Origin of the sequence: Kitasatospora sp. GAS1066B, assembly GCF_041262605.1 — a bacterium.
GTDB lineage: Bacteria > Actinomycetota > Actinomycetes > Streptomycetales > Streptomycetaceae > Kitasatospora.
In genome coordinates this window covers 109746-222775 of sequence record NZ_JBGCCO010000012.1, presented here as the reverse complement: position 1 = coordinate 222775, position 113030 = coordinate 109746, and the positions used below count along the sequence as shown (strand labels likewise).

Here is a 113030-nt window from a genome sequence, read left to right as displayed (position 1 = left end):
CAGGACATCGCCTTCGCTGTCGACCAGCTGGTGGAGATCGCGATTCGCGCCCTGTCCACTGCGGTCAACGACACCTTCACCGCCCTGACCTGCATCGACTGGCTGGGCGAGGGACTGTGCCGGATCGCCGCCGGCTGGCAACCCAACCCCGTGCACCGCGACTCCGACGGCCGCATCCGGGTGATCGCCGTCCCCGTCAGCTACGACCGGCTGGTGCAGCGCGCTTTCGAGAAGATCCGTCAGGCGGCCCACGGCATGCCCGCCGTGCTGATCCGCCAGCTCGACGCGCTCACCGAGATCATGGTGGAGGCCGGCAGCGAGGAGCAGTGCAAGGTGCTGCTGGACCAGGCCGACATGATCGACCGGCTCGCCGCCGAGACGGTCCCCGAGCCGGCCGACCGCGAGGACGTGCACCGCCGCTACCTGGCAGTGCTCGAGGCGCACGCGAACCGGCCCGGTCCGGCGGTGTGAGGAGCCGGCCGACGGTGCCCGGCCCGGGTTCGGTCGAGCGCCCGCACCGGCCTGTCATACGAGTGCCGATGCCTCGCCAGGTGTTCGGCGTCGTCGGACGCGTCGTCGCTCAGCCAGTTCGGGATCCGTTTCGAGGTGTGACCCAGCTAACATATGACACGACACATATGTCGCGTAATATGTTCTCCATGAACACTGTGAACGCTGCGAATACCGCAGAGAAGAACCCGACCCTCGTCTTCATCCCCTGCCTCTCCGGCGCCCCGTGGAGTGTCGAACAGCTCGCCCCCTACGGCGAGGCACCCAAGCGCACGCTGCGCCTGCCCGAAGGCATCAATGACATCGAGCGCTACGCCGACCACGTCGAAAACGCGATCGCGGATCTCGACGACTACGTGCTGGTCGGCGACTCGTTCGGCGCGAACATCGCGCTCGCCCTCGCCACCCGCCGCCCGCAGGGCCTGCGCGCCCTGGTCCTGTCCGGCGGATTCGCGGCCAACCCGATCGACTCGAAGCCGTTGAAGGCGCTGGCGCAGGTGATGGGCAAGGCGCCCGGCCCGCTCTACCGGCAGTTGACGCTGCGAGCCCACGCCCACCGCCTCGCCTCCCCGTTCGACGGCGAGGGCCAGGTGCCCTGGAGCGAGGCGCGCAGCCGCGAACTGTTCCTCGCCAGCACCCCGGCTGCCTCCTACGGTGCGCGCGTGTCAGCGATCTTCACAGCTGACTACGTTGACGTGCTCGGCCAGGTCCAGGTCCCGACCCTGGTCCTGACCCCCTCGCACGACGTGCTGATCGGCGAGAACGCCTCCAAGATCATGCTCGCGGGCATCCCCGATGCCCGCGAGGTCGTGCTGCCGCGCACCGGGCACATGTTCCGCTTCTCCCACCCGGCCACCTACGCCGCCGCGGTCAAGAACTTCATCGCCGCCCTGCCGACCACCCGACAGGGCGCCGATGCGTAAGGCCGAACACCTGCGGTTCGCGATCCTGGCAGCCCAACGCGAAGGCAACCGGCTGCTGACCCAGGCCCTCAAACCCCTCGGCATCACCCCGTCGCAGGCCGAGGTGCTGCGCCTGCTCCAGCAGCACGGCACCTTGAGCCTCAACGGGCTCGGACAGCTCCTGGTGTGCGAGAGCGGCACCAACCCCAGCCGGCTGGTCGAACGCGCCGTCGCGGCCGGGCTGGTCGAGCGCCGCACCGACGCCGAAGACCGCCGCTACCTCCAACTCAGCCTCACCCCTGAGGGTGAACGCCTGGCCACCGCGGTCGCCGGGATCGAAGAGGCCATCTACACCTCGATCGACACCGCCTCCGAGGGCCTGGAGACCGACGCGCTGCTCGACTTCCTTCACAAGCTCATCGACACCCTGCCCGCGGGCGAGGCCCTCAACAAACGCCTCAGCCTCGACTAGGGCCTGTACGGCGGATCTTTCCGGGCCCGCGACGCCGGGCATCCCGGCTGGACGCACGCCCGAATCGCCCAAGTACGTCCAGTACGAGGACGACTCGGGCGCACGCCCAGCCGGGCGCCCAACGCCGCGGGCTCATCCGAAAAGATCCGCCGTACAGGCCCTAGGGAGCATCTGTCGTCCAGTCAGGAGGGCGCGCACCGGCGGAACGTTCCAGGTGGGAAACCGGAGGCTGAATTCGGAGGATCATCGTCCGAATACACTGCTCGCCATGCCCTGGATCGACGCCCTCCGCGACACCGCGCGCACCGGGCTGCACTTGGACCGGACCCTGACCAACCCCAAGCGGGCAGCGCGCGGCGCACTCGCGGTGGCGCTGGTGCTCTTCCCGACCCTCGCGCTGGGCGGACCACGGCTGGCCACCTCGGCCGCGATGGGCGCGTTCATCGCCGGCACCGCCACCTTCCAGCGCAGCTTCCGGCCGCGCCCCTCGCTCGCCGTGGCGGCCGGGATCGGCCTGGGCATCAGCACCTTCACCGGCTACCTGTCCGTCTCGGTGCCCGGACTCTTCCCGGTGGTGCTGGCCGCCTGGGCGCTGCTCGCGGGCCTCGCCTGGTCGGTCGGACCCACCGGTGGCGTGGTCGCGGCCACCACGGTCTCGGTGATGCTGGTGGTGGTCCAACTGCCGGTCAGCGTGCCGACCGCGCTCGGCCACGCGCTGCTCTGCGCGCTCGGCGGCGTGGTGCAGGCGGCGGTGATCACGCTCTGGCCGATCGACAGTTGGCGGGCCCAGCGCGACGCGCTCGCCGACGCGTACCGCTCGCTGGCCGACTACGCGCGCCAGTTGCGCGAGGACCCGACCACCCCCGTCGACCCGGCGGCGCTGATCACCGCCCGCAGCGCCTCCGAGCTGACCCCGTGGCAGGACCGCCACCGCCCGCCCGAGTTGCGCGGCCTGCGGGGCCTGGCCGAGTCGATGCGTCCGGCGCTGACCGCGCTCGCCGACCCGCGCGGCGGGGCCCCGGAGAGCGGCGCCGAACGCGCCCGGGTCTGCGAGCTGCTGGCCGCCGCGGCCGAGACGCTCGACGCGCTCGCCCTGGCGATCCGCACCGGCGAACCGCTCGACCTGCCGCGAGCCGCGACGGCGCTGGTCTCGCAGCAGCATGGCGTCCCGCCGCTCCCGGGCCCCGCGCGGGCCGCCGCGCGGCAAGTGGCCGCGCTGCTCGGCCGGGCCGTCGACACCCTCGACCACGGCGCCCACGACGGCCACGACACCGTCGCCGCCCCGACATCCGTCGCCGGCGGCGCGCTGCTGCGCCCCTCCCTGTTCGGCATGGTGCCGCTGGTGCTGCGCGCCGTCCGACGCCAGCTCGACCCCGGATCGCCGGTGCTGCGGCACGCGGTGCGGCTGGCGACGGTGGTCACGGTGGCCCACCTGGTCGCCGAACTGGCCGGCCTGCACCGCGCCTACTGGGCGCCGCTGACCGCCGCGATGGTGATCCGCCCCGACTTCGGCCAGACCTTCAGCCGCGGCGTCGCCCGGCTGGCGGGAACCGCGGTCGGCGTCGCGGTCAGCACGGTCCTCGTCGAACTGCTGCACCCGGGCCCCTGGTGGTCGGCCGCCCTCGCGGTGCTCTGCATCGGCGGCGCCTACCTGACCAACCGGACCGGCTACGCGCTGATGACCGCCTGCGTCTCCGCCTACGTGGTGCTGCTGCTCGGCCTGCAGGGCGGCCGACCGCTCACCATCGCCGGCGAGCGGATCGGCCTCACCCTGCTCGGTGGCGCGGTCGCCCTGCTGATCTTCGCGTTCTTCCCCAGCTGGGCCTCGGCCCGGCTCGCCGACCGCCTCGCCGACTGGATCACCGCCAGCGGGCGCTACTGCGCCACCGTGCTGACCGTCTTCGGCGACCCGCCCGCGCACTCGCGTCAGGAGGTCCGCGCCGCCCTGCTGGACGCCCGTGCCGCCCGGGCCGAACTCGTCCAGGCCGTCGAGCGCGCCGAGGCCGAACCCGTCCGGGACGTGCTCTGCCACGCGCTGCCCGCCAACCAACTGGAGAAGGCCCGCGCGGCGGTCGGCCTGGTCGCCCGCACCGGCCTGCTGCTGGAGGCCCACCTACCGGCGCCGGACGCCCGCCCTGTCCCCGGCGCCGAGCGGTTCGCCGCGGCCCTGGTGGACGCCACGGCGGTGGCCGCCACCGCCGTGGCGGCCGGGCACCCGGTGGACTTCAGCCGGCTGCGGGAGGCGCAGCGGGCCTGGGAAGAGGAACTGCGCGCGGCGGCCACGCCCGACACCGGGGCCCCGGACCACCTCGACCACCACGACCGGCTTGACCTGCTGTGCGCCGCTTCCCGGCTGCTCGCCCAGGCGGTCGGCGACCTGGAACGCGCGATGCACCGGGGCAAGACGGCTCCGCGTCCGAGGGCTGCGGCCGCGACGGGAGCCTTGGAGCCCGCTCGCGCCGGTGCGGCAGGCGGCGAGGCACCGAGCGGCGGCGAGTCCCGCACCCATCCTGGCTAGCGGCAATGCCCCGGCTCCCGGCGCGCCGCGACGCCCCGGCGACCGGTGACTGCGCAGGATGGCGACCGTAGCCGGAACGAGGGGGGCTGAGAGGAGCGCCCCGTCCGATGAGCTGGTGCGATGTGCCGACCCCTGCCGCCCGCTGCTCCGGCGCCGCCGCGTGACGGGCCGGTGCGGGATTCCCGGGCTGGGGGCCGCGCTCTGTCACGGTCCGTGGCTGGCCGGGGCCACCGCGCTGGCGGTGACGCCAGGCGCGCTGTGGGCGCTGGCGCTGCTGCTGGAGCGACGGCGACCGCGGCCGAAGGAAGAGTTCCTGGCGATCACCCTGGGCGACCCGCTGCTCGCCGTCGCCGTGGGGCTCGGGGCCGGCCGGCTGCACGGCGCGCCGCCGACCGGGCCGGCCGCGGCGCCGTATGCGGCCGTCTTCGCGGCCGGCTGCCTCGGCTACGGGCTGTTGCAGTGGCGGGCGGAGCTGCGCAGCGGGTTCTTCACGCGCGAGCAGGCGCTCGCCCCGACCAAGATCTGGCACCAGCTGGTGGTCTACCCGGCGCTCGGCGGCTGGCTCTGGACCGGGGTGCTCGGCGCGCTGACCACTCCGGCCCGCGGGCCCGCCGACCATGCCGTCGACGCCCTGATGGTGCTCTGCGTGCTCAGCTGGGCGGCCAGCAACTGCTACGACCGCCGCCGCCCCAAGCTCGGCCACCCGCCGTACGACTGGCGGCGGCTGCGCCCGCACCGCCGCCCTTGGCCGACCGCCTCCACCACGCTGCGCGCCTACCAGCAGCAGTCGAATGGCCGTACCGCCGTCAAGGTGTCGTGAAGGAAGGCGGGTTACGCGTAGCCCGCGCGTCAAGAGGGGGTGCGGCGACCGTCTGTCCGGGCTCCACTTGAGGCGGGCCAAGATCTCCGCTGGGCCCGTGCCGCGCGTGGAAGGAAGCGTCCGCATGCTCAAAACCCAGGTCGCCACCAGCCGGTCCGCCACCGCCTCGCCCACGGTCACGTCCACCGCCTCGCCCGCCGGCACCGTCACGGCCACCCGCGTGGCGCAGCCGTCGCCCGAGCCGCAGTCGCAGCCGCTCGGCAGCCCCTGGCCCGCCTCCGCCCGCCCGGGCCCCGGCGGCGAGGTGCTGGTGGGCGGTGTCGGTCTGGACGAGGCCGCCGACCGCTTCGGCACCCCGCTCTACGTCCTCGACGAGGGCGAGGTCCGGGCGCGTGCCCGGGCCTACCGCGAGGCCCTGCCGCACGCCGAAGTCCTGTACGCGGCAAAGGCGTTCCTGTGCAGCGCGATGGCCGACTGGGTGGCCGAGGAGGGCCTGGGCCTGGACGTCTGCTCGGCGGGCGAGTTGCGGCTGGCCACCGCCGCCGGCTTTCCGCCCCAGCGGATCCTGCTGCACGGCAACGCCAAGACCCCCGAGGAACTGCGGCTGGCCCGACGGCTGCGGGTGGGGCGGATCGTGATCGACGGCCTGGCCGAGATCCCCCGGCTGGCCGCGCTGGCGATCGCCGACATTCCGCAGCGGGTGCTGATCCGGGTGGTGCCCGGGGTCGCCGCCGGGCACCACAGCTCGGTGCGCACCGGGATCGACGGGCAGAAGTTCGGCTTCCGGATCGCCGGCGGCGACGCGGCCGAGGCGATCAGCCGCACCCTCGGCCAGGGCAGCCTCCAACTGGCCGGGCTGCACTGCCACTTGGGATCACAGATCACCGAGATCGAGCCCTATCTGGCGGCGCTGGACCGGCTGGTGGAGCTGCTGGCCGAGGTCCGCGACCGGCATGGCATCGAACTGCCCGAACTCGACCTCGGCGGTGGCCACGGCGTCCGCTACCTGCCGCAGGACCGCGAGTTGGACCCGGCCGAGTTCGCCGCCGCGGTGAGCGAGCGCCTCGCCACCCGGTGCGTCGAGCACGGTCTGGCCGTGCCGCGACTGCTGATCGAGCCGGGCCGGGCGATCGCCGCCCCGGCCGGGGTGGCGCTCTACCGGGTGCTGTCGGTCAAGCACACCGCCGACGGTCGCACCTTCGCCGCCGTCGACGGGGGCATGAGCGACAACCCGCGTCCGGCGCTCTACGGGTCGGCGTACGACGTTCGGCTGGTCGGCCGGTCCTCGGACGCGCCGCCCGCCGTGGTCGACGTGGTCGGCCGCCACTGCGAGGCGGGCGACGTCCTGGTCCGCGACGCGCGGCTCCCGGCCGACCTGCACCCCGGCGATCTGCTGGCCGTCCCCGCCGCCGGTGCCTACCAGCTCTCCATGGCCTCCGGCTACAACATGGTCGGCCGCCCCGCCGTCGTCGCCGTCCGCGACGGCCTCGCCCGCCTGCTGATCCGCCGGGAGACGGTCGAGGACTTCCGCGCACGGGAGGTGGGTCGCTGACCGAGGCCGTCCGCTTCGGCCGCCGGCGCACGAGGCCGCTGAGGTTCTCGTGCCGTCACAGCGACGGCAGCTCCTCTCGTGCCGTCACCGCGACGGCAGCTCCTCGACCAGTCGCAACTGCGCCGGCTGCTCCTGGTGTTGGTGGAGCCGCTCGCCCTCGATGTCCAGGTCCGGCAGCAGGCGGGCCAACCAGCGGGGCAGCCACCAGGCGGCGTGCTTGGTGAGCGCGAGGACCGCGGGGACGAAGGTCATCCGGATCACGAACGCGTCCAGCAGCACACCGACCGCCAGGGCGAAGGCGATCTGCTTGAGGATCTGGCTCTCGGTGCCGAGGAAGGCGGCGAACACCGCGATCATGATCAATGCCGCCGAGGTGACCACCCGGGCGCTGTGCCGGCCGCCGCTGTGCACGGCGTCGAGCGGCCGGCGGGTGCGGACGTAGGCCTCGCGCTTGCGGGAGACCAGGAAGACCTCGTAGTCCATGGCGAGTCCGAAGAGCACGGCCAGCAGGATGATCGGCAGGAAGCTGCTCACCGGCCCGGCCCGGTCGACGCCGATCAGGTGCGCCAGGTGGCCGTTCTGGAAAACGCTCACCACGGTTCCCAGGGTCGCGGCGACGGACAGCAGGAAGCCGACCGCGGCCTTGAGCGGGACCACGAGCGAGCGGAAGACCAGCAGCAGCAGGAGCAGCGACAGGCCCACCACGACGGCGGCGAACGGGATCATCGCGCTGTTGAGTTTCGCCGACACGTCGATCCCCACCGCCGTGCTGCCGGTGACGCCGATGGTCGCTCCGGTCTGCTGCCGCAGCGCGTCCGCGTCCCCGCGGATAGCGCTCACCAGCGTCCTGGTCGTCTGGTCGCTGGGCGCGCCGGCGGGGATCACCTGGATCAGCGTGGTGTGGGTCGACGGGTTGGCCACCGGGTGGCTGACGGCCGTGACGTCGGGCAGCGCGCGGATGGTGGCCGCGATCCGGTCGGCCGCCGCGGTCGGGTCGGCGCTCTGCGCGGTGTCGGCCAGGACCAGCAGCGGGCCGTTGAAGCCGGGGCCGAACTCCTTGCTGACCTGGTCGTAGGCGACCCGCTGCGAGGTGGCGGCCGGCGCGGTGCTGTTGTCCGGCAGGGCCAGGCGCATGCTGTGCGCGGGCCAGGCGAGCGCGCCGACGGCGACCAGCACCGCGAGCACGGTGAGCAGCGGGCGGCGGGTGACCAGCCGGAACCAGCGCTCCCCGGCGTTCGCGGCGGTGCTCTTGGCGGCGGCGTCGCCGGCACCCCCCACCGCCAACTCGCGTCGCAGCGCCCGGGAGCCGGGCTTGGGCCGCAGCCGCGCGCCGGCGAAGCCGAGCAGCGCGGGCAGCAGCGTGGTCGCGACGAGCACCGCGATCAGTACGGCGCCGGCGGCGCTCAGGCCCATCACGGTCAGGAACGGGATCCCGACCACGGACAGCCCCGCCATCGCGATCACCACCGTCAGCCCGGCGAACACCACGGCGCTGCCGGCCGTGCCGACCGCGAGCGCGGCCGACTCCTCGGGTTCCAACCCCTGGGCGAGCCCGGCCCGGTGGCGGCTGACGATGAAGAGCGCGTAGTCGATGCCGACCGCCAGGCCGATCATCAGGGCCAGGCTCTGCGCGGTCGACGAGATCGCCGTCACCCCGGTGAGCGAGAGCACCCCGGCGATCGCGGCGACCACCCCGGCGATCGCGCTGAGCAGCGGCAGGCCGGCCGCCAGCAGCGAGCCGAAGGTCAGCGCCAGGATGACGACCGCGACGCCGACTCCGATCACGTCCTCGGCACCGGGCTTCGAGGCGCCGGCGCCGAACGCGGCGCCGCCGACCTGCACGTCCATCCCGGGCAGTTGCTGCCCGCCGACGCTGACGGCCGTCTTCAGCGCGTCCAACGAGCCGGGCTGGAGCGCGCTCTGCACCACCTCGTACTGCACCTGCGCGATGGCGGTGCTGCCGTCGGCCGACACGGTCTGTGCGGTGACCGGGTCGATCACCTTGGCCACCTGCGGCGCGGACTTGGCCTGGGCCAGCGCGGCACGGATCGCGGCCAGGTCGCCGGGGTCGGTCACCTTCTGTCCGGCGGGGGCGGTGAAGACGACCTGGGCGCTGGTGCCGGAGGAGGAGGGGAAGTCGGTCTTCATCCGGTCCAGCGCCACCTGCGATTCCGAGCCCGGTATCGAGAAGGTGTCATCCAGCTTGCCGGGGCCGCCGAACGCGACCATGCAGCCGACGACCGCGGCGATGACCGCGAGCCAGAGCGCCAGGACGCGCCGTCGGTGCCGGAAGGCGAAGCGCCCCAGGCGGTGGAGAAGGGTGGGCATGACGGACTCCGAGTCTGACGATCCTGCGCGGGAAAACTGGCAGTTCTGCCACGTTAGCAAATATGGCAGAACTGCCAAATTTCCCGGAGTGGGCTCAGGCGGGCCGGGCGGGTGTTCGGGAGCGCGGCGCCGAGCTGAGATGATCCAGGGGTGAACGACGCAGGACCGGGACGCCGGGAAGAGAACAAGCGGCGCACTCACCACGCCCTGGTGCGGGAGGCGACCCGCCTCTTCCGCGAGCAGGGCTACGAGGCGACCACGGTGCGGGACATCGCCCGGGCGGCGGGGGTGGGGGAGCGCACCTTCTTCCGTTACTTCCCGTCGAAGGAGAGCCTGATCCTGCAGCAGGTCCGGGACCTCATCCCGAAGCTGGTGGCGGAGATCCGGATCCGCCCGGCGGCCGAGCCGCCGCTGGCGGCGCTGCGCGAGGCGATCCTGGAGCTGGCCCGGCGCTACGACGCCCTCCCGGCGATCCTGCTCGTCGGACCCTACCCGCTGACCGCCGACCCGACCAGTCGCGGGGACAGGTTGCTGCTGCTCGATCTGGAGGAGGCGATCTCCGCCGCCTTCCTGGATCGGCTGGCCCTGGCGCAGTCCGACCCGGACACCGGGGCGGTGCTGCGCGCCGCCGTGCTGGCGCGCGCGGGGGTGGGCGTGCTGCGCGTCGTGCGGCTCACCTACCACGAGATGTCGGACGCGCAGCGCGAGGGCCTCAACCTCGCCGACCTGCTCCACCGGGCCTTCGCCGCGCTGGCGCCGGACGTGCGTTAGGGCTCAGGGGCTCAGGGGCTCAGGGGCTCAGGACCTCAGGGCCGCGGGGTCTCAGGGTCGCGGCGCCGTGAGCGCCGTCAACAGCGGTGCCAGGAAGCGGCGTTCGAGCTGCCCGGGCGGCAACTGGTCGGGCTCGACGTAGCTCTGGGCCAGGCCGCCCTCGCGGATCGCGATCAGCAGGCGGGCGAGTTCGTCGGCGTCCACGGTGAGCGTGCGGCCGGCGCGGGCGAGGTGGTCGGTCAGGCCGCGGGCGAGTTCCGCACGCAGGCGGGCGTCGTGCTGGGCGAGGACCCGGGCGGCCTGGCGGTCGCGGATCGCGTGCAGGGTGAACTCGGTGGTGACGAGGTACCAGTCGCGTTCGGCCGGCTCGATGTCGGAGAGCAGGTCCACCAGGCCCTGCAGCGTGAGGTGCTCGGCGTCGATCGAGTCCACCAGGGTGGCGATCCGGGCGATGACCCGCTCGCTGTGCGCGTCGAAGAGCGCGAGGAAGAGCTCCTCCTTGCTGCTGAAGTTCGAGTAGAAGGCGCCGCGGGTGTAGCCGGCGCGCTCGCAGATCTGCTCGATCGAGGTCGCGTGGAAACCGCTTTCCGCGAAGGTCGCGAGCGCCGCGTCCAGCAGCGCCGCGCGGGTGAGGGGGCGGCGCTTGGTCACACCCTTGGGCATCGGGCACTCTCCCTGGATCGGCCGCTGCGGCGAGATCGGATGCATTGGCGTATCGGATACACGAGTGTATCTTCTGGCTGTCCGCACTGTCGCCGACGTCCTGGAGCCCGCTGTGCGCAACTCCGTCAGCAGCACCGTCAGCAGCACCGACAACAACACCCTCACCGCCTCGCCGGCTGCTCCGCTGCCCGCCGCGCTGGCCGGCGTGGTCGGTCCGGTCCCGGCGGGCGTCACCCTGCCGATGCCGCCCAGCTTCGAGACGGTCGAGGCCGAGCGCCAGTACCGCAAGGAGCAACTGGCGGCCGGGTTCCGGCTGTTCGGGCGTTTCGGGTTCTCCGAGGGGGTGGCGGGCCACATCACCGTGCGCGACCCGGAGAACCCGCAGTGGTTCTGGGTGAACCCGTTCGGGATGAGCTTCAACCAGATCAAGGCCTCCGATCTGATCCTGGTCGACCACGAGGGCACGCTGCTGCACGGCAACCGGCCGGTGAACCGGGCGGCCTTCGTGATCCACTCCCAGGTGCACGCCGCCCGCCCGGACGCGATCGCCGCCGCGCACTCGCACTCGCTCTACGGGAAGGCGTTCTCCAGCCTCGGCGTCCGGCTGGACCCGATCACCCAGGATGCCTGCGCCTTCTTCGAGGACCACGGCCTCTACAGCGACTACCGCGGCGTGGTCAACGAGACCGAGGAGGGGCGCCGGATAGCGGCGGCGCTCGGCGACTTCAAGGCGGTGATCCTGCAGAACCACGGCCTGCTGACGGTCGGTCACTCGGTGGCCGAGGCGGTCTGGTGGTTCATCACCATGGAGCGCTCCTGCCAGGCGCAGCTGCTGGCGATGGCCGCCGGCACCCCCAAGCTGATCGACCGGGAGACCGCGCTGATCACCCGGGGACAGCTCGGCTCGCACCTGGCCGGGTGGTTCCAGGCCCGCCCGCTGTGGGACCAGATCACGGCCTCGGACCCCGACCTCTTCGACTGAGGAGCACCTGTGCCCACCGACCCCGCCGCCCCTGCCGACTCCACCGCCCCGCCGCCGCGGATCGCCGTACTCGGCGCCGGTAGCATCGGCTGCCACCTGGGCGGCCGGCTCGCCGCCGTTCCCGGGGTCGCCGAGGTCACCCTGATCGGCCGCCCGAGCGCGATGGCGGCCATCGAGCGCGACGGGCTGACGCTGACCGGGCCGGGCCCCGACGCCGCCCGGCCCGCGATCCGCACCCTGCGGCCGGCCACCGACGCGAGCGCGGCGGCCGGTGCCGACTACGTCCTGGTGACCGTCAAATCCGCCGACACCGCCGGTGCCGCCCGCGAGCTCGCAGCGCACCTCGCCCCGCACACCGTGGTGATCAGCTTCCAGAACGGGCTGCACAACCCCGAACTGCTCAGCGCCGAACTCCCCGATCACTCGGTGCTGGCCGGCATGGTCCCCTACAACGTGGTGCGCACCGGCAGCGCCGCCTTCCACCAGGGCACCGCAGGCCAGTTGATGCTCGCGGACACCCCGCACAGCGCCGCCTTCGCGGCGGCGGCCCGCTTCGCCGGACTCCCGCTGGCGCTGCGTCAGGACATGCCCGCCGTCCAGGCGGCCAAGCTGCTGATGAACCTGAACAACGCCGTGAACGCGCTTTCCGGCCTGCCGCTGCGCGAGCAGTTGGGCCAGCGCGCCTACCGGGCCTGCCTGGCGCGCTGCCAGCGGGAAGCGCTTACCGCCTTCCGGGCCGAGGGCATCACCCCCGCCCGCCTCGGGCCGGTTCCCCCCACCTGGACACCCCGGGTACTCCGGCTGCCCGACACGCTCTTCCAGCGGCTGGCCGGCGCTACCCTGCGGATCGACGCCCAGGCCCGCTCCTCGATGTGGGAGGACCTCCAACGGGGCCGCCCCACCGAAGTCGACACGCTGCAGGGCGAGATCACCGCCCTCGCCACCCGCCACGGGCTCACCGCTCCCGCCAACGCCCGCCTGATCGCCCTGGTCCACGAGGCCGAGGCAGCCGGGGCCGGCGCCGCGAAGGCATGGGGCGGCCCGGAGTTGCTCGCCCAACTGGACTGACCACGCCGGACCCGGGCGTCGCGCAGACAGGCGAGCCTACGACGGACAAGCTCCGCAGACAGCACTGAACCCCCGCGCGGCCCGTAGCGCTGCACAGGGGGTTCCGGTGCGGGAGCCGTCAGACAGTGCCGAAGTCGCCGTCCTTGACCCCTGTCACGAACGCGGCGAACGCGCCAGGAGGGAAGACCAGGGAGCCGCCCTCGGGGTCCTTGGAGTCCCGGACGGGGATCACGCCAGGAATATTGGGGGCTACCTCAATGCAGTTTCCGCCGTTGCTGCTGTAGCTGGACTTGAACCATGCGGGGTCGATCACTGGAGTTCCTTTCGTACCTGCTGGATCACGGCCACTGACGCAGTCTGCGACAGCGCTTCAGCCTGTAGCTGATGGTAGGCCGTCAGCACCGGCACCACGGCGTCACTCCCTCGCTCAAGATGACCCTGTAGGGCGGACTCCGCGTAGGCCACCAGCGATCGGTCAGGCAGGGTGAGGATGTTCACCGGCAGATCGAATGAGCGGCGTTCTTCTATGTCGTACGGGGCCACCTGGAGGACCGTATGCGGCAGTTCGGCGAAGGCGATCAGCTGATCCAGCTGGGCAGCCATCACCGCCGGGCCGCCGACCGGCCGTCGGATGCAGCTTTCATCCAGCACCGCGTGAATCAGCGGGGCCGGGTGCCGCACAAGGCGCGCCTGTCGCTCCGCAATGAACGTCAGACGTTCGTCGGCCTGTTCCTGGGTGATGTTGCCCCGGCGAACAGCTCCCATGGTCACTGCCGCCGCGTACTCCGGCGTCTGCAACAGCCCGGGGACGATGCCGAGTTCGAAGAGCCGAATCTCCACCGCCCGCGCCTCGTGGGCCACGTAGTCCGGGAAGCCTTCGAGGAGCGAGGTTCTTCTGATGTCCCGGAACATGTCCAGAAACAAGGTCCCCGTACCGAACACAACGTCAGCTCTCCGGGCCAAACGAAGTGTTGGGGGCTTCCGCCCGGTTTCTACGGCTGACACATGCGTCCCCGAGTACTCCAGCCGTTCACCCAGCTCGTCCTGCGTCCAGCCGTTCTCCTCGCGTGAGGTGCGCAGTTGCGCGCCGAAGGCCGCGCGCGGGGATGAGTGGGGATCCAACTCCAGACGGTTCAAGATCCAGTCTTCCTTCCGATCTGACACGTTGAAGACGTTCTGAGCGTAGAGGACAGTGAGTCGTCCTGGTAGTGGATTCACTACGGAGAGGAGTCGTTTGATGTCTACGAACAGAGAGCCCTCACGGCCCTTGTACGTACCCCGCAAAGGTGAGCTGGTCCGGGACGAGCAGCACCAGTGCGACGGGGTGTTCATGGGGCGCAACGGCCAGAATCTCGTCAGCCTTCGACCGGAAGCCGGCGGCATCGAGTGGGACACGCCCGCGAGTGCCATCCAACCCCTGCCGGGTGAACCGAAGTTGATCCCGGTCATCCGAGCCGGCACACCTCGGGATGCCACTCAGGTGCGACTGCCGGGCGAGCGCGCCTGATGAGCACCAGCCCCGAGCCTGCCGAGTTGGTTGCCCTGCCGCCGCGCCACATGTGGCGATTCGGGTGGTGCGTCTGCTGCGACCGGCAGACCTGGGTCGCCCCTGGTCCCCACATTTCCCTTGGTAACGCCCAGTTGGTCATATTGCCGTACTGCCAAGAGGGCTACGAGCGAGCATCGCGCTACGTCCACCGTGTGAGGATGCGCGCGACACCGCACCCCGATCAGGGGGCCACGTGAACCCCCGCTCGCCTGCCCCACGAACGTCGGAGCAGCCCTTCGACCGTCTCGAAGCGCTGGCCGAGCTGCGGCGCCTCGGAGAGACTCTCGATGGTCAGGCCAAGTCGGGGGTGCCCGAGGCGGAGCTGGATTCGACGCTCCGATTGATGCGTGGTGTGCACTCGCGCATCACCGACGAGTTGGCGAGGGGGTTTGCAACTCGGTCCTAGCCCGCGGCGAGCAGCCGGCGGGCCAGGGTGCGCAGTTCATCGTCCGGGTGGCTGTCTCCGGAGTGCGGCGAATCGGTGAGCAGGCGGCGCGGGGAGGAGGCGAAGGTCTCCAGGGTGGGGCGGAGTTCGTCGGGGAGGCGGCCGATCGTGGCGAGCGTGTCCAGGGCCTTCAGGCCGACCCGGGTCGGGCCGACCAGTTCGGTGAGGATCGGGAGGGCGCGGTCGGGCGAGCCGGTGATCCACAGGTGGGCCTCGGCGGCGGACATCCGGATCCACTCGTACTCGGCGGTCAGGAACGGTTCGACCAGCGGGAGCAGCGGGGCGGCGGCGCTGCCCAGCGGCTCCAGGCGGGACATGAACCAGTGCACCTCGCCCTGGCCCGTGAGCAGTTGCTCGAAGGTGCCGACGGCCAGGTCGGCGTCGCCGGTCACGCGGTAGTGGGCCACGGCCGCCGCGGACCGCAGCGAGGTGTCGGAGCTCCCGGCGGCCTCCCGCAGCAACTCGACGACCTCCGCCGTGGCCGGCCCGTTCGCGCCGAGCTGTTCGGCGGCGACGATGGCGGCGCGCCGGGTGCGCAGGCAGTCGACGAGTTCGGGCTGCGCCTGCCGGGCGGCGGCACCGAGCGGTGCCAGCGCCAGCACCAGGGCGATCCCCTCGTTGCCGGCGGCGCCGGCGGCGAGCTGACGCCGGATCACGGGTGTCAACTGCTCGGCCGCCGTCGGGAAGTGGCGCGCCGCAGCCGCGAGCAGCCGCGCGCTGGGCCGCCGCACCACCAGCTCCACGGCCCGCGGGTCGCGGGAGCGCACCAGGGCGTGCAGGGCCCGCTCCGCGACCTCCTGGTCCGCACTGGTCGCGTACCCGTGCAGCACGTCCCGCAGGTCGGCGCTCGGCTCGGGCACCAGCTCGACCCAGTGGCCGACCGCGAGCAGCGGACCGGTCAGCGCATCGGCGTCCGGCTGCTGGGGCAGGGCGGTCAGCAGCAGGTCCAGCACCTGCGGTTCCCGGTCCCGCCAGGTATCGGCGATCTGCCGGGCCAGCCAGGAGCCGCGCGCGTCGAGGTCGCCCGCCGCGATCCAGCCGGCGGCCACGGCCAGGCCCGCGTCGGGGTCCTCGCTGAGCAGCTGGGCCAGCCGCTCCTCCTGGGTGCTGTCGCCCCACGGGAGCGCATCGGCCCTCGGCGCGGGTACGGCGCCGTCGGCGGCGAGGACGGCGACCAGCACGGCCGGGTACGGCGGCTCGCAGCGTTCGGCCGTGAGCAGGGCCGCCGCCAGCCGGATCTCGGGCAGCGGGCCGTCCAACCCGGCGACCTCGCGCCCGAACCGGCCCAACGCCACCATCGCGTCGGCCCGCACCGCCGGCACGGGGTCGCCGTCGTACAGCCCCGCGACGCGCGCCTCGGCCTCCTCCCGCGGCCCGGCCGGCAGCACCTCGGCCAGGGCCGCCGCCACCCGCAGGGCCGCCCGGCGCACGGTGCCGTCGGCGTCCGTCAGGCAGGGCAGCAGGTCCGGCAGCACCCGGCCCAGCTCGGCGCAGACCGCGGCGACGGAACTCCCCGCCCAGTGCGGCGAGTCGACGTCCTCGGGTTCGTGGGCGGCGAGCGTGGCGAGCAGCATCAGCAGCTCGGCGCGCCTGCCCGGGACGTGCACGGCGGCGTGCGCGAGGAACGGCACGGCGGGAGCGGAGGCCTGGTACACCGTGCCCTGGTGGTGGATGTTGCCGTACAGCTCGTAGATCGCCTCCTCGACCTCCTCCTGGTCCTCCTCGTACAGCGCCCTGATCAGCACGGGCACGTCCTCGGCGGAACCGTAGGCATGGGTCAGGTCGTGCCACTGGACGCGGTCCAGCTCGGCCGGAGATCTCATCGGTCGGGCGCTCCTCAGCTGATCAGGTGGTCCGACCCTATCGACCTCCGCCGACACCCCGTCAGCAGGCGTCGGCGTTCTTCTGGTGGCCCGCCGTAGTCGATGGCGGCAGGGACGCCGGATTGCCCTGGACCAGGCAGTCCACTTCAAGGGCACGGCGCGTTCGACCGCTCGGGGCCCTGGAAAATCAGGGCGGATGAGCGCGGGAGCGCCGGTGCCGATTGTTCGGCCGGCGCTCCCGCGGTACCCGGTCGTTCTGCTGGGATGAGCTGAACTGGCATGCCCAGCAGAACTACTGATGCTGCGTCAGCCGAATGCGGCGATCGTCGGCACGAACTTGGCCACGTCCACCGTGCCCCAGCCGGTCGCCATGTCGTAGCCCGGGGTGACGGGCCAGCCGGGGACGTTGTTGTAGGTGTTGGAGCCGCCGACGACGTCGTTGATCCCGGTCCACTTGGCGCCGGCCTGCTGCGCCGCACCCAGCGCGTAGAGGCCGTAGTTCAGGTTCCCGAGGCGGTGCCCGGCGACCTGGTCGGCCAGTGCCACCACGCCGGAGAAGACCGGGCTGGCCACGCTGGTGCCGCCCCACAGCTCCCAGCCGTCGTCCTGCGGCCCGAAGCTGTTGTAGGTCCAGACGCCGGTGTTCGGGTCGCCGACCATGCTGATGTCCGGCACGCCACGGGAGTTGCCCACGGTGCTCTGCACGCCGAGCTGGAACAGCGGGCGGCTGAAGACCTTGGACTTGCCGCCCCCGGAGGCGCCGCCGCCGGTCGACGGGTCGTCCCAGACGGAGTCCGGGCTCAGCCGGTTGCCGTTGTCGTCCAGCTTCACCGTGGTGCCGCCGACGCCGGTCACCAGCGGGTCGGAGGGCGGCCAGGAGGTCACCGGGTACGGGTAGAGGGTGCTGCCGTCCGACTCGGCGTCGGTGACGCCGTTGTCGCCCGAGGAGGCGAGCACGGTGACGCCGTGCGCGGCCGCGTCCTTGTAGGCGTAGCGCAGGTTGAGCAGGCTGGAGTAGTCGCCCTGGTCGAAGCCCGGGAAGGTGTTCTCGGTGGCGCCGAAGCTCTGCGTGATGACGTCACCGACGCCCTGCTTGATCAGCGAGTCCTCGGCGGCCATCATCTCGGGGAACCCGGTGGTCCCCTCCTGCTCCGAGACGCCGGTCTCGACCAGCACGATCTTCGCGCCGGGGGCCATGGCGTGCGCCATGTCGACGTCGATCGTGGTCTCCTCGGCCCAGCCGGTCATGTCCGAGTTGCCCGGGTCGAAGGGCGGCACGGTGCCCCACTTCACGACCTGGACGTTGGTGCTGGGGATGCCGTACTGGGCGCTGTAGACGTCCAGGTCGTGCTGGATGGTCGGCGATCCGAAGGAGTCGACGATCACGATGGTGCGGCCGGCCCCGTTGATCCCCCGGTCGAGGAGCGGGTGCTCGTCGTAGCCCTGCTCGAGCTGGGTGGCTCCGTAGCAGGAGGCCTGGAACTGGGCCTGGCACTGGCTGGGCGTGAGGGGAGTGGGGAACTGGCCGGACACCATCCGATGTCCGATCGCGGCCGGTATCGGCGCCGGTGCGGCCGATGCGCTCAGTGCGGCGGTGGCCGGCACGGCGCCGGTGAGGGCGGTCGTGGCGAACATGGCGAGGGTGCCGACAGCCGCTGCGGTGGCACGGCTGAGGGTGGTACGTCGCATGGGTGTCCCTGAGGGGTGGTAGGTCCCGTCGACGACGGCGTGGGCGACATCGCACTCCTGTCCGGGTGGGTCTGTCCGCAGCTTGTGTGATCCATGGGGAAGTCTTTGACATGTCTGTACCTGCGTCAGCTCCGTCAGGCCTACGGGTACGGGTGAGCAGGTCGTTGCCGAGCTGGGGATTTCCGAGCTGGGGCCTGCCGAGCTGGGGTCTGCCGGCACTCTCGCGAGGCTGCTGCCCGTCGATGGCAGATCGTGGCCGGTTGATAACTCCCAGTGGCTGAAAGCTGATCCACTTCGCCGAGAGAGGGTCCAGCGGTCAAGAATTGGTAATGATTATCACCTCATAGGCGCCTGGCCTGGATGTGAAAACCATTTCTAACTAGGCTCTACCGTGTCCAGTACAACCGGATCCCGCAGCTCGGGACCCGAAGGCCCCCGGGAGAGTCCGTCCATGCCCCACGCCAGGTCCGGCGTCGGTCCCCGTCGCATCACCGCCGCTGCCCTCGGTGTCGTCGCTGTCGCCGTACTCGCCGGCACCAGCGCGTGCTCGACGGCCCCGAAGACCAGCACCTCGGCGGGCGAGGGTTCGAAGACGATCCAGGTGGTGGCCGCGGAGAACTTCTGGGGCAGCATCGCCACCCAGCTCGGCGGCAGCCACGTCAAGGTGCAGAGCATCATCACCAACCCGAACACCGACCCGCACTCCTACGAGCCCACCACGGGCGACGGCCGGGCGGTGGCGTCGGCGGACTACGTGATCACCAACGGCATCGGCTACGACGCCTGGTCGGACAAGCTGCTCGCCGCCAACCCGTCCTCCGGCCGCACCGCCCTCAAGGTCGGCGACCTGCTGGGCAAGAAGGCGGGCGACAACCCGCACCAGTGGTACTCGGCGGACAGCGTCCACCAGGTGATCGACCGGATCACCGCCGACTACAAGAAGATCGACCCGGCCGACGCGGCCTACTTCGACGCCCAGAAGCAGACCTTCCTGACCCAGACGCTCGCCCCGTACGACCAGCTGGAAAACGCTGTCAAGGCGACGTACGCGGGCACCCCGATCGGCGCCTCGGAGTCCATCGTGACGCCGCTGGCCGAGTCGCTCGGCCTGAAGCTGATCACCCCCGAGAGCTTCCTGGACGCGATGAGCGAGGGCAACGACCCGACCGCCGCCGACAAGGCGACCATCGACAAGCAGATCTCCGGCAAGCAGATCAAGATCTACGTCTTCAACACCCAGAACTCCGACCCCGACGTGATGGCCCAGGTGAACGCGGCCAAGGCGCAGGGCATCCCGGTCGCCCAGGTCACCGAGACCCTGGCGCCCGCCGGAACCGCTTTCCAGGACTGGCAGGTACAGGAACTGCAAGGCATCGAGGACGCGTTGAAGCAGGCGGTCGGCAAATGAGCATCCAGCACGACGAGATGGCCACCCAGGAGACGAGCAAGCGCGCGAGCGGCGGGCGGGTGCCCGCTCAGCAGCAGCGGTCGGCGGTGGCCGCCGAGCCCGTCCTGTCGCTGCGCGGCGCGGCCGTCCGGGTCGGCGGGCGGACCCTCTGGTCGGGGGTCGATCTGACCGTCGGCGCAGGGGAGTTCACCGCTGTCCTGGGCCCCAACGGGGTCGGCAAGTCCACCCTGGTGAAGGTGCTGCTCGGGGTGCTGCCGCCCGCCGCCGGCGAGGTGACGGTGCTCGGCGGCGCGCCAGGTGCGCACAGCGCGGGCGTCGGCTACCTGCCGCAGCGCCGCAACTTCGATGCCAGCGTGCGGATCCGCGGGATCGACGTGGTGCGCCTGGGCCTGGACGGGGACAAGTGGGGGATCCCGATTCCGGGCCTGGGCCGCGCCGAACGCCGTGCGGCGCGTGAACGCGTCGCCGAGGTCATCGAGTTGGTGGGTGCCTCCGAGTACGCGCACCGGCCGATCGGGCAGTGTTCCGGCGGTGAGCAGCAGCGGCTGCTGATCGCCCAGGCGCTGGTCCGCCGTCCGTCCGTGCTGCTGCTCGACGAGCCGTTGGACAGCCTGGACCTGCCCAACCAGAGCGCGATCGCGGCGCTGCTCGGCCGGATCTGCCACCAGGAGGGGGTGTCGGTGGTGATGGTCGCGCACGACGTGAACCCGATCCTGCACCACCTCGACCGGGTGGTCTACCTCGCCGAGGGCGGCGCGATGGCCGGCACGCCGACCGAGGTGATCACCTCCGAGACGCTGACCCGCCTCTACCGCACGCCGGTCGAGGTGCTGCGCACCAGCGACGGCCGCCTGGTGGTGGTCGGCCAGCCGGAAGCCCCGGCCCGGCACGTCGACCGGCACGCGGCCACCGTCGCCGCGAGCGCTGGCGGCGTCACCGCTGGTGCCGCAGCCGGAGGTGATGATCGTGCAGCTGGCTGACGTGGCGTCACCAGTGTTCTCCTGGAACCTGGTTGCCGATTTCCAGGACATGTGGTCCTACGCCTTCATGGTGAACGCTTTCCGAGCCGGCCTGGTCGTCTCGGTGGTCTGCGCGGTGGTGGGCTGGTTCATGGTGCTGCGCCGCCAGACCTTTGCCGGGCACACCCTGTCGGTGGCCGCCTTCCCGGGCGCCTCGCTGGCGGTCCTGGCGGGCTTCAGTACCTCGCTCGGCTACTTCGGCTTCTGCATCGCGGCGGCCCTGGTGATCGCGGCGCTCGGCCGCAAGGGCCAGGGGAGCGGCGCGGAGGAGTCCGCGGTCACCGGGACCGTCCAAGCCTTCGCGCTGGCCTGCGGGTTCCTCTTCATCAGCCTCTACAAGGGCCTGCTGGAAGGGCCGACCGCGCTGCTCTTCGGCAGCTTCCTGGGCATCACCACCAGCCAGGTGACGGTGCTGGCGGTGGTCGGCGCCGTGGTGCTGGCCGTGCTCGCCGTGATCGGCCGACCGCTGCTCTTCGCCTCGGTCGACCCGCAGGTGGCGGCCGGGCGCGGTGTGCCGGTGCGGCTGCTCGGCACCCTCTTCCTGGTGCTGCTGGGCGCGGCGACCGCCGAGGCCAGCCAGATCACCGGCACCCTGCTGGTCTTCGCGCTGATGGTGATCCCGGCGGCCACCGCCGGACAGTTGACCGCCCGGCCCGGGCTGAGCCTGCTGCTCTCGGTGCTGCTCGGCCTCGGCGTCTGCTGGGCGGGCCTGATCGCCGCGTACTACCAGCCCTACCCGCTGGGCTTCTTCGTGACCACCTTCGCCTTCGCCGGCTACGTGCTGGCGCTGCTGCTGCGGCTGGGCCGCGAAGCCTGGGGCCGCGCCCACGAGGGCGGCCAGGGGCGCGGCCATGGAGGCCATGGCGGCCATGGTCACGGCCCGGCGGCGCTCGGCGCAGGGGGTGCGGCATGACCTCGGTGCTCTCCCAGGCGTTCTTCCAGCACGCGCTGCTGGCCGGCACGTTCATCGCGCTGGCCTGCGGCCTGGTCGGCTACTTCCTGGTGCTGCGGGCCCAGTTGTTCACCGGTGACGCGCTCAGCCACGTCGCGTTCACCGGCGCGATGGCGGCCCTGGCCGGCGGCTACGACCTGCGCCTGGGCCTGTTCGCCGCGACCATCGGCGTCGGCCTGCTGCTCGGCGGCCTCGGCCGGCGTGGCCGGCCCGACGACGTGGTGATCGGCAACGTCTTCGCCTGGATCCTCGGGCTCGGCGCGTTCTTCCTGACCGTCTACACCACCTCGCGCAGCGGCTCGGGCAACGGCGGCGCGGGCACCAGCGTGCTCTTCGGCTCGATCTTCGGGCTGAGCAGCTCGCAGACCACGCTGGCCGTCGTCATCGCGGGCGCGATCTGCCTGCTCACCCTGCTGATCGGCCGGCCGCTGCTCTTCGCCACGGTGGACGAGGCGGTCGCGGCGGCGCGCGGAGTGCCGGTGCGCCTGCTCGGCTTCGGCTTCCTGGTGCTGGTCGGCGCCTGCGCGGCGGAGGCGACCCAGGCGGTCGGCTCGCTGCTGCTGCTCGGCCTGCTGGCGGCCCCCGCAGGCGCGGCGATCCGGCTGACGGACCGTCCGTTCCACGCGCTGGCGCTCTCCGCCGGCCTCGCGGTCGGCGAGATGTGGGGCGGCCTGCTGCTCAGTGCCGAGCTGCCGAAGCTGCCGCCGAGCTTCACGATCATGGCCACGGCGAGCGCGGTGTACGCGGCGACGTTCCTGGTCAAGCCCGGGCGGGGGCGGCGTCCGGCCACGCGGCGGGTGGGCGCGGCGGCCTGACGCGCGCGGTAGCTGGGAACGGAGGGCGGCGTGCTGGTGGCCGCCCTCCGTCGCTGTCTGCGGCAGGTGTCCTGCGGCCCGGCGCGGCGGGCCACCGCGTCCGATCGGGGGACGAAGTGTCAAGGTGACGTCAAGGACGGGGCCGCGCGCGTAATCCGCGCGTCAAGGCCGGGTGCGATGCGGAGGTGACGGGGCTCCACTGGAGCTGCGCCCGGGATCACCCAGGATCCCGGGGCGAACGGCCCCGGAAGGAAGCGAACCCATGACTGCAACGCAGGCCCCCAGCTCCGTCCCGCTACCGGTCGAGCCCTCCGAGCTGCCGCTGCCCCGCTCGATGGCGGACGCGGTGCTGCGCGGGCTGCTGTCGGGGACGGCCTTCGCCGTGGACCGGACGCCGGCGGCGAGCGCGACGGGCGAGCCGAGCCGGCCGAGCGGGCGGTACGGGCTGAGCGGGTCGAGCGGGTCGAGCGAGCTGAGCGAGTCGGGTGAGCCGGCTGAGGCCGAGCCGCTCGCCCGGGTGGCGGACCGGGAGCGCACGGCCCCCGCGCACTGCCGCTTCGGGATGCAGTACCTCGACTGAGCAGTGCATCACCTTCGGAGGAACGCCGTGACCACCGCACACCGCCTGCCCGCGTCGCCCGCGCTGCCCGTACCGTCCACGCCGTTCGTGTCGTCCGGCCGGCCTGAGCCGTCCGGTGCTCCCGAGGACCTCGCCGTCCGCCACGTCCCGGTCCGTATCGTCGGTGGCACCCAGCTGCTGCGGCTCTTCCGGCAGCGCGACGGCAGCCGGTGCGCCGTCGCCTTCAGCTCCCTCGCGGCCCTGCGCGCCCTGCTGGGCCCCGAGCAGGCGTCGGCCGAGCTGACCGAGCCGGCGCTGCGCGAGCTGACCGAGCCGCTGGGCGTGTACGACCTCGTCCTGGACCCCAGGCTGGTCGCCCCGCCCGCCCCGCCCGCCCCGCCGGCGCCGTCCGTCCCGTTCGTCCGGCCGAGCGGTCATCGAGCGGCCTGAGGTCGGATCAGCCCTCGCCCGCACCGAAGCGCGCCCGGAAGGCCGCTCGGGTCGCCGACTCCGGCGAGAGGAAGGGCCCGCCGACCGGCTCCCGCAGGGCGCCGTCCGGGTCGTAGGAGACGTGCCCGTCCGGGCCGCCGCCAGCGACTCCCCGATCACCACCGGCGGGCCGTCGGCGGTGAGGTAGCGGCCTCGCGCGGCGATCTCCTCGTTCTCGCAAGCCACCGCCTGCAGTTGACTCTTCATGAGGTCGAATCCTGGCGCGATTTATCATCATATTGACGCATATGGTTGGGAAAGTCTGAGACTTGACTCTCAGATATTCTGAGAGCAAGCTCTCAGACCATGGACCCCAGCAATCACTACGGTGATCTAGAGATCACCGATCCGCAGGCGATGCGGGCGCTGGCGCATCCCGTGCGGCTCGCCATCCTCGAACGCCTGCAGCGGCACGGCCCCGCTACCGCGACCCAACTCTCGCCCGACGTCGGGGCCACCCCGTCCGTGACCAGCTGGCACCTACGTCATCTGGCCGGCTTCGGACTGGTCCGGGACGCCGAGCCGGGCCCGGACCGCAGGCAGCGGCGCTGGGAGGCGGTGGCGAGTGGTTTCCGCTACGGACCGGTGCCCGGCGACGAGGGCGGGACGGCGGCGGCGCGGCTGCTCGCCCAGCACATGTTCCTGCGGTACGCCGACCTGCCGCAGCGCTGGATCACCGAGGTCGAGCCCGAGTTGGCGCCCGAGTGGCGCGAACTCGGCGGCCTGTCCAACACCCGGGTGATGCTCTCCATCGAGGAACTCGCTGCGGTCGAGGACGCGATCGAGCGGGTGCTGGCGCCGTACGTGACCCGGGACCCGGCCGAGCGGCCCGCTGACGCGCGCGGGGTGCGGTTGATGCGGTACGTCCTGCCGGAAGGCGCCGATGAGCAGAACGGGAGCCGCACCTCATGACCGACGCCGATACCGACGCCGGTGCGGGCGCCCTGGCCTCCGCCGCTCAGGTTGTACCCGCGTCACTCTGGCGCGACCGGCGGTTCTTACGCTTCTGGACCGGCCAGTCTGTCTCCCAATTCGGCGACCGAATATCGGAGTTGGCGCTGCCACTGATCGCCGTCACTGCCCTGCACGCCTCCGCCGCCCAGGTGTCGCTGCTGACCGCGCTGATCTGGGTCCCGAACCTGTTGGCGATCCTCTTCGGTGCCTGGGTCGACCACCAGCGTCGCAAGCGTCGCCTGATGGTCATCGCCGACCTGGTCCGAGCCGGCACGCTGGCCACACTCCCGATCGCCTACTGGTGCGGCTCAGTGACGATCAGTCAGCTCTTCCTGGTCGCCGTGGTGACCGGTACGGCGGCGGTGCTGTTCAACAGCGCCTACTCGCCCTTCTTCGCGCACCTGATACCCAGGTCCTCCTATCTGGAGGCCAACAGCAAGCTCAGCACCAGCCGTTCAGCCTCCTATGTCGCGGGTCCGGCGATCGGCGGCACTCTGGTCCAGGCGCTGACCGCTCCCGTCGCCGTGCTGGTCGACGCGGTCTCCTTCCTGGCCTCGGCGCTGCTGGTCGGTCGCATCCCGCTCGACGAACCACAGCTCCCGGCGGCGCAGGCAGGCGAGTTGTCGATGCTCGCCCGCGCCCGGCAGGGACTGGCCTTCGTGGTGCGGCACCCGGTGCTGCGGGCCAGCCTGGGCTGCTGCACCACCGTCAACTTCTTCACCTTCGTGGCCAACGCGCTGATCGTGCTGTTCGCCAGCCGCAGCCTTGGCCTGTCCGCCGGCGGCATCGGCCTGGCCTTCGGTGTCGGCGCGACCGGCAGCCTGCTCGGTGCGGTGCTCGCCCCGCGGGTCGCCCGCCGGCTGGGCATCGGGCGCACGGTCGCGATAGGCGCTGTGCTCTTCCCAGCCCCGCTGGCCATCATGGCGACGGCCGCCGGTCCGCTCTGGGCCCGGGCCGGCGCGCTCGCCGCCACCGAGTTCCTCAGCGGCCTCGGGGTGATGCTCTTCGACGTCAACCTCAACTCGCTACAGGCCAGCGTGATCCCGGACGGCATGCGAAGCCGGGTCTCGGGCGCCTTCAGCACCGTCAACTACGGTGTCCGCCCGCTCGGCGCCCTGGCCGGAGGCCTGCTCGGCACGGTGATCGGGCTGCGCGAGACGCTGCTGCTGGCGGCGGTCGGCGGCTCGCTCTCGCTGCTCTGGCTGCTCGCGTCACCGATTCCGCGGATCCGGTCGCTGGAGTCCGCCGCTGCGACGGACGCCGCCGGCGGCCAAGTCGCCGTCTAGGGCCTCTCTTACGGATCTTGTGCGTCCAGGCGGGATGCCCGGCGTCGCGCGCCCGGCAAGATCGGTAAGCGAGGCCCTAGCCCGTTCCCGCTCGGCTCGTTTCTCGCCTGGCCGGGATCACCCCGGGTGGGCCGCCGATGAGTGAGGCGGACTTCTGATGCTTCGGCCTTTTCGCAGCCGACATCCTCGGCGTGAAGCCGGGATCGTGGTTACGTTGACGGGAGCTGCTGTCAACCCGTCAGAGGTGGGCGATGAAACCGAGGGTCCTGGTCAACGAGGTGAAGGGTGAGGGACCGCCGGTCGTCCTGGTGCCTGGCGGTCTCACCGGGTGGGTGTCGTGGACGCCGCTCGCGGATGCCCTGTCGACGGGGCGGAGGGTCGTCAGGGTGCAGCCGATCCACAACGAGCTCGGCTCGGCCGGCGAGCGCGGGGAGGCCGGGTACACCGCGGCGATCGAGCGGGAATCGCTGCTCATGACTGTGGACGCCCTTGGGGTCGAGACGGCCGACTTCACGGGGTGGTCCGGCGGCGGACGAGCCCTCATCGAGTTCGCCTTGGCCCATCCGGAGCGGGTGAGGACGCTGACGCTCGTGGAGCCTGCGGCGTACTGGATCCTCGACGGTCTCGGCGAGTGCGACCCCGAGGTCGCCCGATTGAACCAGTTCCTGCATGCGCTGGCCGGGCAGGACGTGAGCGAGGATGACCTGGCCGAGTTCCTCGAACTCGCCGGACTCGCGCCGTCGAAGGACCAGGCCCGTGAGCACCCTGCCTGGCCGCGCTGGGTCCCGCACCGGATGGCCCTGTCCTGGAGCTCGGAGCAGGCCGACCGGCCCGACCGCGACGTCGCCGAACTTGCCGACATCCGGTGCCCTGTCCTCCTGGTCCACGGCTCCGCGACCGCCGACTGGCTCAAGCGAGTTGTCGCCGTCCTCGACGAACGGCTGCCCGATACCCGGGTTCTCGAACTGCCCGGCGACCACGCCTGCCACCTCGAGAACCCGGACGCATTCCTCGTCGCGTTGGAGCGACACCTGGCTCGGTGAGCCGAGGTAGAACGCCGCACTGCGGCCGGTGCTGCCCACCGGGCCGCGTGCTCCTGGACGAACCGGGTGAAGGTGCGGGGCGGACGGCCCGTCAGATTGAGCACCGCAGTGCTGTCCTCGTCCTCCCGGCCGGCCCGGACGGCGGCGTCGGCGGGGGCGAGGATCGCGGCGAACTCTGCGGGTATGCGGGAGCCGGTCCACCCAGAAGTCAAAGAAACCCTTGACATCTCCATATCCCAAAGTAGTCTTTGGGATATGCGAATCAGCGACCCCACGGCGATCCGGGCCTTGGCCCACCCGCTCCGCCTCGACCTGATGGAGCTGCTGGCCGCGACCGGGCCGGCGACGGCGGCGCAGTGCGGACGTGTCCTCGGTGTGCCGCAGGCGAACTGCTCGTTCCATCTCCGTCAGCTCGCCAAGTACGGCTACGTGGAGGACGCCGGTCCGGGACGCGACCGTCGCGAGCGGCAGTGGCGGGTGGCCGAGTCGCAGCCGACCGTGCGGATCGCCTCAGGCGGTGACGCGGTCGTCACGCGGCAGCTCGAACGGCTGGTGGTGGAACGGGAGATGCAGGCGATCCTCGACCACCTGGCTCACAAGGACCGCCCCGCACAAGGCGATCAGCCCCCACAGGGCGATGAGCACGGCACCCCGAAGGCAGCCATCACCGCCGCGATCGCCGTGCTGTCCGCCGACGAGGCCGCAGAGCTCCAAGAGCAGTGGCTGGCGCTGCTCCAGCCCTACCTCGCCAGGAGCGCGGCGGCCGGCCGGCAGCTCCGACCCGGACGGCAGCGCGTCCGGTACTTCATGGCGGCGACGCCGCTACCAGACTTCGAAGCGGGGGAGAACGAGAATGACTCCGATGACTGACAGCCTGATCGACTTCGTGAGCGCGGCGCCCACCGCCGGCTCGCTGGAGGTCAGTTGGATCCACGGTGTGCCCGGCAAGCGCTCGGACGGCGAGCCGAAGATCCAGGTGCACCACTACGACGAGCACACCGTCATCCTGCGCCAGAGCAAGTCGGTCAACTACGAGGCGCCGTTCATCTTCCTGCTCTTCGGCAATGACCGGGCCCTGCTGCTGGACACCGGCGCGACGGCCGACCCCGACCACTTCCCCTTGCGCACGACGGTCGACCGGCTGATCGGCGAGTGGCTCGACCAGCACCCTGGCGAGCAGGGCGAACGTCGCGCGCGGTACGAGCTGGTGATCGCGCACACGCACGGGCACGGCGACCACGTGGCCGCGGACGCCCAGTTCGCCGACCGTCCCGCGACCACTGTGGTCGCGCGGGATGCCGACGCCGTCCGTTCCTTCTTCGGGTTGGGCGCTGGATTCGGGTCCGGCTCGGTCTCCGGCTCCGGCGGCTCCCAGCCCCTCGAAAACGTCACCTTCGACCTCGGCGGCCGAGTCCTGGAGGTCCTCGCCTCTCCGGGGCACCACCAAGCGGCGATCACCGTCTACGACCCGTGGACCGGGATCCTGCTCACCGGTGACACCGTGCTGCCGGGCCGCCTCTACGTGGCCGACTCCGCCGCGTTCCTGGCGACCATGGAGCGGCTGGTCGACTTCGCTGGCACCCGACCGATCACCCATGTGTTGGGCTGCCACGTCGAGATGACCACCCGCCCGGGCGTCGACTACCCGATCGGCGCCGCGTACCAGCCCGATGAGCGGGCACTCCAGATGAGCGTGGCGCAGCTGGTGGCGATCCGCGACGCGGCCGTCGCCGTCGCCGGTCGGCGGGGTGTGCACCGCTTCGACGACTTCCTGATCTACAACGAGCCGCGCAAGGTCGACATGGTCAAGCTGATCGCCCGTGGTCTGACGCACAAGCTGGTGACCCGACTCAAGACGGCGTAGCGAGAAGTCGCGGCCCCGCCGTCAGTCCTGCTGCGGCACCTGCGGCACCCGCCGGACGTGCGGGATGTGTGGCAGCTGCGGCATCGGGTCCAGCAGGGCGGCCACGTCGGGGTCGAGCAGCTGGTAGCGGACCACCCGGCCGTCCTTCGCCGCCGTCACGGTGCCCGAGGCGCGCAGCAGGCGCAGCGTCTGGGAGACGGCGGTCTCGCTGATGCCGGTGGCGAGGGCGAGGTCCGTGACGGCGATCGGGCCGGCGCGGTGGATGGCCAGCAGCAGGGCCAGGCGGCTCGGTTCGGCGAGCAGCGAGAAGCGGGCGGCCCAGGCGCGGACGCTCTCCGGGGCGCCGATGCCGGCGATGGCGTCGCAGACGGTGTGCTCGTCGATCGCGCGCCGGTGTGCGCGGTCCTCCGGTACCAGGTGCATGGGAGTCATCTTCGCCACCGTGCGCCGGTGATGTCCACCACAGCTGAACACCTGCGGAAGTATGCAGGCTTGTGGCCGAGCGGGCCGGGCCCTAGGTTGTTCACCGCCGTGGTGTTCGGGAAGACCGGTGCACTGTGCCTTGTCACAGGAGTCCGGAGCGGCCCTCGCCACTGTTATCGGGAAGTTCTCGCACCACTCTCGCCCGCGACGGCGGGAGGTCACTGGATGCCTTGGCGTCTGGGAAGGCCGGGTGCGGGGACGTTCGACTCTCCGCGCCCTTCGGGAGGTCGGTACCCCAAAGCCAGGAGACCGGCCACGGCACCGCACGACGAACTGTCCACGAGGTGCTGGAGAGGCTGCCCTGAGATGACCATGCCCGAAACCGCTTCCGCGAGCGCGTCCGCCCTGTCCGCGGGCGCCGCAACCCCCTCCCTCAGCTGGCAGAGACGGGACTGGATCCGTACCGGCGGCCTGCTGGCGGTGATCCTGGCCATGCACGTGGTCGCCTTCTTCGTCCTGATCACGATGGTCGCCCCGCACCGCTACACCGTCGGCAACCAGGTCTTCGGTCTGGGCCTGGGCGTCACCGCCTACACCTTGGGCATGCGCCACGCCTTCGACGCCGACCACATAGCGGCGATCGACAACACCACGCGCAAGTTGATGGCCGACGGCAAGCGGCCGATCTCGGTCGGCTTCTGGTTCGCGCTCGGCCACTCCACCATCGTGGTGGTGCTGGCGGGCCTGGTCGCGGCCGGTGCCCAGGTGGTCGGCACCCTGACCGACGACAACTCGGGTGCCCACAAGATGCTCGGCCTGGTCTCCACCAGCGTCTCGGGCGGGTTCCTCTACCTGATCGCGGCGCTCAACCTGGTCTCGCTGGCCGGGATCCACCGGGTGTTCAAGGCGATGCGGGCGGGCCAGTTCGACGAGCACGAGCTGGAGAAGCACCTGGACAACCGCGGCTTCATGAACCGCATCCTGGGCCGGCTGACCAAGTCGATCACCCGCCCCGGCCAGATGTACCCGATCGGGCTGCTGTTCGGCATCGGGTTCGACACCGCGACCGAGGTCACGCTGATGGTGATGGCCGGCTCCGGCGCCGCCGCCGGCCTGCCCTGGTACGCGATCCTCTGCCTGCCGTTGCTCTTCGCCTCCGGCATGAGCCTGTTCGACACCCTCGACGGCACCTTCATGAACTTCGCCTACCACTGGGCGTTCTCCAACCCGACCCGCAAGGTCTACTACAACCTCACCATCACGGGGCTGTCGATCGCCGTCGCCTTCCTGATCGGCACCATCGAGCTGGTCGGCGTGCTGCACGACCAACTCGGCCTGACCGACCCGGTCACCGGCTGGGTCTCCGGCGTCGACCTGAACAACGTCGGCTTCGTCATCGTCGGACTCTTCGTGGTGGTCTGGGCCGGCGCGCTGACGTACTGGCGGCTGGCGAAGGTCGAGCAGCGCTGGCCGGGTGCCGAACGGAGCTGAACCGGCAGTAGCTGGACCGACTCTGACGACCCGTCAGGTGCGAGGGTGGCACGGCGCGCGGCGGGTCTGTCAGTCCGGGATCGGGAGCCGCAGGCGCAGGCGGCAGATGACCGCGTCGGTGTGCTGGCGGATCGCGCGGTCGAGGAGGACGCCGCGCTGGTTCTGCAGCAGCCGCTGCCAGGGGTGCGGCAGGTGCAGCTCGGGGATCAGCACCACCAGCCGATCGTGCTCGTCGGCCGCCGCCAGCTCGCGCAGGTGGTCCACGATCGGCCGGGCCAACGAGCGCGAGCGGCTGGCCAGCACGGTCAGTGGCACCCGCGGGTGCCACTGGTTCCAGGCCTCCAGGAGCTGCTCCGCGCTCGGCCCGTCCTCGTCCTCGGGGTGCACCACGGTCACCGCGCGCACCTCGTCGCCCAGCGACAGCGCGATGCCGAGCGCCTCCTGGGTCAGCCGGTTGACCGCGCCGACCGGCACGATCACCAGCGAGCGCAGCTGCTGCGGCGGTTCGGGCACCTCACCGACGTGCAGGGCCAGGCCGATCCGCGCGTAGCTGCGGTGGATCGACTCGAAGAGCGTGACCAGCACGGCCACCGCCAGGAAGACCAGCCAGCCGCCCTTGTCGAACTTGGCGATCAGCTCGATCACGGTCGCCGCCGCCGTGAGCACCGCGCCGATCCCGTTGAGCAGTGCCCGGCCGTGCCAGCCGGGACCGCGCTCCAGGCGCCAGTGCCGCACCATGCCGATCTGGGAGATGGTGAAGCCGATGAAGACGCCGATCGCGAAGACCGGGACCAGCGCCTGGGTGTTGCCCTGTGCGCCGATCAGCAGCACCAGCGCCGCGCCCGCCAGCACCAGCACCCCGTGCCGGTAGACCTGCCGGTCGGCGCGCAGTGCGAAGACGTGCGGCACGTGGTGGTCGCGGGCCAGCAGCGAGGTGAGCACCGGCATCCCGCCGAACGAGGTGTTCGCCGCCAGGGCCAGCAGGGCGGTGGTGCTGAACTGGACGACGTAGAAAGCCACGTTGTGGCCGAGCGCGGCTTCGGTGAGCTGGGCGAGCAAGGTCTTGGTGGGGTTCGGCGCGACCTGGAAGTGACGGATCAGCAGCGAGAGGCCGATCAGCATGCTGCCGAGCAGCCCGCCGAGTGCGATCTCGGTGCGCTGCGCGCGCTGCACCCGGGGCTTGCGGAAGGTCGGCACGGCGTTGGCGATCGCCTCCACCCCGGTCAGCGCCGCGCAGCCGGAGGCGAAGGCCTTGAGCAGCAGCAGGACGCCGACGCTCTCGGTGGCCGCCGCCGCGTGGGTGGGCTCGGTCACCGGGTTGGTACGCAGCAGGCCGACCAGGATCACCGTGAAGATCGCCACCACGAAGACCACCGTCGGCAGGATCAGGATCTTGGCCGACTCGGCGACGCCGTACAGGTTGACCGCGGTGATCACGGCGAGCACCACCACGCAGAGCACCACCCGGTCGGCGTAGAGGGAGGGGAACGCGGACGTCAGCGCGGCCACGCCGGCCGAGACCGAGACCGCGACGTTCAGTACGTAGTCGATGATCAGCGAGGCGGCGGCGACCAGGCTGACCCGCCGGCCCAGGTGTGCCTTGGCCACCGCGTAGGCGCCGCCGCCGTTCGGGAAGGCGGCGATCACCTGGCGGTAGGAGAAGGTCAGCGCGGCCAGCAGCACGACGATCGCCAGGGTCACCGGCAGGGTGTAGTTCAGCCCCTGGCTGCCGGCCACGGCCAGCACGAGCACGATCGCCTCGGGCCCGTACGCGACGGAGGCCAGCGCGTCGAGGGAGAGCGCGGCCAGGCCCTGCGGAACCGTCAGCCGATCGCGTTCGCTGCTCGCCTCGGGCATCTCCACCACCTCGTGTCGTCACTGCGTCCAGGGTGACGCTAGTGGCGGGGTGCTGAGCGAGGCCGATCTGACGCGCGGTCAGTGGGCCGGTCGGGGGCTCGCGTGACGGTGCGCCCGCCGATCGGCACTCACGGCCGTGCTCAGTACCACTGCGCTCGGCGCCTCGGCTCGCAGCACGCCGGCGATCAGCACCCCTGGATCTGCCTCGCGGAGACCCTGGCACTGAGCCGTCCGCCACCCGATGATGGGGGAATGACCACTCATCAGGTTCCCTCGGCGGCCTCGACGCTGCCGTCAGCGGTGGACGAGCGGGCCCTGCTCGCGCTCGCCGCCGGCCACCACACCCGCACCATCCGGCCGTTCGCCACTCGGGAGGCCGGCGGCCACCTGCTGAAGGTGTACGCGATCGAGGCACCGGGGCGCGCCCTGACCGAGCTCGACCTGGCGCCGTTGGTGGACCTCGCCGCCGGGCACCTGGCGGGCGGCGCGGCCCGGGGCTCGCTGGGGCTCGCCGTGCTGATCGCGCACGCGGGCGCGGACGGCGACTACATCCTGGTGCACAGCTGGATCGAGGGGCACATGTCCGATCTGGCGATCTTCATCGGTCCGGCCGGGAAGCCCGAGCAACTCCGGCCCGGGCGAGCTGGGTTGGCGCCGTGCGTCTGGGAGGCCGCGGTACTGGCGCACGAGCGGGAGGCGTTCGTCCGGCAGGTGCTGGACGGCACCGGGACAGCGGCGGAGCGGCTGACGGTGTGGGGTGCGGACCTGCTGGCGGGGGAGTCGCGCTGACTTCCGCTCGCCGGCGCTGACTTGCGTCCCCGTGGCGCCGACAGCACGCCCGCGATGCCGACTTGCGACCGCGCGGCGGCGGTGGACGGGTGCCGCGTCGGTCGCCTAGCGTTCGATCATGACAGAGCGACGTGCGATCCTCAGCGGTTCCACCTTCGAGGAGCAGATCGGCTATGCCCGGGCCGTCGTCGACGGCGACTGGGTGCATGTGTCGGGTACCACCGGCTTCGACTACACGACGATGACCATCTCGGACGACGTGGTGGAGCAGGCCGAGCAGTGCCTGCGCAACATCGGGGCCGCACTGGAGGAGGCCGGCTGCGGCTTCGCCGATGTGGTGCGGGTGCGCTACCTGCTGCCTGAGCGCGCGGACTTCGAGCCGTGCTGGCCGGTGCTGCGGCGCTGCTTCGGCGAGGTCAGGCCGGCCGCGACGATGCTGGTGTGCGGCCTCGCGGATGTCCGGATGAAGATCGAGATCGAGGTCTACGCCCGCCGGGCGACGGCGTAGCCGCCCGGGCCGGCCGCAGCCCCACCCCTGGCGGACTGCGGCCCCCCTCGGGGGCAGCACCTTGGACGAGGTCAGCCCACCCAGTTCTGGCGGCGCCCCTTGACAGCATCTCGTAAGGAAGCTTTCCTAACTATCGCCCAACTCCGCCCCCCACGAAGGAGTTCCGCGTGCGAACCCACTGGAAGACCCCGGTCGCCTCCGTGCTGACGGGATGCCTGATCGGGCTCTCGCTCACCGCGCTGGCCGCGGCGCCCGCCCAGGCCGCCGCCACCCCCACCCACCCGTTCCCGACTCACGTGACCTACCAGGTCGGCGTCCTGCCCTCGGCTTCCCAGGCCGCCCGCGACGCCGCCGTGGAGAAGCAGTACAGCGCGTGGAAGTCCACCTACCTGGTGCACGGTTGCGCGAGCAACGAGTACTACGTGTCCACCAAGGGCGACGGCGACGCGACCAACAACGGCCCGGTCTCCGAAGGACAGGGCTACGGCATGAACATCGTGCCGCTGATGGCCGGTTACGACGCCGGCGCGCAGGCCGAGTTCAACGGCCTGTGGCAGCTGGTCAAGGACCACGAGGACCAGTACGGCCTGATGCAGTGGCAGTTGGACGGCAAGACCTGCAAGTACTACAGCAGTGGTACCCCGGACGCGGCCACCGACGGCGACCTGGACATCGGCTACGGCCTGATCCTGGCCGACCAGCAGTGGGGCGGCTACACCGCTGACGCCAAGGCCTGGCTGGCCTCCTTCTACGCCCATGACGTGGCCCCCGACGGACACCTGAAGTGCGAGGACGACGGTCCGAACACCGACACCCGCCCCTCCGACCAGATGCTCGACCACCTGCGGGCGTTCGCGGCCTACGACACCTCGCACGACTGGAACAAGGTGATCCAGCGCACCGAGGCGCTGGACCGCGCTTTCACCGCCGCCTACTCCTCCAGCGCGGGCCTGCTCTCCGACTTCGTGGTCAACGCCGACACCAGCAGCCCGAAGCCGGCGCCGGCCAACTACCAGGAGAACCAGCCGGACAACATCGTCGGCTACAACTCGATCCGGGTGCCCTGGCACATGGGCACCGACGCGCTGCTCAACGGGAGCTCGACGGCAGCGGCGGAGTACGCGCTCGCCACCAAGGAGAGCGCTTGCCTGAAGGGCGAGTCGGGTGGCAACCCGCAGAACGTCTACCCGCACACGAACCTGAACTGCACCCCGTACAGCACCTCCGACCAGGCGGAGGAGGCGGGGGACGCGGTCGGTCCGGCGGCGATGGCCTCGGGTGACCAGGCGTGGACCGACACGATCTGGAACTACCTGTCGACCAATCCGTTCGGCGACGGCTACTACGGCGAGACGATCAAGACGCTGGTGGACATCGTGATGGCGGGCGACTACTGGAGCCCGGCGAGCGGCGGCACCTCGGCCAACGACTTCTCGCTCTCGGCCTCCCCGGCCACCGGCTCGGTGGCGGCGGGCTCGGGCGCGAGCGTGACCGTCGGTACGGCGGTCACCTCCGGCAGCGCGCAGTCGGTGGCGCTGACCGCCTCGGGCCTGCCGGCCGGCGCGAGCGCCTCGTTCAGCCCGGTCTCGGTGACCGCGGGTTCGTCCGCCACCCTGAGCCTCGCCACCAGCACCACGACTCCATCCGGTCGTTACCCCATCACCATCACCGGAACGGCCGCCTCCGGCACGCACACCGCGACCTACACCCTCACCGTGACCGGGTCGAGCGGTGGCGGCTGCACCGCGGCGCAGCTGCTGGGCAACCCGGGCTTCGAGAACGGCACCAACGGCGCACCCTGGACCCAGAGTTCCACGCTCGGCTCGGCGCCGATCAACAACGACACCGCCGACGAGCCCACCCACTCGGGCAGTTGGGACGCCTGGCTGAACGGTGACGGCAAGGCCGACACCGACACCGTCGCGCAGACCGTCACCATCCCGGCCGGCTGCACCGCGACCCTCTCCTACTGGCTGCACATCGACACCACCGAGAGCACCAGCAGCGCCAAGCCTGACACCCTCAACGTCCAACTGCTGAACAGTGGCGGCACGGTGCTCAGCACGGTGGCGAGCTACTCCAACCTGAACAAGAACAGCGGCTACAGCCAGCACACCGCGGACGTGTCCGCCTACGCAGGCCAGAGCGTCACGCTCAAGTTCACCGGCACCGAGACCGACGCCAACGGCGGCACCACCAGCTTCGTCATCGACGACACCGCCCTCAACGTCGGCTGAGTCGCCGGACCTGGCTGCTGGACCAGCCCACCTGGTCAAGCTACCGGTGCAGCCTGGAAGTTCGCTGAACCCTGCTGGCCGCCAGATGAATATCTGCCCCCGAATCCGCCATATTCCACCCCACTACCCCCTCACTCACTCCATGCTGTGCTGGCTGGCCGTCAGGTCGGCGCAAACCCGTACCGACATGGGGTGGGAAGACCGTGTTCAAACGAGGGGCTAAGTGGTTCGCCGCGGGGGTGGCAGCGGTAACGCTGCTGGCGACCGCACAGGCGGGGGTGTCGGCCGCAGCGGCGACACCCCCGCAACTGGATCTGAAGGTCCTGCTGATCGGCGGTGGGGCGGGCGACCCCACCACCGTCGCCTGGCAGAACGCGCTGAGCACCGAGGGCGTCCCGTACACCGTGGTGACCGCCACCGGCTCGATCGGCAGCGAGACGGTGTCGCTGCCCGCGCTCTCCAGCGGAACGCACGCCTACTACAACGGCGTTGTGGTGGCGGATTCGCCGACCTTCTTCGCCGCCGGCCAGCTCAGCGGCCTGGACAGCTACGAGTCGAGCTTCGGCGTGCGCCAGCTCGACGGCTACATGTACCCGTCGCCCTCGCTGGGCCTGACCGCCGCGAGCTCCGGCGCGGTGACCGGGACCGCGCAGCTGACCACCGCCGCGCTGGCCCAACTGCCCGAGCTGAAGGGCCCGGTGCCGTTCGAGAGCGGCTCCTACGGCTACCCGGCCACGCCCGTCGTCGGCGCCCCGGTCACCCCGTGGCTGCAGAACTCCGCGGGCCAGACGCTGGCCGCCGTCTACCAGCACCCGAGCACCGACCCGCAGGCCGGCGTCTCGGAGCTGTCGCTCACCTTCGACTACAACTCGACCATGCTGCCCTGGCTGCTGCTGTCGCCCGGGCTGATCAACTGGGTCACCCAGAACACCCATCTCGGCCTGTACCGGAACTACTTCGGCCAGGACGTCGACGACCTCTTCATCGCGGACAACGAGTGGAGCCGGCAGTACCAGTGCACGCCGGGCGCCACCAACCCGAACGACGTGCTCTGCCCGGCCGGCATCGGCGGCAACGCGGCCGCCGGCCCGCCGGACGAGCAGATGAGCGCCGCCGACGTGGACTACGTCGCCAACTGGGAGAAGCAGACCGGCATCAAGCTGGAGCTGGCCTTCAACGCGATCGGCGCCTGCACCGCGCCGAGCACCACCACTACGTCCAGCGCCAACTGCTCCGGCAGCACCACGGTGAACGGCCAGACCTTCACCGACCCGGGCCAGACGGTGGACAGCGGCTACCCGAACGACTCCGGCTTCGTCAACGAACTGCTCAAGCAGCAGGCCTCGTTCGACTGGATCACGCACACCTGGTCGCACATGTACCTGGGGTGCACGGTCGCCGCCCCGCTGCCGACCAACGCGCCTACCGCGGGCGCCGGCGGCTCGCTGGCCGCCGGCGGCTACAGCTACGAGGTCACCGCCGCCACCGCCTACGGCGAGTCGGAGCCCTCGACCCCGGCGCAGGTCACCGTGGCCGCGAACGGTTCGGTCTCGCTGAGCTGGCCGGACGCCGCCAACGGTGACGGTCCCTCGCTCGCCAAGTTGGAGTCGGAGTACTCCGGCGGCACCGGCTTCTGGGGCTACGACGTCTACCGCGCCCCGGCCGGCTCCACCAGCTTCGGCCTGGTCGGCCAGGTGAAGGAGGACCCGACCGGCGCGACCACCGGGTACTCCTTCACCGACACCGGCGCCACCTCCTCGGGCGGCGGCCCGGGCAGCACTGCCAGCTACCCGACCGCGACCGACCCCGGCATCGGCTGCGCCTCGCGCGCGGGCTGGCTGCCGGCCACCAGCGCCAACCCGGACTCCAGCATCGAGCAGGAGATCGGTCTGGACGACGCGTTCGCCGTCAACAACGGCCTGACCAACTACACCACCAGCAGCCTGGTCACCGGTGAGCACTCCGGCCTGGAGAACCCCAACATGCCGCAGGCGATGGCGGACCTGGGGATCAAGGTCTTCGGCACCGACGCCTCGCGCCAGCCGCAGAGCTACACCATCGCGGGCAACTCGGCCGGCGGCGTGAGCAACACCGCCGTCTCCGCGCCGCGTTACCCGAGCAACATCTACTACAACACGGGCAACTGGCCCGACGAGCTGAGCGAGTACAACACCTTCTACGTGGGCAGCAACTCCTCGATGGGTGACCCGCTGTACCCGAACGAGACCGGCAAGTGCGTCGACACCCCGTCGACCACCTGCACCAGCACCCCGGCCACCGAGGCCACCGTGCTCGCCAACGAGTCGCGGATCATGCTCGGCCACGTGCTGGCCGACGACCCGCGGATGAACTACGCGCACCAGACCAACCTGATCGGTCCGGCCACCCAGACGGTCAACGGCGTGACCTCCGACTACGGTTACACGTTGCTCACCCTGATCAACAACATGCTGTCGCAGTACAACAGTTGGTACACCGCGCCGCTGACCCAGACGAACGACGCGCAGACCGCGCAGACCCTCGGCCAGTCGGCGGCCTGGGCCTCGGCCGAGCAGGCCGGCACGGTCACCGCCTCGGTGCAGAACGGCGCCGTGGTGATCACCAACTCCGGTGGCGGCTCGGTCGACGTGCCGGTCACCGTCCCGGCCGGCACCACGGTCAACGGCGCGGCCTTCGGCGCGTCCTACGGCGGCACGCTCTCCGCGTGGACCCCGGTCGGCGCGGGCTCGTCCAGCACCCTGATCATCAACGTCGCGCCGCTGATCACCAGTTCGGCCACCGCCGCGGCCGGCGTCGGCACCGCCTTCAGCGTCACCGTGACCAGCACCGGCTCCCCGCTGCCCGCGCTCAAGGAGAGCGGCAACCTGCCCGGCGGTGTGACCTTCACTGACAACGGCGACGGCACCGCCACCCTGGCGGGCACCCCGGCAGCCGGTAGCGGCGGCAGCTACCCGCTCACCATCACCGCGAGCAACGCCGCCGGCTCGGTCGTCCAGAACCTGACCCTGGGCGTCGCCCAGGCGCCCGCCGTGACCAGCGCCACCACGGCGGCCTTCACCACCGGCACCGCGGGCACCTTCGCGGTGACCACCAGCGGCTACCCGGCCCCCGCGCTCTCCGAGAGCGGGACCCTGCCGAGCGGCCTGACCTTCAAGGACAACGGCGACGGCACCGGCAGCCTGGCCGGCACCGCCGCTTCGGGCACCGGCGGCGGCTACCCGGTGACCATCACGGCGACCAGCAGCGCGGGCACCGCCACCGCCCAGGTGACCGTCACGGTCACCCAGTCCACCGGCCCGGCGGTGACCAGCGCGAGCACGGCCACGCTGACCACGGGCAGCGCGGGCAGCTTCGCGGTGACCGCCACCGGAGTCCCGGCCCCGAAGCTGACCGCGACCGGCACGCTGCCCGCGGGCGTGACCTTCAAGGACAGCGGCAACGGCTCGGCGACGCTGGCGGGCACCCCGGCCGCCGGCAGCGGCGGGGTCTACCCGCTGACGGTCACGGCCGCCAACGCGGCCGGCACGGCCACCCAGGCGCTCGCCGTCACGGTGAACCAGCCGCCGGCGATCACCAGCAAGCCCTCGGCAACCGCTTTCCTGCTGATCCCGTTCAACTACACGATCACCACCACCGGCTTCCCGGCCGCGGTGCTGAGCTTGAGCGGCACGCTGCCGGGCGGGATCACCTTCACCCCGGGCAGTAACGGCACCGCCACCCTCTCCGGCACCGAGCTGGCGCTGGGCAGCTTCCACCTGACCATCACGGCCAGGAGCGCGGCGGGCACGGTGACCCAGCCGTTCACCCTCAATGCCACCCTCTGACGCGCCGACCTTCTGATCTGCTGACCCGCTGATGGCCGCTCCGGACCCACCGGTCCGGGGCGGCCGTCATGGTCAAGTGCGACCGGTTCTCCTCCGGCGGTTCGCCCCGGGGTTGGTATCGGCTAGGGTCGGTCACGGGATATCTTGATATCAAGACGTTGTAGCCGTGAAGCGGAGCACCGATGACTGACTCGACCATCATCTATACGCACACTGACGAGGCCCCGGCCCTGGCGACGTATTCGTTCCTGCCGGTGGTCCAGGCGTACGCCTCGACGGCGGGCGTCAAGGTGGAGACTCGCGACATCTCTCTGGCCGGGCGCATCATCGCCAGCTTCCCGGAGCGTCTCCAGGAGGGCCAGCGGATCCACGACGCCCTCCACGAGCTCGGTGAGCTGGCCAAGACGCCCGAGGCCAACATCATCAAGCTGCCGAACATCTCGGCCTCGATCCCGCAGCTCAAGGCCGCGATCGCCGAGCTGCAGGCCCAGGGCTACGCGCTGCCGGACTACCCGGACGACCCGAAGACGGACGAGGACCGCGAGGTCCGCGTCCGCTACGACAAGGTCAAGGGCAGCGCCGTCAACCCGGTCCTGCGCGAGGGCAACTCCGACCGCCGGGCGCCCGCCTCGGTCAAGAAGTACGCCAAGAAGCACCCGCACCGGATGGGCGCCTGGAGCTCGGACTCCAAGACCAACGTCGCCACCATGGGCGTCAGCGACTTCCGCCACTCCGAGAAGTCCGCGGTGATCGGCGAGGCCGGCTCGCTGCGGATCGAGCTGCTGGCCGCCGACGGCAGCACCGCCGTGCTGCGCGAGTCGGTGCCGGTGCTCGCGGGCGAGGTCGTCGACGCCTCGGTGATGCACGTCGCCGCGCTGCGCACCTTCCTCACCGCCCAGATCGCCCGGGCCAAGGCCGAGGGCGTGCTCTTCTCGGTGCACCTGAAGGCCACCATGATGAAGGTCTCCGACCCGATCATCTTCGGCCACGTGGTGCGCGCCTTCTTCCCGAAGACCTTCGAGCAGTTCGGCGCCGACCTCGCCGCCGCCGGCCTGACCCCGAACGACGGCCTGGGCGCGATCCTGGCGGGCCTGTCCGCGCTGCCGAACGGCGAGCAGATCAAGGCCTCCTTCGACGCCGAGCTGGCCGAGGGCCCGGCGCTGGCGATGGTCGACTCCGACCGCGGCATCACCAACCTGCACGTGCCCAGCGACGTCATCGTCGACGCCTCGATGCCGGCCATGATCCGCACCTCCGGCCACATGTGGGGCCCGGACGGCAAGGAGGCCGACACCCTGGCCGTGCTGCCGGACAGCAGCTACGCGGGCGTCTACCAGGTCGTCATCGACAACTGCCGCGAGCACGGCGCCTTCGACCCGGCCACTATGGGCTCGGTGCCGAACGTCGGCCTGATGGCGCAGGCGGCCGAGGAGTACGGCAGCCACGACAAGACCTTCGAGATCCCGGCCGACGGCACCGTCCGCCTGGTCGACGCGGCCGGCAACGTGGTCATCGAGCAGCCGGTCGGCGCCGGCGACGTGTTCCGCGCCTGCCAGACCAAGGACGTGCCGATCCGCGACTGGGTCAAGCTGGCCGTCAACCGCGCCCGCGCCACCGGCAGCCCGGCCGTCTTCTGGCTGGACGAGGACCGCGCGCACGACGCCAACCTGATCGCCAAGGTCAAGGAGTACCTGCCCGAGCACGACACCGAGGGTCTGCAGATCGAGATCCTCTCGCCGGAGCAGGCGACCGCCTTCTCGCTGGAGCGCATCCGCCGTGGCGAGGACACCATCTCGGTCACCGGCAACGTGCTGCGCGACTACCTGACCGACCTGTTCCCGATCCTGGAGCTGGGCACCAGCGCCAAGATGCTCTCGGTCGTCCCGCTGATCAACGGCGGTGGCCTCTTCGAGACGGGCGCCGGCGGCTCCGCCCCCAAGCACGTCCAGCAGCTGCTCAAGGAGAACTACCTGCGCTGGGACAGCCTGGGCGAGTTCTTCGCGCTGGCGGCCAGCTTCGAGCACCTGGCGCAGACCACCGGCAACGCCCGCGCCCAGGTGCTGGCCGACACCCTGGACCGCGCCACCGGCACCTTCCTGGAGGAGGACAAGTCGCCGAGCCGCCGCCTGGGCGGTATCGACAACCGCGGCAGCCACTTCTACCTGGCCACGTACTGGGCCCAGGAGCTGGCCAAGCAGACCGCGGACGCCGAACTGGCCGAGGCCTTCGGCCCGCTGGCCAAGACGCTGACCGAGCAGGAGCAGGCGATCGTCGCCGAGCTGATCGCCGTCCAGGGTCAGCCGGTCGAGATCGGCGGCTACTACCAGCCGGACGCCGCCAAGGCCGAGGCCGTGATGCGTCCGTCGGCGATCCTCAACGAGGCGCTGGCCACGCTGGGCTGACGTAGCGTCAACTGTCATCTGACGAAGGTCCCCCCGGATGCCGCACCGGCATCCGGGGGGACCTTTCGCGTCACGGGGCGGCTCCAGTCGGGCGCGAGGACGGTGCGGCAGGATCGGCACCGAGCTCGCCGGGGTACCCCCGTCCCGCAGCGAGCAGCCTCGCCGCCGGCTCCGCAAGGCCCGGCGCGAGGCCGGAGAGCCGCCGGCCTGCCGGCTTCCGGTCGGCGGCTCTCCGGCTGCCCGTCTGCGTGCGCGGGCCGGCTTCTGACGGGCGCCCGTTGCGCCCACCGGGTGAGATCCGCCGCCGAGTGGGCGGAATTTGCGAGGCCCGGCCCGCCATACCGCTGGCTGATGCGAGTGACTGGCGACGGGGTCGTGACGGGCGTGGCAGGCTGGGCGGCAGCGGCAGTCCGATCTGCCCGAAATGCGCCTTCGATCGAGGAGCCCGTCATGACGCTGAGCATTCGCAACCAGTTCCCCGGCACCGTCACCGCGATCACCAACGGCGCGGTCATGGCCACGGTACGAGCACGCCTGACGGGTGGCCAGGAGATCACCGCCGCGATCACCCTCGACGCGGTCAAGGAACTCGGCCTCGCCGAGGGCTCGTCGGTCAACGCGCTCGCCAAGTCCACCGAGATCGCGATCGCCACCGCCCCGGTCACCGGTGTGAGCATCCGCAACCAACTCCCGGGCACCGTCGTGGAGGTGGCCACCGGTGGGGCGATGGCCACCGTCAAGGTCGCCATCGAAGGCGGCGAGCTGACCGCCGCCATCACCAAGGACGCCGTGGAGGACCTCGGCCTGGCGGCCGGCACCCGTGTGGTCGCCCTGATCAAGTCCACCGAGATCGCGCTCTCCGCCGCCTGAGCCAGCGCTGCCCAACACGCCCGTGGGGTTAGGGCCTCTCTTGCGGATCTTGCCGGGCGCCCCAGGAGTCATTGCGCGCACCGTGCCCGCTCCCTGATCATTGGTCAGCAGGAATCCCAACCCCACGGCGCAGTGTGAGAGGGCAGACCGGATGGACCACCACGAGCTTCAGAAGCGGTTCGAGACGCTGACCACCGCCCACCTGGCCGACGCCTGCGTCCGCGCCCAGGTCCCGGTGCGCTGCGCACCCGCGCCGCTGCAGGCCGTGCTGCCCGGTGTCCGGGTGGCCGGGCGGGTGCGTCCGGCCCGGCATGTCGGCAGCGTCGACATCTTCCTGGAGGCCTTCGAGACCGCCGAGCCCGGCGACGTCCTGGTGGTGGACAACGGCGGGCGGACGGACGAGGCCTGCGCCGGCGACCTGGTGGTGCTCGAGGCGAGCACCGCCGGGCTCGCGGGCGTGGTGATCTGGGGGCTGCACCGCGACACCGCCGACGTCCGCGCCATCGGGCTGCCGGTCTTCAGCCAGGGCTCGCTCCCCACCGGGCCGCAGCGGCTGGACGCCCGGCCCGCCGACGCGCTGGCGGCCGCCACGGTGGGGGAGTGGACGGTGACCAGCGCGGACCTGGTCTTCGGCGACGACGACGGCGTGCTCTTCGCGCCCGCCGCCCGCGCCGAGGAACTCCTCACCCTCGCCGAGCAGATCCGCGACACCGAGCGGGGTCAGGCGGAGCGGATCCGCTCGGGTGACACGCTGCGGGCCCAGGTCCGCTTCGACGCCTACCTCGCCGCGCGCCGGACCAACCCCGAGCTGACCTTCCGCGAGCACCTGCGCGCGGTTCGTGGGGCGATCGAGGAGTAAGGCGGGGAGTGAGCGAGGAGTGAGCGTCAGCCGACCTCGCCCGGGAGCCGCACCAGCGCGTCCCGGGTGAGGTCGGCCGGCGTCGGGTAGCCGTCCACCGCCATGATCAGGTCGGCCTCGGCGAGCAGCGAGCGCAGCACGTGCTCGACCCCGGCCGCGCCGCCGAGCGCCAGCCCGTAGGTGTAGGGGCGCCCGACCCCGACCGCCGTGGCGCCCAGGGCCAGCGCCTTGACCAGGTCCGCGCCGCTGCGCACGCCCGAGTCGAAGAGCACCGGCAGCCCGTCGGCCGCCGCCACCACGCCGGGCAGCGCGGCCAGCGCCGGCAGCCCGCCGTTGGCCTGGCGGCCGCCGTGGTTGGAGCAGTAGATCCCGTCCACCCCCGCGTCCCTGGCCCGTCGCACGTCCTCGGGGTGGCAGATTCCCTTGAGGATCAGCGGCAGCGTGGTGAGCGAGCGCAGCCAGGGCAGGTCGGCCCAGGTCAGCGGGGCGGCGAAGACGCTCACCCACTCCAGCACGGCGGCCTGCATGTCCTCCTGCGGCGGCTTGGCCAGTCGGGCCCGGAAGACCGGGTCCGAGGTGTAGTTGGCCAGGCAGTTGCCGCGCAGCTGCGGGAAGTTGCCGGTGGCCAGGTCGCCGGGGCGCCAGCCGAGCACCCAGGTGTCCAGGGTGACCACGATGCCCTTGAACCCGGCCGCCTCCGCCCGGGCCACCAGACTCGCCGCCAGCTCACGGTCCTTGGGCGGATAGAGCTGGAAGAAGCCCGGTGTGTCGCCGAGTTCACCCGCGACCTGTTCCAGCGGATCGACGGTCAACGTGGAGGCCACCATGGGCACCCCGGTACGGGCGGCGGCCCGTGCGGTGGCGAGGTCGCCGTGCCCGTCCTGGGCGCAGAGGCCGAGTACGCCGACCGGGGCGAGGAAGAGCGGCGAGGGCAGGGTGAGCCCGAACAGCTCCACCGACAGGTCGCGTTCGGCGGCCCCGACCAGCATCCGGGGGATCAGCCCCCACTGCTCGAAGGCGCGGACGTTGGCCCGCTGGGTGAACTCGTCGCCCGCGCCGCCCGCGACGTACGACCAGAGCGAGGGCGACAGGGTGGCCTTCGCCCTCCGCTCCAACTCGGCGAAGGCCATCGGCAGTTCGGGGAGCACGCCGGACAGTGCGTTGAACTGGATCTCGTACTGGTAGTCACCGAACTGCGCAGCCATCGGATCGCCTCTCCTCTGCACTCTGGACCTACCGCCCGCTGGTCCGCACCTGGACGGTGTCGCCTCAACGCACCGCTACGAGGCACCCTACGGCGCGAGCACCGCCAGCGCACCGGGCAGCACCCGGATCCGGGCGGGCAGTTGCGCGATCTCGTCGCCGTCCGCGCAGACCGGGATCGGCCGGTCGGCGTCCACCGTGACCTCCTGCGCGGTCTGCACGCTGACCTCGGGTCGGCGTAGGTGAGTGCCGCGCTTGGCCTCGCGCATGAAGGCGATCACCTTCGAGCGCGGCCCGTCGCCGACCACCATCACGTCGAGCAGCCCGTCGTCCAGCACGGCCGTCGGCACGATCCGCAGACCATGCCCGTACGCACCGGAGTTGGCCACCACCACGGTGTGCCCGCGCACCTCGCGCCGCGCACCGTCGACGGTCAGCGTGTAGCCGGCCGCCCGCCAGCTGAGGATCGCCCGCAGCGGGGCCAGCCGGTAGAGCAGCAGGGCGGGCAGGCCGCGTCCGGCGTTGATGATCCGGGTGGCGAGCGCGTCGATCCCGATGTACACGTTGCCCGGTGCGATCACCCCGTTGACCTCCAGCACGTCGATCGTGCGGCGCTGTCCGGCCAGCAACAGCCGGGCCACCGCCGCCGGTTCGCCGGCCCCGGGCAGCTTGAGGGTACGGGCCAGGTCGTTGCCGCGCCCGGCCGGCACGATGGCCATCGTGCCGCCGCCGCGCACGGTGCCGTCGGCCACGTCGCGCACCATGCCGTCGCCGCCGACCGCGACCACCACCTCGCCGCGTTCGGCGGCCGCTCGGGCGGCGGCGATGGCGTGTTCGCGGTCCCGGCTCGGCTCCGTGCGCACGATGGCGCCGGCCGCGCGCAGCAGCGCGGCGATCGGCTCCCAGCGGGCGAGGGCGTGGCCGCCGCCCGAGATCGGGTTGACGATCGCGGTGAACGTGTCACCGGCCATCTCAGTGCTCGCTCTCGGTACCCGGGACGCCCGCTGCCGCCGCATCCGGAGTCGGGATCAGCACACCCGGGTTGAGGATCCCGGCCGGGTCCAGCACCCGCTTGACCGCCTGCAGTGAGGCCACCGCCAGCGGGCCCACCTCGCGGGCGTAGACGTCCCGGTGGTCGGTGCCCACGCCGTGGTGGTGGGTGATCGCCGCACCGGCCGCCCGGATCGCCTCGTTGGCAGCCGACTTGGCGGCGTGCCACTGGTCGATCGGGTCCTCGGTCTGGGCACAGGCGACGGTGAAGTAGAGCGAGGCGCCGGTCTCGTAGACGTGCGAGATGTGGCAGAGCACCAGTGGCGTGCCGCCCTGCGCGGTCAGCGCGCTGGTCAGCGCCTCGGTGACGGCCGCGCGCAGCGGGTGCAGGTTCGACCAGAAGGTCACCGTCTCCAGGGTCTCGATCAGCACCCCGGCGTCCAGCAGCGGATCGCGCAAGTACGGTGCGCGGTAGCGGCCGTGGCGCCAGGACTCGCCCGGCTCGGTGCCCAGCGGCTGCCCGCCGGCCGCGATCAGCAGCTCGCTCGCGCCGGCCCGGCGGGCGGCCACCTCGGCCGCGCTGCCCTCGTAGCCGGTGACGGCCAGGCAACCGCCCGGGCCGCCGCCGAACATCGCGGCCGGGTCGGCCAGGTTGATCGAGGTCTCCATCTCGTCGGAGAGCCGCAGCACGGTGGGCAGCGGGCCGTCCTGGACCAGCCGGCGCAGCGCGTCCGCGCCCGCCTCGAAGGAGTCGAACTTCCAGGCCTCGTAGACCCGTTCGGCCGGCAGCGGGCGCACCCGGACGGTCACCGAGGTGATCACGCCCAGGGTGCCCTCCGAGCCGAGCACCAGCTGGCGCAGGTCGGGGCCGGCCGCCGACTTCGGGGCGCTGCCCAGCTCCATCGTGCCGCGCGGGGTGGCCAGCACCAGGCCGACCACCATCTCGTCGAACCGTCCGTAGCCGGCCGAGGACTGGCCGGCCGAGCGCGCCGCGGCGTAGCCGCCGATGCTCGCGCCCTCGTACGACTGCGGGAAGTGACCCAGCGTCAGGCCGTGCTCCCGCAGCTGCCGTTCGGCCTCCGGACCGCGCAGGCCGGCCTGCAGCGTGGCGGTGCGGGAGACCTCGTCGATCGCCAGCACGGCGTTCAGCCGCTTGAGGTCGAGCGCGAGCAGGCCGGCGAACCCGGCCCGCTGCGGCGCCAGTCCGCCGACCACCGAGGTGCCGCCGGAGTAGGGGACGACGGCCAGGCGCAGCCGCTCGCACAGCTCCAGCAGGGCCACCACCTCCTGGTGCGTGCCGGGGAAGGCGACGGCGTCCGGCGCGTCCGTGACATCGCCCGCGCGCAGCCGCAGCAGGTCGGGGGTGGACCAGCCGCGGGTGTGGCCGATCCGGACGGCGGCGGCGGTGCTGAGCTGCTCCGCGCCGACCACGGCGGCCAGCTCGGTAAGCGCCTTCTCGTCCAGCGCGGTGTCGGGCAGCACGAGCGTGTCGAGGTCGACCGGCGGCTGCGCGGGCGTGCGGACCCCGAAGGCGGCCAGCGTCTCGTGCGCGGCGGCCGGGAGTTCGGTGCGGCGGGCGGGGTCGCCCCAGCGGTAGGGGTGGAAGTCCGCGACGGGCAGGTCTGACTCGGTCATCGAGGTCCTCAGGGTGGAGGGGAAGGCGCTGATACACTTGTACATGTGGTGTCGCAGCGAATCAACACGTCGGGATCCGGAACCCCGTCCGAAGCCCCCTCCGGAACTCCGCCCGAAGCCCGGCCCGAGTCTCCCGCCGACTCCCGCCCCGGGCCGAAGGCCGCCAATGCCATCCCCGAGGAGCGGATCCTCGACGCGGCCTACCAGCTGCTGCTCACCATCGGCATGCAGCGGATCACCATGGCCGACATCGCCCGCCAGGCCGGCGTCTCCCGCGCCACCCTCTACCGCCGCTGGGGCGGGGTGCGCGAGGTGCTCGGCGCGTTGACCACCCGGGTCTGGACGGAGCTGGCGGAAAGCGCTTTCGAAAGCGCTTTCCCGCTCGGCGGGGCGACCCACGGCCGGGCCCACGTGGTGGACGGCACGGTGCGCCTGGTCGGCGCCATCCGGGTGCACCCGCTGCTGCGCAAGATCATCGAGCTCGACCCGGACTTCCTCACCCCTTACCTGCTCAAGCGGCGCGGCACCAACACCAACCACCAGCTCGCGATGCTCGAAGCCGGCCTGCGCGCCGGCCTCGCCGACGGCTCGATCCGGACCGGCGACCCCGCGCTGCTGGCCCGCGCGGTGCTGCTCACCGCGTGGTCCTTCACTCTCACCGGGCCCGTCTTCGTGGACGCACCCGACGGGGCGGGGGACGAGGTCGACCGGCTCGACGGCGAGCTGCGCCTGCTGCTCGACCGATACCTCTCGCCAACTCCCGTCACCGAAGGCGGTTCTGACGCATGACCAGGACAATCGGCACCGGCTCCTCGCTGAACGCCGCTCGCCGCACCCGCGACCTGGCCGACCTGGCCTCGCCGCCGGCCGGCGCCCGCGCCATCGACGTCCTGGTGATCGGCGGTGGCGTCACCGGCGCCGGCATCGCGCTCGACGCGGCCGCCCGCGGCCTGTCCGTCGTCCTCGCCGAGAAGCACGACCTCGGCTTCGGCACCAGTCGCTGGAGCTCCAAGCTGGTCCACGGCGGCCTGCGCTACCTCGCCTCCGGCAGCGTCGGCATCGCCCGGGAGAGCGCTGTCGAGCGCGGCATCCTGCTCGACCGCACCGCCCCCCACCTGGTGCACGCGCTGCCGCAGATCGTCCCGCTGCTGCCCGGCACCGGCTTCGCGGACGCCGCGCTGGTCCGGGCCGGCTTCCTGGCCGGGGACCTGCTGCGCCGCACCGCCGGCACCTCCTCGACCACCCTGCCCCGCTCCCGCCGCCTCGCCCCCGCCGAGGTGCTGCGCTACGCCCCCACCGTGCGAACCGCCGGGCTGCGCGGCGGCCTGGTCTTCTGGGACGGCCAACTGGTCGACGACGCACGCCTGGTGGTCGCCCTGGCGCGCACCGCGGCGGCCCACGGCGCACGGATCCTGACCCGCTGCGCGGTCAGCGCGGCGCACGGCACCGGGGCCCGGCTGACCGACGAACTGACCGGCGACTCCTTCGAGTTGACGGCCAGCACGGTGATCAACGCGGCCGGCGTCTGGGCCGGCGAGCTGGCCCCCGGCATCACCCTGCGGCCCAGCCGCGGCACCCACCTGGTGCTGCCGCAGTCCGCCTTCACCGGCCCGACCGGCGCCCTGAACGCCGGGCTCACCGTGCCGGTGCCGGGCGAGACCAACCGCTTCGTCTTCGCGCTGCCCGCCCCCGACGGCCGGGTCTACGTCGGCCTCACCGACGAGGACGCGCCCGGCCCGATCCCCGACGTGCCGCAGCCGGCCGAGTCCGAGATCGATTTCCTGCTGCAGACCATCAGTTCCGCACTGCGCACCCCGCTCACCCGCGCCGATCTGCTCGGCACCTTCGCAGGCCTGCGCCCGCTGCTGGACGACGGCACCGGGCGCACCGCCGACGTCTCCCGCAAGCACGCCGTGCTGACCAGCCCCGAGGGCCTGGTGACCATCGTCGGTGGCAAGCTCACCACCTACCGCCAGATGGCCGAGGACGCCCTGGACGCCGCCCTCGCCCACGCCCGGCTGACCGCCCGCCCCTGCCGAACCCGCGCCCTCCCCCTGGTCGGTGCGGCCCCGCGCCCCCAACTCGACCGCGTCGACGCCCCCCTGCGCCTGGTCCGTCGCTACGGCACCGAAGCCCCCGCCGTCCTCGCCCAGGCCGACGGCGACCCCGCCCTCCTCACCCCGATCGCCCCCGGCACCGACACCACCATGGCCGAACTCCTCTTCGCCACCCGCCACGAGGGCGCCCTGGACACCGCCGACCTGCTCGACCGCCGCACCCGCATCGGCCTCGCCCCGGCCCACCGCACCGCCGCCCGACCGGCCGCGGAACGGGCGCTGGCCGGCTGAACGGCGGCCCGGCGGGTCGCACCCACCGCACCGCCGCTTGACGGGTGATCGTCTACGAGGACGCTGTCCTGGTGATCTGACGCTCCGTCACCAGGTGCTCTTCTACCCGGGCGGCGACGCGCGTACGCAGCGTGCTGGACACCGCCACCCACCGTCATCCACGGACGGCTGTGAGCAGCCGAGCAGGCCGACTGATCGCGCACCGCGAGCACCGCCGAGGCGGACAGCGCCTCGCGGACGGCGACAGCCCGGCAGGGAGCGTCCCGATCGGCCGGGGGATGGTCAGCCGCCAGGGGGGCCGAAGAGCTGCTCCAGGGCGCGCCGGTCGCGCTTGGTGGGGCGGCCGGCGCCGCGCTCACGCAGGGCCACGGGGGCGGGGCCCAGGGAGGTGGGGCGGGGCGGGCTGTTGTCGACGAAACAGTCGACGGCGACCGAGGCGCCGACGCGCTTGCTGATCACGCGGGCGACGACGACCACCCGGGTCCAGTCGTCCTGGCGCACCCGGACCTCGTCGCCGATCTTGACGGGGTGGGCGGGCTTGACGCGTTCGCCGTTCACCCGGACATGTCCGGCGCGGCAGGCGGTGGCGGCGAGGGAGCGGGTCTTGGCCAGTCGCACCGACCAGATCCAGCTGTCCACCCGTGCGGTGGCTTCGTCTACGGCCATACCCCGACTCTAACCCGCCTCGCCGGCCGCACCGGGAGGGGACCTGGTGTCCAGTCGACGCCCCCGAATCCGCGCGGCAGCCTGCGAGGAGGCTGCCGCGCGGCCGCGGTGGCGGCGATCCGACGTGCCGTCAGAGTAATGACGGCACGTCGGATCAGCGGCCGGTCAGCCGTTGGAGGTGTTGGGGTAGCGGCAGGCGGCGCGTTCGGCGATGCCGCGATCGGCGGGGCTCAGCTGGGCGGGAGCGGGCAGCGCGGTGGAGAGGGAGAGCAGTTGGGCGTCGGCCACCGTGGTCGGCCGGCCACCGCCGAGGCAGGCGACGGACACCACGGGAATCGGTGCGGTGGCGGTCTGCAGTGGGCCGAGGCGCCAGACGTAGTCGAACTGGTGCTGCGAATCGGCGGACAGCTGGATCTGGTGCCAGGCGGGGGCGGGCGGGGTGGGGGCGGGCGAGCCCGACCCGGCCGCGGGGGATCCCGGGGTGACGGCCGGCGAGCCGGCGGCGGCGCTCGGTGTGCCCGAGCCCGCCCCGCTCGGCGCCTCGCTGAAGAAGGCGGCGTAGCCGACGATGGCCACCTGGTTCCCGGTCGCCTTCAGCTCGACCGAACCGTCGGGCGCCGATCGAGCCATGGTCAGGGAGACCGAGACGGGACTCGGGGCGTTGTCCGCGCAGGGGGTGGGCTGCAGCGCGCTCGGCGGGTCCCCGTGCATGACCGCCGAGGCCACCAACCCGCCGCCGGCCAGTTCGTACCAGCGTATGTCCGGCTCGCCGCCGGCCACGTCGTAGACCACGTCGCCGAGGCAGAAGCCGGTCAGCTGGAGGGTGCAGTCGGGCGGGACGGTCCACAAGATGGCGGCGTTGAAGCTGGCACCGGGGCGGACGTGGGCGCCGGCGCTCTTCGTCGTCGCGGTGAAGCGCACCGGCGCCGGGGTGGCCGGAGCGACGCCGGCGGCAGCGCCCGCCGGCGGCAGGCAAGCCGAGTCGGCGACGGTCGAACTGGGCGGCTGGGGCTGTGAGTGCGGCTGGTGCTGCCCGGGCAGCCAGAGGGCGAGCAGTGCGCAGACGGCGGCCACGGCCCCCATGGTGAGCAGCGTCCGCCGGGCCGGGCGTTCGCGGTACGCCTGGTACCAGCGCCGGGGGAGCGTGGCGGCTGCGGTCGCAACCGGCTCGGCGGGTTGGGCGGCTTCAGCTTCGGTGGCTTCGGCGAGTGGCGCCGGGGCCGGTTGCTCGGCCGCGTTCGGCGCAGCCTCGCCGACGGCCTCCGGCTCCTCCGCCATCGTCTGTGTCGCGTCGGCCGCCGCAGTGTCCGCGGCCTCGACCCCCGCCGGCCGCACCGCCAGCTCGCGGCTCAGCTCCTCCCAGCGCCGCTCCCACAGCTCGACGTCACCACCGCACGCCCCGACATAGGCGAGCGTCACCTCCAGGCTTGGCTGCCGCACCCCGCCCGCCGCGTCGCTCAGCGTGCTGGCGCTGAACCCGGCCAGCGTGGCGAGGGCCCGGTAGGTGGGGTTGCCGGCCTGCTCGCGCACCGCCCGTAGGTCGTGGGCGAACGCTTGCAGCGGCCCCTCGGTCGGATCGACGGGGCGGGGTTTGCGAGCCAAACGAGTCTCCGGCGTGCGGGTGATGGACGGTCATGGACAGTCACGGGTGATCGGTTCAGTGTGCGCGGTGATCGTACTCGGTCACAGTCGCTGCCCGATTCCGCCCCGGTACGAACTCATCGAAGCTCTCGTCAGGTGACGTGTGCTCACCCCGTGGCTCGCCTGCCCCAGCACCGCCGTTCCCTGGGCCCGCACCGCCGCGCTCAACGAGGTGACCAGTGGCGTGACGGCCGGTCGCAGCGTCAGGCCAGAGACTCGGAGGTCGGCGCCGGCTGGTGGTTGTTCCACACGTATTCGTCCATCTGGTGCTGGTCGCCGGAGAGGTTGACCACCCGGTCCACCCTGCCCTCGGAGTTGAAGTGCCAGACCAGCGCCCACGTGGTGTCCACCTGCCCCACGCCCTCGGTGGACCAGCCGCGGTGGATGTCCACCACGTACTCCTCGTTGGCCTCCAGGAAGATCGGATCGGCCTGGAAGCCGGCCCGGCCCAGCTCGGTGAAGAAGGCGGCCACCTCCTCGATACCCCGCTTGGTGCCCGACAGCGGGTGGCGGCCCGGGATGGTCCACGCGACGTCGTCGGTCAGCACCTCCCGCATGCCCTCCAGGTCATGGGTGGCGTAGGCCGCGAAGAACTTGGTGATCGCGCCGATCTTCTTGCTCTTGTCGCTGATGTCACTCATGTCGCTCATGGGTCCGACTCCTCGTCGTCTCGCTCGTTCGCCTGCGAGAACAGCTTGCTGGCACCCCGTCAGTTCCGTCCAATAGCCGCTTCCATAACCTGACGGCATGATCGACGTCGACACTCGCCTGCTGCGCTCCTTCGCGACCGTCGCCGAGGAGGGGCAGCTGACCCGCGCGGCGGAGCGGCTGTTCATCTCCCAGCCGGCGCTGACCAAGCAGATCCGGCAACTGGAAGGCCAGCTGGGTGTCGAGCTGTTCACCCGGTCCCGGGCCGGGATGGCGCTCACCCCGGCGGGGAAGGCGCTTTCCGACCGTGTCCAGGGCGTGCTGGCGACCTGGGACGCCGCGCTGCGCGACACCCGGGCCGCCGTCAGCCGCGCCTCGCACGTGCTGCGGGTCGGCTTCGTGGCCAGCGCCGCGAACGAGGCCACGCCGGAGATCATCGGCGGCTTCGCCCGCCGTCGCCCGGGCTGGCGGGTCGAGTTGCGGCAGATCGACTGGTCCGACCCGACCGCCGGACTCGCCGACGGTCAGGTGGACGTGGCGCTGGTGCGGTTGCCGTTCCCCGGACAGGACACCCTGCGGGTGCGGGAGTTGCTCACCGAGCCGCGTTGGGTGGCGCTGTCCGCCGAGCACCCGCTGGCCGCGCTCGACGAGATCCCGTTCCGGCGGCTCTGGGACGAACCGTGCGTGGCCACCCCGCCCGAGTCGGGCTGGTGGCGCGACTACTGGCTGGCCACCGAGGAACGCGGCGGCCACCCGGTCAGGATCGGTGCGGTGGCTCGCAACCCTGACGAGTGGCTGGCCGCCATCGCGTACGGGCACGGCGTCAGCCTCACTCCGGAGTCCTCGGCCCGCTTCTATCCGCGGCCGGGAGTCGCCTACCGGCCGGTGAGCGGCGTCAGTCCGAGTTCGATGGGCGTCGCCTGGGCACCCGCGAGTGACCACGACGCGGTGGTGCGGGACTTCGTCGATGCCTGCGTGCGGGCGGCACCTCGCGGATGATCCGGCGCGCGCTGGGGTCTCGTGGCGCGCCGCCACCTCTAGAGTCGCTCCGCCGCCACGCGGATCGCGACAGCGAGACGGATGAGTTCGGCCGGGAGCAGCGGGCGCAGCTGAACCAGGACGGTGCCGTTCTCGGTCACCAGGAAGCCGCTGCCGAGCGGTTCGAGGTCGACCCCGAGCCCGGTGATCGCCTCGGTCAGCAGCGCGACCGACTCCGTCACCTGCTGGCGCACGTTGTTCACGACACAGCCCCGAAGCTGGTCGCGCCGCCGGCACCGTTCGCCCCGGACTGCCCGGCCGCCTGCCGGGTGGCCGGCGGTTTCTCCAGCCACTTGGGATCGGCCTCCCACTCGGGTCCGCCGCGTTCGGGCCGCAGGTAGACGATGCGGCCCACTTGGTCCATGAACACCCCGAGCCGCTGGTTGAGCGCGTCATAGACCAACTCGCCCCGCGAGCGCGGCTGGTACGTCAGCTCGGGTGGATGGGTGCCGACCGGCTGCACGGCCGGGTAGGCGAGGGTGAGGCGCTGGGCGGCCTCGGGGCGGCCGCCGCAGTCGGCGGGGCAGCGGCATTCGGGCATGCCCCGGTCGAAGAGGGAGTGGCCGCTGGCGATGGCGCCCTCCGCGTTCTTCTGATTATCTGTCATATCTGGCACTCCGGTGCTCGGTTGACTTCGAGAATCGCTCACCGCGAGGGCTTGGACTCCCAATGTTGCCGTTCTATCAACAAGCATCGGCAGGTCGCCCTACGATCGGTAGCGAATCCACGGGACAACCTGCGGCGTCGCCCGGAGAAGGTCGATCGAACTGGTGATCGGGGCCGCGCGCTCGGTGGCCCGTCCGGACCGCGGCGACCTCCGGGGCTCGGCCATCTCGGACGGTCGCCAGGATGTGAAATTCGTGTGAACTTCCAGGGGCTCCGGAGAAGCTCATGGGTAACACGGGGATTCAATTTCAACTCCGGCCACAACCGAATGCGTACCGAATGCGTAAGGGCCGGACGCGCCGCCTGGCGGCGCGTCCGGCCCTTACGTTTTCCGCGTCGAATTCCGGTCGCCCGGATGCCGCTCGGTCGGTCAGACCGTTGCGGCCGTGAGCTTCGGGTTCGGCCCGTACTGGTTCGCCTCCGGCTGGCCCGCGCCGGCCGTGAAGACGATCAGGACGATGGCGCCGATCAGCGGGATCACGCCGATGAGCACCCACCAGCCGGCACGGCCGGTGTCGTGCAGGCGCCGGAACAGCACCGCGAGGGTCGGCAGCAGCACCGCGAGCGTGTAGAGCCCGGAGATGACGCCGTTGGTGCCGGCCGCGGCGTCGACGATCTCGAGAATGATCGAGATGACGACGTTGATCAGGACGAACATCCAGTATTCCTGGCGGCGTGCCCGGCCGCTGAAACCGACGTAGTTCTTCAGTACTGCCAGGTACCAGTTCACTGCTACCGCTCTCCCGTTGTCAGTGCCATTGCTCGGGGCAGAACCTATGGCCTTGGTCAATGGATGGTCAATCGAAAATTCGCCCGCGATGCGCGACTGTGATGTCTCCTGGGCGGATTGACGGGATTTGGCCCGGCTCGCGATGATTTTCGCCTGGCCGCGCGGGCTGGTGACGCCACGCCAGGTTCGGCGGCGCCGGCTCGGATGGTCGCCGGTCCGTGGAGCCTCGTCGGCGCACCGGGCGACCGACGAAGCGTCACCACTTCCGTCACCCGGCCGGTGCCGGTGAAAATGGCCCGATGACAGCCACTCCCATGAAGGCCACGTCACCACAAGGCCCGGTCGCAGTGCCGCAGGTCGTCACCGACACCGCCGACGGGCGGCCGGTGCGGGCCGTCTGGCAGAACGAGCTCGGTGGCCTGACCTTCCAGCTCGGTGCGGGGGACGCACGGCAGTTCGTGAAGTGGACCCCGGTGGGCAGCGGGATCGACCTGTCGGCGGAAGTGGCGCGGCTGCGCTGGGCAGCGGCCTTCACCGTGGTGCCACGGGTGTTGGACGTGGGCTCGGACGCCACGGGAAGCTGGATCGTCACGGCGGGCCTCCGGGGTCGGATGGCGGTGGACGACCACTGGAAGCGCGACCCCGAGACCGCCGTGCGCGCGATCGGCGCCGGGCTGCGCGCGTTGCACGAGGAACTGCCCACCGCACCTTGCCCGTTCGACTGGTCGGCCGAGCGGCGGGTGGTGGCGGTGCGGGCCCGGGCCGCGGCGGGACGGATCGATCCGACGCGCTGGCATCCGGACCTCCGGCAGGTCGGCACCGTCGAACGGGCGCTCGGCCTGCTGGCCGATCCGCCGCCGGTCGACCGCCTGGTGGTCTGCCACGGCGATGCCTGCGCCCCCAACACCCTGATCGGCGATGACGGCACGTGCAGCGGGCACGTCGACCTCGGTGCGCTCGGTCTTGCCGACCGCTGGGCCGACCTGGCCGTCGCCACCTGGAGCACGCGGTGGAACTACGGTCCCGGGTGGGAGCAGCCGCTGCTGGACGCCTACGGGGTCGAGGCCGACCCGGCGCGGATCGCTTACTACCGGCTGCTCTGGGAGTTGTCGGACTGAGACCGACCGATGCCGCTCACCCGATGCTTCCGCAGACGTGCGCGGGCCCGTCGGATCGGCTGATCGATCGATCCGACGGGCCCGCGTGGTGCGGGGGCGGGAGCGGTCAGCGAGCCGGCCAGGTGGGCAGGATCTGGCGCTTGAACGTGTAGGCGGTGACGCCCGCGAAGGAGGCGTACCAGGCCACCACGGCGGTGACCAGGCCCAGCCAGCCGCCGATCTTGGTCGTGGTGTCGCTCGGGCCGAAGGCCCCGGCCGAGAGCACCGCGAAGGTGACGGTCAGCAGCACGAAGACGGCGAGCACGGCCAGGCTCACCCGCACCGCCGCGACCGCCATGTAGGCGGTGAAGATGGCCCAGGCGAGCAGGAAGAGGCCCAGCGCCTTGTGCAGGTCCGGGTTGGTGGCCAGAGCCGGCACGACGTCCTTGACCAGGAAGTAGTAGGCCAGCCAGAAGGCGCCGAAGGAACTGAACGCGGTGGCGCCGAAGGTGTTGCCCTTGCGGAACTCCCACATCCCCGCCAGCAGCTGCGCCAGGCCGCCGTAGACGAGGGCGAGCGGCAGCACCACTAGGCCGAGCTTCGCGTCCAGCAGGTTGGCGTTGAAGCAGCTGAGCACGAAGGTGGTCATGGCGAAGCCGGCCAGGCCGAGCGGCGCGGGGTCGGCGATCTCGGTGGCGGTGGTCGGCGGGGCGGACTGCTGTGTTGCCACGGGTGTCGTCCTTTCGGGGGAGTGGAATGACGACGCGACAGAACACATATGTTGACGTGAATAGCTGTCTTGAAACACCCATCGCACGGGGTTTTTGTGACGCCTGGTGAACTACGGCCATCCGGCTGGGGATGCTGGGGTCAATGGTGCGCATGTGACGTCTGATGAGATGATGAATCGCTCTTACGGAAGCCACTGTGCACAGCTATTCGAATGAAATTCGCCGTGCGAACGCTTGCGCTATACCAGGTTCTTGCGCATGAACACCCGGCTCGCCCCGGGCGGGTCGCAGGGCATCTCGCCGAACACCTCCCACCCGTGCCGCTGGTAGAACTCGGGTGCTTGGAAGGTGATGGTGTAGAGCACCGCACCGCGGCACCCGCGTCGCCGGCCCTCCTCCTCGGCCAGCCGCAGCACCTCGCTCCCGATCCCGCGCCCGCGCAGCTCGGCCGGCAGGTGGAAGAGGTCGACGAAGAGCAGCCCCAGCGAAGTTCGCCCGGTCAGGCCGCCGAGCACCGCTCCGGTCTGCGGATCCTTCACCAGGACGGCCAGCGGACGACGGTCGAACACGCCGGTCGCCTCGAGGTTGAACGTGTCCAGCGCGTTGGAGATCATCGCCAGGTCGTCCGCCATCAGGGCGTCGGTGACGACGATGCTGGGAGCGGAAGTCGCCAGGGGCGCGGAGGTTGACGAGGACGAAGAGGGCGAGGTTATCGAGTGATCGGTCACGCCCCGACTTTAGAGCGTCCGCATGGCGTGCCCCGCCCGGGCGTCCGAGGGCGATGTGCATCTCTCCCCCCGCAATTCGCGCCGACTTATCCCAGGGTGGCCGGGTCCGTGTTCGCCCCGCAGAGCACCACCGCGATGCGCTCGCCGGGGATCGGGCGGTAGGCGCCGCTGGTCAGGGCCGCGAGGGCGGTGGCGGCGGCGTGCTCGACGACCAGCCGGTGGTTCTCCCAGAGCTGCTGGCGGGCCGTCAGGATCTGATCCTCGCCGACCAGTACGGAGACGGTGTCCGCCCGCCTGGCCCAGTACAGGGCGGTCTGCGAAGCGCGGCGGGCGCCCAGCGAGTCGGCCGCGACCGAGTCCACCTCGACGTCGACCACCTCGCCCGCCTCGATCGCGGCGTTCAGCGCGCGACAGCGTTCCGGCTCGACGGCGACCACCCGCAGGCCGTGCCGCTCGGCCGCGATGGCGGTGCCCGCGAAGAGGCCGCCCCCGCCGACCGAGAGGATCACGGTGTCCAGGCCCGGTACGCAGGCGCGGATCTCCGGCAGCAGGGTGCCGGCCCCGGCGACCACGTACGGGTCGTCATAGGCGTGCGAGGCCAGCGCGCCGGTCTCCGCGCTGAACAGGCGGGCGGCCTCCTGGGCCTGGGCGTACTCGGTGCCGACCTGCCGCACCTCGGCGCCCAGGGCGCGCAGCCGGGCCACCTTGACCCGGGGTGCGGTGCGCGGCACGAAGACGGTGGCCGGCACCCCGTGTCGGGCGGCCGCCCAGGCGCAGGCCAGGCCCGCGTTGCCGCCGGAGGCGATCACCACGCCGGCCGCCGGCATCGCCCCGTCCGCCAGGTGCGCGGCGGCGAAGTTGGCGGCACCGCGGTCCTTGAAGGAGCCGCTGTGCTGCATGAAGTCCAGTGCGAGGTAGATCTCGGCGGAGGCGACCGGGCCCAGCTGCACCGGGATCACCGGCACCGGGCGGGTCACGCCGTCGATCCGCTCGGCGGCGGCTTTGACGTCGTCATAACTCAGTGCTGACACATTTGTTGAGTGTGGGGGACGGCGCGTACACGGTGCAATAGTCCTGCGCGAGCTGCGGCGTACGACGGCGTATCGGGGGGCGTAGGGCGGTGCGCCGGCGGTGTGTGGTGGCGTACCGACGGCCGGCGAGTGGCGTACCACGGCTCGAGATGCCGTGCCGGCCTGGGAGGTGGTGCCCTAGGCTGCCCGTCATGTTTTCGGTGCTTGCGGTCAGCTCATCAGACCAGAGACGGACGAGGGACGGTGCCCGGTGATCGACTGGGGCACCTTCTCGGCGCTGGCCACCGCAGGCGGAACGCTGGTCCTGGCCGCCGCCTCCTTCGCCTCGATCCGCTCGGCTGACCGGGCCGCGCAGTCGGCCGAGCGCGCGGTGCTGGCCTCGCTGCGGCCGTTGCTGATCAGCTCCCGGCTGGAGGCGCCGCGGCAGAAGCTGATCTGGCAGGACGGGCACCGGGCGCACCTGGCCGGCAGCGCGGGCTACCTGCGGATCGAGGGGGACAACCTGTACCTGGCGGCCTCGATCCGCAACGTCGGCCCGGGGCTCGGGGTGATCCACGGCTGGCGGTTCGCCCCGCCGGAGACCTACCAGGACGTGAAGCACCCGGACCCGGCCGACTTCCGCCGCCAGTCCCGTGACCTCTACGTCGCGCCCGGCGACACCAGCTTCTGGCACGCCGCGATCCGCGACCCCCTGGACCCGGACCACCAGGCGCTGGCCGGGCCGGTCAAGAACCGGGAGCGGGTCAACATCGACCTGCTCTACGGGGACTCGGAAGGCGGTCAGCGCACCATCAGCCGGCTCTCGGTGATCTCGGTCGCCACCGAGGAGGGGGACCGTTGGGTCTGCCAGGTGGTGCGGCACTGGAACGTGGACCGGCCCGACCCCCGCTGACCGGATCGTTCCGCGTCCGGTCCGGATCGGGCCTTCGCGAGACCCCCGGGCAGCCGCCACGATGGTGCCCATGGGAACCACATCGTCACGCACCGCGCTGATCGTCATCGACGTCCAGGAGTCCTTCCGCCGTCGCCCCGACTGGGCCGCCGTCTCCAACCCCGCCATCGTCGAGCAGGTCAACCGCCTGGTCGACGTCGCGCGGGCCAACGGCGACCTGGTGGTCTGGGTGCTGCACAGCGAGCCGGGCAGCGGCACGCCGTTCGACCCGGCCCTCGGGCACGTCCAGCTGATCGAGGGGCTGGAGCCGCGACCCGGCGAGCCGCTCCTGACCAAGACCTCGCACAACGCGTTCAGCACCACCAACCTGCAGCAATTGCTCACCCGGCACGGGGTGGGGGAACTGGTGGTCTGCGGCATCCGCACCGAGCAGTGCTGCGAGACCACCACCCGGCTCGGCGCCGACCTCGGCTACCGGATGGTCTTCGTCACCGACGCCACCGCCACCCACCCGATCGAGCACCGCGACGCCCCCGCCGGGCGCACCATGGCGGAGATCCTCGCCGACCCGACCACCCTCGGCACCGACGGGATCATCGCCCGCACCGAGTACGCGCTGGCCGGCCGGTTCGCCCGGATCGCGACCGTCGCGGAACTCGAAAAGGCCTGACCGGATCGTGCCCGCCGGGTCCCACCCGGCGGGCCGCCCGGCCTACGGTGTCCTCATGAGTCAGGTCGTCTTCCTCCTCGTCCCCCAACTGCACCTGCTGGACCTGGCCGGCCCCGCCCAGGTCTTCTCCGCGGCCGCCGACCTCGGCCACCCGTACCGGATCCGCTACGTCGGCGAGCAGAGCGCGATCCCGACCGCCCAGGGGGTCGAGCTGCGCGCGCAGACGCAGTGGCCCGAGCTGACGGCGGACGACCTGATCGTGGTCCCCGGCTGGCGCTCGCCCACGCTGCGCCGGCACGGCGCGCTCGGCCAGGCCACCCTCGACCGCCTGGCGGCCCACCACGCGGCGGGCGGCACGGTGGCGAGCGTCTGCGCGGGAGCCGACGCGCTCGGTCGGGCCGGGCTGCTCGACGGGCGGCGCTGCACCACGCACCACGACCTCCAGGAGGAGCTGGCCCGTCGCTACCCGCGCGCGACGGTGGTGCGTGACGTGCTGTACGTGGTGGAGGACCGGCTGATCACCTCGGCCGGCATCGCCAGCGGCATCGACCTCGCGCTGCACCTGATCGCCCTGCGCCACGGGCCCTACGACGCCGCGCGGGTGGCCCGCAAAATGGTGGTCTACGCCCGGCGCAACGGTGATGAGCAGCAGGCCAGCGCGATGCTCCGGCACCGGGCGCACGTCTGTGACGCGGTGCACCGCGCCCAGGACCTGATCGATGCCGGCTACACCGATCGCCTCGCGCTGACCGAGCTGGCCGCCGCCGTCGGCGTCAGCGAGCGGACCCTGACCAGGCGCTTCAGCAGCGCCACCGGCCTGACGCCGCTGCGCTACCAGCAGGAGCTACGGATCGAACGCGCCGAACACCTGATCGCCCGCGGCGCGACCACCGAAGCCGCCGCCCGGGCGGTCGGTTTCCAGGACGCCCGGATGCTGCGCCGCCTGCGCGCCCGCGAGGCGGCGGCTTCGGTGGTCGCCTGATGCGGTGGCCGCCCAGCGGCCCCGGGCGTTGGTCAGCCGAACTGGCCCACCTGGTAGTCGCCGGCGGGCTGCTGGACGATGACGTTCAGCCGGTTGTACGCATTGATGAGGGCGATCAGGCAGACCAGGGCGGCCAGTTGCTCCTCGTCGTAGTGCTCGGCGGCCTTCGCCCAGACCTCGTCACTGACGCCGCCGGCGGCGTCGGCGATGCGGGTGCCCTGTTCGGCCAGTTCCAGCGCCGCCCGCTCGGCCTCGGTGAAGACGGTGGCCTCCCGCCAGACCGCGACCAGGTTGAGGCGCTGCGCGGTCTCCCCGGCGTGCGCGGCGTCCTTGGTGTGCATGTCGAGGCACATCCCGCAGCCGTTGATCTGGCTGGCGCGGATCTTCACCAGCTCCTGCGTTGCGTGCGGCAGGGTCGAGTCCGTGACGACCTTGCCCGCCGAGTTGATGTACTTCGCGAAGTTGGGCGTGATGGAGCTGCCGTAGAAGTTGAGCCGGGCGTTCATGATGCTCTCCTTGCCGTGTCGATGCTTGCCCAGCTTTGACGGAGCAGACCGGCGAGATGTGACATCCGGACGGGCCGGGCGACTGTGACGCCCGTCTCATCCGGGGCGGCCCGCGACCGACGCGTCGGCCTCAGCCCAGCGCATCCCGGACCGCCCGGCGGGCCGGCTCGCTCAGCAACGGGTCGAGGGAGGTGAAGAGCCGCCCCAGCGCCGGCCCCCAGCGCTCCCGCAGCTCGGCGCTGTGCCGCAGCACGTCCAGCTCGTTGGCGACGGTCAGCTCGGCGAAGTCCTGGCGTCGCCGCTGGTCGGGGACGGACTCGAGCCCGCTGAAGCGATCGCGGATCAGCCCGTCGGCAACCGGGAGTTGACGGTACGACAGGGCACGGTCGCAGCTGCCGTAGTCGTACACCAGCTGCTCGGCCGCCGGGCCGATCACCTCCGAGAGCCGGCCCCGCGCGTTGAGCGGCAGCAGGGTGGTGGCGAAGCCGTCCGTTCCGTAGCAGGCGTGGCAGAGACCGGCCAGCCGCAGGTCGGGGCGGGCGCCCCAGGCGGTCAGCAGCAGCTGGACCCGCTCCAGGTGGGCGAGCAACGTGCCGCCAGGGTGGTCGAGTTCCGCCGCGCCCAGCGAACGCAGCAGCGCCACTGCCGCCTCGGCCCGTCCCATCCGGCTTCCCCCTGTCGCGTCTCGGGTCACCGGGTCGGCGCCTGTCCGCCAGGGTCGACGTCCGGCTCCCGGATCGCCGCCGCGTGCCCCCCTGGCTTCGGCGGACAGGTCGCCGCCCCGGTCGCTGACGATGCTTCTCCTCCCCGACACCCAAGTCAATCCTCAGGTTGTCTTCCACAGATCCAAGGGAAATCTTCGGTCTGGGCCTTGCTACGGTGCTGCTCCATGACCCTCGACGATCTCCGCGTCTTCGTCGCCGCCTGCGAGAGCGGCAACCTCAGCGCCGTCGCCCGCGAGCTCTCCCGTACCCAGTCGGCGATCAGCCAGCACGTGCGGCGGCTGGAGACCGAACTCGGCCTGGCCCTGCTGGAGCGGCGCCCGCGCGGGGTCGCGCCGACCCAGGCCGGGCAGATCCTGCATCGCGCGGCCGCCCAGGGGCTGGGCCAGCTCGATCTGGCGCTGCGTCAGCTGCACGACCTGCGCGACGGGGACCGCGGCACGGTGCGGATCACCACCGGCGCCACCACGATGCGCCACTTCATGACCGCCGCCGTCGCCCACTTTCGGCGCGAACACCCGGACGTCAACCTGGAGTTCCGCACCGAGACGTCCAGCCGCAGCTGCTTCGACGCGCTCGCGGCGGGGGAGGCCGACCTGGCCTGGGTGACCATCGGCGCACCCGCGCGCGGGATCGAACAGCGGCCGGTGATCGAGCTGCCCTGGGTGCTCGCGGTGCGCATCGACGACCCGTTGGCGCAGCGCACGCTGATCGAGCCGGGCGAGCTGACCGCGATCCGCCCGATCCGGCTGCCGGAGAACTCCGTCGCCCGGGCCCGGCTGGACGGCCAGCTCGGCCACGTCCAGGGCGCCACCACCAGCGTTGCCGACTGGGACACGGCGGTGCTGCTGGCCGAACTCGGCCTCGGTCACGCCGTGGTCCCCGCGCTGCCCGGCTGGCGGGCCCCCGGCCACCCGGAGCTGCGGCTGATCCCGATCCCCGCCCTGCCACCCCTCCCGGTCGGCTGGGCGGTCCGCCAGTGGGACGCCTTGCCGTCGCCGGCCCGGGAGTTCGCCGACTCCGTGGCGACCCACGCGGCCGGGTGAGCGACCGTCGTGTCGGGCGGAGCGGACCGGCGCGCCGACGAGTTGGGCAGCTCGGCCGGCCGCGCGCTGGTGACCCGGGCCCGGGCGGCGCTGCGGGCCGTCCGGGCTAACGGGGAGGGCGACGTACCGCCGAGCGGGTGAGGAGCGCGGGAGGCGGTTTGGCGTCCGGGCCGGTTGCCGGTCAGGATCCTTGCCGAGCAGCAGATCGCCGGGTGGAGTGGCCGAGTGGCGAGGCAGCGGCCCGCAATGCCGCGTACATAGGTTCGAGTCCTATCTCCACCTCCTCAGCCCGTTCGTCGGCCCGTCCCGGTTGCCTCAACCCGTCAACTCCCGCTCCAGCGGCGTCCGAAAGCGCGGGGTGACCCGGACCTCGCCGAGCCAGCCGGCCAGCCGCTCGGCCTCGGCGGCGATCGCCCGCTCGGCCGTCCTCGCCTCCGACCCGCCGATCCCGGCGAGCAGCCGCCAGACCAGCTCGCCGTCCGACCGCTGGGCCCAACCGCCCACCACCCGGCCGTTCCACCACACCGTCGGGCCCGCGTTGCCGGTCCGGTCGAAGAGCGCGGGCACCAACTCCGGCTCCAGGTACCAGTCGCGGCCGCGCCAACCCAGTACCGTCGGGTCCAGCGCGGGCAGCAGCGCGGCCCACGGCTCGCCGGTCGACCCGGACTCCGGCTCCTCGTCGCCCGGCAGCACCAGTCCGGGGCCGCCGGCCAGTTGGACCTGCACCGCGCCGACGTCGGCCAGCGCCTTCCGGGTGTCGCCGAGCGTCCAGCCGGTCCACCACTTGACGTCCTCGACGGTGGCCGGACCGTAGCGGGCCAGCCAGCGGCGCACCACCTCCGCCTTGGCCTCCCGGACCGGGACGTCGGGCCACTGCGGGACCAGCGCCCACGGGTAGCTGCTGCTCACCCAGGAACCGCGCGGCCGGCAGCGCCGCACGTGCCCGTCCGAGGCCAGCAGCCGCAGCAGCCGGCTGCCCACGCTCTGCCGCGCCTCGTACGGCTTGCCCGGCGCCATCAGGATCGTCTCGCTCAACGCCGGGACGTCGACGGCCAGTTCCGCGGTGGTGGCCGCACCGCGGGCGGCCAGTGCGGCGAGCACGGCGCGCTCGGTCGCGGCCAGCCGCGCCTCGTCCCAGCCGTCCGCGCCCTCGCGCAGGTGCTTGACCAGGGTGGCCCGCTCCTTGACCGCGATGGCCCGCGCGCTCGAGGAACTGACGTACGGGGCGCAGTCCTCGGTGACGGCGAAGATGGTGCGCCGCATGGAGAGCAGCTTCACCAGCGTCACCTCCTCGTACAGGGCCCGGTCGACCGCGGCGGCGCTCGGCTCGGTGAGGCGGGTGCAGGCCGAGAGGTAGACGGTCGCCGCGTCCGTGGCGTGCAGGCCCACCACGGCATCGGCCACCTGCTCGACGGTGGCGGCCCGGTGGGCGGGGGCCAGCAGCTGCCGGTGGGCCAGGCGGGCTCGGCGCTCTTCGTCGCCGAGGAACGGGGATCGGCTGGTCATGGCTCGAGCGTAGTCCGGGCCGGAGTCAGGCGTCGTGATCCTGGTGATCGTGGTCCCGATGGTCGTGGTCCCGACGGTCGTGGCCGCGGTGGGCCGCCTGCGGTGCCCCGCCCATCATCCGCAGCATCGCCAGGCCGCCGGTGCGCAGGAACCGCACCAGCAGCGTGGCCGCCAGCAGCAGGAAGGCGATGTTCAGACAGCTGGTGTAGTTCCAACTGATCCCCTCCATCGGGATCTTCGCGTCCCGCTGGTCCGGGATCAGCCCCAGCCCGCCGAAGACGAACTCCACCAGGTAGCCCGCCGCCACCATCGCCGCGTAGCTGGTCGCGAGCAGGAAGGCGGCCATCCGGGCGCCGTAGTACTTCCGGTAGATGTTCAGGATCGGCAGGATGATCAGGTCCGCGAAGATGAACGCGACCACGCCGCCGAAGCTGATCCCGCCCTGCCACAGCACCACCGCCAGCGGCACGTTGCCGATCGAGCAGACGAAGGAGAGCATCGCCACCAGCGGTCCGATCAGCGGTCCCCACAGCTTGCTCGCCAGCGGGTGTCCGGCGAAGAAGAACGCGTGCCAGAAGCTGTCCGGCACCCAGGCGGCGATGGCGCCGGCGATGAGCAGCCCGATCACCAGGTCCCTGATGATCGCCGCCCACTCCATCACGAAGACGTGCGAGGTCGCGGTGAATCCGGCGGGGGAGAGCAGCCGGCGGGTGAAGGGGCCGTCGCCCGGCACCGACATGTCCATCGCGGCGTGCCCCTCCATCGAGCCGGGCACGCCGCGCTCCGCCTGCGCGCGAGCCGTGCTCAGCAGCCGGTCGCGCAGGAAGAATCGGAAGAGCAGCGCGAGCACCACGATCATGATCGGACCGCCGACGAACTCCGCCGCCGTGAACTGCCAGCCCATCAGCAGGGCCAGGATCACGCCGAGTTCGATCACCAGATTGGTGGACGCGATCTCGAAGGCCATCGCGGAGGTGAAGTCGGCGCCCTTGCGGAACAGCGACCGGGCCAGCGCCACCGCCGCGTAGGAGCAGGACGAGGAGGCGGCGCCCAGTGCCGAGGCGACGGCCAGGGTGCGCGGCCGGTGGTCGCCGAGCAGCCGGATGATGGTGGACTTGCGGACCACCGCCTGAACCACCGCGGAGAGCGCGAAGCCCAGGATCAGAGCCCAGGTGATCTCCCAGGTCATCGAGCCGGTGATGGACAGGGCGTGCCGGATCGCGTCCATGGGTCTCAGCCTATACCCCTGGAGGGTATCTGCTCAGGGCGCGCGGCCCCCGGCGTGTCCTCCGTCCTCCGTCCTCCGCGCCCCTTGTCGCACCACGCTGTTCGGTGACCCGCTAAACGGCGGCCTTCTGGCCCGCCACCACCCGCACCCGTTCGCCGAGCCGCCGCACCGCGCGGCTGCCCGGATGGGCGGTGACGCTCTGCCGCAGCACGTCGAAATGCTCGTCCCCGCGCGCGGTGGCCAGCGTGGTGTAGTCGTCGAGGAACTCGCCCCAGGTCACGCACGCGGCCTCGACATGGCCCAGCTCCCACTGCCGCGCCGCCAGCACCCCGTTCGCGTGCAGCCGCCCCTGCCGCTCGTTCGCCGGGCGCACCCGGTTGGACTGCCGCATCGCCTGGATCGAGCCCGGCAGGTCACCGAGCGCGTACAGCACGCTGCTGACGTGGAAGTGGTACGCCGACCAGTCGTACCCGCCCACCGCGTCGTTGCGCCCGTCGGCCTTGGCCAGCGCCGCCTCGGTCTGGCCCAGCCTGGTGAAGGCCAGCCGCTGGTCACGCACCATGGCGGCGCCGTGCGCCTGCTGGCCGCGCAGGAACGCGGTCAGTCGCGGGCCGGCGGCCGGCGCGCACTCGGCGGCGGCGTCCGCGTACTGCAGCGCGCGCGGCCCATAGCCGAGGTTGGCCGCCTGCAGCGACATGCCCCGCAGCGTTCGGCAGTACGTGACGTGGTCCTGGCCGTCCTGAGCCAGCGTCAGGGCCTCGGTGAAGTACTGCTGGCCCAGGCCGTGCGCCCGTTCGTACATCGCCATCCAGCCGGTCAGGTAGACCAGGTCGGAGGCGGCGGCCAGCATCGACTTCTTCACCCGTGGCGTGCCGTCGGCCTGCAGCCAGGGCATCACGGTGTTCGCCAGGAACGCGGCGCTCATCGGGCGCGCGTGGCCGCCGCCCAGCTCGTCGAGGATCCCCGCGATCCGCTCCGTCATCGCCCGGACCGTCTCCACCTCGCTCTCGCCGATCCGCACGGTGCGCCCCGCCCGCACCTCGTGGTTGGCGTTGTCCAGCCGCTGGGCCAGCTCGGTGTAGCCGGGCACCAGCATCGCGGCCGAGTAGAGCCCGGCGGTCAGCATGCTCCGGCGCGACGGGTCCATGTCGCTGCGCACCAGGTCGGCCAGGTCGGCCCCGGGAGTGCTGCCGGCCGGGGCCGGCCCGAAGCCCGCCTCCTGCGAGGTGACCGGGCGGCCCAGCCGACGGGCGAACGCCTCCGCCACCACCGGTCGGACGGTCGGCTTGGGACGGACGCCTTTCAGCCAGTGCGAGACCGCAGAGTGATCGTATGTCAGCTCCAGACCGGCGCTGCGGCCGATCCGGTTCACCGCGCGGGCCAGCTGGTCGTTGCCCCAGCGGGCCTCGGCCAGCAGGGCGGCCAGCTGTCTGTTCGGCGTGCGAGTCATAGCTCCCCCTTGCTTGATTCACGTCGTTCACGGCTCAGCCCAGCATGGACCGTTCTCTTCTCGGGCGTAAGTCGGTTGACTGTGCATCAGCCGCTCGGGGACGGCGGATCATGGTTCAGCCGCTCCCTGGATCGTCGAGGAGATGCCCTACATGGAGCGCGAGTACCGTCCCCTGTCGAATGAATTCCAGGTCACCGCTGATGCCAACGCCGTTCGGCGGGCTCGTGACCGGATCGTTGCCGTGGCCGCGGGTTGGGGGGTTCCGCTCGCCCCGGAGGCACGGGGGGACCTGCGGCTGTGCGCCAGCGAGGTGGTCACCAATGCGCTGGAGCACGGCGGCGGGGAGTGCCGGGTCACGGTGCGGTGGACCGGTCGGCAGCTACTGGTGGAAGTGGCCGACCGGTCCAGGCGCACGCCGTTGGTGCTGTGCCCCGCGGACGACGTGAGCTCCGGGCGTGGCCTGGCGCTGGTCCAGGCGCTGGCGGACAGCTGGGGGTGGGAGCCGAACGACCGGGGCAAGGTGGTCCGCTTCGCCTTCGCCGCCGAGCCGGCGCAGGCGCCGCCGCAGACGCGGCCGCTCGACCGCAGCTGCGCACCGCTGGTGGCGCGGTCGTCCTGAGGCCTGCTCGGCGTGGGGCGGCGCCCAGCGCATGGGGCTGGGCTCAGTGCTGACCTTCCGTCAGTACGGGAGTGAGCAGCGCCCGGGGCCGTGCCAGGGCCAGGGTGACCGGGTCGGTGCGCGGACTGCGACGGTCGCCGGGAGCCGGCCGCATGACGACGTGGGCCGGCGCGACCGCCACCCCGCACGGGACGCAGATGCCGACCGGGCTGATCCGGTTGCCGCACGCGTCGTGGGTGAAGACGGTGTGCGAGGCGTGCTCGGCGGCGTGCCGTTCGCCCCAGCGGGCCAACGCGTGTACCGGCAGCCAGAGTTCGAGGCCGGCCTCGGTCAGCAGGTACTCGTAGCGCACCGGGCCGTCCTGGTAGGGCTCCTTGCGCAGCACCCCCGCCTCGACCAGGGCCCGCAGCCGGGCGGTGAGGACCGCGCGCGGAATGTCCAGGTGGACCAGGAAGTCGTTGAACCGGCGCACCCCGTAGAAGGCGTCGCGCACGATGAGCAGGCTCCAGCGCTCGCCGACCACCTCCAGGGCACGGGCGAGCGAGCAGTCCTGTTGGGCGTAGTCCGTTCCGAGCGCCATGGGAGCCAGTGTACTCGGGTCGGTTCATTGAACAGACCGATGGTGTAGCGTGATGAACGAGTCAGTTCATTCACCAGACTCGCTTGCCCGAGTGAGTTCATTCACCAGACTGAGGTGGTCGTCGATGGCCCAGGAGAGTGCACGCCCCGACCTGTTGTCGACACCCGACCCGGTGCCCCCGCTACCCCCGTTACTCCCGTCGGCCGCGCGGCCCGGCCCGCGCCCGGCCCTGCTCACCGCCTGCTACGGCACCTTCCTGGTGCTGATCGCCTACACCCTGCCGACCACCACGCTCGCACCCACCGCGAGCGCCCTGCACGCGGGGCCCGCCGCGCAGACCTGGATCCTCACCGGCGCGCTGCTCGGCCTCACCGCACTGCTGCTGATCATGGGCGGAGTCGCCGACGACCACGGCCGCAAGCGGGTGTTCACCGCGGGCGCGCTGCTGCTCGCGGCCTCCGCCGCGCTGTCCGCGCTCGCCCCCGACACCACCGTCTTCGTGATCGCCCGGGTGCTCCAGGGCGGTGCCTCGGCCGCGCTGCTCGCGCCCAGCCTCGGCCTGGTCAGCCAGGCCTACCCAGCCGGCCCCGCGCGGGTGCGGGCCCTCGGCGGCTGGGGCGCGGCGGTCGGGCTCGGCATCGCGGTGGGTCCCGTCTACGCCGCGCTGCTCGCCGAACTCGCCGGCTGGCGCGCCGTCTACGCGGTGCTGGCCGCACTCGCACTGCTGCTCGCCGGGCTCGCGGCCCGACACCTCACCGAGTCCCGCAGCGACCGGCCGCGCCGCCTGGACCCGCTCGGCGCCCTCACCCTGTCGGTCGGCACCGCCGCGCTGATCGCCGGTCTGGCCGAGGGACGCACCGGCTGGCTGCGGCCGGCCCCGGTGACGCTGCTGGCCCTCGGGGTGCTGGCGCTGGGCGCGTTCGCGCTGGTGGAGTCCCGGGTGGCCGAGCCGATGCTGGACCTCGCGCTCTTCCGCGACGCCCGCTTCGTCGCCGCCGGGACGGGTGCGCTCTTCACCGGCCTGTCCATCGTCGGCCTGATGAGCTGCCTGCCCAGCGTGCTGGAACGCGCCCTCGGCGAGAGCCCGTTGGTGGCCGGGCTGGTGCTGGCGATCTGGTCCGGCCTGTCGGTGGTCGCCGCCCTGCAGTCGCGTCGACTGGCCGACCGGCTCGCCCCGGTCACCCAGCTGGCTGCCGCCCTGCTGGCCTGCGCCGTCGGCGAGGCCGCTCTCTACGGGCTCACGCCCGCCGCCGGTTGGCCCCGGCTGGTCCCCGGCCTGGTGGTGGCCGGTCTGGGCAGCGGAGTGCTCAACGCGGCGCTGGCCCGGCTCGCCGTCAGCAGCGTGCCGGGCCATCGCGCCGCCATGGGATCCGGCGCCAACAACACCGCCCGCTACCTGGGTTCCGCCCTCGGCGTCGCCCTGTCCCTGGCGCTGATCGGCTCCGCCCGCTCGCCCGCGGGTCCCGCCGCCGCAGCGGCCGCGGGCGCCGACCGGGCGATCGTGGTCGCGGTCGCCCTGTGCCTGCTCGGCGCCGCGGTCGCCCTATGGGCCCGCGCGGCGGCCCGTGCGGCGGCACGCTCAGGGGCCTGTTCGGCGGCCCGTGCGGCGGCACGCTCACGGGCCTGTTCGGGGGCCTGTTCGGGGGCTCGCGAGGGGGCTCAGCGCCGGTAGCGGTGCCCGCTGTTGCGCTCCCGCGCGGCCGGCTGCGCCCCCCCGCCACCCGTCCGCTCACGGCTGCCCGAGCAACTCCCGTTCCAGCTCGGCGCTGATCCCGCTCGCCGAGTGGCCGGTCCCGCTCGGCGAGCCGCCGGGCAGCTCCCGCTGCCACGCCCAGGTGTCCGCGACCGTCTCGCTCAGCGGGCGGCAGCGCAACCCGGCAGCGAGCGCCTTGCCGACGTTGCCGCGGTGCATGGTGGCGTGCAACTCGCCCGGCGGGATCCAGATCGGCAGCTGGGTCCAGGGCTCGACGCCGGCCGCCAGCAGCACCTCCGGGTCGGTCCAGCGCAGCTCGGCCGTGGACCCGGTGGCGGCGACGCAGGTCTCCAGCAGGTCGCCCATGGTCGTCTGATCGGGCGGGCAGACCAGGTTGAACGCGCCGCCCAGGCCGCGCTCGGCCGCGTCCAGGCTCCAGCCGGCGAGGTCGCGCGCATCGATGTACTGGATGGTCAGCTCGCGTGGTCCGGGCGCCAGGACCGGACCGCCACGGGCGATCCGGTTCAGCCACCAGGGCAGGCGCCCGACGTTCTCGCCGGGGCCGAGCACCAGTCCGGCGCGCACCAGCAGCGCACGCTCCCCGAACGACGCCAGTGCGGCCAGCTCGCCGCCGCGCTTGAGTCGCGCGTAGTCGCCCTCCGGGTCGTCCGGATCGCCGTCCACCACCGGGCACCGCTCGTCCAGGTCGACCCCGGTGGGGTAGCCGTAGACGGAGCGGCTGGACACGTAGACGTAGTGGCCGGCCCGCCCCGCCAGCAGCCGCGCGGCGTCCCGGACGGCGGTGGGGGCGAACCGCCAGGTGTCCACCACCAGGTCCCACCCGCCCTCGGGCGAGGCGGCCGCCGCCGCCAACTCGGCCAGGCCGTCCTCGGTGGTCCGGTCGCCGCGCAGCGCCCGGACGCCCGGCGGCGGCGCGTGGTGGCCGCGGTGGAAGACAGTCACCTCCCAACCACGCGACAGGGCCGCCTCGGTGAAGGCCCGCCCGACGAACTCGGTACCACCCAGGATCAGGAGTCTCATGCCGACTGACTCTGCCGCCCGAGGACGGCGGCGGGAAGAGCGGCAAGCTCTCAGCGGAATCGCCGAGAGCGGACAGACCGCCGCCGCTTCACCGACCTGACGCAGCGGCCGCGTCCGCAGCAGCCGTGTCCGCAGCACCAGCATCCGCAGCACCGGCACCGGCATCCGCAGCAGCCGCCGACCGGCCGGCCAGCCGCTCGTACCGCTGCCGGGCCGCCTGCGGAGTGCCGAGGCCCAGGCCGAACGCCACCTCCTGCCAGGTGAGTCCGCGCCCACGCGCCATTCCGAGCAGTCCGGCTTCCAGGTCGTCCATCTCGGCCCGGGCTCGTGGCACCAGACTGAGCGCGGCCAGGATGTCGCTGCGGTCCACCTCCGGCTCGCCCTCCTCGGGCAGCGCGGCGCCGCTCAGCAGGAAGGTGACCAGGCGGATCGCCTCGTGCGGCGCCAGGACCATCGGGTGCACCTGGCGTCGGCGCTGCTCATCGGTGGCGGCATGCCGCTCGGCTATCCGGAAGAGCGAGGCGTACTCGCGCTGCACCCGCGCCTGGTCGGGATCGGGCACCGCGAACGGATCGACTGAATCGGTCGGGTCGTTTGGGCTGTTGGCTGATGACATGCCATCACCCTCACCACACTGCAGCCCGTTGTCAACGGTTACTTGTGAACAATCTGTTCATCAGTCAAAGTTTGGTAATCGCTTGCCGCTCGGTGCAACCACGGGTCTATGCTGGTGAGCGTTCAATGAAGAAGGCACCTCGTTCGGTGAGGCGTCTTCACGGACACAGGCCACTGATCCCAACCGTCGAGAGACGCTCCGGATCAGGACAGATCTTCCCGACCTAAGGGTTGATCCCAAGTGGCTTCCGGCTCAGCCGAGTCGGATCACGCCGTGAAGTGCCAAAGCTCTGACGAGTTGGGGTGAGCCGGCCCTCGGGGACGGCGAGCTCCTTGCCGTGTCGTCATGCGTAGCGGATCCGTCGCGCGCACCGGCCGGGGGGAGGCGAGAGACAGACTCATGGATTGCAGTAGTCCGGGCCATAGTTGCCCCTACTCCCGCTTGTCCTCGTACTTCTTCGGCTCGCGGTAACCACCTCGGCAAGGCTCACTCGCGCCTGCGCACGCTCCACCTGCTCCGAGGTCTGCTGCCGCGTGCCTCCGAACTCCCCCTGAATCCGTGGGGGCTGAGGGAGGTTCATCATGACCACCAACGCGACTCTCGACTCGAAGGTTCCCGCCGCGCGTGCCGCGGTGCTGGATGACGCGCACCTGGGTGACATCAAGGGTGCGCTGGGCACGATCCGGCTGGATGACACGGCCGAGCGCAAGGGCCTGTCCGCGAAGCTGAAGACGCTGCTGGCGATCGTGGGCCCGGGCCTGATCGTGATGGTCGGCGACAACGACGCCGGCGCGTTCTCCACGTACGGGCAGGCCGGGCAGAACTACGGCACGCATCTGCTGTGGACGCTGTTGCTGCTGGTTCCGGTGCTGTACGTCAACCAGGAGATGGTGTTGCGCCTGGGTGCGGTGACCGGGGTGGGGCACGCCCGGTTGATCCTGGAGCGGTTCGGGAAGTTCTGGGGCGCGTTCAGTGTGATCGACCTGTTCCTGCTCAACGGGTTGACGCTGGTGACGGAGTTCATCGGGGTGACGCTGGCGGCCGGCTACCTGGGCCTGCCGAAGGTCGCCTCGGTGGTGCTGGCCGCCGCGATCATCATCGCCTCGGCCTTCACCGGCTCGTTCCGCCGTTTCGAGCGGATCGCGGTGGCGCTGTGCGCGGGTTCGCTGCTGCTGGTGCCGATCTACTTCATGGTCCACCCGAGGACCTCGCAGATGGCGCACGACTTCGTGGTGCCGAACATGCCGGGCGGCACGGGCCAGTTGGCGACCGTGATGCTGCTGATCATCTCCATCGTGGGCACCACCGTCGCGCCGTGGCAGCTGTTCTTCCAGCAGTCGTACGTGATCGACAAGCGGATCACGCCGCGGTTCATGAAGTACGAGAAGGCCGACCTGTGGATCGGCATCGTGATCGTCGTCGTCGGCGCGGCCGCGATGATGGGTTTCACCGCCGCCGCGTTCGCCGGCACCGACGGGGTGGGGCAGTTCTCGGACGCGGGCGCGGTGGCCAGGGGCCTGGCGGACCACAGCGGCAAGCTGGTCGGCGCGCTCTTCGCGATCGCGCTGCTGGACGCCTCGATCATCGGCGCGTTCGCCGTCTCGCTCTCCACCGCCTACGCGATCGGTGACGTCTTCGGCATGAAGCACTCGCTGCACCGCGGGGTCGCCGGCGCCAAGGGCTTCTACGCCGTCTACGCGGCGCTGGTCTGCGTGGCGGCGGCGATCGTGCTGGTCGCCAGTGACCACACGCTGGGGTTGTTGACGCAGGGTGTGCAGGTGCTGGCCGGGGTGCTGCTGCCGTCGGCCTCCGTCTTCCTGCTGCTGCTGTGCAACGACAAGCAGGTGCTGGGGCCGTGGTCGAACGGGCCGAAGGTGAATGCGTTCACCTCCGCGGTGGTGGGGGTGCTGGTGACGCTGTCGGTGATCCTGACCGCCTCGGTGCTGTTCCCGAACATCTCCTCGGGGGCGATCCTGGGCATCATGGCCGGCTGCGGCGTGCTGGGGGTGCTGGCCGCCGGCTTCGCCTTCACGCGCAAGCGCACGGCCACCGCCGAGGACCCCATCGACCGCACCGGACGCGACAACTGGCGGATGCCCCCACTGGCGACCCTCACCCGCCCGGTGATGTCCACCGGCCGCAAGATCGGCATGGGCGCGCTGCGCACGTACCTGCTGATCGCGATGATCCTGGTCGTCATCAAGCTCGTCCAGACCGCCCTCGGCCACTGAACCACCGCCTGGGGATGTGATCGGCTGCGAGCTCTCGTCCAATGGCTACCGCAGCTATCCGCCGAACGCGGTGGCCCGGGTGCGGTGGCGGGTGCGCGCGGTGAGCGCTCGTGCCTTCCGGCAGGGAAGTGAGCGACGGGCGAGGATCATCAGGTGAGGACGACTGAGAACGACTCTGCCGCCGGCCGGTTGACCCCGCCGCCCTGGCTGGTCCGCACGCTGCGTCCGCAGCCGACCGCCGTGCCCAAGGCGGCGGCCGTGCGCGCGGCCGTCGGGATGGGGTTGCCGGTGGCCGTCGGGTTCGCCGTCGGGCAGAGTGCAGACGGCGCGCTGGTCGCGATGGGGGCGCTCGGTGCCGTGCTCGGGGACACCGCCGACGCTTACCGGCTGCGGGTGTTCAACATCGCCGTTCCACAGCTCTTCGCCGCCGCCGGGCTGGCGCTCGGCGAGCAGGTGTACGGGCACGGTTGGGTCGCCGTCGCCGCCCTCACCGGGCTCGCGCTGGTGGCCGGGATGATCAGTACGATCGGCGCGGTCTCCTCCGCCGTCGGGCTCAACGTGCTGCTGATGGCGGTGATCGGCGCCGGCCTGCCGTTCCCGCCGCCCTGGTGGCACGGTCCGGCGCTCATCCTGCTCGGCGCCGCGCTGATCCTGGTGATGGCGCTGCTCGCCTGGCCGGTCCGCTCCGGAATCCCCGAACGGGCGGCGGTCGCCGACGCCTACCACGCGACCGCCGACCTGCTGGACGCCGCCGGCGGGGAGGACTGGAGCGAGGCGCGGACCCGGCTGACCGGAGCTCTCGACAACGCCTACGACCTGCTGCTCAGCCGCCGCGCTCTGGTCCCGGGGCGCAGCCGGGGGATGTCCCGTCTGATGGCGCTGCTGGGGGCGCTGACGCCGCTGGTCGAGGCGGCCCCCGCCGTGCACGCGGCGGGTGGCCCGCTGGGCAGGCGGTTGGCGGTCGAGGTGCGGCGGATCGCGGCGGCGGTGGCGGTGGGGGGAACGCTGCGCACCCTCGCCGTTGACGCTCCGTCAGCTGCTGAGTCCTCCTCAGACACCGAGCCGGACACCCCGGTCGAACGGGCCGCGGCCGCCGCCGTCCTGCACGCGCGGGAGGTGCTGGCGGACGCGCGCCGGTCGCCGGTGCCGTCCGCCGGGCTGCGGCCGACCCCGCTGCGGGCGCGAGTGCCGGCCCGTGCGCGGGAGGTGCTGCTGTCGGCCACCTCCTGGCGCTACGGCCTGCGGCTGGCGCTCTGCCTCGGGCTGGCCCAGGCGCTGGTCTCCACCGTCACGGTGCCGCGCTCCTACTGGGTGCCGTTGACCGTGACCTTCGTCCTCAAGCCCGACTTCGGCTCGGTCTTCACCCGCGCGGTGCTGCGCGCGCTGGGGACCGCGGTGGGGCTGGTGCTGGCCACCGCCGTGCTGGAGGTGGTGCCGCGCGGGGCCTGGGAGGTGCCGGTGGTGGCCGTGCTGGCGGCGGCGCTGCCGGTGGTCTCGCGACGCAGCTACGGGCTGCAGACGATGGTGATCACGCCGCTGATCCTGATCCTCTCCGACCTGTTGAACCACCAAGGGGTGCACCTGCTGGTGCCGCGACTGGTGGACAGCCTGCTCGGCTGCGCGATCGTGTTGGTCGCGGGGTATGCGCTCTGGCCGGAGAGCTGGCACTCCCGGGTCGGCGCCCGGCTCGCGGACTCGGTGGACGACGTCGCCCGGTACCTCGAGTGCGCGTTCGCGGGGGTGGGCGGCGACGGTGACGCGCCCGGGCCGTCGCCGGGTTCGGTGGGCTCGGTGGGCTCGGCGGGTGCGCGGCATCGGCTGCGACGTCGGCTCTACCGCGATCTGGGCGGTCTGCGCACCGAGTTCCAGCGTGCCCTGGGCGAACCGCCGCCGACGGGCGCCCGGGCCGCCGCCTGGTGGCCGCTGCTGGTGGCGGTGGAACGGGTGATCGACGCGGGCACCGCGGCCGCCGTGCAGACCGCCCAGGGTGCCGGCTCACCGGCGCCCGCCGAGCTGGCGGGCACGACCGCCGACCTGCGTGCGCTGGCCGTCGCGATCCGTGCGGGCGGCGCCGAACTCGCGCCGCGTGCCCATGACGTGACACCGGCCGGTGCCCTGGCCGAAGTCCGCCGCGAGGTGGCCGCCGCCTGGTCGGTGCTGGCGGGGCCGGGGGACGTCGCGCGCTGATCCGTACGAGAGGTCCCGGGCTGCTCGGGTTCCGCGGCTACTGCGGCTGCTCGCGGTTACTGCGCCAGGCCGCGGAACCTGGCCAGGCGCGGGGTGGGCGGGGTGAGCGTCGCCGCGTGCGCCAGTTCCTCGCGGACGGCGCTGACGGTGCGTCGGATGAACTCGGCCGGCTCCGCAGCAGCGGAGGGCGGCTCCGGCAGGATGCGGTCGATCACGCCTTCCCTGGCCAGCTCCGTTGCCCCGATCCGCTGCTGTTCGGCGAGTTGCGGGGCGTGCTCGGGGGTGCGGTGCAGGATCACCGAGGCGCCCTCCGGGGGGAGGGGGGAGAGCCAGGCGTGTTCGGTGGCGATCGCCCGGTCGGCGGGCAGCAGGGCGAGCGCGGCGCCGCCCGCGCCCTCGCCGAGCAGCAGGCTGACCACGGGGACGGGCAGCGTGCTCAGTTCGGCCACGCAACGGGCGATCTCCCCGGCCAGCGCGCCCTCCTCGGCGGACTGGCTGAGCAGCGCGCCGTGGGTGTCGATCACGGTGAGCAGCGGCAGGCGCAGTTCGGCGGCGAGCCGCATGCCGCGCCGGGCGGTGCGCAGGGCGCCGGGGCCGACCGGGCCGTGCACGGCTGCCGCCGCCCGATCATGGCCGACCACCACGCAGCGGCGGTCGCCGAACCGGGCGAGCGCCAGCCGCAGCGCGTCGTCGCGTTCGCCGGCTCCGGTGCCGGAGAGCGGGACCAGGGTGTCGGCCTCGCCCAGCAACTCGGCCAGCCCGGGGCGCCCCGGCTCCCGGGTCCGACCGACGGATTCCCAGACGGGGACCGTGGCTGAACCCGCCGGCTCGCTCACCGAACTGATCGGTTCATTCACCGAACTGATCGGTTCGCTCATCGAACCCATCGGTTCGTTCGGCGAACTCACGGGTTCGTCCAGCAGATCGAGGGCCGCCGTCAACCACCCGCGCAGCTGACCCACCGTCAGCACCGCGTCCACCGTGCCGAACCGCTCCAGGTGCTCGGCGCGCTGCACCCCCTCCGGGAACGGTGCACCGTACAGCGCCTGGTACACGCGCGGGCCCAGGAAGCCCACCAGCGCCCCGGGTTCGGCGGTGGTCAGCTGGCCGAGCGAGCCCCAGGAGGCGAGCACGCCACCGGTGGTGGGGTGGCGCAAGTGGACCAGGTACGGCAGCCCGGCGGCCTTGTGCGCGGCGACGGCGTTGGCGATGGCGATCATCCGGACGAACGCCGGGGTCCCCTCCTGCATCCGGGTGCCGCCGGAGGCCGGGAACGCGATCAGCGGCAGTCGCTCCGCCGTCGCCCGCTCCACCGCGCGCAGCAACCGGGCGGCGGTCGCGGTGCCGATCGAGCCGGCCAGGAAGGTGAACTCGCTGAGCAGCACCGCCACCCGGTGCCCGCCGATCCGCCCCTCCCCGGTGAGCGCCGCCTCGTCCGCCCCGCTGCGGGCTCGCGCCCGCGCGAGGTCGTCGGCGTACGAGGCCCCGTCGTCGGTGTACCGCGGCGGCTCGTCCCAGCTGCGGAACGAGTCGGCGTCGAGCACCTGGCCGGCGAAGACCAGGGCGGCGGGCACTACGGGTGTCGCGGTCGCTTCGTCCACAGGACCAAGTCTCCAGACCCGCCCTACCCCGGGACAACCCCCGACTTGATCACAGCCGGCCGAGCGAACAGCGGCCCCGGGTCCGGCGGCCGCCCGTCCGGCCGCCCGTCCGGCGGGCCGGCCGAGAGCAGGAGTGCACTGTCGGTCGCCAAGGCCCGCACGATGTGCCGGATGAGGCCGGCGGCGTGCTGGCAACTGTCGGCCTGGGTCAGCTGGTGTTCGGGGAGCCGCGGAATGCCCCGGCCAGCACGGGGACCAGCCACCGTTCGATCTGCTCGGGGGGCTTGGTGGCCAGTTCGGTGCCGATGGGCGCCAGTGCGAGCCAGTTCAGCAGGCCGGCCGCGCAGCGGATGCGGAAGTCCAGCTCCTGCTCGCCGACTCCGGGGAGGTTGGCCGAGAGCTTGCGGATGATGTCCCGCCGGGACTGCTGGAACTTCGCGGCCAGTCGATCCCAGCCCTCGGGAGGGTCGATCCCGACTCGTGCCACCGTCCGGATGACCGCCAGGTCCTGTCCGCCGGCCGCCAGTGCGCGCATCATCGGCCTGGTGAACGCCGCGGCCAGCTCCTCGATGCTCGACGTGGTGTCGAGCGAAGCGACCGCGTTGATCTGCTCGTCCAGGTACCGCTCCAGCGCGTGCTCGATCGCCGAATCGCACAGTGTCTTCAGCGACCCGAAGTGGTAGCTCACCGCGGAGACGTTGGCGCCGGCGTGGTCTGTGATCTCGCGGAGGGTCACACCGTCCTGGCCGCGTTGCGCGAGCAACTCCACCGCGGCGGCCAGCAGGCCGTCCCGTGTCCGTTGGCCGGCCTCGCGGCGTTGGTCTGTGCGCTCTGTCGCCATGGGCAGTAGTCAAACAGTTGATTGATTTTGCTGTCAAGGAGCCGAGGGCCGAACCGGCACTCGCCCGCTCGGCAGCTCGCTGATCACCCGTCAACCCACCTACCAGGCGCGCGCATTCCGGGGCGCGCGCTCCGCAACACATAAATCAATCATTCGCTTGACAGCTTGGCGCCGCCACTCCTACCTTCAAACAAGCGCTTGATTTGAGAGCGCCGCACGCGACACACAACCGTCTCGACGGACCCTCAGATCCTCGAGAACCAACCTGAAGGAGCACGACATGAAGTCGCTCGGATGGAAGACGATCATCACCACGGCTGCGGTCGCGAGCCTCAGCGGTCTCGCCATCGCCGCCGCGCCATCACAGGCCGCAAGCCCCATCGCCGCCAGCGCGCGGGTCAACGCCGTCAGCAACTCGCAGACCCACGCGGCCCTGAGCCCTCGCGAACTGTCGGCGCTGCCGCTCACCAACCGCCACCTGACCGCGCACGAGATAGCCAACCTCGCGGTCGTCCTGAACGCCTACCACGTGGCGGAGGGCCACAGCCTGGACGTCAACGCGTTCATCAACAGCTTCACCGACGACGGCGTCTTCAACGACGAGGTCGCCGGCAAGACCTACCAGGGCAAGGCGCTCGGCGACGTGCTCACCGGCATGGCCGCCATCTTCCCCGACGTCCACCGCGACCTCAAGAGCATCACCGTCAACGGCGACGTCATCAGCCTCGAACTGTCCATCCAGGGCACCTTCGAGGGACCGCTGCAGACACCGGCCGGCACCCTCAAGCCCAACGGCGCGAAGATCGACGCACCGACCGCCGACTTCTGGTACCTGCACAACGGCAAGGTCCAGAAGTTCGACTGCTACGTCGGATACACCGACATGTACGCCCAGATGGGCGTGAACCTCGACTGGGCCACGGCAGTCGCCAAAGGCTGAGCCAAACCCTGGCCGGTGACACCTGACACAACCGGCCGCGCATCACCCGCCACAGCTCGGCCGTCAACACGCCGGCGCTCAAGGGCTGCTGACGATCCCATCGCAGGGCTGTCCGGCCGCGGGCCGGCCAGCCCTGCGCGCCATGTGGTGGTCGGGGGCGAGGTGGCAGGCGGTGGCCTGAGCAGGGCCGGGGACCGGCGCGGTGGCCGACCGTTGCCTAACCGCCCGGCTGCTCGGGGTTCGCGCCGGGTCGGCGAAGCCGGTGGGAGACGGCGAATCCCCAGGGGGCGCTGAAAAGCAGGACAAGGACCAGACCGAGCGCGAGCGGTGCGGGGCGAGCCGCGCCCAGCACGAGACAGGCGAGGGCCACCGCTGCACAGATGCGGGAGAGCGGGCGGTACAGCTCGCGTTTGCTGTGCCAGGCTTCCAGACTGGCGGCCACGAGCATCGTGCTGAGGAGTACGACTGCGGTGGCGGAGCAGAGCACCCATGCCGTGGCTTCATCGGTGCGGGCGGCGTGGGCGTGTTCGACGAGGCTGACCATCGCGGCGCCCATGGCGGCCACCGCGGCGGTGAGCGGCAGGTGGGCCAGCATCCACTGCGCGGTGGCCGCCGGGGTCCGACGCGGTTCACGGTGGCCGGCGAAGTCGAAGTAGGTCCACCATGCGCCGAAGCCGACCACGACGGCGATCAGCGCGACCGCGATGGTGAGCGCGCTGACCGGCTCGGCCGCGAGCCCGCTCACCACACCGGTGACGGTCTCGCCCAGCACGATGATGATGAGCAGCCCGAACCGCTCGATCAGGGCGTCGGTGACGGTGAGCGTGGCTGCCGCGCCCGGCGCGGCTCGCAGGATCACGACGGCGAGGCCGGCCAGGTAGGCGAGGTCCAGCAGCCCCCACGTCCAGACCCGGGCGTCGGCGGGGAACAGCGCGCTCGTGCCGAGGATGACGGCGCAGCAGACGGTTCCGGTGATGAAGAGCCGGCTGGAACGGCGGTATTCGGGCCGATCACCGCGCGAGGCGAGCAGCCACAGCATGGCCAGGACCGCGAACAGGCTCCCGGCCGTGACGGCGAAGGCCGCTCCGCGTGGGCCGCCCGCCTCGGGGATGAAGGCCCCCAGGGGGACGAGGACCAGGATCTGGAGCAGGAAGGTGCTGCGGGCCCGGGCGTCCTCGCGGCCGTGCAGCTCGTGGTGCAGGCTTCCGTTGACCCAGGCGATCCAGACGAGCCCGAACACCGCCGCGTACTCACCCAGGCCCCGCCAGCTGAGCTTGCCGGCCAGGTGATGGGCGGCCTGCGCGACCAGGACGACCACGACCAGGTCGTAGAAGAGCTCCAGCGGGCCGACGATGCGCTCGCTCGGCTGGTCCCCGTGGGCACGCGGCGGCTGCCACAACTGCCGCCGCAGCCGTCGCCAGAGCGTCGGCTCGCCGGCTGCGGCGGGGGCGACTTCGTCCGTCATCCGGCAACGCTCCTACGGTCGGTGCGGCGGCCCCGCGTGTTCAGGGCGTGCAGGGACGGGTCCCGGTCCGGCCGACCACCAGACGGCGCTCGGCCAAGAACCACGCCCCGTCCTGCTTGACGAATTCGTCGAGGTGACGGATCGACGCGATCATAATCGTGCGCTCGCCGTCCGCACCGAGCTGGACCCGTCGGCGCGTCAAGCGGTCCGGGGCAGGACCTCGGGGTTGAACTTGGAGTACTCCGCCCGGGTCCAACGCAGCCCGCTGGCCTGCGCGGTGGCCACCACCTCGGTGACCGTGAACTCCACCAGCCGCTGCGCGCCGGGGACTTCGGCGGCATGCCGCTCGTCCCAGTCGGTGTGGGCGGTGCCGGTCAGCTGGAGTGTGTCGCCGGTCGCCCAGTCGATGAAGAGGAGTCCGGCGGAGGGGTTCTCGGCGAGGTTGCCGAGGGTGCAGAACATCGCGTTTCCCTGGTAGTCCGGCCACCGGAGCCGCCGGGGATCGAGGAGTTGGACGAAGCCAGGATTGCCGCCCCGGTGTGAGGCGTCGACCTCGCCGCGCCGGTTGGCGGTGGTGATGAAGAAGGTGTCCGCCCGCTGGATCAGCTGCTGCTGACGCATCGTCAACTGGGCATGGTGCGACGGAACTCCGGGGACGCTGCCCGGCTCGAGCCAGGGTTCGCGGCCCTGGATGTACTTGGGGCAGTTGGCGAAGACTTCGTCGAGGGTCACCTGGATGCCCGAACCGCCGGGCGACGCATGGCCGTTCATCCGCATCCGGCGCCGGACGGCCGGTTGGAGGGCGATCATGCCGACCTCGGCCGGCCGGCTCAGCGCCTCGGCCAGCGGATCGCCGTCCATTGGCCGCGCGGAGATGGTCACCGCATCCGCCTGCTCGGCGTCGCCGGTCGGCTGGGCCCGGGCGAACCCGGGCGGGCCGGTCAGCAGGCTCGCCCAGAGCCGCTCGTGCTGGTCGGCGGCGCCGACCACCACCATCGGCTGCTCGGTGAGGAACTGGGCGGCGATGGGCGGGATCCGCCGGCTCCGGCTGGGGCCCGTGTAGCCGGGCCGGTCGAACCCGGCCCGGCGGCGGACCGCCAACTCGCCGGGGACGTCTGCCGGCACGTCTACCGGCACGTCTGCCACGACGTGTGCCGGGATGTCTGGCGGGAGTGCGTCGGGTGTCGCGGGGACGTGCTGTGCGGTCATGGCGATCGCCTAGAAGAAGCCGCAGGTCGGCGCGGAGCCGGCCGGCGCGCTGCCGTCGGGCGAGTGGGCGCCGTGCGGGGTGAAGATCTCCAGCCGGATCCCGTCCGGGTCGGTGAAGAAGATGCCGCCCGAGTCGGCCCCCTCGCCGTGCGGGACCACGCCCTCGTATGCGAACTCGGCGCCCAGCTCGCGCAGCACTTGTTCGATCTCGCGCACCTCGGCCACGTTCTCGACCCGGAAGGAGAGGTGGTGCAGGCCGGGCGCGGCGGTGGCGAAGGCGCCCTTGCTCTGCTGCCAGAGGGTGAGCATGGTGCGGCCGTCCCGGCCGAGGAACGCGTGGCGGTGCTCCGGCTCGGTGCCCTCGCCGAGCAGCTCGAACCCGAGGATGCGCTGGTAGAAGGCGCGCGAGCGGTCGAGATCGGTGACGTTCAAGCCGACGTGACCGGTCTGCAAGGACGTGTGCGCGGCGAGCTGTGCGGGCTGTGCCATGGAGGACCTCCGTCGTGCGGCCCGGATGATGTCCGGGCTAACCGTTGTTATCGAGTATGTGGGTTAGGAAAGTCGACCGTCAACCGGTTCTGGCTCGAATGCCGGTTAGAATCACCGCCAGTTGCACGAAGGAGGGCCGATGGCCGAGGAAGCGCAGCCGACCGACCCCCGCCCGATGCCGGGCGAACCCCTCTCGCTGGACCTGCTGAACACCCGGTGGAACAACGGCGGCAGCCCGCGCGATCTGCTGGACTCGCTCGACGGGCTGGCGCTCTGGCTGACCCTGAACGGGTTCGCCGACCGGGCCCCGGCCGACCAGGTCACCCTGGACGCCTTGGTGCTCACCCGCGCCGCCATCGCCCGCCTGGTCGACGGCGACCGTTCGCCCGAGGCGCGTGCCGCGCTCAACGAGGTGCTGGCGCACGGCTCGGTCCGCCGCACCCTGCGGGCGGACGGCCCGCACGCGCACCCCGAGACCGACGGCCCGGCCTGGCTGCCGGCCTGGAGTGCCGCCGAGGACCTGCTGCGCCTGCTCGCCGAGGCGCCCGACCGGATCCGCTCCTGCGCGCACCCCAACTGCGTCCTGTACTTCTACGACACCTCGAAGAACGGCACCCGGCGCTGGCACTCGATGGCGACCTGCGGAAACCGTGCCAAGGCCTCCCGTCACTACGAGCGGACCAAGACCGACTGACGGTCCGTCAGTATCACTGCACCGCAGCCCCGGAACCGCTGAGCGGACGTCCGGTCGCGGCGCGGTCTCGCCTGTCGCTCGACCATTGACACGGACTGGTCCAGACCGGTTCAGTGGTCTGGACCACAGGGGTGTGCCTGCGGGGTCGCTCCCCGTGCTGCCCCGAACCGTCCGACAGTCGAGACAGCAGGAGCCTTCCCCCACATGCGCAGTCTCCGTAACGCGGGTCAGCCGCGCCCCCAAGTCCAGCCCGGATCCCGCAGCCCCAGACCAAGCAGCCTCAGACCAAGCAGCCTCAGACCCGGCAGCCTCACGCCCCGCAGCCGCAGACCTCGCAGCCTCGCCGCGATGACCACCGCCTGGGCGCTCGCGGCGGCCGGCGCGGCCGGCCTCACCTTCGGCCTGGCCCCCACCGCCTCGGCCGGCGAGTTCCTGGTCAACGGCGGCTTCGAGAGCGGCGCGTTGGCCCCCTGGAGCTGCGACGGAAGCACCGGCAGCGTCGTCACCGGCCATGCGCACAGCGGTGGTTACGCCCTCGCCGGGGCGGCCACCGCCGCCGACGACGCGCAGTGCGCGCAGACGGTCGCGGTCGCGCCGAACACCAGCTACACGCTCAGCGCCTACGTCAACGGCGCCTACGTCTACCTGGGCGTGGACGGCGGTGCCAGCACCTGGACGCCGAGCACCGGCGGGGCGTACCAGCAGCTCTCGGTCGGCTTCACCACGGGCGCGAGCCAGACCAGCGCGACGGTCTACCTGCACGGGTGGTACGGGCAGGGGACGTACTACGCGGACGACGTCTCACTCAGCGGCCCGGGCGGTCCCAGCCCGTCACCGACGCCTACCCCCACACCGACTCCCACACCGACTCCCACTCCGACGCCGACCCCGACCCCGACCCCGACGCCCACCCCGCCGGGCGGCGGCCTCCCCACCCACGCCCTGGTCGGCTATCTGCACGCCAGCTTCGCCAACGGTGCCGGCTACCTGAAGATGTCCGACGTCCCCGCCTCGTGGGACGTCATCGACCTCGCCTTCGGTGAACCCACCTCGGTGACCTCCGGCGACATCCAGTTCAACCGCTGCTCGATCACCGACTGCCCGGGCGAGGAGTCCGACGCCGCCTTCAAGGCCGCCATCGCCGCCAAGCAGGCCGCGGGCAAGAAGGTGCTGCTCTCCATCGGCGGTGCCAACGGCGAGGTCCAACTCACCACCACCGCAGCCCGGGACGAGTTCGTCAGCTCGGTCTCCGCGATCATCGACCAGTGGGGCCTGGACGGCCTGGACGTCGACTTCGAGAACCAGTCGCTCGCGCTCAACCAGGGCGACACCGACTTCAAGAACCCGACCACCCCGGTCATCGTCAACACGATCTCCGCCCTGCAGACGCTCAAGGCCAAGTACGGATCGAAGTTCGTGCTGACCATGGCGCCGGAGACGTTCTTCGTCCAACTCGGCTACCAGTTCTACGGTCCCGGCCCCAACAACGCCCAGGACCCGCGAGCCGGAGCCTTCCTGCCGCTGATCTACGCGCTGCGCAACGACCTCACCCTGCTGACCGTCCAGGACTACAACTCCGGCTCCATCATGGGTCTGGACAACCAGTACCACTCGATGGGCGGCGCCGACTTCCACATCGCGATGACCGACATGCTGCTCGCCGGCTTCCCGGTCGCCGGCAACACCAACAACATGTTCCCGCCACTGTCCCCCTCCCAGGTGGCGATCGGCATGCCGGCCAACAGCTACGCGGGCAACGGCTACGTCCCGCCGAGCGCGGCGGACCAGGCGCTGGACTGCCTGACCGAGGGCACCAACTGCGGTGGCTACGTGCCGCGCAGCGGTCCGCAACCGACCTTGCGCGGCTTGATGACCTGGTCGATCAACTGGGACCAGTACAACGGCAACGAGTTCTCCAACAACTTCCACAGCTACTTCGGCTGACGGCGGAGACGGGGCCAACTTCCGTACGGCCAACTCCCGTACGGCCAACTCCCTACGGCCGCGGCGCCTTCACCCCGTGGCTGGCCGTGTACTCGGCGGCCAGCCACGGACCGAGCTCCTCGAAGAGCAGCGTCAGCACTCCCGGATCCGCACTCCCGGTCCGGGCGGCGGCCGCGGCGGCCCGCATCTGGTCACCTCGCTCCGGGTAGTACCGCGCGAACACCTCGGCGGACTCGGCGAGATCGCTCGTCCAGCCCTGCCAGCGCGGCATCACCAGGGTGAACCCGGTACGGACCAGGTGGCGGCCCGCGCCCCGGCTCAGGGTGCGGCGCTCGGCGTCCGTCGTGGCGGCGGCCGCGCGGGCCCGCCAGCGGGGGAGCAGGAGCGCCAGGTCGCCGTTGGTCTCCCGGGCGAGCAGCGTGTCGGGCCGGTAGCGCGGCAGGTGCTCGGCCAGGTCGGGGCCGAGCAGCGGTGTGCACAGGCAGGCGACGAACCAGCCCAGGTCGTACCGCTCCAGCTCGCTGAGCAGGGTCTCGGTGCCGAACAGCAGGATGCCCGCACCGTTGATCTGCGCGAACCGCCGGTCCAGCTCCGCCTGCAGCGCGTCGGCGGCGGCCCGGTCGGCGGGCGTGGGCTGCCGACGCAGCGCCAGCAGCAGATCGAGGTCGGACCGCCCCGCCACCGCGGTCCCGCGCGGGATGCTGCCGTAGAGGTAGGCACTGTGCAGCAGTTCCGGCCCGAAGGCCGCGGCGATGCCCGCCCGCGCACCCGTGACCACCTCGGCGAAGGCCGCCGACACCTTGCTCAGCGCACCCTCGCGGACGAACAGCCCGTCCCGGTCCAGGCCCTTGTCCACGTCCGCCCCCTCGTCTCGCCGCACTCGTGCCACTCCCGCCACCCCTGTCACACGCCCTCAGCCTGCCACGCCCCCGGCTCGATCCGCGCCTCGGTTTCGGTACCGGGCCAGGCCGGCACGGTGGCGGCGACGATGTGGAGCGCGGCGCCCGCATCGGCGCGGAACTGGAAGGCCGTGCCGAGCGGAATGCTCACGGTGGTGCCCGTCCGCAGCGGCGTCACCTCCTCGCGGCCGTTCTGCCGGCGCCACAACTGTCCGGAGCCGGACACCACATGCCACAGCTCCTGCACGGTGGCGTGCGAGACCGCCCGCGACACCGCGCCGGGCGCCAGCTCGAACCGCGCCATGCTCGCCGCGCCAGGCAACTCCCCGAGCGGCAGGACCGACGATCCGTCAGTTGCCGTCAGTTCGACGGCATCCGCGAACTCCCAGGTCTGGTAGGGCTGGTGGGTCATCGGCCTGCCTCCTGTGCGGTGCCGGCGGCCGCCCAGCGGCGGGCCGCCGCGATCCGGCGTGCGGTGCTGGGGTGGGTGGCGAAGAGCAGCTCCAGCGCCCTCGGCGGGTCCACGTCCGCGACGTTGACGAGCGCGAGGCGGCGCTGCATGGCGATGAACTGCTCCGGGTCGCCGGTGAGTTCGAGCGCATGCCGGTCGGCGGCGGCCTCGATCCGGCGGCTCACCGCGGCCTGCGCCGGTCCGCCCAGCGCGCCCAGCACGGCCGCGAGCGCCACCAGCAGCGGCAGCGAGCGCGGGTCGGCCAGGTTCGGCACGCCGGCCGCCGCCTGCAGTGGTCGCAGCGCGCCCAGCAGGCCGAGCAGCGCCACGGCCACCGCCGCCCCCAGGGCGCCCAGCACCGTGCCGCGCGACACGTCGCGGTGGACGACATGCCCCAGCTCGTGCGCCACCACCAGCTCCACCTCGCGCTGCTCGGCGCTGCTGAGCAGGGTGTCGTACGCGACGATCCGCCGGGTCGCGCCGAAGCCGGACACGTACGCGTTGAGCGCTGTGGTGCGGCGCGAGGCGTCGGCGACCAGGACGTCCCGCACCCGCACCCCGTCGCGCTCGGCGAGTGCGAGCAGCGCGGTGCGCAACTCACCGTCCGGCAGCGCGGTGAACCGGTTGAAGACCGGCTCGACCAGCAGCGGGAAGAGGAACGAGAAGACGACGGTGAGCAGTGCCGTCGCTCCCGCCGCCGGCGCCCACCACCAGCGGGTCGACCAGGCGGTGAGCGCGTAGACACCGAGGGCGGCGGGCAGCGTGACGACCAGGGTCAGCGCCAGGCCGCGCAGCAGGTCCACCGCCCAGCCCGCCCAGCCCTGGGTGACCAGGCCGTAGTCGGCGCGGATCACCCGCACCCGGGCGGTGAACGGCAGACCGACCAGCTGTCCGATCAGCACCAGCGCCAGCGCCCCGCCCAGTACCTGGGCCGTTCGCGAGCCGCCGAGCAGACCGCCGGCCCAGTGCACCAGGTGGGCACCGGCCGGGGTGAGGCCGAGCAGCAGCGTCACCAGCAGTCCCGCCAGCCGCCCGCTCAGCGCCCACGGCACCTGCCGCCGCCGCAACGCCCGTCCTCGGGCCAGCTGCTCGGGTGTGAAGTCCGTGCTGCCCGCACTCTGCGCCGCCACCCCGTCCACCGCTGCCCCGTCCACCGCTGCCCGCCTCCCGCGCACCCGGATCCGCACCGTTCCGCTCCATCGACACCCTAGGGCCTGTCGTGGGATCGGAACGGGGCTACCGCTGCCCGTTCACCCGCTCCGTGCGCACCGGCTCCGTACTCGCCCGTTCCCCGTTCCACGGCTCCCCCTCCACCTGCTCCACCCGCTCCACCGCCACGATGGCCGCGTCGTCGCCCAGCCGGCCGCCCGCGTGGACCAGCAGATCGCGCTGCAGATGCTGGAGCAGCAGCGCGGGCGGCTCGGTGGCCCAGGCACCCACCCGCTCGCTGAGCGGGTAGAAGGTCCGACCGGCGTCCCGGGCCTCGATCACGCCGTCCGTGTAGATCAACAGCCGGTCCTTGGGCGCGAATCGGAACTCGTCGGTGTGGTAGCCGGTCGCGGCCAGGTTGCCCAGCCCCAGCGGCGGCGCGGGCCGGGCCGCTTCCAGCGCCAGCACGTCGCCCTGGTGCAGCAGCAGCGGCGGCGGGTGGCCGCAGTTGATGACCTGGATCCAGTCCCCCTCGTCCGGGATCTCCAGGATCACGGCGGTGATGAACGACTCCGTCGACTCGATCTCCGGGCTCTCCAGCCGGTCGCCGGCCTGCCGCCGGTCCGCACCGCCCAGGCCGTCCTCCGCGTCCGCGCCATCCAGGCCACCCGTGCCGTTCGTGCCGTCCGCATCGCCCGCATCGCCCGCGGTGTCCCCGTTCCCCGGGTCCGCCGCCGTCAGGTCGCCCGACCCGGCCGCCGCCAGGTCCCAGCTCACGCTGCCGTCCAGGTAGGCGGCGAGGTCCGGCAGCGACGCCTGCAGGTGTGCGGCGGCCCGGAACGCGCCCAGCAGCAGCGAGGCCTCGCTCAGCGAGGTCAGCCCCTTGCCGCGGACGTCGCCGACCAGCAGCCGGGTGCCGGAGGTGGTCCGCGCCGCGGCGTAGAGGTCGCCGCCGACCTGGGCCTCTTCCTCGGCGGCCAGGTAGATCGAGGCGATCCGCAGCGGGCCGACCCGGGTCGGCAGCGGGCGCAGCAACACCCGCTGCGCGGCCTCGGCCACCGAGCGGACCTGGGTGAGCTCGCGCGCGTGCCGATCGCGCAGCGCGGTGAAGCTGACCACCACGCCCGAAACAGCGATCAACCCGACGATCTGGGTCTCGTGGTTGGACGTGGTGATCCCGTCGCGCATGACACCGATCACCGTCAGCGCGGCCACCGCCAGCAGACTGACCAGCGCGGTCAACCGAGTGCCGGCGAAGGACGCCGTGATCGCGGGAGCCACGACGAGGAGCGGGCCGAGGTGGATCTGCGGCGGGCTCAGCACGTCGGCGACGGTGATCACCACGATCAGTGCGAGCGGCAGCAGCACCAGGGCGCGACTGGATCGCCGGGGCCCTGCGGACACGTCGGAAAGCCACCGGGGAAGCACCTTTCCTCTCTACACCCGGCCTGCCCGTGGCGCAGCGCGAGGTAGGGTCGCGTCCGGGTGATCTTCAGCGACGTTCAGCGATCTTCGGGGGCGGGGAGCGGCAGGACGGCCGGCGGGTCCTGGTGATTCGACGAGGGCGGTGAGGACGGGGCTCCCCTCGACCCACCCGAGGTGCTCGCCGATCCGGCCGCCCGCGGCGGACCCGGACGGCGCGCTCGGACCGGCTGGACCTGATCCCGCACCCGCCGCTCCTCCTGACCGGCCCGACCGCGTCCGGCCCGACCGTCCGGCTCGACCTCGTCCGGCCCGACCCGGACGCCGGTGCTGTGTGTCGGCGCTGCACGGGCGGCGGGCAGCAGCCGGGGGAGGCCCAGCGCCGGCGCTATCCGGCCCCGCTCGCCTCGCCGCGCATGGCCGGCTCCACACCTTCGCGGACAACGGCTTCGTCACCGCCGTCGAGCCGGCCGACCAGCACTGGACCTGCCGGCTGCCGTCCCGGCTGGACCGCCGCAGCCGCCCGCTGCTGGTTCCCGGGCCGGCGGACGGCTAGGGCCTCTCTTACGGATCTTGTCGGCTGTGACACCAGCGGCTGACGCCGCGGGGCGCGCGGCTCCCCCAGCCTTCGGCCGGGAGGTGCCCCCACGGCGCCCGGCTGGGCGTGCCGGCGGATCGTCCTCGTACTGGGTCGTACTTGGATGATTCGCCGGTGCGTCCAGGCGGGATGCCCGGCGTCGCGCGCCCGGCAAGATCCGTAAGAGAGGCCCTAGGTGGCCTCCCTCGACGTCGACACCGGCCCCGGCGCTGGGTCTCCCAGGACGGCGCACTGTTGCACGCCATCGACCCGGCCGGCACTCAGTCCTGACGCAGCGTCAGCAGATCACGCAGCCCGGCCGCTGCCGCCTCCTCGCTCATCGGGCGCGGCACGGCCTTCATCAGGCGCGCCGCCACCGGGTCGAGCAGGCCCGAAATCCCGTGGTCCAGCGCGAACTTGAGGTATCGGACGGCGTCCAGCGCGTTGCCCGCGCCGCTCGGCGAGTCGTCCACGCTCAGCCGCAGGTCCAACTCGACCGGGGTGCCGCCGAAACCCTCTCCCTCGACACGGATCATCGCGAGCTTGCGGTCCGCCAGGAACGGGATGTAGTCGGCGCCCACATGCACGCTCTCCGGCGGCAGCAGGGCGCTGCCGTCGGCGCCGCGCAGGCCGCTGGCCTTGGAGTCCTTCTTGGTCCGCATCCGCTCGGCGTCCTGCAGGTTGACGAAGTCCATGTTGCCGCCGGCCAGCAGCTGGTAGGTGTTCCGCAGTCGCACGCCGTTGGCCGCAAGCAGCTCCACCAGGGCGCGGTGCACCAGGGTGGCGCCGAACTGGCTCTTCAGGTCGTCGCCGAGCAGCGGCAGCCCCGCCGCCGCGAACCGCTCGACCCAGCGCGGTGAGCGCGCGATCACCGACGGGAGGCAGTTGACGAACGCGCACCCCGCCGACAGGGCCGCCTCGGCGTAGAGTTCGGAAGCCTGCTGGCTGCCGGCCGGCACGAAGTTCACCAGTACCTGAGTCCGCGTCAGTTTCAGGTGCTCGGCGACGGACTCGACGGTGGCCGCGCCACGCGCGGTGATCCGCTGGCCGGTGCCACGGCCGACGCCGTCGCTCAGGATGCCCTCGGCCACCGGCACGCCCAGCGAGGGGACTTCGGCGAACCGGGTCGAGTTGTTGGGCGCGACCCAGATCGCCTCCGCCAGGTCGCGGCCGATCTTGGCGGTGTCCACGTCGAAGGCGGCGGTGAACCGGATGTCCGCGATGGCGTAGCCGGCGCAGACCGGATGGGCCAGGCCGGGCGCGTCGGGTGCGGCGGTGTAGTGGGTGACGCCCTGGACCATGGATGAGACGCAGTTGCCGACACCGACCACGCCGACGTTGACTGTTGACACGGGGGCGCTCCTGATCAGGCGGTGACGGTGATGTGGACGGCCTTGGTGGCCTTCACGCAGAGCAGGTGCGGCGGCGGCCCGGGCCTCGCGCTCTGGCAGCCGAGCACTTCGTACGTCCAGCTCACCGTGGTGCTGCCGGCGGAGACGGCGGTGTAGACCTCGTCGACGTCGGCCTCGCAGCCGGCCACGTCGGGGGAGCAGCCGTGCACCGTCTTCTCCGGGTCCTGTCGCACCACATGGGAGTCGGCGACCGTGCCGGGAAGCCAGGCCTCGGGCAGGTCGGAACGGACGGTGGCGACCAGCAGCCGCTGCCCGACCCGCAGTTCGACCTGGTCCGTCGGGAAGGCGCCCGGGGCGGTGGGCGGGCTCGTCGCGGTGCCGCCCACCGGCGCCCGGTCGGCGGCGTCGCCGGACGGCAGCGTGAGCAGCGCGCCCGGTGGCTGGGCCGCAGAGGAGCAGCCGACCAGGATCGCCGCTCCCAGGGTGGCCACAGCGATCTGACGGTGAGTCAGTCTGCGTGTCGGGCGGCGCATCAGGAGCCCGCCCCGGCCTGGCGCCGCAGCGCGATCAACGCGGCCACCTGGGCCAGCCAGCGCGCGAAGAGCAACTCGCGGCTGACGTCGAGCCCGGTTGCCGCGGCGGCCCGGATCCACCCGCGCACCAGGGCCTGCGCCCGCGCGCCGGGGGCCGGTTCGGGCAGGTCGAGCGCGGCGGTGAAGCCGCCCGCGCGCACGTGACGGGCCAGGAAGCTCAGTGGATAGGGACCCAGGCCCGCCTGCTCGGCCTCGTGGCAGGCGGCGATCGCCGCCTCGGTGAAGAGGGCTCGGCGCGGGCCGCCGTCGAGCAGCAGCCCCCGGGTGATCGCGGTGGCCACGTCCAGGCCCAGCAGTTCGGCGTCGTCGCGGACCGTCCTCATTTGGGCAGCTCCAGGGCGTAGGCGTTGTTGAGGTTGTCGCCGTCGGTCAGCGAACCGAGCTGCCCGTGGACGAACTGGTCCTCGCTCACCCAGGCGGTCCGGCCCCAGGGGTTGTAGATCTCCAGCATGTTGTTGTCCCGCCCGATGATCATCATCTGGTGCGCGCCCTTGGCGCCGTTCACGTCGATCGGCACCGGCAGACCCTGGTCGACGGAGTTCTCGATCCGGCGGACCGAGGCCTGCCGGTCGCCGTCGTTGTGCATCCCGACGTACTCGTAGCTGCTGCCGGTCGCGGCGCCGAGATCCTGGTTGGCCAGCAGGGTCTCGCCGGTCTGGCCGATGCCGACCTTCGGGTTGATCCCGCCGTCGGCCGACTGGCCCTGCCGGTACTGGCCCAGGTACATCTGCTGGAGCCGTTGCTGGAAGGCCGCCGGCGAGTCGGCGCCGGGCTGGTCGGGTGTGCCGCCCGTGGTGAGCTGGTACATCGTCAGCGGATCGATCCGGGCCTGGGCGATCACGGTGGAGGCGGCCACGCAGTCGTTCACGTTGCCCTGGCTGTAGATGTAGAGCCAGTTCGTCCCGTCGAGGGTGGTGCTCTGCTGCCCTTGGTAGGTCAGGTAGACGTTCCCCGGTGCCTCGTTCATCGCTCCCGCGTTCCCGGTGGCCGGCATCAGGTGGGAGGAGAGCCAGACCGGGTCGTCCCCGTGCGGGTGGATCCCCGCGTCGAACTGCTGGATGTCGGCCACCGAGTGGCCCGCGGCAAGCGCTTTCCAGAGATACGCCGCCTCCTCGGGGGACTTGGCGTTGGAGAGCAGCGCGCTGAACGCGGCCTGGTCGGCGCCGTTCATGGTGCCGAAGATCTGGGTGGCCCGGTCGAGCTGACTGTCCGTCAGGATCGCACCGGCGTCCTCACTGCCGCCCGGGTTCTTGGCGTCGGCCAGCACCACCGCGCTGAGCGGGTCGAGCGAGCCCTGGCCCGCGTGCTCGGCGCGGGCCGCCGCGGCCAACTGGCCGAGCCGGCTCGCGGTGTTGGTGCCGCAGTCCTCGGCGCGCTGGGCGGCGGCCAGCCGGGCGTTGACCCCGTCCAGCGCGGTCGACCGGGCCTGGAGCACCGCGTCGTCGCCGCCCTGCTGAACGGCGTTCTGCGCGTTCTGCAGCGAGGCGCAGCCCTGCGCGTCGGTCTGCTGGGCCCAGGAGAGGTCGTCCGCCCAGGTGGAGAGCAACTGGGCGGCCTCGGAGAGCGTCTGCTGGGAGAGCGTGGTCTCGTCGGCCACCGCCTGCACCGCGACGGTGGCGTTCTCGGCCACCGCGCCCTGCCAGGCGCTGGGCAGTTGGGCCGAGGCCACCGAGGTCAGGTCGGAGCCGGCCCGGACGTAGACGGTCGCGGTGTCGGCGTAGGCCTTGGCCCGCTCGCGGATCGTGGCGGGGTCGCCGACCGGCGCGCCGACGGCGAGCGCCTGCTGGATCGCGCCGATCAGGGACACCCCGACATACATCGGATCCAGGTGCTGGATCGCGTTCTGCGCGTGCTGGAGGTCGCTCACCTTGCTCATCGGCTCGCCCCGATGGCGGTCAGCGAGCCGGCCACGGTGGCCTCGGCGGCGCGGTAGTTGGCGGTGGTCGAGGTGAGGTTCTGGTTCAGCTCCGCCACCGCGCGCTGGGTGACCCGGATCTCCGCACCCCAGTCGGTGTCGAACTTCTCCCAGGCCTGGTCCATGCCGAACTCCCCGAAGGCGGAGCCCGCGTAGCAGACCGGCGCGTTGTAGCTGCTCTCTGCCTGTTGGAGGTCGGCGGCGACCTGGGACAGTTGCCCGGCCACCGCGTCCATCGCCTGCGGGTGGACCTGGTATCCGCCCGGCCCGCCCCCACCCTGACCTGGAACCACACCCATCCGGCTCTCCCCCCTGTGCCTGGCCCCCCGGGGCCCTTCCAGCGCGCGCCAGCTCAGCGCATGCGAGCGCGGAAGCCGAGCATAGACGGTGGGGTTCCGGCGTCAGGTCTGAAGGTGGGTCAGCACCGATGGGTCAGGGCTGGTCAGCCCCGGTCCGCCCAGTCGCCGGAGGGGATCGGCGCGGGTCGCTCGCGCAGCCGGGCAGCCGGCTTCGGGCCGGCCAGGTAGACCCAGGCCGGCACCCGCTCCCCGCTCGCGTCGAGGGTGACGGGCAGTCGCAGCCGCACGTAGAGCCCGGTGCCGTCCGGGTGGCACTCCTCCAACTCGTCGAGCGTGGCCAGCACTTGGCCGAACTGGGCCGGTCGCACGGTGATCAGCTCTCCGTGCACCAGTCGCCCGGGATCGGGGTCGGCCACCGCGTACGGGTAGCCGGGCCCCTCGTGCAGCGTGGCGCCGGCCAGCACGGCGGGCTCGATCCGCTCGCAGCGGCCACCGAGGTAGCGGGCGTGGTAGCGCTGCCCGAGGCGCAGCGTGCCGTAGACGAACAGCGGCAGCACGGGGTCGGTCACGGCGCTGGTCCTCCTCGGCGGGGTGCGGGCGACCCGCGTGCGGGCAGCCTGGGTGTGGCATCCACCGGGATTCTTCCAGCGCCGGCCCGGACGGCGACAGCGTGCTCGTCTGCCCAGAACGGAGAGCGTTTTCCTGGGAAAGGAGAGCGATGTCCCGGTCTGTCGCGGAGAGCGCTTTCCAGCCGCCAAGGCCAGGCGCCGACGGCACCGCTGGCGGACCCGCTCCCCGATGCGCTCTGATGGCCCCTGGCCGGGTCACGGAGCGAGGCGAGGAGACAGGCATGACGTCGATCGGAACCGGGCGGTCCGCCGGTCCGGCGGACTCGGGGCGGGCTGCGCCGTCGGCCGGCCCTGCCGCCCTGGACGGCGGCGCGCGAATATCGGGGACCGTCTGGGCCGCGCTCGCCGTGGTCTACGTGGTCTGGGGCTCCACCTACCTCGGCATCCGGATCATGGTGGAGACCATGCCGGCGCTGCTCGGGGCGGCGGCCCGCTTCCTGTTCGCCGGGGCGCTGCTGCTGGGCGTGCTGGCCTGGCGGCTGGGCCCCGCCGCCCTGCGGGTGACCCGGCGTCAGCTCGGTTCGACGGCCCTGGTCGGCGTGCTGCTGCTGGTCGGCGGCAACGGCCTGCTGGTGCTGGCCGAGGGCCGGGTGCCCTCCGGTCTCGCGGCACTGCTGGTCGCCGTGGTGCCGCTCTGGGTGGTGGTGTTGCGGACGGCGACCGGCGACCGGCCCGGCGGCGCGGCGCTGGTCGGTGTGCTGCTGGGCCTGGGCGGCCTCGCGGTGCTCTCGGCCCCGGGGCTGAGCGGGGACGTCTCGCTCGGCGGGCTGGTGCTGATCATGCTCGGCGCGATCTCCTGGGCGGTCGGCTCCTTCATCTCGGGCCGCCTGCCGATGCCCGCCAACCCCCTGGTGGCGAGCGCCTACGAGATGCTGATCGGCGGACTGGGCTGCCTGCTGGTCGCGCTGGCCCGCGGCGAGGAACTCCACCTGCACCTCGGCGCCGTCTCGACCCGGTCCTGGGTCGCCCTGGTCTACCTCATCGTGGTCGGCTCCCTGGTGGGATTCACGGCCTACGCCTGGCTGCTGCAGTCCGCACCGCTCGGCCTGGTCGCCACCTATGCCTACGTGAACCCGGTCGTCGCGGTCTTCCTCGGCTGGCTGGTGCTGGCGGAGCGCCTGACGCTCTCCGAGTTGCTGGGCGGCGCGATCGTGGTGCTGGCGGTCTGCGTGGTGGTGAGCACGGAGCGTCGCCGCTGACCGTCCGCGCTGACCGTCGGCGCGGGCCTGCCACGAACGGCGTTGAGCCTGTCGCGGAAGCCGTCGCGGGCCTGTCGCGGAAGCCCTCACGGGCCTGTCACGGAAGCCGTCGCGGGCCTGCCACGACTGGTGGGCGGTGCGCGATGGCCCGCCGTACCGTGGGTGAGGGGCCCGCTAGCGAAGGAGTCCGTGATGCCTGGATCCGTCACGCTCGGCCACACCGAGGCCGGCGCCACCGTTGATCACACCGATGCCCAGCGCCTCGCGGTGCTGCTGGACGAGATGGGCCACCTGCTGGCCATGGCCGGCCCGAACCGGCTGACCGACGCGCAGGTCGGTGCGCTCTGCGCGGGGCAGAGCTGGGACCGCGACGAGCTCGCCCGCTGGTGCCGTGGCATGGCCGCGCAGTTGCACCACGATCCCCATCACCAGCAGCACTGAGCCCGCTCGCGGTGCTGCCCACCGGGCGGCCGGTGCTCCCGTGTCCTCGCGGACGGGAGCACCGGCGGCGGACCTCAACCGCCTTGCCCGTCAAGGCCGGTCGGCACCCTTGACAGTGATCGTCGGCCCGTGAGTACATGCCAACCGTGCCGATACCCACCGTCGCTTCCCCCTCCCGCCGGCGCTCGCTCGCCCGCGCCGTCCCCACTCTGGTCCTCGCCGTGGCCGCCGCGCTCTGCCTCCCGACGGCCGCCACCGCAGCCACCGCCGGCCCGCCCGGCGCGGTCGCTCCCGCTGCTGCTCCCGCCGCCCCTGCCGCTCCCGCGGCCCCCCGCGCAGCCGATGCCGCGCGGGTCGAGACGAACTACGGCGACCCCGTCACCGCGCTGCCCCCGATCAGCCGCCCGGACACCGCGCACTGCACCGTCACCGCGATGCAGCACGACTTCGCCAACAGCTACGGCCAGCCCTTCACCGGCACCCTGACGCCACCGGCCGGCTGCCCGGGGCCGTGGAGCAAGGTGGTGCTGGACTGGTCCGGCAGCGTCGCGGGTCGGCAGTACGACCGGCTGGCCGGTGTCTGGATCGGCGGGGCCGAGGTGTTCCGCACCAGCACGCCCGAACCCGACGCGGCCGGTATCAGCTGGCACGTCGACCAGGACCTGAGCAGCTTCATCCCGCTGCTGCGCACCCCGCAACCGGTGGTCGTCGACCTGGGCAACGTGGTCAACTCCACCTACACCGGCATCTACCACATGACGATGACGGTCACCTACTACCAGGCGGACCGGCACAACCCGCCCGCCGCCACCGCGGACCAGGTGCTCCCGGTCTCGCAGTCGACCACCGCGCCCGGCTGGTGGACGCTGACGAAGGGTCAGACCGCGACCTCGACGCTGACCTTCCCGCGCAACCTCACCGGCGCCCACCTCCAGCTCTACGCCCGGGGCGGCGGCTGCGAGGAGTTCTGGTACTCCAACGTGCCCGACGACTACGCGGCCGCCCACCCCGGCTACGGGCTCTGCGGCGGCGGCACTTACCGTGAGGTGCAGGTGCTGGTCGACGGGCGGCTCGCCGGGGTGGTGCAGCCGTTCCCGGTCATCTACACCGGTGGGATCAGTCCGCTGATGTGGCGGCCGATCCCGAGCATCGACTCCTTCCGCACCCAGCCGTACGACGTCGACCTCACACCGTTCGCCGGAACCCTGACCGACGGCAAGCCGCACACCGTCACGCTCGCGCCCCCGGCCGGGATCAGTGACGGCTGGACGCTGGACGGCAGCCTCTTCCTGACCACCGACCCGCTGCGCGCGCAGACCGGCGGCGCCGTCACCACCGACACCATCACCGCCGCGCCGCAGGCGGCCACCACCGAGACGGCCCAGGCCGACGGCAGCGAGCTGATCACCGTGAACGCCGGACGGGACTGGACGCTGGCCGGGTACGTGGACACCTCGCGCGGCCGGATCACCACCCGGGTGGATCAGCACACCGACTACCGCAACAGCGACACCCTCTCCAACCAGGGTCAGAACCAGGTCACCGTGCAGCGTGACAGCGGCTGGACGGTGACCAGCACCGACGGTGGCCACGGCGGGTCCGAGCAGCGGCGCAGCAGCTGGTCGTATCCGCTCGACGCGACCAGCAGCTACACGCCGGGCGCCGATGCCGACAGCTACCTGGTGAGCGGTCAGGTGACGGTGGCCCGGCAGCTGGTGGACCAGACCCGGCGCGGTGAGGGGAACTGGCGCGGCGAGGGGAGCTGGCACGAGCAGTCGAGCAGCGACGACCGGCTGACCGCCGCGGGCGTGTTGCAGCGGCAGTCCGGCACCACGGTGCAGGCCGACGGCAGCGGCACTGAGCACTACGTGGGTCACACCGCCGATGGCGGCTGCTACGACCACGAGGTGGCGGCCGACCACGGCTACGTCACCCTGGACCGGCTGCGCACCTGCCGCTGAGGGCTCGCCGGGGGCTCGCCCGGTCGAGCCCCCGGCTCCCGCCCGGGCCCGGTATCCCGGGCCGGGTCTTCAGCCCCGGGTGGGCAGTTGACGGCTCGTAGCGTGATCCTTCGTGAACGACGAATCGTCGCTCCGCCTTGCTCGGTGATCATCCCGGTGCGAACTTCTTCTCGGCAAGGTGACGTGCACATGAAGCCGGGAGCGAGCGCAGCAAAGCGCTCCCTCCCTTGCGTGGCGGGGCTCGCGCTGCGGGGTGGGCCATCGACCGTCGGCTTCCAAGTGCCACCAGGGACCAATCGGAAAATCCGGGAGTGGTCGACACGTCCTTTCAAGGGCGCCGCTCTCCGATATGCCCGCCGGTGTTATCCGGGTCATTTCCAAGGGCTTTGCGAGGATTTTCTTCGGTTATTCCCGCAGTGCATTCGGGTGAGCGCCCGAGTGGGCTTGCCGGATGTCGTGGCGCCGGCCGGCAGTGCCGCTGGCCTGCTCTCATTCGGCTCGGGGTGGCCGGGCGCGCCTCCGGGGGCAACGAGATTCCGCGCCTCGTCAAGGTGGCATCAAGGAGGCGCCGGGGAGGCGTCGAGGAGATATCGAGATGGCTCCGCAGATCCTTCGGTGGGTCGACTGTTTCAATCATGAACACATCGCCGCGCGAGGTGAGATATCCGTCACATTCGCGCTCGCGAAGTTTTCGACCGTCCGTCGGTGATGCATCTGTGACCTGCGGAAACCTGTTGTGGCGGGAGTTGTGCCTGGAGGATCCGACAAGTCCACCAAGTGAGTTGATCTTGTTCTCCGATGTGTTCTGCGCTTCACTCTTGCGGGTGTCAGCGGCGGAACGGGGTGCGGCCGCCTGTCTGAGAGTGCAACCAGGGTCGATACGGACCGTGGGTGCGTGAGGTCTGACGAGATTGTGAGCACCGTTGCGTAAGAGGACCGCGCGTCAGCAACCCGCGCAGCACCACCGCTTGGGGCCGGTGGTGGGTCGGCGACTTCGGCGCCGCCTCCTCGGGTCGCTGATCGTCTTGCCAGGTCTGACCACCCTCACCGGCTGCGGCGCCGCGCACGGCAGCGGCGGCAGTGACCTGTGGGTGGCCGGCGGCGCGGCGGCCGTGGTGCTGGTCGGGGGCACCGCCGTGGTGGTCCGCCGAGTCACCGCCCGCCCGTTGGAGAAGGCCCGCGACCTGGCCACCCGCAACCTGGCCGCGCTGCTCGACGAGCGTGGGGGCCTGCTGGAGGAACGCGCCCGCCTGATCGCCGAACGCGAGGCACAGGGCGGCCAGGTGCAAGCGCTGTCCGACGAGCACCGGGCCCTGCTCCAGGAGCGCGAGGAACTCCAGCGCCAGCACCGGGAGCTGACCGGTCAGTGGCAGCAGGTGATGACCGCCAACGGCGAGTCGGCCGCGCGGCTCGAGGAGTTGCTGCGCGAGTGCGAACTGCTGCTGGCCGAGCGGGACGGCCTGGCGAAGGAGCGCGACGAGCTGCAGGGCAGCGTGGACGCCACCTTCGTCAACCTCGCGATGCGCACCCTGACCCTGGTGGAGCGCCAGCTGGTGCTGATCGAAGCGCTGGAGGGCCGGGAGGCCGACGCGGCCCAGCTGGAGAGCCTCTTCCGCCTGGACCACCTGGCCACCCGGATGCGCCGCAACAGCGAGAACATGCTGCTGCTGGCCGGTCTGGAGAACAGCTCGCGCAGCCGCAAGACGGTCGCCCTGCTCGACGTGGTGCGGGCCGCCATCTCCGAGATCGAGCGCTACGAGCGGGTCAAGCCCGGCTTCCTCGCCGCGGTCCGGCTCACCGGCGCGGTCGCCGACGACACCAGCCACCTGCTGGCCGAACTCCTGGAGAATGCCACCGCGTTCTCTCCGCCGCAGGAGCAGGTCGAGGTCGGCGGCTGGCTGCTGGACAACGGTGAGCTGATGCTCGCGGTCACCGACCGCGGCATCGGGCTGCCGGCCGAGCGGCTGCGCGCACTCAACGAGCAGCTCGCCGAGCCGCTGCCGACCGATCAGGCCGAGCGCCGCGACGCGCTGCTCGCGGGGGCGCTCACCGGCCGCAGCATGGGGCTCTTCGTGGTGGCCCGGCTGGCCCGTCGGCACGGCGTCCGGGTCCAGCTGCGGGAGAACGGGCAGGGCGGCGGGATCAGCGCGATGGTGGTGCTGCCGCGCGAGGCACTGCACCAGGACGAGTTGAGCACGGCCGACCTGGACGACCAGCGGCGGGCCGAGCGGAGTGCCACAGCCGGTGCCGAACGGGCCAGGCTGGCGACGGAGTTCGCGGCCGCCGAGCGGGCCGCGGCGGACGCGGTGACACAGGCGGCGGCCCGGGCGGTCCCGTCCGCGTCCGCGCCCGCGACGCACCGTCAGGCGGCGCCCGCCGAGGGCGCCGGGCTGGACGACCCGGGCCTGCCCGCGCTGCCGCGCCGCCGTCCGGCGCACGCGGCCCCGGGCGAGCCGGTGAACGGTGTCGCCCCCGCGCCTGGCGCGTCGAGCGAGTCGGCCGCAGTGGCCTCGTCAGGCGCGACCAGTGCGCCGACCGTGCCGACCGGACCTGCCGGACCTGCCGGACCTGCCGGACCTGCCGGACCTGCCGAGCCCACCGTGCCTGGCTGGCCCGCCGCGCCCGAGCTCCCCGACGATTCCCCGCTCGACACCCCCACCCGGCAGTTGACGATCAGTCAGCTCGGTGGTGGCCGGCCGGCCGGCCCCACCGCGCCGCAGGGCGGCGAGTTCACCTCGCTGGGTCTCCCCAAGCGGGTGCCCAGAGCCGGCGGCCTGCCGGGCACCGGCGAGTTGCCGACCTCCGGGTTGCGCCGGGTCGCCACCGAGTCGGCGGGCAGTGAGGCCGCTGCGGGTGGCGGCAGCGCGGCGGGCGCCGTGCCGGCTCCGAACACCGCTGAGACATCCGGCCCGCACCGTTCCCGTACCTCCGCCGAAGAACTGCGTCGCAGACTCGGCGGCTTCCAGAGCGGGCTGCGCCAAGCGGCTCGCGAGTCCGCCGCCGAGGAACAGGACCGATGAGCGAATACGACTACCGGAACATCCCGGCCGCCGCCGCCACGGCCAACAACGCCGGCCAGCCGGTCAGTCAGGGCGCGCTCAATGTCCGCTGGCTGCTGGGCGACTTCCTCGGCCTGGTTGCCGGAGTCGAGGAGGCCGTCGTGGTCTCCTCCGACGGGCTGCTGCTCGCCGACTCGCAGCAGGGCCAGCGATCCGATCAACTCTCTGCCATCGTCTCGGCGTTGACCAGCCTTGCGCAGGGCCTGGCGCGTGCCATCGACTTCGGTGGGGTCAAGCAGACCATGGTGACCATGGACGAGGGCCACCTGGTGGTGATGGCCATCAGCGACGGGTCCTGCCTCGGTGTCTACGCCGCGCTCAGTTGCGATCTGGGCGTCCTGGCCTACCAGATGTCGCTGCTCGTCGAGCGCGCCGGACATGCGCTGACGCCGCAGGTGCGCAGCGAGTTGCACCGGGCGATGGCCGTCCGATGAGCCTGGATTCGAGCCCGGAGGAGATGAGAAGCATGCCCGGCACCGCCCGTAGCGGCAGTGGCACAAGTAGCGGTGGTGGCATCGGCCTGGGGCGGCGTACGGACACCGTCCGTTCGGGGCAAGGGCGTTCCTCCCGGGTGCGGCCGTACGCGATCACCCGCGGGCGGACCCGGTTCGGCCGGGTGCTGCTGGTCGAGACCCTGGTGTCGGCGCTCAACCGGCCGGCCGACCCGGCCGACCGCAGCCTGCCCGAGCTGGCCGCGATCTGTGACGTGTGCCGAGGGCAGATGCGTTCGATCGCGGAGATCTCGGCGCTGCTGCGGATGCCGCTCGGTGTGGTGAAGGTGCTGGTCAGCGACCTTGCTGACCAGGGGAGGATCAGGGTGCACGGCGCGGATGTGGCCGACGGCACCGACCTGGACGGCACCGGCGAGGTTCCGGCGTCCAAGCGGGTTCTGTTGGAGAGGGTGCTGGGTGGACTTCGCAAGCTCTGAGTTCGGCGGCTCCGGCGGGTCTGATGGTTACGGCAGGTCCGATGGTTCCGGCGGTGCCGTGGCCGTGCCGCCGGGCGTCCCGCTGGTGACCGGCAACGCGACCTCCACCAAGATCGTGGTGGCGGGCGGCTTCGGGGTCGGCAAGACCACTTTCGTCCGCGCGGTCTCCGAGATCCCGCCGCTCACCACCGAGGCGGTGATGACCGAGGCGAGCATCGGCGTGGACGACACCGCGGCCGTCCCGGCCAAGTCCTCCACCACCGTGGCGATGGACTTCGGCCGGATCAGTCTCGACTCGGACCTGGTGCTCTACCTGTTCGGCACCCCCGGGCAGGGCCGGTTCTGGTTCATGTGGGACGACCTGGTGCGTGGCGCGGTCGGCGCGGTGGTCCTCGCGGACACCCGCCGACTGGCCGACTCCTTCCCGGCGTTGGACTACTTCGAGGGCAGCGGGCTGCCGTTCGTGGTGGCGGTCAACCAGTTCGACGGCGCGCCGGTCTACTCGCCCGAGGCGGTGCGGGACTCGCTGGCGGTGCCGCCGCAGGTGCCGGTGCTGATCTGCGACGCACGAGAACGCTCTTCGGTGGTCGCGGTGTTGACCGCGCTGGTGCTGAACGCACTGGCCGCCGAGCCGGCCGTTGCCGCCGCTCATACCTGACGGTCCGTCAGTTCACCTCCTCGCCCCACCAGCTGGGCAGCAAGCAAGAAGGCAGGCAGCGATGCGCAAGATTCTGATAGTCGGGGCCGGGCAGGCCGGACTCCAGCTCGCCCTGGGCCTCCAGTCCCACGGCTACGACGTGACGGTGATGACCAACCGCACCGCCGACGAGGTGCGCGATGGGCGGGTGCTCTCCACCCAGTGCATGTTCGACACCTCGCTGGGCCACGAGCGGGAGTTGGGCATCAACTTCTGGGAGGCCGAGGCGCCCAAGGTCGAGGGGCTCGGCGTCTCGGTGGCCGGTCCCGACTCCGCCAGAGTGATCGACTGGGTGGGCCGACTGGACGGCTACGCGCAGTCGGTCGACCAGCGGCTGAAGATGGCCGGCTGGCTGGAGGCCTTCGCCCAGCGCGGCGGCCAGGTGGTCGTGCACGGCGTCGCCGTCTCCGACCTGGACTACTTCGCCCGCACCTACGACCTGGTGCTGGTGGCCGCCGGCAAGGGTGAACTGGTCTCGATGTTCGGCCGCGACGCGAGCCGTTCGCCCTACGAGGCGCCGCAGCGCGCGCTCGCCGTCGCCTACGTGCACGGTCTCGGCCCGCGCCCCGAGCACGACTTCCGTGCCGTGCGCTGCAACCTGGTCCCGGGCGTCGGCGAGCTCTTCGTGATCCCCGCGCTGACCGTGTCGGGCGACTGCGACATCCTGTTCTGGGAGGGAATCCCCGGCGGCCCGCTGGACGTCTTCGGCGACGTCAAGGAGCCGGCCGAGCACCTGCGGCTCACCCTGGACCTGATGAAGACCTTCACGCCGTGGGAGTACGACCGCACCACTGGCGGCGTCGAACTCACCGACGCCGGTGCCACCCTGGCCGGCCGCTACGCCCCCGTGGTGCGCAACCCGATCGGTGAACTGCCGAGTGGTGGCCTGGTGTTGGGCGTTGCCGACGTGGTGGTCGCGAACGACCCGATCACCGGCCAGGGTTCCAACAACGCCGCCAAGTGCGCCGCCGTCTACCTGCAGGCGATCCTGGACCACGAGGACAAGCCGTTCGACCGCGAGTTCATGCAGTCCGCCTTCGACCGTTACTGGGAGGACGCCCAGCACGTCACCAAGTGGACCAACGCCATGCTGGCCCCGCCGCCGGAGCACGTGCTCAACCTGATCGGCGCCGCCGGCCAGCTGCCGCCGGTGGCCCACCGGTTCGCCAACGGTTTCAACGACCCGGCGGACTTCGAGAACTGGTTCTTCGACCCGGCGAAGGCGAACGCCTACCTCGCCTCGGTCGCCCCGCCGCAGGCCTGACCCGCGCTCGGCGCCGCCCGCCGGCCCTGCCGTGATCGGTGGGGTGGGGGCGGCGCCGATGTCTGTCCCCAAGATCCGCTAGAGTCCGGCCTCGATCGGACGGCTGCGCGGGCAGCACGGCAGCGGTAGGGGGAGCGAGCGCGACCATGGTGGACATATCGGGACAGGGCGCCGAGGAGGCACCGGAGGCCGCCCGCGTGGCGGAGAACGGCGCGCAGGACGCGGCGCCGGACATGCTGAAGAAGGCTGCGCAGGCCCCGGCGGATTCCGTGGCGGCTGAGGAGTCCCCGAAGGACGCTCCGCAGGCTGTTGAGCCGGTGACCGTTGAGCTGGAGATCGCCGAGCCTTCCCCCACTGCGGCCCCTGAGCCTGCTGGCGCTCCCGAGCCCGCAACCCCGACCGCCCTCGTGTCGCCGCAGCCGCCGGCCGACCCGTGGGCGCCCCCGGTCGGCGACGCCCCCGAGCTCCCGCCCACGGACCCCTGGGCGCAGCCCGGGGCCGCCCCGTACTACCCGCCGCAGCAGCCTGGGCCCTATGGCGCCCAGCCCCAGCTCGCGGGTACCAACGGGCTCGCCGTCACCTCGCTCGTCACCGGGCTGACCTGCTGCCTCTGGCCGGCCGCGCTCGGGTTCGGGATCGCCGCGCTGGTCCAGCTCGGCCGGCGTCGCCAGGCCGGTCGCGGGCTGGCCGTCGCGGGCGTGGTGCTCGGCGTGCTGGGGCTGCTCGGGAGCGTGGTCACGGGCGTGGGCCTGGTCATCGGCTTCCGGGACGCGAAAGCGAGCACCACCACCGTCGGGGCGGCGCCGGGCAGTGGCCCCTTCGGGCTGCGGCCGGGCGACTGCTTCACCGAGCGCACCACGCCGGGCGGCATCCAGCGCGTGCGGACGGCTTGCGACGCTCCGCACTACGGCGAGGTGATGTCGACGGTCACGCTCGCCGACGACCACTTCCCGGGTGCGCCGGCAGTCGCGAACGAGGCCTCCGGCATGTGCCAGAGCGCCGAACTCTCCTACATCCTCGACCCGTGGGCTCGACCCGCCACGGTCGGCATCCGCTACGTCTACCCGAACACCCAGGCCCGCTGGGACAGCACCCGCCACGCCGCCCTCTGCTTCCTGCACGACACCACGCCGGGAGGCAGCGTCGGCTCGCTGCGTCGCGACACGACCACCCTGACGTTTGATCAGCAGAACTTCCTGCAGGCCGTCAGCCAGTTGGACCAGGCGGAGGCCATGAGGCCCGCCGGTGATCCGGCGGACCACAACGCCGACGCGCAGGCCTGGATCCAGCACACCGCCCTCGGCATGAACCAGGCCTACATCGCGCTCAGCCGGCAGAACTGGCCGGACAGCGCCAAGGACCAGGTGGGCATGCTGGCCACCGAGCTCCAGCAGGACCAGCCGGCGTGGCAGACGGCCGGCAACGACAACTCCACCCCGATCGACGACCTGGTCGACCAACTCAGCGGTCAGGACCCGTCGCTGGACGAGAGCCTGGCCCGGAAGGCGCTTTCCCTGGCGGCCCAGCCGCCCTCGCCGGCAGCGACGACCGATCCGCAGTCCGGTGACACTGGCTCCGCTCCTGCCGCCACCTGAGGTAGGCGCTTTCCGGGCTGCCCGCCCAACTGCTCTGTGGAGTCGTCCACGAAAGTGTCTGCCGCATCTCCCTTCGGACACGAAAGCCACCGATCCGCCGCCGGTCCTGCGCGTTCAGCTGATCATTCAGTGACGCAGCGTATGAGCGCCGGGACTTGGGGGACGTCATGTCAGCAGGAGAGCCGGGGAGAGGGTGCGGCTGTGCGCTGAGCGTGCTGGCCGCGCTGGTGTTGACGGTGGTGGTCAGTCTGGCCTGGAGTGAGGTGTCCGATTCACGGCAGGCCGGGGTGAACCGCCGAGAAGCGGATCAACAGATCGCGACGATGGCCGCGTCTTTCGCGCAGCAAGTCGATTCGCAGGGCCAGCGTTCCATGGCTACCGACGCTGACCTCTGGCGGGACGCGCAGACCGCACAGAGAGCGAGGGCCGGTACCGTGAACGGTGTCATGGCGGTCGGTGTCCAGGTGCTCCGGCCGGTTTCGCGCGGCTCGGACCTCAAGGTCGACATCAGGGTCATGACGGTCTATCGGGAGCCAGGGCTGATCACCTACGGGGGCGACGAAGTCGACCGATGCTTCCGAGTCGAACTGCCAGGCCGTTCGGCGGGCTCTGGGAGCGCCACGCTGACGGCCCTGCCGACGTGTCCGGGGTTCACCTCGATCGAGGTGCTGACGAGTCCCACGCCCAGCGCCGCCCCTTGACTTCCGAAGCCCTGTTGAGCAGCCACATCGCGGTGTTACGCTCGCGCTGTCCGATCGAGCGACGCCGGGTTCGACCGCGCCGTGCCAGGGTCGGTCCGGTCGGCGCGACGCCAAGGGGGCTGGGGTGGCGGGGAGTTCGGAGCGGTTCGTGATCCGGCGGCGCTGGTCCGGCGATCTGCCCGGCTGCGTGAGCGCGCTCGGCGAGGTCCAGCGGGCCGACGGCTACCCGGTGGTGTGGCCCGCCGAGCCGGGCCGCTGGCTGGTCGAGTCCGACCAACTGGCCTCCTGGGTGGCGGTTTCGGCGGCCACCGGTGAGATCGTCGGGCACGCCGCGCTTTGCCGTGGTCCGGGCTCGTCGGCGGCCGGGGTCTGGGCGGCGCGGGTCGTGGGTCGGGAAGCGGCTGAGGCCGGCGCGGTGAGTCGGCTCTACGTGGCACCCGGTGCGCGTGGGCACGGGCTAGGCGAGCGGCTGCTGGACGCGGTGGTGGCACAGGCGCGCGCCTGGGAGCTGCATCCGGTACTGGACGTGGTGACCGAGAGCACGGCGGCCGTCGAGCTCTATCGTCGCCTGGGTTGGGAACTGCTGCTGACGATGGATCAGACCTGGTCCAACGGCGTGACGGTGGCCGTGCACTGTTTTGCGGCGGGGTAGCTCGCCGATGGGCGGTGACCGTTGACGAGGCCGTCAGATGCTGTCAATGGAGTCTCGCGGCACGGTCGGGACTTGCTACCTTCACCCCATGAATCATGATCTTGATGCTCGCCTGCCCGTGACCGCCGATGACGTCGAGGCGGCCGTCGATCTCTGCCTGGAGACGCTGGACGGCGCACTGACCGCCGACTGGTCGGTCCCGGCAGGGGAGTTGGACTGGGACTGCTGGGAGACGCTGGAGCACGCCGCCGATGGGCTGTGGGCGTATGCGGCCCAAGTCGGTTCGCGGCGAACGCCGTTGGACCGCTACGTGGCGCTGCGCTGGCACCGGGAGCGGCCGGGCGGTCCGGCCAACGCGGTGTTCGGGCAACGGGAGGAGGGGCCCGCCGCGCTGCTGGAGCTGTCGGAGGCCGGTGGCGCACTGCTGGCCGCGGTGGTCCGGACGGCTCGCCCGCAGGTGCGCGCCTTCCACTCGTACGGGGTGGCCGACCCCGAGGGCTTCGCCGCGATGGGCGTGGTGGAGACCCTGGTGCACACCGAGGACGTGGTGCGTGGGCTCGGTCTGAGCTGGGCGCCGCCGGGAGCGCTCTGTGCGCGGGCGTTGGCGCGGCTCTTCCCCGAGGTGGCGGCGGCCGCCGGATCGGACGACGACCCCTGGGCCACGCTGCTCTGGGCAACCGGCCGCGCCGAACTGCCCGGGCGACCGCGTCGCGTCTTCGAGCGCTGGCACAGCGCACCGCTGGTCTGACCCGCGACCGGGCACGGCGGGGAAGTTGCCTCTGGACAGATAGCTCTCAATGAGAGATAAAATTATCGTATGCCAGTAACCGACCCGGGCCCCGAGCCCCCGGACCCAGGGCTCGCCGACGAGTTCTCCACCCTGCTCGCCGGCATCTCGCGCCTGGTGCGCCGCCGCCTGCGCCAGGAGCTCACCATGCCGCGCCTGCGCGGTGCGCAGGTGGAGCTGCTGCGCCTGGTGGCGGCCAACCCCGGGATGCGGGTCTCGGCGGCTGCCAAGGAGCTGTGCCTGGCCGGCAATTCGGTGTCCACCCTGGTCAACCAGCTGGTCGCGGAGGGCCTGCTGTGCCGCGAGGTGGACCCGGCCGACCGTCGTGCGGCGCTGCTGCTGGTGACGCCGGAGGCTGCCGAACGGCTCGATGCCTGGACGGTCAAGCGCAAGGCGCTGGTCGGTGAACTGCTCGCCGACCTTCCCGTCGGGGACCGGGAAGCGCTTTCCGGCGCGCTGCCCGCCCTGCGCCGCCTGGCCGCCGGCCTTCAGGGCCGGGACGGCGAGCCCGAGGCGGAGATCGGGCCCGAGGGCGACGAAGAGGACAGGGGAGGGGATGACCGATGACCGACGATGACGCAGCCAGCCGCGACGCGACCACCCGTGCCGCAGCCGACCGCGACGCAACCGGCGCAGGCACCGACACCGGCGCAGGCACCGGCACAGGCACCAGCGCGGGCACCGGCGCCGCGGCAGGCGCGGCCGAGGCCGTGGTCTGCCGGGGGCTGGAGTACTCCTTCGGCAAGCCCCGGGCCGGCGCGGCCCGTACCAAGGCCGTCGACGGTGTGGACCTCGAGGTGCGCACCGGCGAGGTGTTCGGCCTGCTCGGCCCGAACGGTGCCGGCAAGACCACGACGATCCGCGCGATCACCACCCTGCTGCCGGTCCCGGCGGGCATGGTCAGGGTGTTCGGCAACGACACCGCCCGCCGCAAGATGGACGTCCGCCGGCTGCTCGGCTACGTGCCCCAGCAGCTCTCGGCCGACGCCGGGCTGACCGGTCGGGAGAACGTCGAGCTGTTCGCCCGGGTCTTCGACGTGCCGCGCGCCGAGCGGGCCGCCCGGGTCGCCCAGGCGATCGCGGCGGTCGACCTGGTCGAGGCCGCCGACCGCCTGGTCGGTACCTATTCGGGCGGCATGGTGCGGCGCCTGGAGCTGGCGCAGGCGCTGGTCAGCGCGCCCCGGCTGCTGGTGCTGGACGAGCCGACCATCGGCCTGGACCCGATCGCCCGGACCAGCGTCTGGGAGTGCATCGACGCCGTTCGCGCGGCCACCGGCATGACCGTGCTGGTCACCACCCACTACATGGACGAGGCCGACCAGTACTGCCACCGGGTGGGCCTGATGGACCGCGGCAGGATCCGCGCGCTGGGCACCCCGGCGGAGCTGAAGGCCCAGGTGCGCGAGCAGGACCCGGAGTTGCCGCACCCCACTCTGGACGACGTGTTCCGCCACTTCGCGGGGCGCAACCTCGGCCATGGCCAGGAAGGAGACTTCAGCGATGTCCGCCGTACCCGCCGCACCGCTTCCCGCGTCGGCTGAGCAGGTGCCGGCGGCGGACGGCGTCCGCCGTCCCGACCTCGGGCTTCTGCTGGTCCCGCCGCGGGCCAGGACCGGCTGGCGCCTGGTGCCGGCCCGCGTGCTGGCGATGTGCGCCGTCGAGCTGCAGAAGCTGCGGCACGACCGCACCGAGCTCTACACCCGGGCCGTCCAACCCGCCCTCTGGCTGCTGATCTTCGGTGAGACCTTCACCAAGCTGCGGTCCATCCCGACCGGCAACATCCCCTACCTCGACTACCTGGCGCCGGGGATCATCGCGCAGTCCGCGATGTTCATCGCGATCTTCTACGGCATCATGATCATCTGGGAGCGGGACTCCGGGGTGCTCACCAAGCTCCTGGTCACCCCGACCCCACGGGCCGCGCTGGTCACCGGCAAGGCCTTCGCGGCGGGGGTGAAGGCGGTGATCCAGGCGGTCGTGGTGATCCTCATCGCCGCCCTGCTGGGTGTCGCGATGACCTGGAACCCGCTGCGCCTGCTGGGCGTCGCGGTGGTGGTGCTGCTGGGCTCGGCGTTCTTCTCCTGCCTCTCGATGACCATCGCCGGGATCGTGCTCACCCGCGACCGTCTGATGGGAATCGGCCAGGCCATCACCATGCCGCTCTTCTTCGGCTCCAACGCCCTCTACCCGGTGGGTCTGATGCCGGGCTGGCTGCAGGCGATCAGCAAGGCCAACCCGCTGAGCTACCAAGTCGACGCCCTGCGCGGACTGTTGATCGGCACGCCCGCCCATCTGCCGCTCGACTTCGGGGTGCTGGCACTCGCCACGGTGCTGGGCATCACGGCGGCCTCCGCGCTGCTGGGGCGGCTGGCGAAGTAGCCGAGCAGTACCTCCCGGAACGGGAGTAGCCTGATGACCCGCTGACGGAGTGTCAGCGCACGGTGACGGGGTGGCCGCTGAGCAGCAGTGGCCACCCCGTCACCGTCTGTCCAGGAGCCGCCGTTCTGCTCAGGAGTCGCCGTCCTGTTCCGGAGCGTCCTCGCCCCGCCGCTCGTACAGCGTCAGCCCCACCGCGCCGGCGGCGGCCGCCACGCCCAGCACCGCGAGCAGTCGCGCCGCCGACGAACTGCCGGTGGGCGCCGCGGCGGCCAGCAGCACCAGGGCGGAGGCCGCGTAGGCGGCGGCCGCCACGGCGCGTCCCGGCGGCCGGTGGAGCGGGCTGTAGGTGTCCACGTGCAGCAGGTAGCCGAGCAGCAGCGCGGCGACCGTGACGGTCAGCCACGGCCGGTGCGGGGCGACGGCGGCGAGCAGCACGGCGACCACGGCCAGCGCGGTGTTGCGGTGCCAAGCCAGTTGGTGGTGCAGCCGGCCCCGGGGGCGTTCGGTGCGGTCCACCGCCGGCGCGGCCCACCAGGCGAACCCGGCGGCGAGCACCGCGACCGGCAGGCCCGAGGCGACCGTGGACCGGGCCACCGGGTCGGCCGCCGCGACGGCGAGCGCCAGGCCCAGGCAGCGCGAGGGCAGTTGCCAGGAACGCAGCCGGGCACCCGGCCCGGTGGATCCCACTGATGTCGTCGATGTCACCGTTGCCTCCCCTGGATCCGGCCGCGCAGCAGTGGGGCGAGCGCCAGGTCCAGCGCCTCGCCGGGCGTGTGGGCGACCACCGGAACGCCCCGGTTGCGCAGCGCGAAGCGCATCGCGTCCCGGTCGGCTCGCCACAGGCGCAGCGCGAACCGGCCCGCCTCGTCGTCCTCGTCGACCCGCGGGTCACCGGTCGGGATCTCCACCACGACCAGCGGATTGCCCCGGTCGGCGAGATCGCCCAGTACGTCCAGCATCCGCTGGTCGGCCAGCGGCGTGAAGGCGTAGACCAGCGCGCCCGGCGGTAGCGCGGGCGGCGGCAGCCGGTTCAGTTCGGGGGTGCCGTAGCCGAGGTCCTTGCGCACGTCGAGCACGCTCTGCACGATCCGGTAGAAGTGCGCCTCGCCGGTGCCGGCCCGCAGCCAGCGCGTGGTGCCGCCGACCGAGACCAGGCCGATCCGGTCGTGGGTGCGCAGGTAGGCGCGGGTCAGCCCGGCGGCGGCCCGCAGCGACTCGTCCAGCGTGGAGACGCCGGTGGCCGGGTCGCGGAAGTCGCCCAGCGCGTCGAGCAGCAGCACCGTGTCCACGGCCCGCTCGGCGCTGAACTGGTTGAGCTGGATGCTGCCGCGCCGGGTGGTGGACGGCCAGTGGATCCGCCGCTGGCGCTCGCCCCAGACGTGCGGGCGCACGCCGTTGACCTCGACGCCCTCGCCGTGCTGCCGGGTGGTGTGCTCGCCGAGCCGCTCCGGCAGCCGGACCGGGATCGGGGTCAACCGGGCGTTGCCGGGCACCGGGAAGACCTCGATCTCGCCCAGCTCCACCCGCACCGTGCGGCGGGTCAGGTGGCCCGTGTCGTACAGGTCCAGGTCGACGTGGCCGATCGACCAGCGCCCCCAGCGGGTCGCGGTCAGCTCCAGCGTCACGGTGTCCAGGCTGCTCCGTTCGGCGGTCAGCACGATCCCGGGGCCGAGCAGCGGCGCCGGGTCGAGCAGTCCGGCCGCGCCGTCGTGCCGCACGCTGATCCGAGCGGTCACCTGCTCGCCCTCGAAGCAGCGTCGGGTGGTGACCTGGGCTTCGGCGTCGATCCGGGTCGGCCGGGTGCGGCCCGGCGTGGCCACTGCCAGCAGCACGGCGGGGCCGGCCGCCAGGGCGAACAGCCAGGCGTGTCCGGTGAGCAGCGCGGCGACGGTGGCCACGGCGGCGACGGTGAGCAGCCGTAGCGTCCGCTCGCTCGCCCGCCAGCCGGGTGGCGGTGGGGGCGGCGCGGTGCCCAGCCGGTACCCGGACGCCGTCGCTCTCTGATCATCCGTCAGTTCGCCTGTCTGGCTGGTCAT

Annotated in this window: 106 protein-coding genes, 1 tRNA gene and 2 riboswitches (2 of these 109 cut by a window edge); of the genes, 61 read left to right on the top strand and 46 right to left on the bottom strand. The window is 72.2% G+C overall.

Annotation, left to right across the window (positions count from 1 at the left end; genetic code table 11):
- The 6 genes from ABH937_RS16360 to lysA form a co-directional block, all read left to right on the top strand.
- Positions 1-471, top strand: the 3' end of a protein-coding gene (locus ABH937_RS16360) for a DUF2254 domain-containing protein (RefSeq protein ID WP_280690099.1). 888 nt of this gene lie to the left of the window's left edge; only the last 471 of its 1359 coding nucleotides appear in the window; its start codon lies off the left edge, out of view; its stop codon occupies positions 469-471.
- Between the two features lie 188 nt (positions 472-659).
- A complete protein-coding gene (locus ABH937_RS16355) occupies positions 660-1433 on the top strand; it encodes an alpha/beta fold hydrolase (protein ID WP_370218610.1) in 774 nt (257 codons plus the stop codon).
- A complete protein-coding gene (locus ABH937_RS16350; protein ID WP_370218608.1) occupies positions 1426-1884 on the top strand; it encodes a MarR family winged helix-turn-helix transcriptional regulator in 459 nt (152 codons plus the stop codon). The genes ABH937_RS16355 and ABH937_RS16350 overlap by 8 nt, the downstream gene beginning before the upstream one ends.
- 268 nt (positions 1885-2152) lie before the next feature.
- A complete protein-coding gene (locus ABH937_RS16345; RefSeq protein ID WP_370218606.1) occupies positions 2153-4402 on the top strand; it encodes an FUSC family protein in 2250 nt (749 codons plus the stop codon).
- Positions 4403-4643: 241 nt separating this feature from the next.
- Positions 4644-5222 carry a hypothetical protein gene (locus tag ABH937_RS16340; RefSeq protein ID WP_280690095.1) on the top strand — a complete coding sequence of 193 codons (579 nt, stop codon included), beginning with the start codon at positions 4644-4646 and terminating at the stop codon, positions 5220-5222.
- A gap of 124 nt (positions 5223-5346) precedes the next feature.
- Positions 5347-6774 (top strand): diaminopimelate decarboxylase, encoded by a 1428-nt coding sequence (lysA, locus tag ABH937_RS16335; protein WP_370218604.1) that lies wholly within the window; start codon positions 5347-5349, stop codon positions 6772-6774.
- Between the two features lie 84 nt (positions 6775-6858).
- Here the strand turns inward: lysA and ABH937_RS16330 are convergent, their stop codons facing one another.
- Entirely contained in the window at positions 6859-9102 is a 2244-nt protein-coding gene (locus ABH937_RS16330; RefSeq protein ID WP_370218603.1) for an MMPL family transporter, read from the bottom strand.
- Between the two features lie 150 nt (positions 9103-9252).
- Here ABH937_RS16330 and ABH937_RS16325 point away from each other — a divergent pair, with 150 nt between their 5' ends.
- Positions 9253-9873 carry a TetR/AcrR family transcriptional regulator gene (locus tag ABH937_RS16325; protein WP_280690092.1) on the top strand — a complete coding sequence of 207 codons (621 nt, stop codon included), beginning with the start codon at positions 9253-9255 and terminating at the stop codon, positions 9871-9873.
- 51 nt (positions 9874-9924) lie between these two features.
- Here ABH937_RS16325 and ABH937_RS16320 read toward each other — a convergent pair whose 3' ends face one another.
- A complete protein-coding gene (locus ABH937_RS16320) occupies positions 9925-10536 on the bottom strand; it encodes a TetR/AcrR family transcriptional regulator (protein ID WP_370218601.1) in 612 nt (203 codons plus the stop codon).
- A gap of 184 nt (positions 10537-10720) precedes the next feature.
- Between ABH937_RS16320 and ABH937_RS16315 the strand changes: the two genes are divergently transcribed.
- Complete coding sequence (locus ABH937_RS16315; protein WP_370218617.1) at positions 10721-11518, top strand: class II aldolase/adducin family protein; 798 nt, start codon at positions 10721-10723, stop codon at positions 11516-11518.
- Between the two features lie 9 nt (positions 11519-11527).
- Positions 11528-12586: a 2-dehydropantoate 2-reductase gene (locus ABH937_RS16310; RefSeq protein ID WP_370218600.1), complete on the top strand. Its 1059-nt coding sequence runs from the start codon at positions 11528-11530 to the stop codon at positions 12584-12586.
- 118 nt (positions 12587-12704) lie between these two features.
- On the opposite strand, the gene ABH937_RS16305 is transcribed toward ABH937_RS16310, so the two are convergent.
- The 4 genes from ABH937_RS16305 to ABH937_RS16290 all read right to left on the bottom strand — a co-directional run bounded on the left by ABH937_RS16305 (position 12705) and on the right by ABH937_RS16290 (position 18092).
- Positions 12705-12899 carry a DUF397 domain-containing protein gene (locus ABH937_RS16305; RefSeq protein WP_370218598.1) on the bottom strand — a complete coding sequence of 65 codons (195 nt, stop codon included), beginning with the start codon at positions 12897-12899 and terminating at the stop codon, positions 12705-12707.
- A complete protein-coding gene (locus ABH937_RS16300) occupies positions 12896-13723 on the bottom strand; it encodes a Scr1 family TA system antitoxin-like transcriptional regulator (RefSeq protein ID WP_370218596.1) in 828 nt (275 codons plus the stop codon). The genes ABH937_RS16305 and ABH937_RS16300 overlap by 4 nt, the downstream gene beginning before the upstream one ends.
- 814 nt (positions 13724-14537) lie before the next feature.
- Complete coding sequence (locus ABH937_RS16295; RefSeq protein WP_370218595.1) at positions 14538-16403, bottom strand: hypothetical protein; 1866 nt, start codon at positions 16401-16403, stop codon at positions 14538-14540.
- Between the two features lie 306 nt (positions 16404-16709).
- Entirely contained in the window at positions 16710-18092 is a 1383-nt protein-coding gene (locus ABH937_RS16290) for a S8 family serine peptidase (protein WP_370218593.1), read from the bottom strand.
- Positions 18093-18543: 451 nt separating this feature from the next.
- Here ABH937_RS16290 and ABH937_RS16285 point away from each other — a divergent pair, with 451 nt between their 5' ends.
- The 11 genes from ABH937_RS16285 to ABH937_RS16235 all read left to right on the top strand — a co-directional run bounded on the left by ABH937_RS16285 (position 18544) and on the right by ABH937_RS16235 (position 28481).
- Positions 18544-19500, top strand: coding sequence for a metal ABC transporter solute-binding protein, Zn/Mn family (locus ABH937_RS16285; RefSeq protein ID WP_280690085.1), 957 nt, complete (start codon positions 18544-18546; stop codon positions 19498-19500).
- Positions 19497-20480 carry a metal ABC transporter ATP-binding protein gene (locus tag ABH937_RS16280; RefSeq protein WP_280690084.1) on the top strand — a complete coding sequence of 328 codons (984 nt, stop codon included), beginning with the start codon at positions 19497-19499 and terminating at the stop codon, positions 20478-20480. Before ABH937_RS16285 ends, ABH937_RS16280 begins: the two co-directional genes overlap by 4 nt.
- Positions 20461-21432, top strand: coding sequence for a metal ABC transporter permease (locus ABH937_RS16275; RefSeq protein ID WP_280690083.1), 972 nt, complete (start codon positions 20461-20463; stop codon positions 21430-21432). The genes ABH937_RS16280 and ABH937_RS16275 overlap by 20 nt, the downstream gene beginning before the upstream one ends.
- Positions 21429-22286 carry a metal ABC transporter permease gene (locus tag ABH937_RS16270; protein WP_280690082.1) on the top strand — a complete coding sequence of 286 codons (858 nt, stop codon included), beginning with the start codon at positions 21429-21431 and terminating at the stop codon, positions 22284-22286. The genes ABH937_RS16275 and ABH937_RS16270 overlap by 4 nt, the downstream gene beginning before the upstream one ends.
- 262 nt (positions 22287-22548) lie before the next feature.
- The gene (locus ABH937_RS16265; RefSeq protein ID WP_370218592.1) at positions 22549-22866 is read left to right on the top strand and encodes a hypothetical protein; all 318 of its coding nucleotides are present in this window, start codon (positions 22549-22551) and stop codon (positions 22864-22866) included.
- 27 nt (positions 22867-22893) lie between these two features.
- Positions 22894-23295: an SAV_915 family protein gene (locus ABH937_RS16260; protein ID WP_370218590.1), complete on the top strand. Its 402-nt coding sequence runs from the start codon at positions 22894-22896 to the stop codon at positions 23293-23295.
- Between the two features lie 345 nt (positions 23296-23640).
- Positions 23641-24246 (top strand): ArsR/SmtB family transcription factor, encoded by a 606-nt coding sequence (locus ABH937_RS16255; protein WP_370218589.1) that lies wholly within the window; start codon positions 23641-23643, stop codon positions 24244-24246.
- The gene (locus ABH937_RS16250) at positions 24243-25574 is read left to right on the top strand and encodes an MFS transporter (RefSeq protein ID WP_370218588.1); all 1332 of its coding nucleotides are present in this window, start codon (positions 24243-24245) and stop codon (positions 25572-25574) included. Before ABH937_RS16255 ends, ABH937_RS16250 begins: the two co-directional genes overlap by 4 nt.
- A gap of 251 nt (positions 25575-25825) precedes the next feature.
- Complete coding sequence (locus ABH937_RS16245) at positions 25826-26617, top strand: alpha/beta fold hydrolase (protein ID WP_370218587.1); 792 nt, start codon at positions 25826-25828, stop codon at positions 26615-26617.
- A 255-nt stretch (positions 26618-26872) separates the two neighbouring features.
- Complete coding sequence (locus ABH937_RS16240) at positions 26873-27487, top strand: winged helix-turn-helix domain-containing protein (RefSeq protein ID WP_370218586.1); 615 nt, start codon at positions 26873-26875, stop codon at positions 27485-27487.
- Complete coding sequence (locus tag ABH937_RS16235) at positions 27480-28481, top strand: MBL fold metallo-hydrolase (protein WP_370218585.1); 1002 nt, start codon at positions 27480-27482, stop codon at positions 28479-28481. The genes ABH937_RS16240 and ABH937_RS16235 overlap by 8 nt, the downstream gene beginning before the upstream one ends.
- Before the next feature lie 21 nt (positions 28482-28502).
- On the opposite strand, the gene ABH937_RS16230 is transcribed toward ABH937_RS16235, so the two are convergent.
- The gene (locus tag ABH937_RS16230) at positions 28503-28913 is read right to left on the bottom strand and encodes an ArsR/SmtB family transcription factor (protein ID WP_370218583.1); all 411 of its coding nucleotides are present in this window, start codon (positions 28911-28913) and stop codon (positions 28503-28505) included.
- 83 nt (positions 28914-28996) lie between these two features.
- Positions 28997-29237: riboswitch (cobalamin riboswitch) on the top strand.
- Positions 29238-29270: 33 nt separating this feature from the next.
- On the opposite strand from ABH937_RS16230, the gene ABH937_RS16225 reads away from it, so the two are divergent.
- Positions 29271-30395: a HoxN/HupN/NixA family nickel/cobalt transporter gene (locus ABH937_RS16225; RefSeq protein WP_370218581.1), complete on the top strand. Its 1125-nt coding sequence runs from the start codon at positions 29271-29273 to the stop codon at positions 30393-30395.
- A gap of 69 nt (positions 30396-30464) precedes the next feature.
- Here ABH937_RS16225 and ABH937_RS16220 read toward each other — a convergent pair whose 3' ends face one another.
- Positions 30465-32252, bottom strand: a complete 1788-nt coding sequence (locus ABH937_RS16220) for an APC family permease (RefSeq protein WP_280690076.1) — start codon at positions 32250-32252, stop codon at positions 30465-30467.
- Positions 32253-32504: 252 nt separating this feature from the next.
- On the opposite strand from ABH937_RS16220, the gene ABH937_RS16215 reads away from it, so the two are divergent.
- The 7 genes from ABH937_RS16215 (at position 32505) to ABH937_RS16185 (ending at position 43741) form a co-directional block, all read left to right on the top strand.
- The gene (locus ABH937_RS16215; protein ID WP_280690075.1) at positions 32505-33041 is read left to right on the top strand and encodes a hypothetical protein; all 537 of its coding nucleotides are present in this window, start codon (positions 32505-32507) and stop codon (positions 33039-33041) included.
- Positions 33042-33159: 118 nt separating this feature from the next.
- Entirely contained in the window at positions 33160-33549 is a 390-nt protein-coding gene (locus ABH937_RS16210) for a RidA family protein (protein WP_280690074.1), read from the top strand.
- Between the two features lie 167 nt (positions 33550-33716).
- Positions 33717-35786, top strand: a complete 2070-nt coding sequence (locus tag ABH937_RS16205; RefSeq protein WP_370218579.1) for a glycosyl hydrolase family 8 — start codon at positions 33717-33719, stop codon at positions 35784-35786.
- 239 nt (positions 35787-36025) lie between these two features.
- Positions 36026-39610, top strand: a complete 3585-nt coding sequence (locus tag ABH937_RS16200) for a putative Ig domain-containing protein (protein WP_280690072.1) — start codon at positions 36026-36028, stop codon at positions 39608-39610.
- Positions 39611-39792: 182 nt separating this feature from the next.
- On the top strand, positions 39793-42012 hold the full coding sequence (locus ABH937_RS16195) for an NADP-dependent isocitrate dehydrogenase (RefSeq protein WP_280690071.1): 2220 nt from the start codon (positions 39793-39795) through the stop codon (positions 42010-42012).
- Positions 42013-42462: 450 nt separating this feature from the next.
- The gene (locus ABH937_RS16190) at positions 42463-42882 is read left to right on the top strand and encodes a molybdopterin-binding protein (protein ID WP_280690070.1); all 420 of its coding nucleotides are present in this window, start codon (positions 42463-42465) and stop codon (positions 42880-42882) included.
- A gap of 151 nt (positions 42883-43033) precedes the next feature.
- On the top strand, positions 43034-43741 hold the full coding sequence (locus ABH937_RS16185) for an RraA family protein (protein ID WP_280690069.1): 708 nt from the start codon (positions 43034-43036) through the stop codon (positions 43739-43741).
- 26 nt (positions 43742-43767) lie between these two features.
- On the opposite strand, the gene ABH937_RS16180 is transcribed toward ABH937_RS16185, so the two are convergent.
- The 3 genes from ABH937_RS16180 to ABH937_RS16170 form a co-directional block, all read right to left on the bottom strand.
- A complete protein-coding gene (locus ABH937_RS16180; protein WP_280690068.1) occupies positions 43768-44946 on the bottom strand; it encodes an alpha-hydroxy-acid oxidizing protein in 1179 nt (392 codons plus the stop codon).
- A gap of 87 nt (positions 44947-45033) precedes the next feature.
- On the bottom strand, positions 45034-45915 hold the full coding sequence (locus tag ABH937_RS16175; protein WP_280690067.1) for a diacylglycerol kinase family lipid kinase: 882 nt from the start codon (positions 45913-45915) through the stop codon (positions 45034-45036).
- 1 nt (position 45916) lies between these two features.
- Positions 45917-47569, bottom strand: a complete 1653-nt coding sequence (locus tag ABH937_RS16170; protein ID WP_280690066.1) for an FAD-binding oxidoreductase — start codon at positions 47567-47569, stop codon at positions 45917-45919.
- Between the two features lie 48 nt (positions 47570-47617).
- On the opposite strand from ABH937_RS16170, the gene ABH937_RS16165 reads away from it, so the two are divergent.
- Both ABH937_RS16165 and ABH937_RS16160 read left to right on the top strand, forming a co-directional pair.
- The gene (locus tag ABH937_RS16165; protein ID WP_280690065.1) at positions 47618-48358 is read left to right on the top strand and encodes a TetR/AcrR family transcriptional regulator; all 741 of its coding nucleotides are present in this window, start codon (positions 47618-47620) and stop codon (positions 48356-48358) included.
- Positions 48355-49917: a glycerol-3-phosphate dehydrogenase/oxidase gene (locus tag ABH937_RS16160; RefSeq protein ID WP_280690064.1), complete on the top strand. Its 1563-nt coding sequence runs from the start codon at positions 48355-48357 to the stop codon at positions 49915-49917. The genes ABH937_RS16165 and ABH937_RS16160 overlap by 4 nt, the downstream gene beginning before the upstream one ends.
- Positions 49918-50199: 282 nt before the next feature.
- On the opposite strand, the gene ABH937_RS16155 is transcribed toward ABH937_RS16160, so the two are convergent.
- The 3 genes from ABH937_RS16155 to ABH937_RS16145 all read right to left on the bottom strand — a co-directional run bounded on the left by ABH937_RS16155 (position 50200) and on the right by ABH937_RS16145 (position 52874).
- Positions 50200-50583, bottom strand: coding sequence for an RNA-binding S4 domain-containing protein (locus tag ABH937_RS16155; protein WP_280690063.1), 384 nt, complete (start codon positions 50581-50583; stop codon positions 50200-50202).
- Between the two features lie 165 nt (positions 50584-50748).
- A complete protein-coding gene (locus ABH937_RS16150; RefSeq protein WP_280690062.1) occupies positions 50749-52185 on the bottom strand; it encodes a helix-turn-helix transcriptional regulator in 1437 nt (478 codons plus the stop codon).
- Positions 52186-52427: 242 nt separating this feature from the next.
- Positions 52428-52874 (bottom strand): nuclear transport factor 2 family protein, encoded by a 447-nt coding sequence (locus tag ABH937_RS16145; RefSeq protein ID WP_280690061.1) that lies wholly within the window; start codon positions 52872-52874, stop codon positions 52428-52430.
- A gap of 100 nt (positions 52875-52974) precedes the next feature.
- Here ABH937_RS16145 and ABH937_RS16140 point away from each other — a divergent pair, with 100 nt between their 5' ends.
- Positions 52975-53871, top strand: coding sequence for a LysR family transcriptional regulator (locus ABH937_RS16140; protein ID WP_280690198.1), 897 nt, complete (start codon positions 52975-52977; stop codon positions 53869-53871).
- 38 nt (positions 53872-53909) lie between these two features.
- On the opposite strand, the gene ABH937_RS16135 is transcribed toward ABH937_RS16140, so the two are convergent.
- From ABH937_RS16135 to ABH937_RS16125, 3 genes are all read right to left on the bottom strand, one after another.
- The gene (locus ABH937_RS16135) at positions 53910-54113 is read right to left on the bottom strand and encodes a hypothetical protein (protein ID WP_280690060.1); all 204 of its coding nucleotides are present in this window, start codon (positions 54111-54113) and stop codon (positions 53910-53912) included.
- Complete coding sequence (locus ABH937_RS16130) at positions 54110-54517, bottom strand: hypothetical protein (protein ID WP_280690059.1); 408 nt, start codon at positions 54515-54517, stop codon at positions 54110-54112. The genes ABH937_RS16135 and ABH937_RS16130 overlap by 4 nt, the downstream gene beginning before the upstream one ends.
- A gap of 429 nt (positions 54518-54946) precedes the next feature.
- Positions 54947-55306: a DUF805 domain-containing protein gene (locus tag ABH937_RS16125; RefSeq protein WP_280690058.1), complete on the bottom strand. Its 360-nt coding sequence runs from the start codon at positions 55304-55306 to the stop codon at positions 54947-54949.
- A 299-nt stretch (positions 55307-55605) separates the two neighbouring features.
- On the opposite strand from ABH937_RS16125, the gene ABH937_RS16120 reads away from it, so the two are divergent.
- On the top strand, positions 55606-56424 hold the full coding sequence (locus tag ABH937_RS16120; RefSeq protein WP_280690057.1) for an aminoglycoside 3'-phosphotransferase: 819 nt from the start codon (positions 55606-55608) through the stop codon (positions 56422-56424).
- A 106-nt stretch (positions 56425-56530) separates the two neighbouring features.
- Here ABH937_RS16120 and ABH937_RS16115 read toward each other — a convergent pair whose 3' ends face one another.
- The 3 genes from ABH937_RS16115 to ABH937_RS16105 form a co-directional block, all read right to left on the bottom strand.
- Positions 56531-57133 (bottom strand): acetate uptake transporter, encoded by a 603-nt coding sequence (locus ABH937_RS16115; RefSeq protein WP_280690056.1) that lies wholly within the window; start codon positions 57131-57133, stop codon positions 56531-56533.
- Between the two features lie 240 nt (positions 57134-57373).
- A complete protein-coding gene (locus ABH937_RS16110; protein WP_280690055.1) occupies positions 57374-57766 on the bottom strand; it encodes a GNAT family N-acetyltransferase in 393 nt (130 codons plus the stop codon).
- A gap of 182 nt (positions 57767-57948) precedes the next feature.
- Positions 57949-58893: a serine/threonine dehydratase gene (locus ABH937_RS16105; RefSeq protein ID WP_280690054.1), complete on the bottom strand. Its 945-nt coding sequence runs from the start codon at positions 58891-58893 to the stop codon at positions 57949-57951.
- Between the two features lie 250 nt (positions 58894-59143).
- Between ABH937_RS16105 and ABH937_RS16100 the strand changes: the two genes are divergently transcribed.
- The 3 genes from ABH937_RS16100 to ABH937_RS16090 all read left to right on the top strand — a co-directional run bounded on the left by ABH937_RS16100 (position 59144) and on the right by ABH937_RS16090 (position 61437).
- Positions 59144-59785 (top strand): hypothetical protein, encoded by a 642-nt coding sequence (locus ABH937_RS16100; RefSeq protein WP_280690053.1) that lies wholly within the window; start codon positions 59144-59146, stop codon positions 59783-59785.
- A 70-nt stretch (positions 59786-59855) separates the two neighbouring features.
- On the top strand, positions 59856-60455 hold the full coding sequence (locus tag ABH937_RS16095; protein WP_280690052.1) for a cysteine hydrolase family protein: 600 nt from the start codon (positions 59856-59858) through the stop codon (positions 60453-60455).
- A 55-nt stretch (positions 60456-60510) separates the two neighbouring features.
- Positions 60511-61437, top strand: coding sequence for an AraC family transcriptional regulator (locus tag ABH937_RS16090; protein ID WP_280690051.1), 927 nt, complete (start codon positions 60511-60513; stop codon positions 61435-61437).
- A gap of 32 nt (positions 61438-61469) precedes the next feature.
- Here ABH937_RS16090 and ABH937_RS16085 read toward each other — a convergent pair whose 3' ends face one another.
- Positions 61470-61943: a carboxymuconolactone decarboxylase family protein gene (locus tag ABH937_RS16085; RefSeq protein ID WP_280690050.1), complete on the bottom strand. Its 474-nt coding sequence runs from the start codon at positions 61941-61943 to the stop codon at positions 61470-61472.
- Positions 61944-62073: 130 nt separating this feature from the next.
- Positions 62074-62607: a DUF6817 domain-containing protein gene (locus ABH937_RS16080; RefSeq protein WP_280690049.1), complete on the bottom strand. Its 534-nt coding sequence runs from the start codon at positions 62605-62607 to the stop codon at positions 62074-62076.
- Positions 62608-62832: 225 nt separating this feature from the next.
- Between ABH937_RS16080 and ABH937_RS16075 the strand changes: the two genes are divergently transcribed.
- The 3 genes from ABH937_RS16075 (at position 62833) to ABH937_RS16065 (ending at position 63993) form a co-directional block, all read left to right on the top strand.
- Positions 62833-63711 carry a LysR family transcriptional regulator gene (locus tag ABH937_RS16075; RefSeq protein ID WP_280690048.1) on the top strand — a complete coding sequence of 293 codons (879 nt, stop codon included), beginning with the start codon at positions 62833-62835 and terminating at the stop codon, positions 63709-63711.
- A gap of 9 nt (positions 63712-63720) precedes the next feature.
- On the top strand, positions 63721-63852 hold the full coding sequence (locus ABH937_RS16070) for a hypothetical protein (protein WP_280690047.1): 132 nt from the start codon (positions 63721-63723) through the stop codon (positions 63850-63852).
- Between the two features lie 70 nt (positions 63853-63922).
- Positions 63923-63993, top strand: a tRNA-Cys gene (locus tag ABH937_RS16065).
- Between the two features lie 33 nt (positions 63994-64026).
- Here the strand turns inward: ABH937_RS16065 and ABH937_RS16060 are convergent.
- The 3 genes from ABH937_RS16060 to ABH937_RS16050 all read right to left on the bottom strand — a co-directional run bounded on the left by ABH937_RS16060 (position 64027) and on the right by ABH937_RS16050 (position 67895).
- Positions 64027-65217 (bottom strand): winged helix DNA-binding domain-containing protein, encoded by a 1191-nt coding sequence (locus ABH937_RS16060; RefSeq protein WP_280690046.1) that lies wholly within the window; start codon positions 65215-65217, stop codon positions 64027-64029.
- Between the two features lie 25 nt (positions 65218-65242).
- Positions 65243-66445: a permease gene (locus ABH937_RS16055; RefSeq protein ID WP_280690045.1), complete on the bottom strand. Its 1203-nt coding sequence runs from the start codon at positions 66443-66445 to the stop codon at positions 65243-65245.
- A 112-nt stretch (positions 66446-66557) separates the two neighbouring features.
- Complete coding sequence (locus ABH937_RS16050) at positions 66558-67895, bottom strand: hypothetical protein (protein ID WP_280690044.1); 1338 nt, start codon at positions 67893-67895, stop codon at positions 66558-66560.
- Between the two features lie 142 nt (positions 67896-68037).
- Between ABH937_RS16050 and ABH937_RS16045 the strand changes: the two genes are divergently transcribed.
- Positions 68038-68514 carry an ATP-binding protein gene (locus ABH937_RS16045; protein ID WP_280690043.1) on the top strand — a complete coding sequence of 159 codons (477 nt, stop codon included), beginning with the start codon at positions 68038-68040 and terminating at the stop codon, positions 68512-68514.
- A 43-nt stretch (positions 68515-68557) separates the two neighbouring features.
- Here the strand turns inward: ABH937_RS16045 and ABH937_RS16040 are convergent, their stop codons facing one another.
- A complete protein-coding gene (locus ABH937_RS16040; protein ID WP_280690042.1) occupies positions 68558-69094 on the bottom strand; it encodes a helix-turn-helix domain-containing protein in 537 nt (178 codons plus the stop codon).
- A gap of 124 nt (positions 69095-69218) precedes the next feature.
- Here ABH937_RS16040 and ABH937_RS16035 point away from each other — a divergent pair, with 124 nt between their 5' ends.
- Positions 69219-70766 (top strand): MFS transporter, encoded by a 1548-nt coding sequence (locus ABH937_RS16035; protein ID WP_370218575.1) that lies wholly within the window; start codon positions 69219-69221, stop codon positions 70764-70766.
- A 57-nt stretch (positions 70767-70823) separates the two neighbouring features.
- Here ABH937_RS16035 and ABH937_RS16030 read toward each other — a convergent pair whose 3' ends face one another.
- The gene (locus tag ABH937_RS16030; RefSeq protein ID WP_370218573.1) at positions 70824-71828 is read right to left on the bottom strand and encodes an NAD-dependent epimerase/dehydratase family protein; all 1005 of its coding nucleotides are present in this window, start codon (positions 71826-71828) and stop codon (positions 70824-70826) included.
- A gap of 88 nt (positions 71829-71916) precedes the next feature.
- Positions 71917-72444, bottom strand: coding sequence for a DNA-binding protein (locus ABH937_RS16025; protein WP_370218572.1), 528 nt, complete (start codon positions 72442-72444; stop codon positions 71917-71919).
- A 131-nt stretch (positions 72445-72575) separates the two neighbouring features.
- Positions 72576-72753: riboswitch (M-box (ykoK) riboswitch) on the top strand.
- Positions 72754-73025: 272 nt separating this feature from the next.
- On the opposite strand from ABH937_RS16025, the gene ABH937_RS16020 reads away from it, so the two are divergent.
- Together ABH937_RS16020 and ABH937_RS16015 are read left to right on the top strand one after the other, a co-directional pair.
- Entirely contained in the window at positions 73026-74675 is a 1650-nt protein-coding gene (locus ABH937_RS16020) for an NRAMP family divalent metal transporter (RefSeq protein ID WP_370218571.1), read from the top strand.
- A 153-nt stretch (positions 74676-74828) separates the two neighbouring features.
- Positions 74829-76862, top strand: a complete 2034-nt coding sequence (locus ABH937_RS16015; protein WP_370218570.1) for an FUSC family protein — start codon at positions 74829-74831, stop codon at positions 76860-76862.
- 56 nt (positions 76863-76918) lie between these two features.
- Here ABH937_RS16015 and ABH937_RS16010 read toward each other — a convergent pair whose 3' ends face one another.
- Positions 76919-78463 (bottom strand): carboxyl transferase domain-containing protein, encoded by a 1545-nt coding sequence (locus ABH937_RS16010; RefSeq protein WP_280690036.1) that lies wholly within the window; start codon positions 78461-78463, stop codon positions 76919-76921.
- Between the two features lie 208 nt (positions 78464-78671).
- Positions 78672-79304: a TetR/AcrR family transcriptional regulator gene (locus tag ABH937_RS16005; RefSeq protein WP_280690035.1), complete on the bottom strand. Its 633-nt coding sequence runs from the start codon at positions 79302-79304 to the stop codon at positions 78672-78674.
- 280 nt (positions 79305-79584) lie between these two features.
- On the opposite strand from ABH937_RS16005, the gene ABH937_RS16000 reads away from it, so the two are divergent.
- Entirely contained in the window at positions 79585-80244 is a 660-nt protein-coding gene (locus ABH937_RS16000) for a nuclear transport factor 2 family protein (RefSeq protein ID WP_370218569.1), read from the top strand.
- A 217-nt stretch (positions 80245-80461) separates the two neighbouring features.
- Here the strand turns inward: ABH937_RS16000 and ABH937_RS15995 are convergent, their stop codons facing one another.
- The 3 genes from ABH937_RS15995 to ABH937_RS15985 all read right to left on the bottom strand — a co-directional run bounded on the left by ABH937_RS15995 (position 80462) and on the right by ABH937_RS15985 (position 83407).
- Positions 80462-81709 (bottom strand): low temperature requirement protein A, encoded by a 1248-nt coding sequence (locus ABH937_RS15995; RefSeq protein WP_370218568.1) that lies wholly within the window; start codon positions 81707-81709, stop codon positions 80462-80464.
- Between the two features lie 198 nt (positions 81710-81907).
- On the bottom strand, positions 81908-82918 hold the full coding sequence (locus ABH937_RS15990; RefSeq protein WP_370218566.1) for a pyridoxamine 5'-phosphate oxidase family protein: 1011 nt from the start codon (positions 82916-82918) through the stop codon (positions 81908-81910).
- Between the two features lie 9 nt (positions 82919-82927).
- Positions 82928-83407, bottom strand: coding sequence for a VOC family protein (locus tag ABH937_RS15985; RefSeq protein ID WP_280690031.1), 480 nt, complete (start codon positions 83405-83407; stop codon positions 82928-82930).
- Between the two features lie 139 nt (positions 83408-83546).
- Between ABH937_RS15985 and ABH937_RS15980 the strand changes: the two genes are divergently transcribed.
- Positions 83547-84101: a CGNR zinc finger domain-containing protein gene (locus tag ABH937_RS15980; RefSeq protein ID WP_370218564.1), complete on the top strand. Its 555-nt coding sequence runs from the start codon at positions 83547-83549 to the stop codon at positions 84099-84101.
- 348 nt (positions 84102-84449) lie between these two features.
- The gene (locus tag ABH937_RS15975) at positions 84450-86045 is read left to right on the top strand and encodes a chitinase (protein WP_370218563.1); all 1596 of its coding nucleotides are present in this window, start codon (positions 84450-84452) and stop codon (positions 86043-86045) included.
- Positions 86046-86097: 52 nt separating this feature from the next.
- Here ABH937_RS15975 and ABH937_RS15970 read toward each other — a convergent pair whose 3' ends face one another.
- The 4 genes from ABH937_RS15970 to ABH937_RS15955 form a co-directional block, all read right to left on the bottom strand.
- Entirely contained in the window at positions 86098-86925 is an 828-nt protein-coding gene (locus tag ABH937_RS15970) for a nucleotidyltransferase (protein WP_370218561.1), read from the bottom strand.
- A 23-nt stretch (positions 86926-86948) separates the two neighbouring features.
- Positions 86949-87356 carry a cupin domain-containing protein gene (locus tag ABH937_RS15965; RefSeq protein WP_370218559.1) on the bottom strand — a complete coding sequence of 136 codons (408 nt, stop codon included), beginning with the start codon at positions 87354-87356 and terminating at the stop codon, positions 86949-86951.
- Positions 87353-88549, bottom strand: coding sequence for a M48 family metallopeptidase (locus ABH937_RS15960; RefSeq protein ID WP_370218558.1), 1197 nt, complete (start codon positions 88547-88549; stop codon positions 87353-87355). The genes ABH937_RS15965 and ABH937_RS15960 overlap by 4 nt, the downstream gene beginning before the upstream one ends.
- A gap of 82 nt (positions 88550-88631) precedes the next feature.
- Positions 88632-89948, bottom strand: coding sequence for a PP2C family protein-serine/threonine phosphatase (locus tag ABH937_RS15955; protein ID WP_370218556.1), 1317 nt, complete (start codon positions 89946-89948; stop codon positions 88632-88634).
- A 352-nt stretch (positions 89949-90300) separates the two neighbouring features.
- Between ABH937_RS15955 and ABH937_RS15950 the strand changes: the two genes are divergently transcribed.
- A complete protein-coding gene (locus ABH937_RS15950) occupies positions 90301-90522 on the top strand; it encodes a hypothetical protein (protein ID WP_370218554.1) in 222 nt (73 codons plus the stop codon).
- A 302-nt stretch (positions 90523-90824) separates the two neighbouring features.
- Here ABH937_RS15950 and ABH937_RS15945 read toward each other — a convergent pair whose 3' ends face one another.
- The 6 genes from ABH937_RS15945 to ABH937_RS15920 form a co-directional block, all read right to left on the bottom strand.
- Positions 90825-91895, bottom strand: a complete 1071-nt coding sequence (locus ABH937_RS15945; protein WP_370218553.1) for an inositol-3-phosphate synthase — start codon at positions 91893-91895, stop codon at positions 90825-90827.
- A 14-nt stretch (positions 91896-91909) separates the two neighbouring features.
- Complete coding sequence (locus tag ABH937_RS15940; RefSeq protein ID WP_280690022.1) at positions 91910-92386, bottom strand: hypothetical protein; 477 nt, start codon at positions 92384-92386, stop codon at positions 91910-91912.
- Between the two features lie 41 nt (positions 92387-92427).
- Positions 92428-92811 (bottom strand): hypothetical protein, encoded by a 384-nt coding sequence (locus ABH937_RS15935; protein WP_370218552.1) that lies wholly within the window; start codon positions 92809-92811, stop codon positions 92428-92430.
- Complete coding sequence (locus ABH937_RS15930) at positions 92808-94364, bottom strand: hypothetical protein (protein ID WP_370218551.1); 1557 nt, start codon at positions 94362-94364, stop codon at positions 92808-92810. Before ABH937_RS15930 ends, ABH937_RS15935 begins: the two co-directional genes overlap by 4 nt.
- Positions 94361-94702 carry a type VII secretion target gene (locus ABH937_RS15925; protein ID WP_370218550.1) on the bottom strand — a complete coding sequence of 114 codons (342 nt, stop codon included), beginning with the start codon at positions 94700-94702 and terminating at the stop codon, positions 94361-94363. Before ABH937_RS15925 ends, ABH937_RS15930 begins: the two co-directional genes overlap by 4 nt.
- Before the next feature lie 143 nt (positions 94703-94845).
- Positions 94846-95271: a gamma-glutamylcyclotransferase family protein gene (locus tag ABH937_RS15920; protein WP_370218549.1), complete on the bottom strand. Its 426-nt coding sequence runs from the start codon at positions 95269-95271 to the stop codon at positions 94846-94848.
- A 281-nt stretch (positions 95272-95552) separates the two neighbouring features.
- On the opposite strand from ABH937_RS15920, the gene ABH937_RS15915 reads away from it, so the two are divergent.
- The 15 genes from ABH937_RS15915 (at position 95553) to ABH937_RS15845 (ending at position 110994) form a co-directional block, all read left to right on the top strand.
- Entirely contained in the window at positions 95553-96530 is a 978-nt protein-coding gene (locus tag ABH937_RS15915) for an EamA family transporter (RefSeq protein ID WP_370218547.1), read from the top strand.
- Positions 96531-96722: 192 nt separating this feature from the next.
- A complete protein-coding gene (locus ABH937_RS15910) occupies positions 96723-96971 on the top strand; it encodes a hypothetical protein (RefSeq protein ID WP_280690016.1) in 249 nt (82 codons plus the stop codon).
- A gap of 146 nt (positions 96972-97117) precedes the next feature.
- A complete protein-coding gene (locus ABH937_RS15905; protein ID WP_370218545.1) occupies positions 97118-98932 on the top strand; it encodes a peptide-N4-asparagine amidase in 1815 nt (604 codons plus the stop codon).
- Positions 98933-99957: 1025 nt separating this feature from the next.
- Positions 99958-101952, top strand: a complete 1995-nt coding sequence (locus ABH937_RS15900) for an ATP-binding protein (protein WP_370218544.1) — start codon at positions 99958-99960, stop codon at positions 101950-101952.
- The gene (locus ABH937_RS15895) at positions 101949-102425 is read left to right on the top strand and encodes a roadblock/LC7 domain-containing protein (protein WP_280690013.1); all 477 of its coding nucleotides are present in this window, start codon (positions 101949-101951) and stop codon (positions 102423-102425) included. Before ABH937_RS15900 ends, ABH937_RS15895 begins: the two co-directional genes overlap by 4 nt.
- A 32-nt stretch (positions 102426-102457) precedes the next feature.
- Positions 102458-102919, top strand: a complete 462-nt coding sequence (locus ABH937_RS15890; protein ID WP_370218541.1) for a DUF742 domain-containing protein — start codon at positions 102458-102460, stop codon at positions 102917-102919.
- Positions 102920-102977: 58 nt separating this feature from the next.
- On the top strand, positions 102978-103577 hold the full coding sequence (locus tag ABH937_RS15885; protein ID WP_370218540.1) for an ATP/GTP-binding protein: 600 nt from the start codon (positions 102978-102980) through the stop codon (positions 103575-103577).
- A gap of 61 nt (positions 103578-103638) precedes the next feature.
- Positions 103639-104880, top strand: coding sequence for a styrene monooxygenase/indole monooxygenase family protein (locus ABH937_RS15880; RefSeq protein WP_280690010.1), 1242 nt, complete (start codon positions 103639-103641; stop codon positions 104878-104880).
- A 146-nt stretch (positions 104881-105026) separates the two neighbouring features.
- Positions 105027-106475, top strand: coding sequence for a DUF4190 domain-containing protein (locus ABH937_RS15875; protein ID WP_370218537.1), 1449 nt, complete (start codon positions 105027-105029; stop codon positions 106473-106475).
- A 212-nt stretch (positions 106476-106687) separates the two neighbouring features.
- Positions 106688-107176 carry a hypothetical protein gene (locus ABH937_RS15870; protein WP_370218535.1) on the top strand — a complete coding sequence of 163 codons (489 nt, stop codon included), beginning with the start codon at positions 106688-106690 and terminating at the stop codon, positions 107174-107176.
- Between the two features lie 124 nt (positions 107177-107300).
- The gene (locus tag ABH937_RS15865) at positions 107301-107828 is read left to right on the top strand and encodes a GNAT family N-acetyltransferase (RefSeq protein ID WP_370218532.1); all 528 of its coding nucleotides are present in this window, start codon (positions 107301-107303) and stop codon (positions 107826-107828) included.
- A gap of 88 nt (positions 107829-107916) precedes the next feature.
- Positions 107917-108576, top strand: coding sequence for a hypothetical protein (locus ABH937_RS15860; RefSeq protein ID WP_370218530.1), 660 nt, complete (start codon positions 107917-107919; stop codon positions 108574-108576).
- Between the two features lie 69 nt (positions 108577-108645).
- Positions 108646-109182, top strand: coding sequence for a MarR family winged helix-turn-helix transcriptional regulator (locus ABH937_RS15855; protein WP_370218528.1), 537 nt, complete (start codon positions 108646-108648; stop codon positions 109180-109182).
- Entirely contained in the window at positions 109179-110156 is a 978-nt protein-coding gene (locus ABH937_RS15850; RefSeq protein ID WP_370218527.1) for an ABC transporter ATP-binding protein, read from the top strand. The genes ABH937_RS15855 and ABH937_RS15850 overlap by 4 nt, the downstream gene beginning before the upstream one ends.
- The gene (locus ABH937_RS15845) at positions 110116-110994 is read left to right on the top strand and encodes an ABC transporter permease (protein ID WP_280690004.1); all 879 of its coding nucleotides are present in this window, start codon (positions 110116-110118) and stop codon (positions 110992-110994) included. Before ABH937_RS15850 ends, ABH937_RS15845 begins: the two co-directional genes overlap by 41 nt.
- A 129-nt stretch (positions 110995-111123) precedes the next feature.
- Here ABH937_RS15845 and ABH937_RS15840 read toward each other — a convergent pair whose 3' ends face one another.
- The gene (locus ABH937_RS15840; RefSeq protein ID WP_370218525.1) at positions 111124-111699 is read right to left on the bottom strand and encodes a hypothetical protein; all 576 of its coding nucleotides are present in this window, start codon (positions 111697-111699) and stop codon (positions 111124-111126) included.
- The gene (locus ABH937_RS15835; protein ID WP_370218524.1) at positions 111696-113030 is read right to left on the bottom strand and encodes a DUF58 domain-containing protein; all 1335 of its coding nucleotides are present in this window, start codon (positions 113028-113030) and stop codon (positions 111696-111698) included. The genes ABH937_RS15840 and ABH937_RS15835 overlap by 4 nt, the downstream gene beginning before the upstream one ends.
- A protein-coding gene (locus tag ABH937_RS15830) for an AAA family ATPase (protein ID WP_370218523.1) crosses the window boundary here: on the bottom strand, positions 113027-113030 show its final stretch. Its footprint extends 1010 nt past the window's final position; 4 of the gene's 1014 nt are visible here — the last part of the coding sequence; the start codon falls outside the window, past its right edge; the stop codon is at positions 113027-113029. The genes ABH937_RS15835 and ABH937_RS15830 overlap by 4 nt, the downstream gene beginning before the upstream one ends.

What these genes read in the sequence shown, in the direction of transcription:
- ABH937_RS16355 (WP_370218610.1), top strand. Translation starts at nt 660, where the DNA reads ATGAACACTGTGAACGCTGCGAATACCGCAGAGAAGAACCCGACCCTC.
- ABH937_RS16350 (WP_370218608.1), top strand. Translation starts at nt 1,426, where the DNA reads ATGCGTAAGGCCGAACACCTGCGGTTCGCGATCCTGGCAGCCCAACGC.
- ABH937_RS16345 (WP_370218606.1), top strand. Translation starts at nt 2,153, where the DNA reads ATGCCCTGGATCGACGCCCTCCGCGACACCGCGCGCACCGGGCTGCAC.
- lysA (WP_370218604.1), top strand. Translation starts at nt 5,347, where the DNA reads ATGCTCAAAACCCAGGTCGCCACCAGCCGGTCCGCCACCGCCTCGCCC.
- ABH937_RS16330 (WP_370218603.1), bottom strand. Translation starts at nt 9,102, where the DNA reads ATGCCCACCCTTCTCCACCGCCTGGGGCGCTTCGCCTTCCGGCACCGA.
- ABH937_RS16320 (WP_370218601.1), bottom strand. Translation starts at nt 10,536, where the DNA reads ATGCCCAAGGGTGTGACCAAGCGCCGCCCCCTCACCCGCGCGGCGCTG.
- ABH937_RS16295 (WP_370218595.1), bottom strand. Translation starts at nt 16,403, where the DNA reads ATGAGATCTCCGGCCGAGCTGGACCGCGTCCAGTGGCACGACCTGACC.
- ABH937_RS16290 (WP_370218593.1), bottom strand. Translation starts at nt 18,092, where the DNA reads ATGCGACGTACCACCCTCAGCCGTGCCACCGCAGCGGCTGTCGGCACC.
- ABH937_RS16285 (WP_280690085.1), top strand. Translation starts at nt 18,544, where the DNA reads ATGCCCCACGCCAGGTCCGGCGTCGGTCCCCGTCGCATCACCGCCGCT.
- ABH937_RS16280 (WP_280690084.1), top strand. Translation starts at nt 19,497, where the DNA reads ATGAGCATCCAGCACGACGAGATGGCCACCCAGGAGACGAGCAAGCGC.
- ABH937_RS16275 (WP_280690083.1), top strand. Translation starts at nt 20,461, where the DNA reads ATGATCGTGCAGCTGGCTGACGTGGCGTCACCAGTGTTCTCCTGGAAC.
- ABH937_RS16270 (WP_280690082.1), top strand. Translation starts at nt 21,429, where the DNA reads ATGACCTCGGTGCTCTCCCAGGCGTTCTTCCAGCACGCGCTGCTGGCC.
- ABH937_RS16265 (WP_370218592.1), top strand. Translation starts at nt 22,549, where the DNA reads ATGACTGCAACGCAGGCCCCCAGCTCCGTCCCGCTACCGGTCGAGCCC.
- ABH937_RS16255 (WP_370218589.1), top strand. Translation starts at nt 23,641, where the DNA reads ATGGACCCCAGCAATCACTACGGTGATCTAGAGATCACCGATCCGCAG.
- ABH937_RS16250 (WP_370218588.1), top strand. Translation starts at nt 24,243, where the DNA reads ATGACCGACGCCGATACCGACGCCGGTGCGGGCGCCCTGGCCTCCGCC.
- ABH937_RS16245 (WP_370218587.1), top strand. Translation starts at nt 25,826, where the DNA reads ATGAAACCGAGGGTCCTGGTCAACGAGGTGAAGGGTGAGGGACCGCCG.
- ABH937_RS16240 (WP_370218586.1), top strand. Translation starts at nt 26,873, where the DNA reads ATGCGAATCAGCGACCCCACGGCGATCCGGGCCTTGGCCCACCCGCTC.
- ABH937_RS16235 (WP_370218585.1), top strand. Translation starts at nt 27,480, where the DNA reads ATGACTGACAGCCTGATCGACTTCGTGAGCGCGGCGCCCACCGCCGGC.
- ABH937_RS16230 (WP_370218583.1), bottom strand. Translation starts at nt 28,913, where the DNA reads ATGACTCCCATGCACCTGGTACCGGAGGACCGCGCACACCGGCGCGCG.
- ABH937_RS16225 (WP_370218581.1), top strand. Translation starts at nt 29,271, where the DNA reads ATGACCATGCCCGAAACCGCTTCCGCGAGCGCGTCCGCCCTGTCCGCG.
- ABH937_RS16220 (WP_280690076.1), bottom strand. Translation starts at nt 32,252, where the DNA reads ATGCCCGAGGCGAGCAGCGAACGCGATCGGCTGACGGTTCCGCAGGGC.
- ABH937_RS16215 (WP_280690075.1), top strand. Translation starts at nt 32,505, where the DNA reads ATGACCACTCATCAGGTTCCCTCGGCGGCCTCGACGCTGCCGTCAGCG.
- ABH937_RS16210 (WP_280690074.1), top strand. Translation starts at nt 33,160, where the DNA reads ATGACAGAGCGACGTGCGATCCTCAGCGGTTCCACCTTCGAGGAGCAG.
- ABH937_RS16195 (WP_280690071.1), top strand. Translation starts at nt 39,793, where the DNA reads ATGACTGACTCGACCATCATCTATACGCACACTGACGAGGCCCCGGCC.
- ABH937_RS16190 (WP_280690070.1), top strand. Translation starts at nt 42,463, where the DNA reads ATGACGCTGAGCATTCGCAACCAGTTCCCCGGCACCGTCACCGCGATC.
- ABH937_RS16185 (WP_280690069.1), top strand. Translation starts at nt 43,034, where the DNA reads ATGGACCACCACGAGCTTCAGAAGCGGTTCGAGACGCTGACCACCGCC.
- ABH937_RS16180 (WP_280690068.1), bottom strand. Translation starts at nt 44,946, where the DNA reads ATGGCTGCGCAGTTCGGTGACTACCAGTACGAGATCCAGTTCAACGCA.
- ABH937_RS16175 (WP_280690067.1), bottom strand. Translation starts at nt 45,915, where the DNA reads ATGGCCGGTGACACGTTCACCGCGATCGTCAACCCGATCTCGGGCGGC.
- ABH937_RS16170 (WP_280690066.1), bottom strand. Translation starts at nt 47,569, where the DNA reads ATGACCGAGTCAGACCTGCCCGTCGCGGACTTCCACCCCTACCGCTGG.
- ABH937_RS16160 (WP_280690064.1), top strand. Translation starts at nt 48,355, where the DNA reads ATGACCAGGACAATCGGCACCGGCTCCTCGCTGAACGCCGCTCGCCGC.
- ABH937_RS16155 (WP_280690063.1), bottom strand. Translation starts at nt 50,583, where the DNA reads ATGGCCGTAGACGAAGCCACCGCACGGGTGGACAGCTGGATCTGGTCG.
- ABH937_RS16145 (WP_280690061.1), bottom strand. Translation starts at nt 52,874, where the DNA reads ATGAGCGACATGAGTGACATCAGCGACAAGAGCAAGAAGATCGGCGCG.
- ABH937_RS16130 (WP_280690059.1), bottom strand. Translation starts at nt 54,517, where the DNA reads ATGACAGATAATCAGAAGAACGCGGAGGGCGCCATCGCCAGCGGCCAC.
- ABH937_RS16120 (WP_280690057.1), top strand. Translation starts at nt 55,606, where the DNA reads ATGACAGCCACTCCCATGAAGGCCACGTCACCACAAGGCCCGGTCGCA.
- ABH937_RS16110 (WP_280690055.1), bottom strand. Translation starts at nt 57,766, where the DNA reads ATGGCGGACGACCTGGCGATGATCTCCAACGCGCTGGACACGTTCAAC.
- ABH937_RS16095 (WP_280690052.1), top strand. Translation starts at nt 59,856, where the DNA reads ATGGGAACCACATCGTCACGCACCGCGCTGATCGTCATCGACGTCCAG.
- ABH937_RS16090 (WP_280690051.1), top strand. Translation starts at nt 60,511, where the DNA reads ATGAGTCAGGTCGTCTTCCTCCTCGTCCCCCAACTGCACCTGCTGGAC.
- ABH937_RS16085 (WP_280690050.1), bottom strand. Translation starts at nt 61,943, where the DNA reads ATGAACGCCCGGCTCAACTTCTACGGCAGCTCCATCACGCCCAACTTC.
- ABH937_RS16080 (WP_280690049.1), bottom strand. Translation starts at nt 62,607, where the DNA reads ATGGGACGGGCCGAGGCGGCAGTGGCGCTGCTGCGTTCGCTGGGCGCG.
- ABH937_RS16075 (WP_280690048.1), top strand. Translation starts at nt 62,833, where the DNA reads ATGACCCTCGACGATCTCCGCGTCTTCGTCGCCGCCTGCGAGAGCGGC.
- ABH937_RS16060 (WP_280690046.1), bottom strand. Translation starts at nt 65,217, where the DNA reads ATGACCAGCCGATCCCCGTTCCTCGGCGACGAAGAGCGCCGAGCCCGC.
- ABH937_RS16055 (WP_280690045.1), bottom strand. Translation starts at nt 66,445, where the DNA reads ATGGACGCGATCCGGCACGCCCTGTCCATCACCGGCTCGATGACCTGG.
- ABH937_RS16050 (WP_280690044.1), bottom strand. Translation starts at nt 67,895, where the DNA reads ATGACTCGCACGCCGAACAGACAGCTGGCCGCCCTGCTGGCCGAGGCC.
- ABH937_RS16045 (WP_280690043.1), top strand. Translation starts at nt 68,038, where the DNA reads ATGCCCTACATGGAGCGCGAGTACCGTCCCCTGTCGAATGAATTCCAG.
- ABH937_RS16040 (WP_280690042.1), bottom strand. Translation starts at nt 69,094, where the DNA reads ATGGCGCTCGGAACGGACTACGCCCAACAGGACTGCTCGCTCGCCCGT.
- ABH937_RS16035 (WP_370218575.1), top strand. Translation starts at nt 69,219, where the DNA reads ATGGCCCAGGAGAGTGCACGCCCCGACCTGTTGTCGACACCCGACCCG.
- ABH937_RS16030 (WP_370218573.1), bottom strand. Translation starts at nt 71,828, where the DNA reads ATGAGACTCCTGATCCTGGGTGGTACCGAGTTCGTCGGGCGGGCCTTC.
- ABH937_RS16025 (WP_370218572.1), bottom strand. Translation starts at nt 72,444, where the DNA reads ATGTCATCAGCCAACAGCCCAAACGACCCGACCGATTCAGTCGATCCG.
- ABH937_RS16020 (WP_370218571.1), top strand. Translation starts at nt 73,026, where the DNA reads ATGACCACCAACGCGACTCTCGACTCGAAGGTTCCCGCCGCGCGTGCC.
- ABH937_RS16005 (WP_280690035.1), bottom strand. Translation starts at nt 79,304, where the DNA reads ATGGCGACAGAGCGCACAGACCAACGCCGCGAGGCCGGCCAACGGACA.
- ABH937_RS16000 (WP_370218569.1), top strand. Translation starts at nt 79,585, where the DNA reads ATGAAGTCGCTCGGATGGAAGACGATCATCACCACGGCTGCGGTCGCG.
- ABH937_RS15995 (WP_370218568.1), bottom strand. Translation starts at nt 81,709, where the DNA reads ATGACGGACGAAGTCGCCCCCGCCGCAGCCGGCGAGCCGACGCTCTGG.
- ABH937_RS15990 (WP_370218566.1), bottom strand. Translation starts at nt 82,918, where the DNA reads ATGACCGCACAGCACGTCCCCGCGACACCCGACGCACTCCCGCCAGAC.
- ABH937_RS15985 (WP_280690031.1), bottom strand. Translation starts at nt 83,407, where the DNA reads ATGGCACAGCCCGCACAGCTCGCCGCGCACACGTCCTTGCAGACCGGT.
- ABH937_RS15980 (WP_370218564.1), top strand. Translation starts at nt 83,547, where the DNA reads ATGGCCGAGGAAGCGCAGCCGACCGACCCCCGCCCGATGCCGGGCGAA.
- ABH937_RS15975 (WP_370218563.1), top strand. Translation starts at nt 84,450, where the DNA reads ATGACCACCGCCTGGGCGCTCGCGGCGGCCGGCGCGGCCGGCCTCACC.
- ABH937_RS15965 (WP_370218559.1), bottom strand. Translation starts at nt 87,356, where the DNA reads ATGACCCACCAGCCCTACCAGACCTGGGAGTTCGCGGATGCCGTCGAA.
- ABH937_RS15935 (WP_370218552.1), bottom strand. Translation starts at nt 92,811, where the DNA reads ATGAGGACGGTCCGCGACGACGCCGAACTGCTGGGCCTGGACGTGGCC.
- ABH937_RS15930 (WP_370218551.1), bottom strand. Translation starts at nt 94,364, where the DNA reads ATGAGCAAGGTGAGCGACCTCCAGCACGCGCAGAACGCGATCCAGCAC.
- ABH937_RS15925 (WP_370218550.1), bottom strand. Translation starts at nt 94,702, where the DNA reads ATGGGTGTGGTTCCAGGTCAGGGTGGGGGCGGGCCGGGCGGATACCAG.
- ABH937_RS15915 (WP_370218547.1), top strand. Translation starts at nt 95,553, where the DNA reads ATGACGTCGATCGGAACCGGGCGGTCCGCCGGTCCGGCGGACTCGGGG.
- ABH937_RS15910 (WP_280690016.1), top strand. Translation starts at nt 96,723, where the DNA reads ATGCCTGGATCCGTCACGCTCGGCCACACCGAGGCCGGCGCCACCGTT.
- ABH937_RS15895 (WP_280690013.1), top strand. Translation starts at nt 101,949, where the DNA reads ATGAGCGAATACGACTACCGGAACATCCCGGCCGCCGCCGCCACGGCC.
- ABH937_RS15890 (WP_370218541.1), top strand. Translation starts at nt 102,458, where the DNA reads ATGCCCGGCACCGCCCGTAGCGGCAGTGGCACAAGTAGCGGTGGTGGC.
- ABH937_RS15880 (WP_280690010.1), top strand. Translation starts at nt 103,639, where the DNA reads ATGCGCAAGATTCTGATAGTCGGGGCCGGGCAGGCCGGACTCCAGCTC.
- ABH937_RS15875 (WP_370218537.1), top strand. Translation starts at nt 105,027, where the DNA reads ATGGTGGACATATCGGGACAGGGCGCCGAGGAGGCACCGGAGGCCGCC.
- ABH937_RS15860 (WP_370218530.1), top strand. Translation starts at nt 107,917, where the DNA reads ATGAATCATGATCTTGATGCTCGCCTGCCCGTGACCGCCGATGACGTC.
- ABH937_RS15855 (WP_370218528.1), top strand. Translation starts at nt 108,646, where the DNA reads ATGCCAGTAACCGACCCGGGCCCCGAGCCCCCGGACCCAGGGCTCGCC.
- ABH937_RS15850 (WP_370218527.1), top strand. Translation starts at nt 109,179, where the DNA reads ATGACCGACGATGACGCAGCCAGCCGCGACGCGACCACCCGTGCCGCA.
- ABH937_RS15845 (WP_280690004.1), top strand. Translation starts at nt 110,116, where the DNA reads ATGTCCGCCGTACCCGCCGCACCGCTTCCCGCGTCGGCTGAGCAGGTG.
- ABH937_RS15835 (WP_370218524.1), bottom strand. Translation starts at nt 113,030, where the DNA reads ATGACCAGCCAGACAGGCGAACTGACGGATGATCAGAGAGCGACGGCG.